The organism is Cupriavidus sp. SS-3 (assembly GCF_035818815.1).
GTDB classification, from domain to species: Bacteria; Pseudomonadota; Gammaproteobacteria; order Burkholderiales; family Burkholderiaceae; genus Cupriavidus; species Cupriavidus taiwanensis_C.
This window is the reverse complement of sequence record NZ_JAYLVT010000002.1, coordinates 1-113,407: the sequence shown is the minus strand read 5'-3', so window position 1 is coordinate 113,407 and position 113,407 is coordinate 1. Positions and strand designations below refer to the sequence as shown.

The window sequence follows — 113,407 nt, the reverse complement described above, 5'->3', positions numbered from 1 at the left end:
TCGAGCTGCACGATCTGGGTGATGGGCACGCCATTGGCATTCCAGGCCACGTGGGTTTCCACGGTGGTGGCCGCGCACTGGATCGCGCCGGAGGCCAGCGCCAGGTGGCGGTCCTTCTGCGGGATCATCTTGATCTCGACGTCGACGCCGTTCTTCTTGAAGATGCCGGCCTTGTCGGCCAGCGTCAGCGGCGCAAAACCGGTCCAGCCGCTCATGCCCAGCGTCACCGGCGTGTTCTGCGCCTGCGCCGCGCCGGCTGCCAGGGCCGCAGCCAGCACCGCCACCTGCCCTGCCACCCGACCGCGAAACCTGCTTGGATTCCTCATCTGTACGCTCCTTTGGTGTGTCCGTCGACGGCAGGCCATGCGTGTGGCCGTGCTCGTTTTCGGGCATTAAACAATGCCTGTATATACAAGTCAACGTAGGGCTTCCACCAAGCAACCAGGCGGATAATCGCCTTAAAAAGCGCATTCTGGCGCGGAACCCGCAACCAGGCGCTGCACCGTCCTGGATCCGGCCGCAAGTGCCGGCACCAGTCAGGCGCGTGGAAAGTGTTGCTGTATAGACAGGATCGAGACGACGCTGTGGGGCAGCAAGCCCCGTGCCAGCGGCACGAGGAGCCGGGTGGAGGTCTCAGGCGCCGAAGAAGTCGGCGACGGTGGGATAGCGCAGCCGCAGGCGCAGTTCGCGCTTGAGCCGGCGGTTGTCGAGCCGGCGCGACTCGCTCATGAAGCTCAGCAAGGTCTTGTCGATCACCTGGAGCGCCTCGCCGCGCGTGATGCGCGGCGGACGCGGCAAACCGCGGCGCTCGGCCACGAGGTCGAAGTAGTCGGCCATGCGCAGCTCGGTATCGTCGCTGGCGTGGACCACGCGCTGCGGGCGGCCGCGGAACAGCGCCGCCACCATGATGCGGGCGAGGTCGTCGGCATGGATGTGGCTGGTGTAGACGTCGTCCTGCGGCACCAGCGCCGGCGTGCCGCGCTTGAGGCGCGCTACCGGCAGCCGGTCCTCGGCGTAGATGCCGGGGATGCGCACCACGCTGGCGCGCCAGCCGGCGTCGCGGCCGAAGGCGCGCACCGCCTGCTCGGCGGCGACGCGGCGGCGCGCGCGGGCGGTCTGCGGCCGCACCGCATGGAATTCGGCCACGCGCGCGCCCTGGCGGTCGCCGTAGACGCCGGTAGTACTGGCGTAGACAAACGCAGCGCGGGGCCGGGTACGGTCGGGTAGAATGGCGGGCTCGCCGGGCAGCATGCCGGCAGCCGTCCTGGTGCGGCGCCCCGCAGTCCGGCGCCATGCGGTCCGGCGCAATGCGGCGAGCAGCGCACGCGTGCGCGGATCGCCATCACCCTGCCCGGGTGGCGGCGCCAGGTCCAGCACCCGCGTGGCCAGCCCGCGCAGCCGTGCCAGCGTGGCCGGCCGGTCCAGGTCCGCCACCAGCGGCACCGCGCCGGCGGCACGCAGTTCGGCGCGGCGTGCCGGCTGCGAGGTCACGGCGAAGACACGCATGCGCGACGACAGGATTCGCAGGCAGCGCGTCCCCACATCCCCGCAGCCGACGATCAGCAGGCGCGGGCGGCCCAGCCGGCGCGATGGCGCCGGCAGTTGCGGCGGTTGGGAAAGGCGCGGGGCCTGCAGCTTCGACAGAATTTGGCTCATAAACCGATTATGGCTTATCAAGTAACCGTCATGCCCAGCGGCCACAAGTTTGAAGTGGCCGCGGACGAAACCATCCTCGGCGCGGCCCTGCGCCACAGCATCGGGCTGCCCTACGGCTGCAAGAACGGCGCCTGCGGTTCGTGCAAGGGCCGCGTGCTCGAAGGCAGCATCGTGCAGGGCGACCATGCCCCGTCAGCGCTGACCGCGCAGGAAAAAACCGAGGGCCGCGCGCTGTTCTGCTGCGCCAATGCCAGCTCGGACATCACCATCGAATGCCGCGAGGTCCACGGCGCCGGCGACATCCCGATCAAGAAGGTGCCGTGCCGCGTGACCACGCTGGAGCGCCTGGCCGAGGACGTGATCGCGATCAAGCTGCAGCTGCCGGCGACCGAGCGCATGCAGTACCTGGCTGGCCAGTACGTCGAATTCCTGCTGCGCGACGGCAAGCGCCGCAGCTATTCGATCGCCACGCCGCCGCACGAGGACGGTCCGATCGAACTGCATATCCGCCATATGCCGGGCGGCGCCTTCACCGACTACGTGTTCGGCGCCAAGGAAGGCCAGCCGGCGATGAAGGAGCGCGACATCCTGCGCTTCGAGGGCCCGCTGGGCAGCTTCTTCCTGCGCGAGGAATCGGACGCGCCGATCATCCTGCTGGCTTCCGGCACCGGCTTCGCTCCCATCAAGGCCATCGTCGAGCATGCCGCCTACACCGGCATCACGCGCCCGATGACGCTGTACTGGGGCGGCCGCCGGCCCAAGGACCTGTACATGCACGCGCTGTGCGAGCAGTGGGCGCGCGACCTGCCTAACTTCAAGTACGTGCCGGTGGTTTCCGACGCGCTGCCGGAAGACAACTGGCAGGGCCGCACCGGCTTCGTCCACCAGGCGGTGATGGCAGACTTCCCCGACCTGTCGGGCCACGAGGTCTACGCCTGCGGCGCGCCGGTGATGATCAACGCCGCGCGCGGCGACTTCACGCGCCAGTGCAAGCTGCACGAAGACGCGTTCTTCGCCGACTCGTTCACCTCCGAGGCCGACCTGCACGCGGCCCCGCCGGCGGCCTGAGGGCCGCCCGCGCGCCGTTCCGCCAACGCAACAATGCCCGGGCTCGCCAAAATTGGTTTTGACACCCGGGCCCGTGCGCCTTATATTTGCCCGCATGCACACGACCTTCAACCGACGCCGCAGCTTCCGTACGTCGCTCCCCGCTGGGGTGCCGCGCGGCTGACCGTCGACTGCGTCTGTTCATGTCAACGAGCCACGGGCAACCCCCGTGGCTTTTTGTTTTCCCGCGTCTTACCTGCTTGTCCGTCCATCGTTTAAAGCCGACCCCTGGAGTCCGCCATGGCATTTGCTGATTTTCCCGTCCAATCCCTGATGTACATCACCAACCGGCCCGAGCTCGTGTTCACCGAGGGCAAGGGCTCCTGGCTGACGGACCACAACGGCAAGCGATACCTGGACTTCGTGCAAGGCTGGGCGGTCAACTGCCTGGGCCATTCCAACCAGGGCATGATCGACGCGCTGGTCGAACAGTCGAAGAAGATCATCAACCCGAGCCCGGCCTTCTACAACGAGCCGATGCTGCGCCTGGCCAGGCAGCTGACCGATAACAGCTGCTTCGACAAGGTCTTCTTCGCCAACAGCGGCGCCGAAGCCAACGAAGGCGCGATCAAGCTGGCGCGCAAATGGGGCCGCAAGCACAAGGATGGCGCCTACGAGATCATCACCATGGACCACAGCTTCCATGGCCGCACGCTCGCCACCATGAGCGCGTCGGGCAAGGCCGGCTGGGACACCATCTTCGCGCCGCAGGTGCCGGGCTTCCCCAAGGCCGAGCTGAACGACCTGGCCTCGGTCGAGAAGCTGATCACCGACAAGACCGTCGGCATCATGCTGGAACCGGTGCAGGGCGAAGGCGGCGTGATCCCCGCCACGCGCGAGTTCATGCAGGGCCTGCGCGCACTGGCCGACAAGCACAAGCTGCTGTTCATCGTCGATGAAGTGCAGTCCGGCTGCGGCCGCTGCGGCACGCTGTTCGCGTACGAGCTGTCGGGCGTCGAGCCGGACATCATGACGCTGGGCAAGGGCATCGGCGGCGGCGTGCCGCTGTCGGCGCTGCTGTGCAAGGCCGAGGTCGCCAGCTTCGAGGCCGGCGACCAGGGCGGCACCTACAACGGCAACCCGCTGATGACCGCGGTCGGCAGCGCCGTGATCGAGCAGCTGACCGCCCCGGGTTTCCTGGACGACGTCAAGGCCAAGGGCGAATACCTGAAGGAGCAGCTGCTGGCGCTGTCGGCCGAGTTCGGCCTGGGCGGCGAACGTGGCGAAGGCCTGCTGCGCGCGCTGCTGCTGGGCAAGGACATCGGCCCGCAACTGGTCGAAGAAGCGCGCGACATGGCCCCGCAAGGCCTGCTGCTGAACGCGCCGCGCGCCAACCTGCTGCGCTTCATGCCGGCGCTGAACGTCACGCGCGAAGAGATCGACCAGATGATCGGCATGCTGCGCACGCTGCTGAAGAAGCTGGCCTGATCCTCCAGGTAGCTGCAGACAAAAAAAGCCTCGCATTACGCGAGGCTTTTTGCTTTGCAGCCGGGACGGCGCCGCAGAGGAGTGAGGGAGAGGGCCAGCACCGCAGAACCCGCGCACACCGGCCGAGCCGGCCCGCGCGGGGCCCCGCGGCAAGTGGAAAGGCCTTGCGCCTGCGGGCGCCCGCCCTCTCCCTCACCCCTCTTGCGGCAGCGGGGTGTCGGAGCCGGGGCGGCGGCGCGCCGCTTACTCGCCCAGGTAGGCGGCCCGCACCTTGGGATCGTCCAGCATCTGGCTGGCATCACCGCTCATGGTGATCAGGCCGGATTCCATCACGTAGCCGCGGTGCGCGGCCTGCAGCGCCAGGCGCGCGTTCTGCTCGACCAGCAGCACGGTCACGCCCTGCGCCGAGATGTCGCGCACCACCTCGAAGATCTTCTCCACCATGATCGGCGACAGGCCCATCGACGGCTCGTCCAGCAGCAGCACCTTGGGCTGGCTCATCAGCGCGCGCGCCATCGCCAGCATCTGCTGTTCGCCGCCCGACATGGTGCCCGCCAGCTGGTTGGCGCGCTCCTTCAGGCGCGGGAAGATGCCGAACATGCGCTCGACGTCGGCCTTGATGCCGGCTTCGTCGTTGCGCGTGTAGGCGCCCATCTGCAGGTTCTCGGTGATGGTCATGCGCGCGAACACGCCGCGGCCTTCCGGCACCATCGCCAGGCCTTGCTTGAGCAGCGCGTAGCTGGGCACGCCCTTGATCGACTTGCCCATATATTCCACGTCGCCGCCGACCCAGCCCTGCAGGCCGGTGATGGCCTTCATGGTGGTGGTCTTGCCGGCGCCGTTGGCGCCGATCAGCGTGACCAGCTCGCCGTCGCGGATTTCCAGGTCGATGCCCTTGACGGCCTGGATGCCGCCGTAGGCAACCTTCAGGCCGGAGATCTTCAGTACTGTCTGTTTCATTGCAGGCTGATTCATTACGTCCGCTCCCGCCATCAGTGCGCCGAGGTGCCGAGGTAGGCCTCGATCACCGCGGGGTTGTTCTGCACCTCGTGCGGCAGGCCCTGGGCAATCACCTTGCCGTAGTCCAGCACCGTCAGGCGGTTGCACAGGCCCATCACCAGCTTCACGTCGTGCTCGATCAGCAGGATGGTCTTGCCATCGTTCTTGATCTTGTCGAGCAGGCCGCGCAGCTCCACCTTCTCGGTCGCGTTCATGCCGGCGGCGGGCTCGTCCAGCGCCAGCAGCTTGGGCTCGGTCGCCAGCGCGCGCGCGATCTCCAGCCGGCGCTGGTGGCCGTACGAGAGGTTGCGCGCGGTGAAGTTGGCGTACTTGCCGATGCCGACGTAGTCGAGCAGGTCATGCGCCATGTCTTCGATGCCCTCTTCTTCGCGCCGCACCGAGGGCGGGCGGAAGATCGCGCCGAACACGCCGGCCTTGGAGCGCACGTGGCGGCCGACCATCACGTTCTCGAGCGCGGTCATGTCGCCGAACAGGCGGATGTTCTGGAACGTGCGCGCAATGCCGGCCTTGGCCACCTCATGCACGGCGGTCGGCTGGTAGGGCTTGCCGCCCAGCACGAATTCGCCCGAATCCGGCGTGTAGAGGCCGGTGATCACGTTGAAGAACGTGGTCTTGCCGGCGCCGTTGGGGCCGATCAGCCCGTAGATCTCGCCCGGCTTGATCTGCAGGCCCACGTCGGACAGGGCCTGCAGGCCGCCGAAACGCTTGTTGACCCCCTGCACCGACAGGAGGAAATCGTTGTTGCTCATGTCTTCCTCCGGTTTACAGACGGCCGATATTGCCCGCGCGGCGCACCACCGGGCGGTCTTCCTTGCGCGGCGACGGCCAGATGCCGGCCGGGCGGTACAGCATCACGCCGACCAGGGCCAGGCCGAACAGCAGCTGGCGCAGCACCTCGGCATCGACGATCACGTGGCCGAACAGGCCGGTCTGGATCGGCTCGGCGACCACGCGCAGCAGTTCCTGGAAGCCCACCAGCAGCACGCCGCCCAGGATCACGCCCGGGATATGGCCCATGCCGCCCAGCACCACGATCGCCAGCACGTAGATCGATTCCCACAGCGTGAACGATTCCGGCGAGACGAAGCCCTGGAACGCGCCGAACACCGCGCCCGAGGCGCCGCCGAACGACGCGCCCATGGCGAACGCCAGCAGCTTGATGTTGCGGGTGTTGATGCCCATCGCCTTGGCGGCGATCTCGTCTTCGCGGATGGCAACCCAGGCGCGGCCGATGCGCGAGGTCTGCAGGCGCAGGCACACGAACACGATCACGATGACCAGGAACACCAGCAGGTAGTAGTACATGAACACCGGCGAGAACTTGAGCCCGAAGATCTCGTGCGACTTCGAGAAGTCGAAGCCGAAGATATGCACGGGGTCGACCGCGGTGATGCCCTTGGGACCGTTGGTGATGTTCACCGGGCGGTCCAGGTTGTTCATGAAGATACGGATGATCTCGCCGAAGCCCAGCGTGACGATGGCCAGGTAGTCGCCGCGCAGCTTGAGTGTCGGCGCGCCCAGCAGCACGCCGAAGGTAGCGGCCACCAGAATCGCCAGTGGCAGCACGAACCACATCGACAGATGGATGCCGGTCGGGAACAGCTGCTGGATCCACTCGAACTGGTTCGCCAGGTGCGGCGAGCCGAGCAGCGCCATCATGTAGGCGCCCACCGCGTAGAACGCGATATAGCCCAGGTCAAGCAGCCCGGCAAAGCCGACCACGATGTTCAGGCCCAGCGCCAGCATGATGTACAGCAGCGCAAAGTCCAGCACGCGGACCCAGTAGTTGCCGCCCAGGGTCTGGACGATGAACGGTGCGCACAGCGCCACCACCAGGAAGCCAATCAGTGCGGCCAGGGTCTTGGCCGGCACCTTGGTCGGCGCCGCGACAGCGGCCGTGGATGGAATCGGGGTATTCATGGATTCGCTCTCCTCAGGCGCGATCCGCCACGCGTTCGCCCATGATGCCGGACGGACGGAAGACGAGCACGGTGATCAGTACGATGAAGGCAAAGACGTCCTGGTAGTTCGAGCCGAACACGCCATTGGTCAGGTCGCCGATATAGCCGGCGCCGAGCGCCTCGATCAGGCCCAGCAGCATGCCGCCGACCATGGCGCCCGCGAGGTTGCCGATGCCGCCCAGCACCGCGGCGGTAAACGCCTTCAGGCCGGGAATGAAGCCCATGTAGAAGTGGGCGTTGCCGTAGTTGGTGGCCATCATCACGCCGGCCAGCGCGGCCAGCGTGGCACCGATCATGAAGGTGGCGGAAATGACGAAATTGGGGTTCACGCCCATCAGGCCGGCCACCTTCTGGTTCTCGGCGGTGGCGCGCATGGCGCGGCCGAGCTTGGTGCGGTTGACCAGGGCCAGCAGGCCGGACATCACCATCACGGCCATGCCGATGATGACCATCTCCTTGCCGGTGATGGTGGCGCCGGTGGCGCCGATGTCGATGGGTTCCGAGGGCAGCAGTTGCGGGAAGGTCAGCGGGTTGCGCGACCAGATCAGCATGCCCGCCGTCTGCAGGATGATGGAAACCCCGATCGCGGTGATCAGCGGGGCCAGCCGTGGCGCATTGCGCAAGGGCCGGTAGGCGACCCGCTCGATCGAATAGGACAGGATCGCGCAGACCGGCATGGCGACCAGCGTGGCGATCACCAGCGTCAGCCATTCAGGCAGGCCGGGGGCGAACTTCTGCAATCCGAGGATGGCTGACAGGGCGGTCAGCGCGCCGATCATCAGCACGTCGCCGTGGGCGAAGTTGATGATGCCGAGAATGCCGTAGACCATGGTGTAGCCCAGTGCGATCAGCGCATAAATGCTGCCAAGCACCAGACCGTTCACGATCTGCTGGATAAAGATATCCATGAAAACTCCTGCTTCAGTCCCTGACCTTACGGCATGGTGTGGATGCCGGGGGGACCCTGGTGTGTGATGGGTAACGTTGCGGTGGTTGCTTTGCTGGTGAGCGGCCTGCCCTGCTCCATCCATGGTAAGGATGCTTCTACATTAGGCGAGGCTAAAAAGAACGGCACCGCAAAATACTCACGGTGCCGTTCGGTTGGGCCGGTAAGCCCAGATTACATCTTCACGACGTCGAGGACGGACTTCTTCTTGTCCTTGTACTCGTACAGCGTGATGGTGCCTTCCTTCATGTCGCCCTTCTCGTCAAAGGCGATGTTGCCGATCACGCCCTTGTAGTTGGTCTTGGGCATTTCGGCCAGGATGGCGGCCGGTTCGGTCGAGTTGGCGCGCTTCATGGCATCGACGACAACCATCACGGCGTCATACGTGAACGGCGCGTAGATCTGCACCGGTGCGTTGAAGCGGGCCTGGTAGCGCTTGTCGAAATCCGCGCCCTTCTCCATGCGCGACAGGGCCAGGCCGGCCTCGGAGCAGATGATGTTGGTCACGGCCTCGCCGGCCAGTTCGGCCACCTTGTCGGTACAGACACCGTCGCCGCCGACGATCTTGGCGGGGATGCCCAGTTCACGGGCCTGCTTGGCGAACGGGCCGCCGGTGGCGTCCATGCCGCCGTACATGATCACGTCCGGCTTCTTGCCCTTGATCTTGGTCAGGATGGCCTTGAAGTCGGTGGCCTTGTCGTTGGTAGCTTCACGCGCCACCACGTTCACGCCGGCCGCCTTGGCGGTCTTCTCGAACTCGTCGGCCAGGCCCTTGCCGTAGGCGGTGGCATCGTCGACGATCGCCACGCTCTTGGCATTCAGGGTCTTGGCGGCATAGTTGGCCAGCGCCGGGCCCTGCTGGGCATCGGTGGCGACCACGCGGTAGGTGGTCTTGAAGCCCTGCTTGGTGTAGTCCGGGTTGGTCGACGACGGCGAGATCTGCACGATGCCGGCGTCGCTGTAGATCTTGGACGCAGGGATCGACACGCCCGAGTTCAGGTGGCCGACCACGGCCGCCACCTTGGCGTCGACGAGCTTTTGCGCCACGGCGGTGCCGGTCTTGGGATCGCCGGCATCGTCTTCACCGACCAGTTCCAGCTTGACCTTCTTGCCACCGACTTCCAGGCCGGACTTGTTGACTTCTTCCACGGCCAGGCGGGCGCCGTTTTCGTTGTCCTTGCCAAGGTGCGCGATGCCGCCGGTCAGCGGGGCCGCGTGGCCGATCTTGACGACGACCTCGCCACCACCGGCCGCAGGCGCTGCGGGAGCCGCGGCTGCCGGCGCCGAAGAGGCCGGATCCGCCGGCTTGTCTTCCTTCTTGCCGCAAGCTGCGACCAGCGCCACTGCGGCCGCGATCGGCAGAATCTTGGCAAACGTGATTTGCATGAGTGATCTCCTAGGATTCACAAAAACAGGGATTTGCAACGCCTCCCGGACGTTTCCCTGGACCGCCGTTGTTTAGTTTCAATTTGAAACGCGCGCATTGTATCCCCTTTCTTAGTCGATGCAATACGCGACGCAACATCCTTGACCATTTACCGCGCATTTGAGCTAGGGAATTTCCCCAATGCACAGATTGCGGCAATTCCCGCTCACATGACGCGGCCGCCCCTCCTTCTTACAAGAACCGTGCCTGCGGCGCCCCAGGCGGCCAGGAAGCAGCGCCGGCACCACCTATAATGCACCATTATTAATTAGGCGTTTCATTTACATTGCGTGGTGCTTCTCTCTAATGTGCAGAATGTAGCGCCGCACCATAATAGGGAAAACCCCAGCTTCGGGGATTACCCTGATTAGCGCCAGGCACGAATGGCGGGCACCCCTGGCACCGGCAGCGGGCATTATTCCCGGTCCGGCACAGGCCAGAAACAAAAAAGGCGCCGCAACCGCGGCGCCCCTTTATCAGGCCAGGCATTCAGGCGGGCATGCCCGCGCCACACTCAGGCGGCTGCGCTGGTGGGCAGCAGCCCGCGCGGCAGCGGGAACGCCATGTTTTCCTCGATGCCGTCGAGCGGACGCACCTGGCGCGCACCCAGTTCGCGCAGGCGCTCGACGATGGACTGGGCCAGCGCTTCCGGCGCCGAGGCCCCGGCGGTCAGGCCGATGCGGCGCTTGCCGGCGACCCACTCCGGCCGCACCTGCTCGGGCGCGTCCACCATATAGGCCGGCACGCCCAGGCGCTCGGCCAGCTCGCGCAGGCGGTTCGAGTTGGAACTGTTGGGACTGCCGACCACGATCACCACCTCCACCTGCGGCGCCATGAACTTCACCGCGTCCTGGCGGTTCTGCGTGGCATAGCAGATGTCCTGCTTCTTGGGCTCGCGGATCTCGGGGAAGCGGGCCTTGAGCGCAGCCACGATCTCGCGGGTCTCGTCCACCGACAGCGTGGTCTGGGTGACGTAGGCCAGCCGCGACGGATCGGCGATCTGCAGCGCCGCGACATCGGCGACCGACTCGACCAGCACCATGCCGCCGTTGGCCTGGCCCATGGTGCCTTCGACCTCGGGGTGGCCGCGATGGCCGATCATCACGATCTCGCAGCCCTGCGCGCGCAGCTTGCTGACTTCGACATGCACCTTGGTCACCAGCGGGCAGGTCGCGTCGAACACGTGCAGGCCGCGCCGGGCCGCGTCTTCGCGCACCTCGCGCGACACGCCATGGGCACTGAAGATGACGGTGGCGCCGGCGGGCACCTCGTCAAGCTCGCCTACGAACACCGCGCCCTTACGGCGCAGGTCGGCCACCACATAGGCGTTGTGGACGATCTCGTGGCGGACGTAGATGGGGGCGCCGAAGCGCTCGAGCGCGCGCTCGACGATTTCGATGGCGCGGTCCACGCCGGCACAGAAGCCGCGCGGCTGGGCCATCAGGATTTCTGCGTCGGGGGCGGGGGTCAGGTCGGGCATGCTGCGGTATCCGGACAGGTTCGGCGTGGCGACGTTCAGAGAATGCCGATCAGCTGCACGTCGAACAGGATGGTCTGCCCAGCCAGCGGATGGTTGAAGTCGAACAACGCGGCGGTCTCGCCGATCTCCTTGAGCACGCCGGCGTACTTGCCGCCGCCGGGCGCGTTGAACTCGACCAGGTCACCCGGGCTGTAGTCCTCTTCGAACGAACTGTTCTCGCGCAGCGTGGCCAGCGACACCCACTGCAGCAGCTCGGCGTTGCGCGGACCGAAGGCCTGCTCGGGCGCCAGGCGATAGGTCATGCGCTCGCCTTCGGGCATGCCCAGCAGCGCCTGCTCGAGCGTCGGCGCGAACTGGCCCTGGCCCAGCAGCAGCGTGGCGGGCTTTTCCTCGAACGTGCTGACGACCTCGGTGCCGTTGTCGAGCGCGATGCTGTAGTGCAGGGTCAGGAAGGAGTCGGCCTGGACAGTCTTGCGGCCAGCCGTGCCGCCGTCGGCTTCCGACGCGAAAGTTTGCAAATTCATGGGTGATCAACCAGGGAACAACCCGTATTGTATTCGACTGGCCCCTGGCCCGCCGCCCCAGCGCCTCAGGCCCTGTTCCCGACGCGACTACTTCTGGATGCCCATGACCATTGCCAAATGGCCCGCCTGCGAGCGGCCCCGCGAGAAACTGCTGGAAAGCGGCGCTGCCGCCCTGTCTGATGCCGAACTGCTGGCCGTCCTGCTGCGCGTGGGCGCCGCCGGCAAAAGTGCCGTGGACCTGGCACGCGAGCTGCTGCACCGCTTCGGCTCGCTGACCGCGCTGTTTGCGGCCGAGGGCGAGGCGCTCGCCGGCGTGCGCGGCATGGGCACGACCAAGTTCGCCCAGTTGCAGGCCATCCCCGAGCTGGCGCGACGCGCGCTGGCCGAGTCGCTGCGGCTGCCGGCCGGCTTCGACTCTCCGGATTCGGTGCGCAGCTACCTGCGCCTGACCCTCGCACCGCTGCAGCACGAAGTTTTCATGTGCCTGTTCCTGGATCCCGGCAACCGCATGGTGGCCAGCGAAGAGCTGTTCCGCGGCACGCTGACGCGGACCTCGGTCTATCCACGCGAGGTGGCGCGCCAGGCCCTGACGCATAACGCGGCCGGCATCATCGTCGCCCACAACCATCCGCGCGGCACCACGGCCCCCAGCCAGAGCGACATCCACCTGACGCGCGAGCTGGCGCGCACGCTCGACCTGATCGACGTGCGGCTGCTGGACCATTTCATCGTCGCGGGGCACGAAATCCGCTCGCTGGCGGAATCCTGCGAGCGCCTGCCCGGGCTGTGACGCCTACGACACCAGAGGAGCAGGGCTGCAACACTGCCGGGGCCGGAGCGCAGAAAGCATTGATTCGCTGGAGGAATCCGGTCTATAATGCCCGTTTTGCTGAAGTCTCAACCGCTGCAGTCCGGGCCCGCGCGCCTTTTGTTGATCTGTTGCGAACATTGTCCACGAATAGAAGATTTAGGAGTGCTTCATGGCACGCGTCTGTCAAGTGACCGGGAAAGCGCCGATGGTCGGCAACAACGTTTCCCACGCAAACAACAAGACCAAGCGCCGTTTTCTGCCCAACCTGCAGAATCGTCGTTTCTTCGTTGAATCCGAAAACCGCTGGGTGAGCCTGCGCGTCTCGAACGCCGGCCTGCGCCTGATCGACAAGAAAGGCATCGACTCCGTGCTCGCCGACCTGCGCGCACGCGGCGAAGTCTAATTAGGAGTACATCATGGCAAGCAAGGGCGGCCGCGACAAGATCAAGCTGGAATCGACCGCAGGTACCGGTCACTTCTACACCACCACCAAGAACAAGCGCACCATGCCGGAAAAGATGGAGATCATGAAGTTCGATCCCGTCGCCCGCAAGCACGTCGCTTACAAGGAAACCAAGATCAAGTAATTGATCCGGTATCCCGCCAGAAAGCCCCGCCATGCCGCGGGGCTTTTTGTTGCCCGTCGATATTGCGCACAATTGCATATCGGCCCGGCGGACTGATGCACGGGATGGCGCGCCGGGTGTAGACTTTGCCGTTTCCCCAATCTGTTAAGCGCCCTGCCCGCGCTCTCCTTGCACCATGAATTTCGACGTCGCCATCGTCGGCAGCGGCCTGGCCGGCCTTACGGTCGCATTGCAACTGGCCGACACCCACCGGGTGGCCATCCTCAGCAAGCGCGCCATGACCCAGGGCGCCAGCGACTGGGCGCAAGGCGGCATCGCGGCGGTGCTGGACTCCGGCGACAGCCACGACGAACACACCCAGGACACGCTCGTTGCAGGTGCGGGGCTGTGCGATGAAGAGGCCACGCGCTTTATCGTGGAGCACGGGCGCGAGGCCATCCAGTGGCTGATCGACCGGGGCGTACCCTTCACCCGCGACGCGCAGGCCGAACTGGGCTTCCACCTGACCCGCGAAGGCGGCCATAGCCGCCGGCGCATTATCCACGCCGCCGACGCCACCGGCCATGCGGTGGTCAGCACGCTGCTGCAGCAGGCCACGCAGCACCCGAACATCACCATCCTGGAAGACCACTTCGCGATCGACCTGATCACGTCGCGCAAGATGGGGCTGCCGGGCAACCGCTGCTACGGCCTCTACGTGCTGGACGACCGCACCGGCGCAGTGCACACCATCACCGCCACGCACACCGTGCTGGCCGCTGGCGGTGCGGGCAAGGTCTACCTCTACACCACCAATCCGGACACGGCCACCGGCGACGGCATCGCCATGGCCTGGCGCGCGGGCTGCCGGGTGTCGAACATGGAATTCATCCAGTTCCACCCCACTTGCCTGTACCACCCCTACGCCAAGTCTTTCCTGATCTCCGAAGCGGTGCGCGGCGAAGGTGGCCTGCTCAAGCTGCCCGACGGCACGCGCTTCATGCCCGAACACGACGAACGCGCCGAACTGGCGCCGCGCGACGTGGTGGCGCGCGCGATCGACTTCGAAATGAAGAAGCGCGGGCTGGACTGCGTCTATCTCGATATCACGCACCAGCCCGAGGCCTTCCTGAAGGAACACTTCCCGACCATCCATGCGCGCTGCCTGGAACTGGGCATCGACATCACGCGCGAGCCGATTCCGGTGGTGCCGGCCGCGCACTACACCTGCGGCGGCGTGGTGACGGACACCATGGGCCGCACCGATATCGGCGGTCTCTACGCCGTGGGCGAGACCGCCTGCACCGGCCTGCATGGCGCCAATCGGCTGGCTTCGAACTCGCTGCTCGAATGCATGGTGATCGGCCGCGCCGCCGCCGCAGACATCGCCTCGCAGGACAAGGCCGGCGCGCCCAATATCGCGCTGCCGGCGTGGGACGAGAGCCGTGTTTCCGATGCCGACGAAGAAGTCGTGGTGTCGCACAACTGGGACGAGCTGCGCCGCATGATGTGGAACTACGTCGGCATCGTGCGCACCAGCAAGCGCCTGGAACGCGCGCAGCACCGCATCGTGCTGCTGCGCGAGGAGATTGCCGAGTACTACGCCAATTTCCGCGTCACCACCGACCTGCTGGAACTGCGCAACCTGGTCGAAGTGGCTTCGCTGATCGTGGACAGCGCCTATTCGCGGCATGAAAGCCGCGGGCTGCATTTCAGCCGGGACTATCCTGATTCATTGCCGAAGGCTCTGCCGACGGTGATGCAGCCGCCTGCCGGCCGCAAGCGTTGACGACGCGTTTGCCAAGCAAAACGGGGTGGCGCCGCATGGCCCACCCCGTTATTCATTTGGCCGGAACAACCCTCAGCCGATGATGCGCAGCGAGTAATCCGTCGCGCGCACGTCCTTGGTCAGCGCGCCCACCGAGATCCGGTCCACCCCGGTCTCGGCAAAGGTGCGGATGGTGTCGGCATTGACGCCACCCGATACCTCCAGCAGCGCCCTGCCCTGGTTGATCTTCACGGCGTCCTGCATCATCGGCACGGTGAAGTTGTCGATCAGCACCGACGTGGCACCGGCCGCCAGCGCTTCCTCCAGTTCGGCCAGGCTCTCGACCTCGATCTGCACCGACGCCTGCGTATCGAGCGCCAGCGCCGCCCGCATCGCCGCGCCGATGCTGCCGGCCGCGGCGATATGGTTTTCCTTGATCAGGATGCCGTCATACAGCGCCAGGCGCTGGTTCTCGCCGCCGCCGATGCGTACCGCGTACTTCTGCGCCAGGCGCAGCCCGGGCAGCGTCTTGCGGGTATCGAGCACGCGCGCACGGGTGCCGGCGATCAGGTCGGCATAGCGGCGCGTGGTGGTCGCCACGCCGGACAGCAGCTGCAGGAAGTTCAGCGACGGACGTTCGGCGGTCAGCAGCGAGCGCGCCGGGCCGGCGATCTCGCACACCACGGAATCCGGCCCCATGCGCGCGCCCTCTTGCTGCAGCCAGCGCACTTCCAGCGCCGGGTCGACCGCGCGCATGCACGCATCGAACCAAGGCTGGCCGCACAGCACCGCGGACTCGCGCACGATCACGCGCGCATGCGCGGACTTGTCCGCCGGCACCAGCAGGCCGGTCAGGTCGCCGCTGCCGACATCCTCGGCGATGGCTGCCTGGACATTGGCCTGCAGCGCTGCCTGCAGCGCCGCGCCGTAGCTATCGAAAACCGGATTCACGCTCATGCCGGGCCGATCCCCTGGAACAGCGCCTGCTCGTTGGCGAGGTCAGCCGACGGACGTACATTGCGCTTCTGCGCGGCAGCGAAATCCAGCATGCGGTTGATGCAGGTTACGGCCTGGCTACCGATCACGGGATCGACATGGATCTCGTTGCGGCCAGTCTCCAGCACCTCGGCCAGGTTGGTCAGCGCGTTCATCGCCATCCACGGGCAGTGCGCGCAGCTCTTGCAGGTCGCGCTGTTGCCGGCGGTCGGCGCCTCGATGAAGTGCTTGCCGGGCGCGGCCATGCGCATCTTGTGCAGGATGCCGTTGTCGGTGGCGACGATGAATTCGGTTGCGTCCAGCTTTTGCGCGGCCTCGATCAGTTGCGAGGTGGAGCCGACCACGTCGGCCTGCGCCACCACGTTCTCCGGCGATTCCGGATGCACCAGGATCTTGGCGTTGGGGAATTCGCGGCGCAGCAGGTCCAGCTCGATGCCCTTGAACTCGTCGTGCACCAGGCAAGAGCCCTGCCACAGCAGCATGTCGGCGCCGGTCTGCTTCTGGATATAGCTGCCCAGGTGCTTGTCCGGTGCCCACAGGATCTTCTTGCCCTGCGCGTGCAGGTGCTCGACGATCTTCAGCCCGATGCTGGAGGTCACCATCCAGTCCGCGCGCGCCTTCACCGCGGCGCTGGTGTTGGCATAGACCACCACGGTGCGGTCGGGGTGCGCATCGCAGAAGGCGGCGAACTCGTCGGCCGGACAGCCCAGGTCAAGCGAGCAGGTCGCGTCCAGGTCCGGCATCAGCACGGTCTTCTCGGGGCTGAGGATCTTGGCGGTCTCGCCCATGAAGCGCACGCCGGCCACCACCAGCGTCCTGGCTTCGTGGTCGCGGCCGAAGCGGGCCATTTCGAGGGAGTCGGAGACACAGCCGCCGGTTTCCTCGGCGAGGTCCTGCAGGTCGGCGTCGACGTAGTAATGCGCCACCAGCACCGCATTGCGCTCCTTCAGCAAGCGGCGGATACGCGCCTTCAGCGACTGCCGCTCATCGGGCGACAGCACCGGCGGCACCTTGGCCCAGGCATGGGCCACGCAGCTGGCGCCAGCGGCGTTTTGGGCACTCGCCAGGTTCGGCTTCTCGAACTCGACGGTCTTGATCGATTGTGGGGTCATCTCCGGGTACTCCTCTAGACCTCCGCCAACAGGGTGCGGCCGGCCAGAACATGGGGGAGTTTATCTAAAACAAAAGCCCCGCCATGGGCGGGGCTTTGTCAAACCATACGGCGCGGCCGAATTGTATCAGGCGTAGCGGCGCAGGCGCAGCGAGAAATCGTGCAACGCCTGGATACCGCTGGCCTCGGCACGGTGGCACCAGGCCTGCAGCTGCTGCAGCAGCTGCTCGCGCGTCAGGTTCGAACGGCCCCAGATGGCGGCCAGTTCACGGCGCATTTCAACGAAGGTCTGCAGCGCCTTGTTCTGCTCGACGATGCTCGCCAGCTGCTCGCGCTGCTGCGCGGCCAGCTTGGTTTCCTCGCGGTGGAACCACTTGCTGGCGGGCTTGAAGCTGCGGTACTCGGCGACGCGGCCTTCCTTGAGCTTTTCCAGTTCCTGGCGGAACGCGCCCTTGACGGCCTTGGCGTAGCGCGCCATCACGTCATAGCGGTTGGCGATGATGGCTTCCAGCGTGTTGTGGTCGACCGGACGGGCCTCCACCAGGCGCGCCTTGGGCGGGATCTTCTTGACCTTGGCCAGGCCCACCGCCTGCATCGCGCGGATATAGCCCCAGCCCACGTCGAACTCATACCACTTGATCGAGAACTTGGCCGAGGTCGGGTAGGTGTGGTGGTTGTTGTGCAGCTCTTCGCCGCCAATGATCAGGCCCCACGGCGACACGTTGGTCGATGCGTCCTCGCAATCGTAGTTGCGGTAGCCCCACCAGTGGCCCAGGCCATTGATGATGCCCGCGGCATGGATCGGGATCCACAGCATCTGCACCGCCCACACGGTCATGCCGATCACCCCGAACAGCGCCAGGTCGATGATCAGCATCAGGCCGACGCCCTGCCAGGTGAAGCGCGAGTACAGGTTGCGCTCGATCCAGTCATTGGGGCAGCCATGGCTGAACTTGGCGATGGTTTCCTTGTTCTTGGCCTCGGCGCGATAGAGTTCAGCCCCCTCCAGCAGCACCTTGCGGATGCCGCGGGTCTGCGGGCTGTGCGGATCGTCCTCGGTTTCGCACTTGGCGTGGTGCTTGCGGTGGATCGCGGTCCACTCGCGCGTGACCATGCCCGTGGTCAGCCACAGCCAGAAGCGGAAAAAGTGTTGAGCGATGGGGTGCAGGTCCAGCGACCGGTGCGCCATGCAGCGATGCAGGAAGATGGTGACGCCGGCGATCGTGATATGCGTCGTCACCAGCGTGTAGATGACGATCTCCCACCAGGTCCAGTTGGCAAGGCCGTTGGCGGCCCAGTCAAGAATAGTGTCGAACAAACTGTTCTCCGTCGGTTAAACAGGGACTTTCCCGTGCAATCCGGCTGGGCCGGTACACACAACGCGCAGAAAAAATAGCTGCGAATCTATTGATTGCGATAGCTGTCTGGCGCTTGCCACGGGACCCGAAGTCGCTCCGGGCTCCCCCAGGGCAGCACGCGCGGCGCCGGCCGTGGCTAGCGGCTCATGAAGCGAGCCGGGAACGAGCCGCTGCAATCTGGCGGCTGTCTGATGTGGGAGCGGGATGTCTCAACCCGCGACAACCCGGCATTCTACCGGATCGCCGAGGGCGCAAGCATACGCTATTTCCCGGATTTGGACGGGGTGCAACGGTTTTCGTTCCACGGGTGGCGCATCCGTCGCCCGCTCTGCGTGCCCCTTGCCGGGAAGTTCAGGAGGCGTTTGCAGCCTCTGGCAAAATGCTCGCCTTCGGTCCGCCGGGGCCCCCAGGCAGCGTCTCATGCATCACACGGAGTTCGCGCTGCGGGTATGGAATAGAGATGCCGTGCTCGCGCAGCGTACGCCAGATGGCGCGGTTCATCGCCGATTGCACCCCAAGCTTGCCGTTCTGCGGATCGGCCACGAACACCGCGACTTCGTATTCGATGCCACTGTCGGCGAACAGCACCAGGAAAGCCGCGGGCTCAGGGTCGGGCAGCACGCGCGGCAGTGTACGCACGCATTCGGTCAGCAGCGCGATCACGGTCTCGGGATCGGCGCTGTAGTCGGCCTGCACGCGTGTCGCCACGCGCACGTTGGTGTTCGAGAACGAATGGTTCTGCACCGACTGCGCCACCAGCTGCTCGTTCGGCACCAGCGTCTCGCCGTCGCCGTTGCGCACCACGGTGTAGCGGGTGCGGATCTGCGACACGATGCCGGTGTACTTGTCCACCGTGATCTGGTCGCCCAGCTTGACCGAGCGGTCCAGCAGGATGATGAAGCCCGAGATGTAATTGCTGGCGATCTTCTGCAAACCCAGCCCCAGGCCCACGCCCAGCGCGCCGCCGAAGACCGACAGCACGGTCAGGTCGATGCCCACCAGCGACAGGCTCAGCAGCAGCGACACCAGCAGCAGCAATGCCTTGGAAATCCGCGTCAGCACCACCTTCAGGTTGCCGTCGAGGTTGGCCGAACGCATCAGCCGCTCTTCCAGCCACGAGCCGAACCACAGTGCCACCAGCACCGTCAGCAGGATCCAGACCACCGCCATCAGGGTCTCGGCCACACTGATCTTCTGCTTGCCGCCGATCGAGAAGCGCACGCTCTCCATCCAGCCCACCACGTCGCCGAGCACGCCCAGCACGTACAGGGCCATGCCCACCCAGACCAGCGTGGTCAGCACCTTCTCGACCAGCAGCAGCATGCCGTGCAGCTGGCCGCTGCCGGACATGACGCGGCGCAGCACGTAGAAGGTGAAATTCAGCGCGGTGATGCCGAACAGCGGCACCAGCGCCAGCCGCAGCACGCTGACCGGGATCAGCGGCGCCAGCGCAAAGCGGGCCACCAGCACCAGCGCCCAGCCGGCCAGCGGAAACATCGCGCGCTCGAGGCTGGCGGCGGCAAAGCGCACGGAGAAGCTGGAGGCCTCGTAGCGGGCCTCCAGCCGCCGCACCACGAAGCGCGCCAGCGGCCACGCCACCAGCAAGCAGCCGGCCAGCACCAGCAACTGCCAGAAAAAGCCGGGGCCGCCGGCATCGCGGATCAGGTCGTCCAGCATCTTGCCGAACATCGAATGCGAGGCTTTCAGGTCCTTCAGGCCGCCGAGGTCGGACAGGGTTTCACCGTTCATGGTGCAGGTTCAAAGTTGGCCGCCCGCGCGCGGCGGGCGGCGCGGCTGGAAACCGCGATCAGCTGGTGCGCTCCAGCACCGCGGCAAAGAAGCCATCGGTCTGGTGCAGGTGCGGATACAAGGCGAACATGCCGTTGTCCGGCAGGTCCGGCACTTCGATCTTCTGCTCGGCCAGCACTTCGGCGGCCGGCACCAGGCGGAAGTTGGGGTGCGCGGCGAGGAAATCGCGCACGATCTGCTCGTTCTCGGCTTCGAGCACGCTGCAGGTCGCGTACACCACGCGGCCGCCGCCCTTCACCAGCCGCGCCGCGGAGTCCAGGATCGCGGTCTGCTTGGCGGTCAGTTCCAGCACCGACTCCGGCGATTGCCGCCACTTCAGGTCAGGGTTACGGCGCAGCGTGCCCAGGCCGCTGCACGGCGCATCCACCAGCACGCGGTCGGCCTTGCCGGCCAGGCGCTTGATCTTGGCGTCGCGTTCGGAGTCGATCAGCACCGGATGGACGTTCGACAGGCCGCTGCGCGCCAGCCGCGGCTTCAGGTTGGCCAGGCGCTTCTCCGATACGTCGAAGGCATAGAGCCGGCCGGTCGAGCGCATCGCCGCGCCCAGCGCCAGCGTCTTGCCGCCGGCGCCGGCGCAGAAGTCGACCACCATCTCGCCGCGCCGCGGCGCCACCAGGCTGCACAGCAGCTGGCTGCCTTCGTCCTGCACCTCGACCAGCCCGTTGACGAAGATCGGCAGTTGGTTCAGCGCCGGCTTGCCGGCCATGCGGATGCCGGCCGGCGCCATCGGCGTGGGCTCGGCGCCCAGGCCCGCGGCCTGCAGCTCGGCCAGCGCGGCCTCGCGGCTGGTCTTGCCCAGGTTGACGCGCAGGTCCAGCGGCGCCGGGCGCAGCCAGGCGTCGCCCAGGGCCGCGGCAAAGGACTCGCCATGCTGGCGCACCAGTTCGTCGTACAGCCACTCGGGCAGGTTGGCGCGCACGCGCGGCGCGAGGCTGGAGCGCTCGATGGTGGTCAGGCGGTCCAGCCACTCGGCTTCATCGGGATAGAGGAACGGCGACAGCGCATCGCGGCCCAGCGTCGCCGCCAGCCCCAGCAGCGCCAGGCGGCGCGAGGCCGCGCCGGTGCCACTCTCGGCGAACTGGGCAAATTCGACGCGCCGGCGCAGCACCGCGTAGATCGCCTCGGCAATGATGCCGCGCTCGCGGTGGCCGAGTTTGGCGTTTTCGCGGAAGTAATAGCTGACCACCGCATCGGCGGGACGCGCGAACAGCATCACCTTGCCCAGCAGGCGATCGATATGCTGGATATGGGTGGCATGCAGGCCGCCATGCGTGCGCACCGGGGCGCCGTTGGCGCCACCGGCATTGGGCGACTTGCGGATCGGGCTGCTCTTGCCCTTGCTGCGCGCGGGGGCGCGGCCCTCGCCGCGCGGGGAACGGTTTCCTGCCTGGGTACGGCTCATGCCTGGACTCCTGCCGCCGGGGTCGCGGCGGAGATGGCCATCAGCAATTGCGGTTCGGCCGGGTTGATAACGTTGACGACGCCGTTCTGGAGCTGCAGCCGGTCCTCGACGAACCACTGCACGGCGCGGGGGTAAATCACGTGCTCGCAGGCGAGCAGGCGCTCGGCCAGGGTCGCGGGCGTGTCCGCCGGCAGCACGTCGAGCGCGGCCTGGATCACGATCGGGCCATGGTCCAGCTCCGGGGTCACGAAATGCACGGTCGCGCCATGCAGCTTGACACCGGCATCCAGCGCCTGCTGGTGGGTATTCAGGCCGGGGAAGCACGGCAGCAGCGACGGATGGATATTCAGCAGCCGGCCCGCGTAGCGGTCGACAAAGCCGGGCGTGAGTATACGCATGAAACCCGCCAGCACCACCAGATCGGGGGCATGGGCGTCGATGGCCTCGGCCAGCGCCGCGTCGAAGGCGGCGCGGTCTGGATACTGGCGATGGTCGACCACGCCGGTTTCAATGCCTTGCTGGCGCGCAAACTGCAGGCCCGCGGCGTCCGGCCGGTTCGACAGCACCGCCGCCACGCGGGCGGGCCAGCCGCCGTCCGCGCAGGCACGGACGATGGCTTCCATATTGGAGCCTCGCCCGGAAATCAAGATGACAATTTTTTTCATCGCGCAATTCTACCAAGGCAAGGCGCTAAACTCCGGTAAAGCCAAACCAGTACGTGCTTAATTCACGAGATCCGGGCAGGCGCCGATTAACTGGCCTGTGGTAGCGAAGCCGTATAACCCGATTGATGGATTGTGACGCTTCGCCCCCTCTGCTAGAGTGGGCCCTACGTCCACGCGCCATTCCTGTGCATGACACAGGTTCTCCGGAGAGGTGACAACAAGGACGAAACGGGATATTTGAACGGGAATTCGCATGTCGAACGCTGCACCGACGTTGTTGGTGGTCGATGATCATCCTATGGCCTTGTCAGGGACCACCGCCTTCCTGGCCGAAGTCATGCCGGATGTGGCAGTCCATGCCGCCGGCAGTGCCCGCGAGGCCCTGGCCAGCCTGCAGCAAGGCTTGCGCCCCGATATCGTGCTGCTCGATATCTGGCTGAATGACGGTACCGGCTTCGACGCCATGCAGACCTTCAAGACCGTCATCCCGGGCGCGCGCTTTATCTTCATGTCGGCCGAGGCCACCCCGGAAATCGTCGGCCGCGCCCGTGCGCTGTCGGCGTGCGGCTTCGTCGGCAAGCACCTGGACGCCAATGCCTTCACCGCCGCGGTGCGCAAGGTGCTGGCCGGCGACACCGCCTTCCCCACCGACGAAGCCCTCAACGGCCGCGCGCAATCGTTCGGCCCGGCTCACGGCATTCCGGTCACGCCCGCCGAACTGGGCCTGACGCCGCGCCAGGGTTCGGTGCTGGCGCTGGTGCTGGAAGGCCTGCCGAACAAGGTGATCGCGCGCCGGCTCGGGCTGACCGAGAACACTGTCAAGGAACACGTGTCCGCCATCCTGCAGCGCCTGGGCGTGCGCACCCGCATGCAGGTGATGTCGCGCATGGAACGGTTCCGGCTGCGCCAGTAAGGCGCGCGACGGCCGTTACCGTTCACCAGGGTGCGCCGGCGCGTCGCTAGGCGGGCCGCAGCCAGCGTCGCAGCAGCATCCGCAGCGAGGCCGGGTCCACCGGCTTGGGCAGCACGAAATAACCTGCCTCCTCCGCCGCCGCCAGCGCGGCCGACTTCAGGTCCCCGGTCAGCAATGCGCTGCGCGCCTGCGGCTGCGTGTTCTGCCAGCGCTCGAGCAGGTCCAGCCCGTTCTCGCTGCCCGGCAGGCGCAGGTCGCAGAAGATGATGTCCGGGCGCAGGCCCTGGGCAAACAGCTTGTCGGCCTCGGCACCGTGGGCGGCGCAGGCCACGCGGATGCCCCACGCCTCCATCAGCGCGATCCAGGCCTTGCGGATCTGGCTGTCGTCGTCGACCACCAGCACCGTGCCCTGCAGGCGATCGGGCTTGGCCTCCTCGGCCTGCGCCATGGCGCGCATCTCGCGCACGCTGGCCACGGTCTCGGCCGGCACCGGCGCCAGCGCGAACCAGAACACCGAGCCCTTGCCCGGCACCGAGCGCACGCCATAGGTGCCGCGCATCAGCCGCACGCATTCCTTGAAGATCGCCAGCCCCAATCCCAGCCCCTGCGAGGGGTCACGCTGCGGGTTGTGGACCTGGTAGTACGGCGAGAAGATGTCCGGCAGGTGCTCGGGGGTGACGCCGGCGCCGGTGTCCCATACTTCCAGCCGCACGTTCTTGCGGCGCTGGCGCGCGGTCACCAGCACGCCGCCGCGCTGGGTATAGCGCAGCGCGTTCTGCACCAGGTTGAACAAGGCCCGGCGCAGCAGCACCGGCTCAGCCATCGCGTACAGCTCGTCGGGCACTCGGGGGGTCAGGGTCAGCCCGCTTTCGCGCGCGTCGGCGGCAAACTGGCTCATCACGTCGCGGATCAGCGCGCCCAGCTCGCACGGCTCCAGCGTCGGCAGGACCTTGCGCCCTTCCAGCTTGGACAGGTCCAGCAGCGAGCGGAACAACAGGTCGATGGTCTGGGTGCCAGCCGCCACCTGCTCCACCAGCGGATGCAACGCGCTCGACTGGTTGCGCGCGCGCAGCGCCTCGACCAGCATCACCAGCGCATGCACCGGCTGGCGCAGGTCATGGCTGGCGGCCGCCAGGAAGCGCGACTTTTCTTCGCTGGCATGCAGCGCCCGCTCCTTCTCGTCCTGGAACTGCTTGGCCAGGCGCCGGCTGTCGCCCTCCAGCTGGATCGCGCGCACCAGCGTCACCTGCAGATTGAAGGCGTGGCGCGACAGCATCAACGCGTAGATTGCCAGCAGGCCCTGCACATAGACGCCGTGGCCAGGGAAGGCGAATTCCGCCATCAGCAGGTTCGGTACCAGGATCGGCACGCCCGCGTAGACCAGGTTCGACGGCACGGGCGCCTGCGACACCGCGCCGCCGGCAAGCACGCCGAGGGTCAGCAGGTACAGCACGCTGGAGAACACCGGCGAGGCTGTATACAAATGCATCAGCGCCGAGCTGCCCCAGGTCACGCCGGTCAGGAAAGCGACCGCGCGCATGTTGTTCCACCATTTCTGCGTGTGCGCGGAGCGGCTCATCAGGGCGTGGTCGCGTTGGTAGCCAATGTAGAACCACAACCCGCCGGCCGTCAGCAGCAGCATCACCGCGCACCAGCCCAGCAGCGCGGCGGGGCTGACGTCGTTCCAGAACCCGATGGTGGTCAGCGCGGGCAGCAGCACCGAGGCGACGATGGCGGTCGGCGCATTCTTGTGCACGATCGCCATCAGCTTGGCGCGCGTCTCGACGTCGAGCTGGGCGCTCGACTGAGGCAGGCTCCTGGGCAGGAGCCGGGAAAAGAACCGATAGGTCAGCGCTTTCAACTGGGAATCGGGGAATGAGCGAACATCGGGCATACCGCGCTGGATGCCCGTAGCGATCCCGTAGTGAGCCAAAGTGGCGCCTATCATGCCGCCTTTTGCGGCATCGCGCCATGGCGGGAGGGCCGGTTGCGGCACAAAAGCCGCAGCGCGGCGACCGGCCGGGGGCGGCGGCAGCGGCAAGCCGACCCATTCGCCTTATAATGCTCGCTTTACCTGAATCGTTTCCCGCCGTCCCCGTGAAAGTCTTCCGCGGCCTGCCCAACGCCGAGAGCCGGGCGCCCTGCGCGCTCACCATCGGCAATTTCGACGGTGTGCATCGCGGCCACCAGTCGCTGCTCGCGCGTGCGCGGGCGGCGGCGGATGCGCGCGGCCTGCCGCTGTGCGTGATGACCTTCGAGCCGCATCCGCGCGAATTCTTTACACCGGACAAGGCCCCCACCCGGATCGCGCTGCTGCGCGACAAGCTGGAAAGCCTGCGCCGCAACGGCGTCGACCGCGTGGTGGTGGAACACTTCAACGCCCACTTTGCCGGCCAGTCGCCGCAGGAATTCGTCGAGAACGTGCTCTGGCATGGCCTGCATACCCGCTGGCTGCTGGTCGGCGACGATTTCCGCTTCGGCGCCAAACGCGCCGGCGACTTTACCTACCTGCAGGAGGCCGGGCGCCGCTACGGCTTCGATGTCGAGCAGATGGGCTCGGTGTCCGAGGGCGGCATCCGCATCTCCAGCTCGGCGGTGCGCCAGGCGCTGGCCGATGGCGACCTGGAACACGCGCGGCGCCTGCTCGGCCATGGCTACGCCATCAGCGGCCACGTGATCCACGGCCGCAAGCTGGGCCGCGACCTCGGCTTCCCGACGCTGAACCTGCGCATCTCGCACAAGCGGCCCGCGGTCAGCGGCATCTTCGTGGTGCAGGTGCACGGCATCGCCGACCATCCGCTGCCCGGCGTGGCCAGCATCGGCGTACGCCCCACCATCGAGGACGCCGGCCGGGTCCTGCTGGAAGTCCACCTGTTCGATTTCAATGAAAGCCTGTACGGCAAGCTGGTGCGGGTCGAATTCATGAAGAAGCTGCGCGACGAGGCGCGCTTCGACTCCCTGGATGAACTCACCGCCGCGATCGCCAAGGACAGCGCCGATGCGCGCGCCTTCTTCGGCCTGACGGCGCCGGGCGCCGCGGCGGCAGCGGAAGGCAGCGGCGGCCGCGATTTCGCCACCTCGGCCACCGACCGAATTAGGTAGCGGCCGGCGCCCCGCGCCCCGCTGCGCGGGCCCGGTTCGCACGCCGCCTGCCCCAGTCTTCACGCGCGCCCGCCGGCCCAGCGCCGGCCGCGCGCCAACCGAATTGCCCTGAGAATCGAAATGTCTGACGACAAACGCGCCAAGCCCGAGAAGAACAAGTATCCCGTCAACCTGCTCGACACGCCCTTCCCGATGCGTGGCGACCTGCCCAAGCGCGAGCCGCAATGGGTCAAGCAGTGGCAGGAAAAGCAGCTCTACAAGAAGATCCGCGCGGCGCGCAAGGGCGCGAAGAAGTTCGTTCTGCACGACGGCCCGCCGTATGCCAACGGCGACATCCATATCGGCCACGCCGTCAACAAGGTGCTCAAGGACATGATCATCAAGGCGCGCGGCCTGACCGGCCTCGACGCCGTCTACGTGCCGGGCTGGGATTGCCACGGCATGCCGATCGAGATCCAGATCGAGAAGAAGTTCGGCAAGGGCCTGCCGGTGCAGGAAGTCCAGGCCAAGGCGCGCGCGTACGCCACCGAGCAGATCAAGCGCCAGATGGCGGACTTCGAGCGTCTGGGCGTGCTGGGCGACTGGGATCACCCCTACCTGACCATGAACTACAGCAACGAGGCGGACGAACTGCGCGCGCTCGGCAAGATCATGGAAAAGGGCTATGTGTTCCGCGGCCTGAAGCCGGTGAACTGGTGCTTCGACTGCGGCTCGGCGCTGGCCGAGGCCGAAGTCGAATACAAGGACAAGGTCGACCTGTCGATCGACGTGGGCTTCCCGTTCGCCGAGACCGACAAGCTGGCGCACGCGTTCAAGGTGCCGGTCGAGCAGATCGACGCCAGGCCGGGCTGGATCGTGATCTGGACCACCACGCCGTGGACCATCCCGAGCAACCAGGCGCTGAACGTGCACCCCGAGGTGGAATACGCGCTGGTCGACACCCCGCGCGGCCACCTGATCCTGGCCACCGAGCGGGTCGAGGAGCAGCTGAAGATCTACGCCCTGGAAGGCAAGGTCGTCGCCACGGCCACCGGCGCCGCGCTGTCGGAAATCCGCTTCCACCACCCGCTGGCCAAGATGGACGCGGGCTATGACCGCCTGTCGCCGATCTACCTGGGCGACTACGTCACCACCGACACCGGCTCGGGCATCGTGCACTCGGCCCCTGCCTATGGCGTGGAAGACTTCCAGTCGTGCAAGGCGCACGGCATGCCGGATGCGGACATCATCAGCCCGGTGATGGGCAACGGCGTCTACGCCGGCACGCTGCCGCTGTTCGGCGGCTTGTCGATCTGGGATGCCAACCCCAAGATCGTCGATGCGCTGCAGGAATCGGGCAACCTGTTTAACTCGCACAAGTACACCCATAGCTACATGCACTGCTGGCGCCACAAGACGCCGATCATCTACCGCGCCACCTCGCAGTGGTTCGCGGGCATGGACGTGGACCCGGCCGAGGAAAACGGCAAGCCCGTGCCGACGCTGCGCGAGACCGCGCTGGCCGGCATCGAGGCGACCGAGTTCTATCCGTCGTGGGGCAAGCAGCGACTGCACAACATGATCGCCCACCGCCCGGACTGGACCCTGTCGCGCCAGCGCCAGTGGGGCGTGCCGATGGCGTTCTTCGTGCACAAGGAAACCGGCGCGCTGCATCCGCGCACGCCCGAACTGCTGGAACAGATCGCCAAGCGCGTCGAGCAGCACGGCATCGAAGCCTGGCAGACGCTGGACCCGGCCGAACTGCTGGGCGACGAGGCCAGCCAGTATGAGAAGAACCGCGACACGCTCGACGTCTGGTTCGATTCCGGCACCACGCACTGGACCGTGATCCGCGGCTCGCACCGCGACGACCTGTACGACCCGGCCGCCGACGAGGCCGACGGGCGCCTGGCCGACCTGTACCTGGAAGGCTCGGACCAGCATCGGGGCTGGTTCCACTCGTCGCTGCTGACCGCCTCGATGCTGTATGGCAAGCCGCCCTACAAGGCGCTGCTGACGCACGGCTTCACCGTCGACGGCGAAGGCCGCAAGATGTCCAAGTCGATCGGCAATACCGTGTCGCCGCAGGACATCGCGAACAAGATGGGCGCGGAAATCATCCGCCTGTGGGTGGCCTCGACCGATTACTCCGGCGAGCTGTCGATCTCCGACGAGATCCTCAAGCGCGTGGTGGAAGGCTATCGCCGCATCCGCAATACGCTGCGCTTCCTGCTGTCCAACCTGTCCGACTACGACCACGGCAAGCATGCGCTGCCGGCCGCCGAATGGCTGGAGATCGACCGCTACGCCGTGGCGCTGACCGCGCAACTGCAGAAGGAAGTGCTGTCGCACTACGAAGCCTATGAATTCCACCCGGTGGTAGCCAAGCTGCAGACCTTCTGCTCCGAGGACCTGGGCGGCTTCTACCTCGACGTGCTGAAGGACCGCCTGTACACCACCGCGCCGGACTCGAAGGCGCGCCGCGCCGCGCAGAACGCGCTGTACCACATCACCCAGGCGATGCTGCACTGGATGGCGCCGTTCCTGTCGTTCACCGCCGAGGAAGCATGGCAGGTGTTCGCCCATGGCACCGCGCACACCGACACCATCTTCACCAGCACCTATTACGCCGTGCCGGAAGTCGACGATGCCGACGACCTGCTGCAGAAATGGCATACGCTGCGCGAAGTGCGCGCCGAGGTCACCCGGCAGCTGGAGGCGGTGCGCGTGGAAGGCGAGATCGGTTCGTCGCTGCAGGCCGAGCTGACCATCCAGGCTGGCGGTCCGGTGCTGGCGGCGCTGCAGAGCCTGGGCGACGACCTGCGCTTCGTGCTGCTGACCTCGTCGGCCAAGGTCGCGCCCGCGCCCGAGGCTGGCGACCTGCTGGTGACGGTGACGCCGTCGGCGCATGCCAAGTGCGAGCGCTGCTGGCACTATCGCGCCGACGTCGGCCACAACCCCGACCACCCCACCCTCTGCGGCCGCTGCGACAGCAACCTGTTCGGCGCCGGTGAACACAGGAGCCACGCCTGATGGCATCGACCACGTCCCGTTCGGCGCGCCCGGCGCGCCGCAACAAGGCTGCCGGCAGCACCACCCCGCTGCTGTGGATGGCCTTTGCGCTGCTGGTGGTGCTGCTCGACCAGTTCTTCAAGATCGTGATCGTGCGCAGCTTCAGCTACGGCGAGTCGCGCCCGGTGACTGGGTTCTTCAACCTGGTGCTGGTCTACAACAAGGGCGCGGCGTTCAGCTTCCTGGCCGACGCCGGCGGCTGGCAGCGCTGGTTCTTCACCGGCCTGGGCGTGGTGGTCGGCGCGTTCATCGTCTGGCTGCTGTACCGCCATACCGGCCAGCGGCTGTTCTGCTTCGCGGTGTCGCTGATCCTGGGCGGCGCGGTCGGCAACGTGATCGACCGCGTGGCCTACGGCCATGTGATCGATTTCCTGGACTTCTACGTGCGCAACTACCACTGGCCGGCCTTCAACGTGGCCGACTGCGCCATCACGGTGGGCGCGGTGCTGCTGATCGTCGACGAGCTGCGGCGGGTGCGCAAGCACTGAGCGGCGCCGGTATCATCCCCCTTTCCTCCCAGCCAGGTTCCCCACCATGGATTTGCGCGGCAAGCATATCGTTCTCGGCCTGACCGGCGGCATCGCCTGCTACAAGTCGGCCGAACTGGTCCGGCTGCTGACCAAGGCCGGCGCCACCGTGCAGGTGGCCATGACCGAGGCGGCGACGCATTTCATCACCCCGGTGACGATGCAGGCGCTGTCGGGCCGGCCGGTCTTCCTGTCGCAATGGGATGCGCGCATCGACAACAATATGGCGCATATCGACCTCTCGCGCGAGGCCGACGCCATTGTCATCGCCCCTGCATCCACCGACTTCATGGCGCGGCTGGCCAACGGTCTGTGCGACGACCTGCTGAGCACGCTGTGCATCGCGCGCGACTGCCCGCTGCTGGTGGCGCCGGCGATGAACCGTCAGATGTGGGCCGCCCCCGCCACCCAGCGCAACGCCGCCCAACTGCGCGCCGACGGCGTGGTGATCCTGGGCCCGGGCAGCGGCGACCAGGCCTGCGGCGAAGTCGGCGACGGCCGCATGCTGGAGCCCGAGGAACTGCTCGAAGACATCATCGCCTTCTTCCAGCCCAAGCCGCTGCAAGGCAAGCGCATGCTGATCACCGCCGGCCCGACCTTCGAGGCGATCGACCCGGTGCGCGGCATCACCAATCTGTCGTCCGGCAAGATGGGCTTCTCGATCGCGCGCGCGGCGCGCGAGGCCGGCGCCGAAGTGCTGCTGGTGGCCGGCCCCACCGGCCTGCCGACGCCGCGCGGCGTGATGCGCACCGACGTGCGCAGCGCCCAGCAGATGCATGACGCGGTGATGGCGCAGCTGCCCGGCGTCGATGTCTTTGTTGCGGTGGCCGCGGTGGCGGACTGGCGCCCGGCCGAGGTCGCGCAGCAAAAGCTGAAGAAGGCCAGCGATACCGATACGCCCACGCTGCAGTTCGTGCAGAACCCCGACATCCTGGCCGCGGTCGCGGCCCGCGCCGATGCGCCGTACTGCGTCGGCTTTGCCGCCGAAAGCGAGAACCTGGAGCAGTACGGCGAGCAGAAGCGCCAGCGCAAGGGCGTACCGCTGCTGGTGGGCAATATCGGCCACCACACCTTCGGCCTGGACGACAACGAAATCGTGCTGTTCGACGCCGCCGGCATGACGCGGCTGCCGCGCGCCGACAAGCTGTCGCTGGCACGCCAGCTGGTCGCGGCCATCGGCCAGCGCCTGCCCGGTCGCGCGCGGCCCTGACTTTGCAACGTATTCCCGAGATTGTTTATGACCCAGCCTCTGAACCCGACCGTCGAAATCAAGGTGCTCGATGCGCGCCTGAACGAATGGGGCCTGCCCGCCTACCAGAGCGAGATGGCCGCCGCCATCGACCTGCACGCCTGCGTCGACGCGCCCGTGGCGATCGCGCCGGGCACGCCCGCGCAGCTGGTGCCGGCCGGCATCGCCGTGCACATGGGCAATCCGTACATGGCCGCGACCATCGTGCCGCGCTCGGGGCTGGGCCACAAGAAGGGGCTGGTGCTGGGCAATTCGATCGGCGTGATCGATGCCGACTACCAGGGCCAGATCATGGTCAGCGTGTGGAACCGCAACGCGCCTGGCACGGAGCCGATCCTGATCCAGCCGGGCGAGCGCATTGCGCAGATGATGTTCGTGCCGGTGCTGCGGCCGGTGTTCTCGACGGTCGAAGAGTTCAGCCAGGACAGCGAACGCGGTGCGGGCGGCTTTGGCTCGACCGGCGTGCATCACGCCAAGGCCGGCGCCTGACCGGTTGTCGGCCTCGGCATGAAGTACTGGCGCCCCGCGGGGCGCCAGTTTGCATTTCAGCCCCGCTGCTCGAACAGCAAGGCCACGCCGCTGGCAACATCGGCCGGCACCAGGGTTTCGCGCGGGCCCAGGTCGTGGGTCGGCACGCCCTGCTCGCGCCAGCCGGCGCGGGCGGCCGCAAGGTCGTTGGTGCGCAAGCGGATCGCGGCATAGCCGGGCCCGTCGCGACGGATATGCGCGCTGCCGGTGGCCGATGCCAGCGCCTGCGGCGTGCTGAGCACCAGCGTGGCATTGTCGACCGCCAGGCTGCTGACATGTTCGCTCAGCTGCGTCAGCTCGCCGCCGGTCAGCTCGGCATAGGCGCGCGCGGCGGCATCCACCAGCGCCGGGGCCACCACCAGGAACATGGTCGCGATGCTGTGCGCGCCGTTGGCATGGCGCATCCATTCGGGCCGCCACAGCAGCTCGGGCGTGCGATGCTCGCAGACGAAATAGCGCGCACCCGGGGCGTCGTCGAGCGCGGTCACGCGGAAGGTGGCCGGATGCTCGCTGCCATCGTCCAGCCGCACCGGACGCGAGAATTCGATCGGTTCCGAGGTGTGCCAGCCGTCCGCGCGCAGCCGCGCCGCGGTGGCGAAGGCATCGGCGCTCTTGCACGACATCGCCGCACAGCCACCGCCGCGTTGCTGGGCGTCCCAGTAATACTGCCGGCTGGGGCTGGGCGCGGTCACGTGCAGCAGCTCGAGGTAGTCCCGCTGCAGCATGATGCAGTGGTTCTGCGAACCCAGCGTGTGGTAGCCGCGCGGCGTCAGCGTGAAGCCGAGCCGCTGCCAGGCCTGAGCGCCGGCATCGAGGTCTGGGCACACCACCACGGCGTGATCGAACATTTCTGCTTGCGTTGCCATCGGCATCCCCCCGGACGCGTGGCGCACGGTGGCGCCGGACTGGTTTATTCGAACTGGATATTGGCCCTGCGCGCCACCGCCTGCCATTTGTCATGCTCGCGACGTACCAGCTGGCCCAGCTCGGCCGGGCTGCCGCCGACGATTTCGAAGCCTTGCGCGCCGAGCGCATCGACCACGCGTGGCTGGCGCAGCGACTCGACCAGCGCGCCGTGCAGGCGCGTCACCGTCGCCACCGGCAGGTCGGCCGGACCGAACACGCCGATCCACGAATAGGCCTCGAAGCCCTTGAGGCCCTGCTCGGCCACCGTGGGCACCTGCGGCAACTGGCGCAGGCGGCTGGTGCCGGTCACGCCCAGCACCTTGATCGTGCGCGCGGCCACGTGCGCCTGCACCGCGGCGTAGCTGCTGAAGAAGATATCGACCTCGTTGGACAGCACCGCCTGCACCGCCGGGCCGCCGCCCTTGTAGGGCACGTGCAGCATATGCACGCCGGCCTCGGTCGCGAGCGCCTCGGCGGCGAGCTGGTTCAGGCTGCCGATGCCCGACGACGCATAGCGCACGCCGTCATGCCTGGCCCTGGCCAGCGCCACCAGTTCGCGCACGTTCGACGCCGGCAGCGCCGGATTGGCGGCGATCACCAGCGGGAAGCGCACCAGCTGCGAGATCGGCGAGAAATCGCGGAAGGTGTCGTAGGGCAGCTGCTTGTAGGCAAACGGGTTGATCGCATGCGTGTCGAATGCCATCAGCAGCGTATTGCCGTCAGGCCTGGCGCGCGCCACGGTGCTCGACGCGATCAGCCCGCCCGCGCCCGGCTTGTTGTCCACCACCACGGTCTGCCCCAATGCTGCCTTCAGCCCGGGCTGCAGCTGGCGCGCGACGATGTCGACACTGCCTCCCGGCGGAAACGGCAGCACCAGTGCGATCGGACGGTTGGTGGCAGCGCCATCGGCGGCGCTTGCGACCGCGGCATGGAGCATCGGGCCCGGCAAGGCGCCCAGCGGCAGGATCTTGAGCAGCAGGCGGCGGCGCCGCGTGCGTTCGGCAGAGGACATCGGGGTGTTCGGTTTCGGGGCGCTGGAGGCGTGGGGCGGCAGGGAAAAAGGAACGGGGCGGCCAGTCTTGGCCGCCCCGCTATTTTGCCCGATGATCGACCCCGTTGCTGGCAACGCGGCCGAATATCGCTCAGGCTTCTGCGCGCTGTTCCTCGGGCGCCTCGGGCGGTTCCGGCTCGATCTCGGAGAAATCGAGCTTGATCTGGTCCTGTTCGTCCAGATCCACTACCACCTTGCCGCCGGAGACCAGGCGGCCGAACAGCAACTCGTCGGCCAGCGCCTTGCGGATCATGTCCTGGATCAGGCGTTGCATCGGACGCGCGCCCATCAGCGGGTCGAAGCCCTTGTGGGCCAGGAACTTGCGCAGCTTCTCGCTGAAGCTGGCTTCCACCTTCTTCTCGTGCAGCTGCTCTTCCAGCTGCATCAGGAACTTGTCGACCACGCGCAGGATGATTTCCTCATCGAGCGAGCGGAAGCTGATGGTGGCATCCAGCCGGTTGCGGAACTCCGGCGTGAACATGCGCTTGATGTCGGCCATCTCGTCGCCCTGCTCGCGCGAGCTGGTGAAGCCGATGGTGGCGCGGTTCATGGTCTCCGCTCCCGCATTGGTGGTCATGATGATGATCACGTTGCGGAAGTCGGCGCGCCGGCCGTTGTTGTCGGTCAGCGAACCATGGTCCATCACCTGCAGCAGGATATTGAAGATATCCGGATGCGCTTTCTCGATTTCGTCCAGCAGCAGCACGCAGTGCGGCTTCTTGGTCACGGCCTCGGTCAGCAGGCCGCCCTGGTCGAAGCCGACGTATCCCGGCGGCGCGCCGATCAGGCGGCTCACCGCATGGCGCTCCATGTATTCGGACATGTCGAAGCGCAGCAGCTCGATGCCCATGATGAAGGCCAGCTGCTTGGCAACCTCGGTCTTGCCCACGCCGGTGGGGCCCGAGAACAGGAACGAGCCGATCGGCTTGTCGGTCTTGCCCAGGCCGGCGCGCGACATCTTGATCGCCGAGGCCAGCGCCTCGATCGCCGGATCCTGCCCGAACACCACCGACTTCAGGTCGCGTTCCAGCGTCTGCAGCTTGCTGCGGTCGTCCTGGTTCACGCTTTGCGGCGGGATACGCGCGATGCGCGAGACGATGTCCTCGATCTCGCCCTTGCCGATGGTCTTCTTCTGCTTGGACTTCGGCAGGATGCGCTGCGCCGCGCCGGCCTCGTCGATCACGTCGATCGCCTTGTCCGGCAGGTGGCGGTCGGTGATGAAGCGCGCCGACAGCTCGGCCGCGGCGGTCAGCGCCGACGACGCGTACTTGACGCCATGGTGCTCCTCGAAGCGCGACTTCAGCCCGCGCAGGATCTGCACGGTCTGGTCCACCGACGGCTCTACCACGTCGATCTTCTGGAAGCGCCGCGACAGCGCCGCGTCCTTCTCGAAGATGCCGCGGTATTCGGTGAAGGTGGTCGCGCCGATGCACTTGAGCTGGCCCGACGACAGCGCCGGCTTGAGCAGGTTGCTTGCATCCAGCGTCCCGCCAGAGGCGGCGCCCGCGCCGATCAGCGTGTGGATCTCGTCGATGAACAGGATCGCGTTGGGATTGTCCTTGAGCGATTTGAGCACGCCCTTCAGGCGCTGCTCGAAATCGCCGCGGTACTTGGTGCCGGCCAGCAGCGCTCCCATGTCGAGCGAGTAGACCGTCGCCTTCTCCAGGATGTCCGGCACCTCGTTCTTGGTGATGCGCCACGCCAGGCCTTCCGCAATCGCGGTCTTGCCGACGCCGGCCTCGCCCACCAGCAGCGGGTTGTTCTTGCGCCGGCGGCACAGCACCTGGACCACGCGCTCGACTTCGCTCTCGCGGCCGATCAGCGGATCGATCTTGCCGGCCTTGGCCAGCGCGTTCAGGTTCTGGGTGTATTGCTCGAGCGGGCTTTCCTTGCCGTCGCCGCCCTCGCCCTCGCCAGCCGCCTCGCCGTGCTTGGCCGGCTCGGACTGGTCCTTGCGGATGCCGTGGCTGATGAAATTGACCACGTCCAGGCGCGTCACGCCCTGCTGCTGCAGGTAATAGACCGCGTGCGAATCCTTCTCGCCGAAAATCGCGACCAGCACGTTGGCGCCGGTGACTTCCTTCTTGCCGTTGGAAGTGGACTGGACGTGCATGATGGCGCGCTGGATCACGCGCTGGAAACCCAGCGTGGGCTGGGTATCGACCTCGTCGGTACCCGGCACCACCGGCGTGTTGTCCGCGATGAAGTTCTTAAGGCTGGTGCGCAGGTCCTCGATATTGGCCGCGCAGGCGCGCAAGACTTCAGCTGCCGTGGGATTGTCGAGCAATGCCAGCAGCAGGTGCTCCACGGTAATGAACTCGTGGCGTGCCTGCCGGGCTTCGACAAAAGCCATATGCAGGCTCACTTCCAATTCTTGCGCAATCATGCTTCCTCCATCACGCACTGCAGGGGGTGCCCCGCCTGCCGCGCGTGCGTTGACACCAGCTCGACCTTAGTCGCCGCGATATCCCTGGTGTAGATACCACAGACGCCCTTTCCTTCCCGGTGCACGGTCAGCATGATCTGCGTCGCCGTTTCCCGGTCCCTGCTGAAATACTGCTGCAGGATCATCACGACAAACTCCATCGGAGTGTAGTCGTCGTTCAGCAGCACCACCTTGAACATGGCAGGCGGTTTCAGCGCCTGCTCTTTGCGCTCCAGGATGGTGCCCGCTTCGCGTTGTGGGACATTCGCAAGCCGTGTAGCCATGGCTTTATTCTAACCCTTACTCGCAACTCTGCAATTTGGGGAAAAGGCGGTGGATTCAAGAGTCCGGCCACCGGTTTTCCGTGGTGAATGGGAGCGGATAGATCCGCGGAAGGCCTTGCAAGGCACGTCGCCGCACCGACCGAAAATCCGGGCCGGCGGCCGCCGATTCATGGCAACGGTAACACCAGGCGCCGTACTGTTCCTGCCACACCCTTCTGGCAGTGGGGAATCCGCCAGCTTGACAGTCTCCGCCTTTGCCAGAAAAATCGGTTGCACACCCACCGAAGGCCAGCGAGCCAAAGCAACAGCCAAGGCGGGTGATCCGTGAGCAGGGAGGCCCACGGCCCGCGGCGGCGAGTCAGCAATCAGACTGGCCGCCTCGCGACAGCACCTCGCCGCGCGTCATCGCCGGCCGCATTTCAGCACGCGGCCAGCCATGGCGCCGCAGTCCGTGCCGTCTGGCTGGCAAGCTTCCCCGCTTGAAAATCTGCTATTTCGTTGGGGGAGTATATGGCAAGCGGTATCGTCAAATGGTTCAATGACGCCAAGGGATTCGGGTTCATCAAGCCGGACGAGGGCGAAGAAGAACTGTTTGCGCACTTTTCGGCTATCCAGATGGCGGGCTTCAAGACGCTGAAGGAAGGCCAGCGCGTCTCGTTCGAGGTGGTCCAGGGCCCTAAGGGCAAGCAGGCCACCAATATCCAGGACGCCAGCTAAAGCGCGCCGCGACCGCATCCCCGGCCGCAGAGCCACCGGAGCGGTCAACCAGGGTGTGGGGGATTTGCCCCCGGGACGGGACCGATGCCAGCGCCCCCGCTGGCCGCCAGAGGCGGCGCGGCGGGCACCGGCTCGCATCAGCGGCACGCACACCCCATCGAAAGCCCGGCCTGGCGCCGGGCTTTCTGGTTTTTGGGCCGGCCGTCCTTGCCACGCCCGCACGCGCCGGCTCAGGTCCAGCCGTCGATCTTCAGGCCGCTGGCCTGTTCGGCCTCCTCCTTGGTGACCTTGCGCACAGTCTGGCCGAAGGTCCAGACATGGCCCTCGGCATCGCGGGCGGTGTAGGTGCGGTCGCCATAGAACTCGTCCTGCGGCTCGCGCAGGATCACGGCGCCGGCGGCCCGGGCCCGCTCGCAATGCTGGTCGAGCCCGTTAGGCAGATGCACGTGCACGGTCTGGGTGTTCTTGCCCCCGACCGATGCCGGGCTGGCGGTAAAGTCGGCCCACTCGCTGCCCACCATCAGGTAGCTGTCGGCGAATCGCATTTCGGAATGCACCAGCTGCCCTTGCTGGTCGCGGATCACCATGACCCGCTCGAACCCGAATGCCCGCTCCAGCCAGTCCAGCGCCGCCAGCGGATCCTTGTAGAACAGGGCCGCACCGAAGGCGGTGCGGCGGAACGGATCGTCCATGCCAGTCTCCCCGGGCCGGATGCCCGTCAGTCAGTCCTGACGTTCTAGCCAACGCAACGGCGAGCGGCAAGAAAAAACCCCGGTTCCGGGGATCCGGTACCGGGGTCTTGTTGACAGCTCGCCCGTCCTGGCGGGAGTCTGTGCTTACATATTGTCGATCATCACCTGACCAAAGCCCGAGCACGAGACCTGGGTCGCGCCTTCCAGCAGCCGGGCGAAATCGTAGGTGACCTTCTTGGACAGGATCGACTTCTCCATCGACGCGATGATCAGGTCGGCGGCTTCGGTCCAGCCCATGTGGCGCAGCATCATTTCCGCCGACAGGATTTCCGAGCCCGGATTGACGTAATCCTTGCCGGCGTACTTCGGCGCGGTGCCGTGGGTGGCCTCGAACATCGCCACCGAGTCCGACATATTGGCGCCCGGCGCGATGCCGATGCCGCCGACCTGCGCCGCCAGCGCGTCAGAGACGTAGTCGCCGTTCAGGTTCAGCGTGGCGATCACCGAGTATTCGGCCGGGCGCAGCAGGATCTGCTGCAGGAAGGCGTCGGCGATGGCGTCCTTGACCACGATGTCCTTGCCGGTCTTCGGGTTCTTGAACTTGCACCACGGGCCGCCGTCGACCAGCTCGGCGCCGAATTCCTTCTGTGCCAGCTCGTAGCCCCAGTCGCGGAAGCCACCTTCGGTGAACTTCATGATGTTGCCCTTGTGCACCAGCGTCACCGACGGCTTGTCGTTGTCGATCGCGTACTGGATCGCCTTGCGCACCAGCCGCTCGGTGCCCTCGCGCGACACCGGCTTGACGCCGATGCCCGAGGTCGCCGGGAAGCGGATCTTCTTCACGCCCATCTCGTTCTGCAGGAAGGCGATCAGCTTCTTGGCCTGGTCGCTCTCGGCGGCCCATTCAATGCCGGCGTAAATGTCTTCCGAGTTCTCGCGGAAGATCACCATATCGGTCTTTTCCGGCTCGCGCACCGGCGAGGGCACGCCCTTGAAGTAGCGTACCGGGCGCAGGCAGACATAGAGGTCCAGCTGCTGGCGCAGCGCCACGTTGAGCGAGCGGATGCCGCCGCCGACCGGCGTGGTCAGCGGCCCCTTGATCGACACCACATATTCCTTCAGCACGTCCAGGGTTTCATCCGGCAGCCACACGTCCGGGCCGTAGACCTTGGTCGACTTCTCGCCGGCGTAGATCTCCATCCAGGCAATCTTGCGCTTGCCGCCGTAGGCCTTGGCCACGGCCGCGTCGACCACCTTGATCATCACCGGGGTGATATCGAGGCCCGTACCGTCGCCTTCGATATAAGGAATGATCGGGTTGTCCGGGACATTGAGCGAAAAGTCCTGGTTGACCGTGATCTTTTCGCCTGCCGGAACCTTGATGTGTTGGTACATGACGTCTCCAGTTACGGAACGGTTGTGACTGCCGCCGGTTCGTGGCCGGACGGCGAGATTCGGGGAGATGGCGCTGGCATTGTAGCGGGCCTGGATGCCACGCCCATACTGCCGTGCATCATGCCGGCGCCATGCCTGATCGGCTTCAGTCTTATATAAGACACAAGACTAATTTTATATTATGCAGCAATTTTTCATCATCCGCCAATCGGGCCGGACCCCGATCCGGCCGACCTGACCGACCTGCACACGCGCCGCTGCGGCATACTTGCGCCCCATGACCCTGATCGCCCTGAACAAGCCGTTTGGCACCATGAGCCAGTTCTCGGAACACCCGACCCGGCCCACCCTGGCGTCGTGCGTGTCGGTGCCGGGCGTCTATCCGGCCGGCCGGCTCGATGCCGACAGCGAGGGCTTGCTGCTGCTGACTGACGATGGCGCGCTGCAGGCGCGCATCGCCGACCCGCGCCACAAGCTGGAAAAGACCTACCTGGCGCAGGTGGAGGGCAGTCCCGACGCGGGCGCCCTCGTCCGCCTGCGCGCCGGTGTCGACCTTGGCGATTTCGTGACCCGGCCGGCGGCGGTGCGCGCCATCGAAGCCCCCGACTGGCTCTGGCCGCGCCATCCGCCGGTGCGCTTCCGCGCCGCCATCCCGACGGCGTGGCTGGAGCTGAAGATCCGGGAAGGCAAGAACCGGCAGGTCCGGCGCATGACGGCGGCAGTGGGCTTTCCGACGCTGCGGCTGATCCGCGTGGCGATCGGCGCGCTCGACCTGCGCGCGCTCGGCCTCGCGCCCGGCCAAAGCTGCGAAGTGCCGCTCGCGGAGTCAGGCATTGCGCTGTCGACAACCACGGGACGCGCGGCGCCGGCCCCGCGCACTCATGTCTCAAAGACCAGACAGGCGAACGACGCCAAGCGGCGCTTGCGTTACAAAAGCTAACAATCGACCGTCAACTCTGGCAGCAGCGGCCTCGTTCTTGTCGGGGACACGTCCAAGCACGCGTGTCACCACTTTCCCGACTGCTTTTATCCTTCGAGGTAATACGCCATGAAAAAACTGATCGCTGCACTGGTTGTCGGCCTGTTCGCCACCGGCGCCTTCGCCCAGGCCGCTGCGCCTGCCGAGCCGGCCACGCCCGCGGCCGCGGCCACGGCCACCAAGGAAGCCCCGAAGAAGACCGCCAAGAAGAAGGCCACCCACAAGAAGCACAGCAAGAAGAAGGAAACCGCTGCTGCCGCAGCCCCGGCCGCGTAACCACGGCTGGCGCCACTGCCGGGCCGTGCGCCGGCATCAGAAAGAAAGGCAGGCCGCCACCAGGGCGCCTGCCTTTTTTGTTTGGGACCGGTTGCACCGCGCGCGGCGTGCCACGCGTGCAACCTGCGTTATGCTTGCGGCTGCCCGACGCCGAGCCTTCCCGGACTGACCATCATGCCCCTGTTGTCGAAGACCCTGACCTCACGCTGCTGCTTGCTGCTTGCCACACTGGCGGCCGGCGTTGCCAACGCCCAAGGCGCGCTGCCGGTGGCGCCGCTCACCGCGGGCATGTATGCGATCCAGGCCGAAGTCGCCGCCACCCCCGCGGCCCGCGAGCAAGGCCTGATGTACCGGAAATCGATGGCGCCGAATTCCGGCATGCTGTTCGTGTTCGAGCAGAAGGCGGGCCACTGCTTCTGGATGCGCAATACCGAGCTGCCACTGTCGATTGCGTTCCTCGCCGACGACGGCACCATCGTCAATATCGAAGACATGGCGCCGCGCACCGAAAACAACCATTGCCCCAAGGCGGCCGTCCGCTATGCGCTGGAAATGAACCAGGGCTGGTTCGCGCAGAAGGGCATCAAGGCCGGTGCGAAGATCGGGGGATTGCCGCAGCCGCGCTGAGGGGCGGCTGCGCGCGGCGCCGGCACGGAAGCCGGCACGAAAGCCGGCACGAAAGCCGGCGCGGAGGCTGCTCAGTCGCGGAAGTTGTTGAAGTCCAGCGGTGCCTCGGACACATCCTTGCGCAGCATGGCGATCACGTTCTGCAGGTCGTCGCGCTTGGTGCCCGACACCCGCACCGTGTCGCCCTGGATGCTGGCCTGAACCTTGATCTTGCTGTCCTTGATCATGCGCACGATCTTCTTGGACAGGTCGCCGGTCACGCCCTTCTTGATGGTGATCACCTGCTTGACCTTGTCGCCGCTGATTTTCTCGGTCTTGCCGTAATCCAGGAAGCGCACGTCGACATTGCGCTTGGCCATCTTGCTGATCAGCACGTCCTTGACCTGGTCCAGCTTGAAATCATCGTCGGCAAAGGCGGTCAGCTCGTTTTCCTTGTGCTCGACCCGGGCGTCGGAGCCCTTGAAATCGAAGCGCGTCGAGATTTCCTTGTTGGCTTGCTCGACGGCGTTCTTCACCTCGACCATATTCGCTTCGCACACTACGTCAAACGACGGCATTGCATTCTCCTTGTGATCCGTATGCCCGGAAGCCAGCCGCGCACGGCGCCTTCCGTATAATCCAGCCTACCTCGCAGTTCCGGGTCGCGCACACCAGCGGCGGCCGCGTCACCTTTCCCTTGCATGGCAGATTTCCACGAATTCTATCCCCTGCGTCGCCACAATACATTCGGATTCGATGCGCGCGCGCGCTTTGCCGTGCCCGTGCGCAGCGAGGCCGACCTGATCACGGCCCTGGCCGACCCGCGCGCCGAAGGCCTGCCGCTGGTGGTGCTGGGTGGTGGCAGCAATGTCGTGCTGACCGGCGATCTCGACGCGCTGGTGCTGCTGATGGAAATCCCCGGCTACCAGGTCGAAGCCACCAGCGCGGGCGGCGAAGCGTGGCTGGTGACCGCCGGCGCGGGCGAGAACTGGAACGCGCTGGTCAACCGCACCATCGCCGACGGCATGCCCGGGCTGGAAAACCTGGCGCTGATCCCGGGCACCGCCGGTGCAGCCCCGATCCAGAACATCGGCGCCTATGGCGTGGAACTGCGCGAGCGTTTTGCCGGCGTGCGTGCCTATGACCGGCAGGCCGGCACCTTCGTCTGGCTGGATCAGCAAGCCTGCGAGTTCGGCTACCGCGACAGCGTGTTCAAGGGTGCCGGCGCAGGGCGCTACATCATTACCGCGGTCACGCTGCGCCTGCCCAGGGCATGGCAACCGGTGCTGTCCTACGGCGAACTGGCGCGCGAACTGGATGGGCAGGCCGCGCCGGACGCAGCCGCCATCCGCGACGCCGTGGTCGCGATCCGCTCGCGCAAGCTGCCCGATCCAGCGCAGCTGGGTAATGCCGGCAGCTTCTTCAAGAATCCGCTGGTCAGCGCCACGCAGCGCGACGCCTTGTTGCAGGCGCATCCTGACCTGGTCAGCTATGCGCAGCCAGACGGCACGTACAAGCTGGCGGCCGGCTGGCTGATCGACCGCTGCGGCTTCAAGGGCCTGAGCGACGGCCCGGTGGGAGTCTATGGCAAGCAGGCCCTGGTGCTGGTGCACCACGGCGGCGGCACCGGCGCGATGCTGCTGGCGCTGGCCAACCGTATCGCAGATACAGTGCAGGCGCGCTACGGCGTGCGCATCGAGCCCGAACCGGTGGTGCTGTAACGCTGCGGGCCAGCCCGGCTGGCCCACAGCCTGTCACTCGAAGTGACAGACGTAGTCCAGCGTCTCCTGCACTTCGATATCGAAGCTGCTGTTGCCCGGCACGCTGAACTGCTGGCCGGCGCCGTAGGTCTGCCAGTCTTCCGATCCGGCCAGGCGCACGCGGCAGCTGCCCGCGTTGATCTCCATGATTTCCGGCGCGCCGGTGTTGAAGGTCAGCGACGCCGGGAAAATCACGCCCAGCGTCTTGCGGGAGCCGTCCGGGAACAGCACGGTGTGGCTCACGCACTTGCCGTCGAAATACAGGTTGGCTTTCTTGACGACCGATACGTTGTCGAACTGGCTCACTTCCATCTCCTTGGGTGTCTTGCGAATGACGTAAAAAGAGGGGCCGCAACGGCCCCTCTCCTGTTCACCCCGGGCGCGCTCAGTAGCGGCCGCAGAGCAGGTATTCCATCAGCGCCTTCTGCACGTGCAGGCGGTTCTCTGCCTCGTCCCAGACCACGCTCTTGGGGCCGTCGATCACGGCGGCCTCGACTTCCTCGCCGCGGTGCGCCGGCAGGCAATGCATGAACAGCGCGTCGGGCTCGGCGCGGTCCATCATCGCGGTGGTGACCATCCAGTCCTTGAAGGCGCGCTTGCGGGCGTCGTTCTCGGCCTCGAAGCCCATGCTGGTCCACACGTCGGTGGTGACGAGGCTGGCGCCCTGGCAGGCCGCGAGCGGGTCGTCGAAGACCTTGACCAGCCCGGCGGCGGACGCCGGCACCATGGCCGGATCCAGCTGGTAACCCGGCGGCGCCGAGAAATGGAAGGTAAAGCCCAGGCGCTCGGCGGCCTGGATCCAGGTGTACGCCATGTTATTGGCGTCGCCGATCCACGCCACCGTCTTGCCGCGGATGCTGCCGCGCTGCTCGATATAGGTGAAGACGTCGGCCAGCACCTGGCACGGGTGGTATTCGTTGGTCAGGCCGTTGATCACCGGCACCCGCGAATGCGCGGCGAAGCGGTCGATGATGTCCTGGCCGAAGGTGCGGATCATGATGATGTCGACCATGCGCGAGATCACCTGCGCCGCATCCTCGATCGGCTCGCCGCGGCCCAGCTGCGAGTCGCGCGTGTTCAGGAACACCGCGTGGCCGCCCAACTGGTGGATGCCGGCTTCGAACGACAGGCGCGTACGCGTGGAATTCTTCTCGAAGATCATGGCCAGCGTGCGGTCATGCAGCGGGTGCCAGGTCTCGTAGTTCTTGAACTTGGCCTTCAGGATCCGCGCGCGGTCCAGCAGGTACTCGTACTCGTCGGGAGTGAAGTCGCTGAACTGGAGGTAATGCTTGATCGGGGTTGAGCTCATAAAACAAAGAAGGCGGCTCGGTGGGGACACGCCGTCACGAACTGTTCTTGCAAACTGTTCATGACCGAAGCGCGTCGCGGAGCCGCCTTTCGCGTCGCATACGCAATTTAACTGCAAGGATCATAAGGGATTATTTCTGCTTTGGCGAGCCCGGATCAACCCGGCCGCGGCCTGCCGCACGGTTGCGCTGACAGCTTCCCGACAGGATTTCGTCCTTATGCGCAACTCTTATATAAGATATAATACTGGCTGATTCACGCGGGGCCCGGCATACCCATGCCAGTGCCCGCCGCCGGCATCAAAAGTGCCCCTGCAGGACACCGACGCCCCGCCTTCCGGCTGGAACCAGCGCGAACCAATCGCGTCCCGGCCGCGTCAAACGGGCGCCCCCGTCCAGCGGGCTTACTGTCGAGTCATCCGCCTCACCCGCAGTGTCCAGCCTCATGAACCCCAACGTTCGCGAATACTTTATCCAAGGCATTACCAAGGAAGGCAAGACCTTCCGCCCGAGCGACTGGGCTGAACGACTGTGCGGCGTGATGGCGCAGTTCCGCCCCGAGGGCGACAGCGGCGACCCCCGCCTGACCTACTCCCCCTACGTGCGGCCGATCTTTGCCGGCAATGTCAAATGCGTGGTGGTGGACGTGCGCCTGCGTGATATCGAACCCAAGGCACTGGACTTCGTGCTGAATTTCGCCCGGGACAACAACCTGCAGCTGGTGGAAGCCTGCTCGCTCGAATAACCCGGCGGCGCGGCGCCGGAAAGCAAAAAAGCTCGTCGGGTGACGAGCTTTTTTGTTGTTGGCGGCATGCCCGGGGGCACCCGCCTCTGCTGGGCCGCCGCGGCGGCCCGGCCAGCTATCAGGCAGCCATGGCCTTGATGGCGGCCGACAGGCGCGACTTGTGACGTGCAGCCTTGTTCTTGTGCACGATCTTCTTGTCGGCGATGCTGTCGATCACAGCTTGCGAGTTCTTGAAGATCTCGGCGGCAGCGGCCTTGTCGCCAGCGTCGATGGCCTTGCGGACGGCCTTGACGGCGGTGCGCAGACGCGAACGCAGGCTGGAGTTGTGAGCGTTCTGGGCAACGGCCTGGCGGGCGCGCTTGCGGGCTTGTGCGGAATTTGCCATGTAAAAAATATCCTGAATTCAGATGCGTGCCGCGGGGGACACAACAATTAAGTCATATCGAGCGACCCGGGATGCACTGACACACGAATCCGGAACGCAACTGTCCTTGTGAATCGGCAATTATACACAGATGCCGGAGCATGTGACAAGACCGCCGGGACTTTGCCGGCGCAGGCCGGGCCACGCAGCGTGATCCGTATAATAAGCGCCACATTGTGCCGGGCCACGTGGCGCGCCGGCAACTTTACTGCCCGGACCGCGTCTCAAAGAGCCCGCGGCGCCCCTGGCACCGGCCCACCCGTCCCGCACCCGTCCGCACCTTGAACCTGCTCAAAGCGCTCGCCACCATCAGCAGCCTGACGATGCTCTCGCGCGTCACCGGCCTGGTGCGCGAGATCCTGATCGCCCGCGCCTTCGGCGCGTCGGACATGACCGACGCGTTCAACGTGGCCTTCCGCATCCCCAACCTGCTGCGCCGCATTTTCGGCGAAGGCGCGTTTTCACAGGCCTTCGTGCCGATCCTGGGCGAATACCACGCCAAGCGCGGCGATGCCCCGACCAAGGCCCTGATCGATGCCGTCGCCACCGTGATGACCTGGGTGCTGATGGCCGTGTCGCTGCTGGGCGTGATCGGTGCGCCGCTGGTGATGACGGTGGTCGCCACGGGTTTTCGCGGGCAGGCCGATACCTATACCGCGGCCGTGTTCATGACGCGGGTGATGTTCCCGTATATCGGGCTGATCTCGCTGGTGGCGCTGGCGTCGGGCATCCTCAATACCTGGCGCAAGTTCGCGGTGCCGGCCTTTACGCCGGTGCTGCTCAACCTGTGCCTGATCGTGGCGGCGCTGTTCGTCGGCCCCCACATGGAGCAGCCGATCTACGCGCAGGCCTGGGGCGTGCTGATCGGCGGCGTGCTGCAGCTGGCGATCCAGGTGCCGGCGCTGCGGCGCCTGGGGGTGATGCCGCGCATCCGCTTCAACCTGCGCGCGGCGTGGTCTGACCCGGGCGTGCGCCGCATCCTGCGCCAGATGGGGCCGGCGCTGCTGGCAGTGTCGGTGGCGCAGGTCAGCCAGATCATCAACACCAATATCGCCTCGCGGCTGGCGGCGGGCAGCGTTTCGTACCTGACCTATGCCGACCGCCTGATGGAATTCCCGACCGCGCTGCTGGGCGTGGCGCTGGGGACGATCCTGCTGCCCAGCCTGTCCAGGGCCAACGCCTCGGGCGACCACGCCGAGTATTCGAGCCTGCTCGACTGGGGCTTGCGCCTGACGTTCCTGCTGGCCGTGCCGTGCGCGGTCGGGCTGTTCGTGTTCGGCGCGCCGCTGACCGCGGTGCTGTTCAACTACGGCAAGTTCGACGCCCATGCGGTCGAGATGACGCGCCAGGCGCTGGTCTCTTACGGCGTGGGCCTGATGGGGCTGATTTCGATCAAGATCCTCGCGCCGGGCTTCTATGCGCGGCAGGATATCCGCACGCCGGTCAAGATCGCGCTGCTGGTGCTGGTGATCACGCAGGCCTGCAACGTGGCCTTCGTGCCCTGGATCGGCCATGCCGGGCTGGCGCTGTCGATCAGCGCCGGGGCCACGCTCAACGCGCTGCTGCTGTTCTACGGCTTGCGCCGGCGCGGCCTGTACCGCCCGGCGCCGGGCTGGTGGCTGTTCCTCGCGCAGCTGAGCGCTTCGGTGCTGCTGCTGTCGGGCATGCTGCTCTGGTTCGCGCGCAACTTCGACTGGATCGGCCTGGGGGCGACGCCGCTGCTGCGCATCGCGCTGCTGGCTTCGTGCCTGGTACTTGCAGCGGTGGTCTACTTCGGTACACTGTGGCTCATGGGACTGCGCTACTCTGCCTTCAGGCGCCGGGCCGGCTGATGGGTCAGCGGCAACTGCCATTGCCGGCTGAGCGCCTGGCATTGGTGACCCACGCTGCGCGCGGTGCCGGCGGCTGCACCGGGAAACCGACATGACATCGACCAAAGTCCTGGATTATTTCGCCAGCCTCGTGGCCGACGAAAACGGCATCCCGCTGACCGAGACCGCGCTCTCCATCGCGCAGGACGCCTATCCCGACCTGGACCTGCAGGGCGAACTGGCGGCGCTGGACGTGCTGGCGCTGCGGCTGAAGCGCCGGATTGCCGAAGGCACCCCCGCGATCCAGCGGCTGCGCCTGCTGAACCATTTCTTCTATCGCGATCTGGGCTTCGGCGCCAACGCGAACGACTACTACGACCCCGACAACTCGTACCTGAACGTGGTGCTGCGCCAGCGCCGCGGCATCCCGATCTCGCTCGCGGTGCTGCATATGGAACTGGGCCAGCAGATCGGCCTGCCGCTCAAGGGGGTGTCGTTTCCCAACCATTTCCTGCTGCGCATGACGATCCCGGCCGGCGAGGTGATACTGGACCCGCTCACCGGCGAGACCCTGTCGAAGGAACAGTTGCAGGAGATGCTGGACCCATACCTGGAGCGCGAGGGCATCAGCGATGCCAGCCAGGTGCCGCTGGGCCTGTTCCTGCGCGCGGCCAGCCACCGCGAGATCATCGCGCGCATGCTGCGCAACCTGAAGGCGATCTATCTGCAGGAATCGCGCTGGCAGCGGCTGCTGGCGGTGCAGAACCGGCTGGTGATCCTGCTGCCGGGATCCATCGAGGAAGTGCGCGACCGGGGCCTGGCCTATGCCAACCTGGAGTGCTTCCGCCCCGCGCTCGCCGACCTGGAAGCCTATGTCCAGGCCCGCCCGGACGCCGCCGATATCGGCCAGATCCGCGAGCGCATGCCCGCGCTGCGGATGATGAGCCGCAGCCTCAGCTGAGGCTGCTCAACCGGGGCGGCTCAGCGCTCGACGCGCGTAGGCCGGCGGCGGTTGCCGCGCACCAGCTTCCACAGCCCCCCCAGCACCAGCGGCACTACGGCCGCGCCGATGCCGGCCAGCACAATCAGGTTCAGGTACTGGCGGATGAACGGCAGGTTGCCGAAGAAGTAGCCGGCAAACACCAGGCCGACCACCCATGCCACGGCGCCGATCACGTTGAACATCTGGAAGCGCGCGAAGGTCATCTGCGACACACCAGCCACGAACGGCGCGAAGGTGCGCACGATCGGCACGAAGCGCGCCATCACCAGCGTCTTGCCGCCGTGCCGCTCATAGAAGTCATGGGTGCGGCGCAAGGCATCCTGGTCCAGGAAGCGCCACTGGTGGTCGAACACCTTTGGCCCGATCCAGTTGCCCACCATATAGTTGACGGTATTGCCGGAAATGGCCGCCACCAGCAGCAGGCCGATCAGCACCCATTCGTTCATGGCTCCGGTCGCGCAGAAGGCGCCGGCGATAAACAGCAGCGAGTCGCCCGGCAGGAACGGCAGCACCACCAGCCCGGTCTCGGCAAAAACGATCAGGAACAGGATGGCATAGACCCAGTGGCCGTACTGGTCGATGACCGTGCCGAGGTATTTGTCGACATGCACCAGCATGTCGATGAGCTGCAAAGCGAGATCCAAGTCGTTCCCCGTGTGGTGGTTTGACGGTTTATTCCCATGCGGCGCCGATCTCGGATCCGCGCCGCCATCGCCTGAATCATACAAGAGCGGCGGCGCCTTTCCCCCACCTCGGCAACCCGTCTGCGTGGGGGAACGTCCACGTATAATCGCCGGATGCCAGCCTCCCCTTCCAGCACTGCCTTGCGCACCACCCAGCAGCCGCGCCCGATCCGGCCGCTGCCGGACCAGCTCATCAGCCAGATCGCCGCCGGCGAAGTGGTCGAACGCCCGGCGTCCGTGGTCAAGGAACTGCTGGAAAACGCGCTCGATGCCGGCGCCACGCAGCTCGGCATCCGGCTGGAGGAAGGCGGCGTGCGGCGCATCGTCATCACCGACAACGGCTGCGGCATTCCCGCCGCCGAGCTGCCGGTGGCGCTGATGCGGCACGCCACCAGCAAGATCGCCTCGCTCGACGAACTCGAATCGGTGCTGACCCTCGGTTTCCGCGGCGAGGCGCTGGCCTCGATCGCATCCGTGTCGCAGATGTCGCTGACCAGCCGCACCGCGGCGGATGCCCATGCCACCCAGGTCAGCGCCGACTCCGGCGCGCTGCAACCCGCTTCCGGCGGTGTAGGCACCACCGTCGACGTGCAGCACCTCTACTTCAACACGCCGGCGCGCAGAAAGTTCCTCAAGACGGAACAAACCGAGCTGGGCCACTGCCTGGAGATGGTCCGGCGCGTGGCGCTGGCACGGCCGGACGTGACCATCTCGGTCCACCACAACGGCAAGCCGCTGGAGCACTGGAATGCCGGCGACGTCGCCACGCGCACGGCGCAGGTGCTGGGCAGCGACTTCGCCCGCGCCCGGCTGGCGCTGGACGAGCACGCCGATACCCTGAGCCTGTACGGCTTTGCCGGTCTGCCCACCGCCTCGCGCGGGCGGCCGGACCAGCAGTACTTCTTTGTCAACGGCCGCTTCGTGCGCGACAAGCTGCTCAACCATGCTGTGCGCAGCGCTTACCAGGACGTGCTGCACGGCGACCGCTTCCCGTCGTACGTGCTGTGCCTGGACCTGCCGCCCGAGATGGTCGACGTCAACGTGCATCCGTCCAAGATCGAAGTGCGCTTCCGCGAATCGCGCGCCGTGCACCAGTTTGTCTACCACGCGGTGCAGCGCTGCCTGGCACGCCAGGCCGGCGCCAACGGCGACAGCCTGCATACCGATGCCGACGGCGAGCTCACGCTGCCGCCGGGCGCCGTACCGCCAGCGGCCGCAGCGCGGCCTGGCGCTGGCGGCCCGGGCCAATGGATCAATTATTCCGCGGCCCGCCAGACCGAGCTGGGCATCGCCCAGCCGCGCCAGGCCTACCTGGGCATGGTGCGCGAGGCCACCGCGCCGGTGGCACGCCCATACGGCGCGCCCGCCACGCCCTCCGGCGGCTGGGCCGGCGCGTCGCCGCAACCGCCGGCATGGCTGGCCGACGTCGAGGCGGCGCGCGCCGGCGATCCGCCCGGCCTGCTGGACCGGCTGCCGGCTGCAACGGCGTCCGACCACATCGGCACTGCCGACGAACACCCGCTCGGCTATGCCATCGCCCAGCTGCACGGCATCTACGTGCTGGCGCAGAATGCGCGCGGGCTGGTGCTGGTCGACATGCACGCGGCGCACGAGCGCATCCTCTACGAGCAGATCAAGGCCGCCCTGGACGCGCGCGAGCTGGCGGTGCAGCCGCTGCTGCTCCCGGTCACGCTGCCCGCCAGCCCGGTCGAGATCGGCGTCGCCGAAGAACACCAGGAAACGCTGACGCTGCTGGGCTTCGATATCGCCCCGGTGTCGCCCACCACGCTGGCGGTGCGCGCGGTGCCGGCGCTGCTGCAGCAGGCCGATGCCGAGGCGCTGGCGCGCGACGTGCTGCGCGACCTGCACGCCTACGGTGGCTCGCGCGTGCTGGCCGAGCGCCGCAACGAACTGCTTGCGACCCTGGCCTGCCACAGCGCGGTGCGCGCCAACCGCAAGCTCACGGTCGAGGAAATGAACGCGCTGCTGCGCCAGATGGAGCAGACCGAGCGCGCCGACCAGTGCAACCACGGCCGGCCCACCTGGGTGCAGCTGACCGTGACCGAGCTCGACCGGCTGTTCCTGCGCGGGCAATAAGCGCGCTCGCATCTTTTGATCCAAGGTTTTCGATGTCCGCCGTACCCCACGATTCCGCCTCGCACCCGCCCGTGGTCTGCCTGCTCGGCCCTACCGCGTCGGGCAAGACCGCCGCCGCGCTGGCGCTGGCGGCCGACGCACCGGTGGAGATCATCAGCCTGGACTCGGCGCTGGTGTACCGCGAGATGGATATCGGCACCGCCAAGCCCACGCGCGACGAACTGGCCGCGGCGCCGCATCACCTGATCGACATCATCGACCCGGCCGACAGCTACTCGGCCGCGCAGTTTGTCGCCGACGCCGAGCGCCTGGTCGCGCAGATCCGCGCGCGCGGCCACGTGCCGCTGATCGTCGGCGGCACCATGCTCTATTACAAGGCGCTGACGCAGGGTCTCAACGACCTGCCGCAGGCCGACGCCGCGCTGCGCGCCGAGCTGGACCAGCTCGCCGCCGAGCGCGGCTGGCCGGCCCTGCATGCGATGCTGGCCGAGGTCGACCCGGTCACCGCGGCGCGGCTCGCACCCAATGATGCGCAGCGCATCCAGCGCGCACTGGAGATCCACCGGCTGTCGGGCCAGCCGATGTCGGCGCTGCTGGCGCGCCAGGCCGAGGGCCGCACCTTTGCCGGCGCGGCCGACCAGCGCTACCGCGTGATCGCGCTCGAGCCGTCGGACCGGCTGGCGCTGCATGACCGCATCGCCCGGCGCTATGACGCCATGCTGGCGCAAGGCTTTATCGGGGAGGTCGAGCGTCTGCGCGCGCGCGGCGACCTGCATCCGGGGCTGCCGTCGATCCGCTGCGTCGGTTACCGGCAGGTGTGGGAATACCTGGATGGCGAGGCCGACTTTGCCACCATGCGCGAGCGCGGCATCGCCGCCACGCGCCAGCTGTGCAAGCGCCAGCTGACGTGGCTGCGCAGCACGCCCGAGCGGCTGGTGGTCGATTGCCTGGCGCCCGATTATGTCGACCAGGTGCGCAGGCTGGCGGATTTCGGCCACTGATCCGGCGACATGCCGGCTGGCGTGGCGAGTGACGGACAGGCGATAATTGCCGATCCCTGACCTCGCAAGGCCGACCCGCATGTCCAAGCCCAACTTCACGCTGCGCCCCGCCACCGCCGCCGACAGCGAAACGCTGTTCAACCTGATCCTGGCGCTGGCCGAATACGAAAAGCTGACCCATCTGGTCGAAGCCACGCCGCGGAAGATCGAGGCGGCGCTGTTCGGCGCCACGCCGCATGCCGAGGCCGTGCTGGTGGAGGTCGACACCGATGTCGACGGCAAGGCGGGCCGCAAGGCGGTCGGCTTTGCCCTCTTCTTCCACAACTTCTCTACCTTCCTGGCCAAGCCCGGTCTTTACCTGGAAGACCTGTATGTCGATCCGGCGTGGCGTGGGCACGGCCTGGGCAAGGCCCTGCTCAAGCATCTGGCCGCGCTCGCGCTCGAGCGCGGCTGCGGCCGCTTCGAATGGTCGGTGCTGGACTGGAACCAGCCGTCGATCGACTTCTACCAGGCCATGGGCGCCGACGTGCTCCCTGACTGGCGCATCTGCCGCGTGACCGGCACGGCCCTGGAGCAGCTCGGCGGGAAGTAAGGCGGCAACCGGTCCACCAGCGGTGTTATACACTTGATCCGAAACCGCCATACAATGACAGCAACAACTGTCTTTTTTCCGGACCGCGCCAACCGCCATGCCACGCACCAAAGCCGAACCGGCCGCCAGGCCCACCGAAGGACTCCCTGAGACCGACGCGGACGGTGCGCGCGGCGCATCGGTCGAGGAAATCGCGGACCGAATCCTGACCGCGATCTGGGAGCACCGCCTGCCGCCGGGCACGAAACTGGTCGAGGAAAAGCTGGGCGGGGTATTCGGCGTCAGCCGCACCAAGGTGCGGCTGGCCTTCGCCAAGCTGGCGCACGAGGGTGTGCTGACCGTGCATCCCAACCGTGGCACCTTCGTCTCCAGCCCGAGCGTGGCCGAAGCGCGCCAGGTGCTGCATTCCCGCCACCTGCTGGAGCCCGCGCTGGTGCGCGACCTGGCCGGCGCGATCAGCGCCGGGGGCGTGCGCGCGTTGCGCGAGACCACGCGCCAGGAAGCGCAGGCACGAGACAGCAACGACCGCCGCGCCATCATCCGGCTGTCGGGCGAGTTCCACTGCAAGCTGGCGGAAATGACGGGCAACCAGTACCTGGGCAAGTACATGCGCGAGCTGTGCTCGCTGACCTGCCTGATCATTGCGCTGTATGACGCGCCGGGCGTGCCGTCGTGCCCGCATCACGAGCACGACGATATCGTCGATGCGCTGGAAGCCGGCGACGGCGAACGCGCCGCGCGGCTGATGAGCGAGCACCTCGGCCACGTCGAAAGCACGCTGCGCCTGGAGTTGCCCGCCGAAGAAAAGGTGGACCTGGAAGCGGTGTTCGCCGCGGTCTGAACCGCGGCGTTCACCTGAAAGCAAGCCGCGGCGCGGCTTAGCGGTGCTCGATGCGCGCCGCCAGCGCCGCCGGCAAACCCAGCGTGGGCTTGGCGTCGGGGCGGCGGAAGGTGCCCGCGGTGGCCTTGCGGGGCTGCAGCGCAACCAGCGCCTCGGCCTGCTTGACGGCGGCGGCCATCTGGTCGACCACCGGCACCGGAATGCGGTCGCGCACGCGCGCGGCGAGGCCGGCCAGCGGCGCGCCGGCCAGGATCACCACGTCGGCCTCGTCTTCCACCACGGCGCGGTTGGCCAGTTCCACCAGCACGGCTTCCTTCTCTTCCTGCACGTCCGACACCGAGGCAAAGCTGCCGTCGAGCATGCGGATGCCGGCCAGCCGGCCGCGCAGCCCGTGCATGTCGACGCACTCCTCGTACCAGGGGCCCAGCGCGCGCGCAAAGGTGACGATGGCAAAGCGCCGCCCGAGCATGCACGCCGACAGCATCGCCGCCTCGGCCATGCCCACCACGGGCAGGTCGAACAGCTCGCGCGCCCCCATCAGGCCCGGATCGCCGAAGGCGGCGATGACCGCCGCGTCGAACTGGTCGTGATGCTCGGCCAGCATTTCCAGCGCGATGGCGCCGCCGATCTGCGCTTCGGCGCGGGTGGCGATATACGGCACGCCGCGGCTCGCGGTCAGCGGCACCAGCTCGGTGCCGGGCGCGGCGGCCTCGTTCGCGGCGGCCATCAGGCGCGCGGTGATGCCTTCGCTGGTGTTGGGGTTCAGAACAAGGATTCGCATGTCAGGGGATCAGGCAGGGTTGACTAAGGACGCCAGCACGTTTTCGGCCAGCTTCGCAGCGGCCAGCACGCTGCGGTCGGCACCGCGCGGGCCGGCGATCTGCAGGCCCACCGGCAGGCCGTCGCGGCCGCTGCCGCAAGGCACCGAGATCGCCGGCGCCAGCGCATGGTTGAAGAAGGGCGTGAATACCGCGTGGGCGCGCGGCTCCACCGCCACGCCGCCGATGCGCTCCGGCCCGAGGCGGTCGTTGCGCCAGGCCACGCACGGCGTGGTAGGGCACAGCAGCAGGTCGTAGCGGGTAAAGAAGGCGGCCACCGCCAGCGCGATCTGGCGGCTGGCTTCGCGCGCGCGCGCCACCTCGGCGCCGGTCCAGGCCAGCCCGCGCTCGATCTGGCGCGCGACGTCGGCATCGAATACCTCGGGGTCGCGGCGCCAGGCATCGCCATAGAGATGGGCCAGGCCGACATGCTGCAGCGGCATCAGCGCGGCCTCGTCGGCGCCCTGCGGCCACGCCGGGTCGGCGCGCTCGATACTCAGCCCCGCGGCCTGCAGGCGGGCCACGGCCTGGTCGAAAGCCTGCGCGACATCGTCGTCGACCGGCGTGTCCAGGCCCAGGCGCGGGCTGACCGCGATCTTCAGCGTATGCAGCGGCCGCGCCGCGCCCAGCGAGAAGCCGAGGGTGTCGGGGTCGCGCGGATCGGCGCCGGCCAGCGCCTCGAACATCAGCTCGGCATCGGCCACGGTGCGCGTGATCGGCGCAATCACCTGGATGCCGTTGAAGGCATGGGCGAAGCCGACCGAGTCCGGAATCGCGCCGTAAGAGGGCTTGAAGCCGACCACGCCGGCGTGCGCGGGCGGACGCCGGCTGGAGCCGCCGCCATCGGTACCCAGCGCCAGCGGCGCCATCCCGGCCGCCACCGCCACCGCGCAACCGCCCGACGAGCCGCCCGCGGTCAGCGTGGGGTCGAGCGGATGGCGCGTCAGGCCGTAGACCTTGTTGGTGGTCAGCCCCTTGCAGGCGAACTCCGAGGTGTTGCCCATGCCGAGCACGATCGCGCCGGCGCGGCGCAGGCGCTCGACCGCGATCGCGTCGGCGGGTGCGATGAAGTCGCGGTACAGCTGCGAGCCCTGCGTCACGCGCCGGCCCTGGCTCCAGATCACGTCCTTGACGATCACCGGCACGCCCGCCAGCAGCGGGCGCTCGCCCTGCGCCAGGCGCGCGCGCAGTTGCGCCAGGTCGGCATCGACCAGTTCCTGGCGTTGTTCGAAGACGGCGTTGAGCTGGTCGTTGCGCGCCGCGATGCGGGCCTGGAAGGCCGCCGCCACCTCGGCGGGGTCGAGGCGCCCGGCGGCGACGCGGGCCGCGATGGTGGCGGCGTCGAGGCGATTGGTCAGTTCCATGTCTACAGTGTCGGTCAAGCTATCGATCACGCAAGGCGGCGTTCACAGGCTGCCGCCCGAAGTGCGGTAGCGCGGCCGCGCCATTTCGGGCAGGCCGCATGGCAGGAACTCGCCGTGGCCGGCCTCGGCCATGACCTCGCCCTCGTGCGCCACCACCTTGCCGCGCACCAGCGTGGTCACCGGCCAGCCGGTCACGCGCAGGCCCTCGTAGGGGGTGTAGTCGACGGCATGGTGCAGCCCCTCATTGCGGATCGTCACTTCGCGCTGCGGGTCCCAGATCGCCAGGTCGGCATCGGCGCCGATGGCGATGGTGCCCTTGCGCGGATGCAGGCCGTAGAGCTTGGCCGGGTTGGTCGAGGTCAGCGCGACGAACTGGTTGACCGAGATGCGGCCGCCCACCACGCCTGCCGAGAACAGCAGCGGCAGCCGCGTCTCGAGTCCGGGGATGCCGTTGGGGATGTACTGGAACGGGACTTCCTGGCCGCCGGGCTTCTTGCCCTGCGCGTCTTCGTAGCGGAACGGTGCATGGTCGGACGAGAAGATGGTGAAGAGGCCGTCGGCCAGGCCGTCCCAGATCACCTGCTGGTTGCTGCGGTCGCGCGGCGGCGGGCTGCACACGCACTTGGCACCGTGGTAGCCGGGCTGGTCGAGGTCTTCGGCGGTCAGGAACAGGTACTGCGGGCAGGTCTCGGCAAAGATCTTCATGCCGCGGTTGCGCGCCCAGCGAATCTGCTCGACCGCCTCCTTGCCCGAGACATGGACGATCAGGATCGGCACGTCGACCAGCTCGGAGAACGTGATGGCGCGGTGCGTGGCCTCGCGCTCGATCGCCATCGGCCGCGCCAGCGCGTGGAACTTCGGCGCGGTATTGCCGGCCGCCCCGAGCTTGTCGGTGAGCCAGGCGATGCAGTCGGAGTTTTCGGCATGCACCATCACCAGCGCGCCTTCCTGGCGCGCCACCGACAGTACCTCGAGGATCTCGCGGTCGTTCAGCTTGAGGTCGTCGTAGGTCATGTAGATCTTGAACGACGAATAGCCTTCGCGGATCAGGCCCGGCAGCTCGTCGTTCAGCACCGCCTCCGTCGGGTCGGCCACGATCAGGTGGAAGGCGTAGTCGACCACCGACTTGCCGCCGGCGCGGCGATGGTAGTCGGCCACCGCGGCGCGCAGCGAATGGCCCTTCTCCTGCGCGGCGAAGGGAATCACGGTGGTGGTGCCGCCGCACGCCGCCGAGACCGAGCCGGTGCGGAAGTCATCCGCCATGCGCAGCCCGTCCGGCATCGGCTGGTCCAGGTGGCAGTGCGCATCGACGCCGCCGGGCAGCACCAGCTTGCCGCCGGCGTCGATCACCTGCGCGGCCTCGCCCAGGTCAAGGCCGAGCTGCACGATGCGGCCGCCGGCGATGCCGATATCGCATTGCATGGTGTCGCTGGCGGTGACGACGGTGCCGTTGCGGATGATGACGTCGAACTGTTTCACGGTACGGTTTGGTTGTGAGGACAAGGAGAGCGGCCGCGCTTCAGCGGTCGGCGTCGGACAGGTGCATGCGCGCGGTTTCACGCGCCGCGAACGCCGCCACCGCGATCAGCGCGCACACCGCTGCCAGGTAGAGCGCCACCGGCATGGTGTTGCCGAAGCGGTCGAGCAGGCCCACGGCGATCAGCGGAGCGAGCGCGCCGCCGAACACGCCGGCGAACTGGAAGCCGAGCGAGGCACCGGTGACGCGCACCCGGGTGGCGAACAGCTCGGGCAGGAACGAGGCCAGCGGCGAGAACATGAACGACACCAGCACCATGCCGACGAACGAGGCCAGCATGATCAGCGCCGGGCTGCCGGTCTTGACCATGGCGAAGAACACGAACGCCCACACCGCGCCGCCGATGCCGCCGATCATCAGCACCGGCCGGCGGCCGATACGGTCAGCCAGCAGGCCGGCGATCGGGATGAACAGGATCTGCGCCACCGCGCCCAGCAGCACGGCATTGAGCGCGATGCTCTTGGGCAGGCCCAGCTTGGTCGGCACGAAATACAGCAGGAACAGCGTGAACACGTAGAAGGCAATATCGCCGCCCAGCCGCGCGCCGAACGCGATCAGCAGCTGCTTCTTGTAGTTGCGCAGCACTTCCATGATCGGTGCGCGCGCTTCGGCATGCGATTCCTCCAGCTTCTCGAACATGCCGGATTCGCGCACGTTGGAACGGATATACAGCCCGACGCCGACCAGCAGCGCCGACAGCAGGAACGGCACGCGCCAGCCCCAGCTGAGGAAGGCTTCTTCGGATACCTGCCACGTCACCAGCGCAAAGATGCCGTTGGCCAGCAGCAGGCCGATCGGCGCCGCCAGCTGCACCAGGCTGCCGAGCATGCCGCGCCGCTTACCTTCGGGATCGAGTTCGTTGACCATGATCGCGGCCCCGCCCCACTCGCCGCCCAGCGCCAGGCCCTGCACCACGCGCAGCAGCACCAGCAGCAGCGGCGCCAGCGCGCCGGCCGCGGCATAGGTCGGCAGCAGGCCGATGCCGAAGGTGGCCAGGCCCATCATCAGCAGCGTGATGATCAGGATCGACTTGCGGCCCATCTTGTCGCCGTAGTGGCCGAAGATGGCCGCGCCCAGCGGCCGCGCCACGAACGCCACGCCATAGCTGGCGAAGGACAGCAGCGTCGCGGTCAGCGGATCGCTCTGCGGGAAGAACAGCTTGGGGAAGACCAGCGCGGCGGCCGATCCGTAGATGAAATGGTCGTAGAACTCGAGCGTGGTGCCGGCCAGGCTGGCCCCGGCGACGCGCGCGACTGACTGTTTGCTGGCCGACGTGCCTTTTTCCGCCGCGTCGATGCTGACTGCTTGCATGGTGGTCCTCCAATGGTCCCTGGCCTGCCCGCTGCGCACCGGTCGCCGGATGCGCGCTGGGTTGTCTCCGGACGGGCATGCGTGTGCCTCGTCTTTGCTCAGTACATTAGGCCATAAACCGCCATACAATCAAGAGAAATATTGTTTGTCAGAAATGGTGCATATGCATGCTGGAATTTGGTGCGATGCACTAAAGCGGCACCGTCCACCACATGGCGGCACCGAGTTCGGGTAAACACCTAACCCGCTATCCGCCAGCGCGTGCGGACGAAAAAAACGGCGCATGCCCGAAGGCATGCGCCGTTTTCTGTATGTGTGAAACGCTGAGTTCGCGTCAGATCACGATGGTCTGGGCCTCGCCCTCGGCGCGTTCGCGGATCTCGCCGATCTGCCACACGGCTTCGCCGGCGGCCTGCAGGTGGCGGATGGCGCGTTCGGCGTCTTCCTTGGCCACGATCACCACCATGCCGATGCCGCAGTTGAAGACGCGGTGCATTTCGTCGTCGGCCACGCGGCCCTGCGCCTGCAGCCACTGGAACAGCGGCGGCAGGGTCCAGGCATCGCGATGCAGCACGGCCGTCACGTTCTGCGCCAGCACGCGCGGCACGTTTTCGGTCAGGCCGCCGCCGGTGATGTGGGCCATGCCCTTGACCGGCAGGGTTTCGATCAGCGACAGCAGCGGCTTCACGTAGATCCGCGTCGGCGCCATGATCGCGTCCTGCAGGCGCTGGCCGTGGAAGTCGGCGTTCAGGTCCGGCCTGGCCACCTCGATGATCTTGCGCACCAGCGAGTAACCGTTGGAATGCGCGCCCGACGAGGCCAGGCCCAGCACCACGTCGCCCGGGGTAATGGTGCTGCCGTCGATGATCTTCTTCTTCTCGACCGCGCCGACGGCAAAGCCGGCCAGGTCGTATTCGCCGTCCGGGTACATGCTCGGCATTTCGGCGGTCTCGCCGCCGATCAGCGCGCAGCCGGCCAGTTCGCAGCCGCGGGCAATGCCCTGGATCACGGTGGCGGCGGTGTCGACGTCCAGCTTGCCGCAGGCGAAATAGTCGAGGAAGAACAGCGGCTCGGCGCCCTGCACCAGGATGTCGTTGACGCTCATGGCGACCAGGTCCTGGCCCACGGTGTCATGGCGGTTCAGCTGGAACGCCAGCTTGAGCTTGGTGCCCACGCCATCGGTGCCCGACACCAGCACCGGCTCCTGGAACTTCTTCGACAGCTCGAACAGCGCACCGAACCCGCCGATGCCCGCCATCACGCCCTCGCGCATGGTGCGCTTGGCGAACGGCTTGATGCGGTCGACCAGCGCGTCGCCGGCATCGATGTCAACACCGGCGTCGCGGTAGGAAAGGCCTGCCTGGCCGGCGGTCGGGGATGCGCTCATGGGAACCTGCTTGTCCTGGAGGAAATAAAGTGAGGAATTCGGCTCTCGGGCCACCGTCGCCTCCGTCGCTTGGCATCGGAAGGCGGGCGCGAGTCCAGTAGAATCGCAATTTTAACGGATAGAGGCCCCCCGCTTCCAGTTTCCGGCGAGATCGCGCCGCAAACGGCGCTGCCGCCCCCTCCCAACCCTTGATGAATGCCCCGCTGTTGAACCAAGAGGCCAAGCGCATCCTGCTGTGGATCGTCGTGGCCGTGGCGCTGTTCGCCGCCATCCTCGCGCTGGCGCCGGTGCTGACGCCGTTCCTGTTCGCATTCATCTTCGCCTATATCCTGAACCCCGGCGTCGACTGGCTGCAGCGCCGCCGGGTGCCGCGCGCGATCGGCGTGACGCTGATGATCCTGCTGCTGACGGTGGTCTGCGTGATGCTGGTGCTGCTGCTGATCGCGGTGCTCCAGCGCGAGATCCCGCAGGTGCGCGAGCAGTTGCCGATCCTGCTGAAGAAGCTCAATTCGGTGGTGTCGCCGCGGCTGGCCGAGTTCGGCGTGCGCGTACGCTTCGACTTCCCCGGCCTGCGCAACATGATGTCGGACCGCTTCGCGGCCAGCCCGGAAGACCTGCTGGTGGTGCTGCTGAACTACGTCAAGATGTCGGGTTCGGCGCTGATCGCGGTGGCGGGCATCGTCTTCATCGTGCCCATCGTCATGTTCTACCTGATGATGGACTGGCACATGGTGATGCGCCGCATCGAGGGCGTGGTACCGCGCCGCTGGGTGCCCAAGGTGCGCGAGCTGACCAACGAGACCGACGCACTGCTGTCGCAATACCTGCGCGGCCAGATCCTGGTGATGGTGATCCTGGCGGCGATCTACTCGATCGGGCTGACCATCGCCGGCTTCGATATCGGCGTGCCGGTCGGGGTCTTCACCGGGCTGGCGGTGTTTATCCCGTATATTGGCTTTGGTGTCGGGCTGGTCATGGCGGTCCTGGCCGCGCTGCTGCAGTTCGGCAACTGGTACGGGCTGGCCGCGGTGGCGGTGGTCTACGGCTTCGGCCAGTTCATCGAGAGCTTCTACCTGACGCCAAGGCTGGTCGGCGAGCGCATCGGCCTGCACCCGCTGGTGGTGATCTTCGCGCTGCTCGCCTTCGGCCAGCTGTTCGGCTTCTTCGGCGTGCTGCTGGCGCTGCCGACCTGCGCCGTGCTGCTGGTGGGGGCGCGCCAGCTGCGGCGGGTTTACCTGGCCAGCGATCTCTATCGAAAATAACGGCTGGCGCCCGCTACCCGCTGCTGCCCGCTCCACGAATCTAGCCGAAGTTAGCCATACGTCATGTCCCCGCGTCCCAAGCAATTGTCGCTCGAGCTGGGCAGCCCGCCGCCTTCGACCTTCGAGAATTTCGTGGTGGCGTCCAACCGCGAGGCGGTGCAGCGGCTGCGCGAATTGCCGCCCGCGCTCGCGCAGGAGCACGCCAGCGACCGCCTGATCTACCTGTGGGGCGAGGTCGGCTGCGGCCGCACCCATCTGCTGCATGCGGTGTGCGAGGCCGGGCCGCAGCACGGCATCCGCTGCCGCTACCTGAGCCCGCACCATCCGCTGTCCGATTTCCTGTTCGACCCCTGGTGCCAGCTCTACACCGTCGATGACGTCGAGCTGCTCGACGAAGCGCGCCAGATCGCGGTGTTCTCGCTCTACAACGAGGTGCGCGCGCACGGGCGCACCGCGCTGGTGGTGGCGGGCGGCCTGGCGCCGCGCGCGATGCCGGTGCGCGAGGACCTGCGCACCCGCCTGGGCTGGGGCCTGGTGTACCAGGTCGCGCCGTTGTCCGACGACGACAAGAAGGCCGCCGTGCTCCATGCGGCACGCGAGCGCGGCCTGCAGCTGTCGCCCGAGATCACGCACTGGCTGGTGACGCGGCACTACCGCGACATGCCCAGCCTGATGGCGCTGCTGGATGCGCTCGACACCTATTCGCTCGAACGCAAGCGGCCGGTCACGCTGCCGCTGCTGCGCGAGATGTTCGCCGAATTCCGGGATTAGACGGCGGCCCCGGCACCGCATGCTCCCCTCCCCCCATCCTGCCTTCAGGTAAAATCGCCGCCCATGAATCTGGCACTCTTTGACCTCGACCACACCCTGATCCCGACCGACAGCGACCATGAATGGGGCCGCTTCCTGGTCCGCCTGGGCGTCGTCGACGAGGTAATCTACCGGCAGAAGAACGACGAGTTCTACGGCCACTACAAGGCCGGCACGCTCGATATCCAGGCCTTCCTGCGCTTCGCGCTGGCGCCGCTGGCGGCCAATCCGCGCGACCGGCTCGATGCCATGCGGGTGCGCTTCATGCACGAGGTGATCGACCCGGTGATCACGCCACAGGCGCGCGCGCTGGTCTACAAGCACCTCGAAGCCGGCGACCTGTGCGCCGTGGTCACCGCCACCAACAGCTTCGTCACCGCGCCGATCGCCGCCGCCTTCGGCATCAAGCACCTGATCGCGACCGAGCCGGCCACCGTCGATGGCAAGCCCGAGAGCCAGTTCACCGGCGAGGTCGAGGGCGTGCCCAGCTTCCGCGAAGGCAAGATCACCCGCGTCGAAGCCTGGCTCAAGGCCCAGGGCGCGGGCTGGGACAACTTCGAGACCACCACTTTCTACAGCGACTCGGCCAACGACCTGCCCCTGCTGGAGAAGGTCACCGAGCCGATCGCCACCAACCCGGACGATCGCCTGCGCCACCACGCCGCCGCGGCCGGCTGGCGCATCATGGATCTGTTCTGACGTGATCAAGAAGCTCATTACCCGGCTGCTGGGCAAACCCGGCCCCAAGCAGCGCCGTACCGGCCGCGCCCATACGCCGCGCATCGTCAACGTGGACGAGCACCAGATCGACCCCACGCTGCTGTCGCGCAATGCTGTCAAGGTCACCTCCACGCTGCAGCAGGCCGGCTACCAGGCCTATATCGTCGGCGGCGCCGTGCGCGACCTGCTGCTCGGCATCAAGCCCAAGGACTTCGACGTCGCCACCAATGCCACGCCCGAGCAGGTGCAGTCGCTGTTCCGCCGCTCGCGCATCATCGGCCGGCGCTTCCAGATCGTGCACGTGACCTTCTACGGCGGGCGCGAGCAGGAAATCATCGAGGTCTCGACCTTCCGTGCGCTGGTCGACGCCATCGCCAGCGAGACCCTGCCCGAAGGCCGCCGCCTGAAGCGTGCCGAGCTCGACAGCAAGACCCATGCGATCGACGCCTCGGGCCGCGTGCTGCGCGACAACGTATGGGGCTCGCAGGCCGAAGACGCGGAACGCCGCGACTTCACCATCAACGCGATGTACTACGACCCGGCCGCGCAGACCGTGCATGACTACCATCACGGCATGGAAGACATCCGCGCGCGCCTGCTGCGCATGATCGGCGACCCGGCCACGCGCTATCGCGAAGATCCGGTGCGGATGCTGCGCGTGGTGCGCTTCGCCGCCAAGACCGGCTTCGATATCGACGAGGCCACGCGCCTGCCGATCGCCGGCCTGGCCGAACTGATCCACAACGTGCCCAGCGCGCGCCTGTTCGACGAGATGCTCAAGCTGCTGATGTCCGGCCACGCCTGGGCCTCGCTGCAGGAGCTGCGCAAGGCCGGCCTGCACAAGGGCCTGCTGCCGCTGCTGGACGTGGCGCTGGAGCAACCCATGGGCCAGCGCTTCGTGCAGCTGGCGCTGGACAACACCGACCGCCGCGTGCAGGCCGGCAAGCCGGTGTCGCCGGGCTTCCTGTTCGCCGCGCTGCTGTGGCACCACGTGCTGCAGCGCTGGAACAAGCTGCGCGACGAGGGCGAGCACGCCATCGCCGCGCTCAACGCCGCCATGGACACGGTGCTGGAAAAGCAGACCGGCCAGCTCGCGATCCAGCGCCGCTTTGTCACCGACATGCGCGATATCTGGGGCATGCAGCCGCGCTTCGAAAAGCGCGTCGGCCGCATGCCGTTCCGGCTGCTGGAATCGCCGCGCTTCCGCGCCGGCTACGATTTCCTGGCGCTGCGCTGCCAGTCGGGCGAGCTGCCGGAAGAGCTGGCCGCCTGGTGGAATGATTTCCAGAACGCCGAGCCGCATGAGCGCGAAGACCTGATCGACGCGGTGCGCAGCGCGCGCGGCCAGGGTGGCGGCCAAGGTAGCGCGCAGGGTGCGGAAGGCGAAGGCCCGGCCCGCAAGAAGCGCCGCCGGCGCGGTCCGCGGAAATCGGATAAAGTTTCTTCCCGGAGCGACTCGGACGCGGGCGAGGCAGCACATGCCGGCCCCGGCCAGCCGGAGGAAACGTAAATGACTCTCGCCTTCATCGGCATCGGCGCAAATATTGGCGATGCCCGCCAGGCCATCAAGGACGCCATCGTGTGCCTGGCCCAGCAGGTCGGCATCACGGTGCTGGCGCGTTCCTCGCTCTATCGCACCGCGCCGGTCGATGCCGGCGGCGACGACTACTACAACGCGGTGGTCAAGGTGCAGACCTCGTTCACCGCATCGCAGCTGCTGCGCATCTGCCACCACATCGAAGACCAGTTCGGCCGCGAGCGCCCGTTCCGCAACGCGCCGCGCACGCTGGACCTGGACCTGCTGCTGTTCGGCGACGAACAGCACGACCACGAGCACCTGACCGTGCCGCACCCGCGCCTGACCGAGCGTGCCTTCACGCTGGTGCCGCTGCTGGAGCTGGACGCCGCGCTGGCGATCCCGGGGCGGGGCCGCGCGGCCGACTACCTGGCCGGCGTGGGCGCGCAGCGCATCGAGAAGGTTTCCACCTGCAAGTGCCTGCGCATGCAGGCCGCCGCCGGCGAGCCCGACCGTGGCGGCACCCCCGGCTGAGCCCGCCCGGCAGCGCCCGCGGCACTGCCATCCTCCACACTGACGCCCGGAGCGCCATGCTCGATCACCTGCGCCGCATTGTCGTCGAAGGCCCCGTCGGATCCGGCAAGACCTCGCTGGCGCAGCGTCTGGCGCGCACGCTGCAGGCGCAGGAACTGCCTGACCACGCGCGCCGCAGCCCGTTTCTCGAGCCGTTCTACCGCGACCCCGCGCGCCATGCGCTGGCGCTGCAGCTGTGGTGCCTGACCCAGCGCGCGGTGCAGCTGCAGCAGTGGCAGGCGGGCGTCGCCGCCGGCCAGCGCATGGTCAGCAACTTCCTGATCGCCAAAGACCGCCTGCATGCCGCGCTGACGCTGTCCGAGGACGAACTGGCGCTGTACGACGGCATCGCCGCGCGGCTGGCGCTGCCGCCGCAACGCGCCGACCTGGTGATCGTGCTGCAGGCAACCCCCTCGCTCTTGCGCGAGCGCATCGTGCGCCGTGGCGAGCCCGGCGAGGCCGGCATCGACGAACACTACCTGCAGCGCCTGGCCGGCGCCTATGGCGAACTGTTCCACCGCTACGACGACGCCCCGGTGCTGGTGGTCGACACCGCCCACTTCAATCCGGTGGACAATGACGACGATTTCCGTACACTACTGTCGCGCATCGAAAACATGCGCGGCCGCAAGGCCTTTCTCAATCTCGCCGCGCCCTGACAGGCATCCTCGCCTGCCAGACACAACACAATAACGACGGCTGTCGTTGCCGTGCGGGCCGCCCTCCCGGCACCGGCAAGGCCGTCCTACACGGGCACTGCCATGAGCTACCTCCTCGATCCCTCCCGCAAGACCATCACGATTCCCAAACTGCAGGCGATGCGTGACGCCGGCGAGAAAATCGCCATGCTGACCGCGTACGACTCCAGCTTCGCCGCGCTGCTCGACTACTGCGGCGTGGAGATGATCCTGGTGGGCGACTCGCTGGGCAATGTGATGCAGGGCCAGCAGACCACGCTGCCGGTCACGCTGGAACAGATGGCCTACCACACCGAATGCGCCGCGCGCGGCAACCAGACCGCGCTGCTGCTGACCGACCTGCCGTTCGGCACCTATCCGACGCCGGAAGCCGCGTTTGCCAGCGCCGTCACGCTGATGAAGGCGGGCGCGCAGATGGTCAAGCTCGAAGGCGGCGACTGGCTCGCGCCGATCGTCAGGTTCCTGGTCGAGCGCAGCATCCCGGTGTGCGCGCATATCGGCCTGACGCCGCAGTCGGTGCATGCGCTGGGCGGCTTCAAGGTGCAGGGCAAGACCGACGCCGGCGCGGCCCAGCTCAGGCGCGATGCACTGGCGCTGCAGGCCGCCGGCGCCCAGGTGGTGCTGATGGAGGCGGTGCCGGCGGCGCTGGCCGGCGAGATCACGCAGTCGCTGGCGGTGCCCACCATCGGCATCGGCGCCGGCGCCGACTGCTCGGGCCAGGTGCTGGTGCTGCAGGACATGCTCAACATCTATCCGGGCCGCAAGGCCAAGTTCGTGCGCAACTTCATGGACGGCCAGCCGTCGATCGAGGCCGCGGTGCGTGCCTACGTGGCCGCCGTCAAGGACGGCAGCTTCCCCGCCGTCGAGCACACCTTCTCCGCCTGACGAGGTGGAGATCGGCAGCGCCACCGCCGAAGCCTTCCGCCTGCTGGCCAGCGGCGACGCCGGCCTGTGGTTCATCGTCTGGACCTCGCTGGTGGTGGCGGTGCTGGGGCTGGCGATTGCCACCGTGCCGGCCATCGCCGCGGCGTGGCTGATCGCCACGCGCCAGTTCCCGGGCCGCCGCGCCGTGGTGGTGGTGGCGCAGGCCTTCCTGTCGTTCCCGACCGTGCTGGTCGGGCTGATCCTCTACCTGCTGCTGACGCGCCAGGGTCCGCTGGGCAGCCTGCACCTGCTGTTCACCCCTGCCGGCATGGTGCTGGGGCAGGCCGTGATCGGCTTCCCGGTGGTGCTGGCGTTTGCGCTGTCGACGCTGCAGGGCGCCGACGTGCGCCTGCGCGAGACTGCCTGGGTGCTGGGCGCCGGCCGCTGGCGCACCTTCGCCACGGTGCTGCGCGAACTGCGCTTCGGGCTGATGGCGGCGGTGGTCGCCGGCTTTGGCCGGGTCATTGCCGAAGTGGGCTCGGCGCTGATGATCGGCGGCAATATCGAGGGCTCGACCCGCACCATCACCACCGCCATCGCGCTGGAAACCAGCAAGGGCGAATTCGCGCAGGGCATTGCGCTGGGCCTGGTGCTGGTGGCGCTGGCGCTGCTGGTCAATATCGGCATGGCCTGGCTGCAGGGTGCCGGGGGCTTTCGCCGATGACACCGACCGTTGCCGCCGACGACGGCCCGCTGCTGATCGTGCGCGGGCTGGCGCGCAGCATCGGCCTGCGCAAGCTGTTCGCGATCGACACGCTGGTGATCCCGCGCGCCACTGCGATCGTCATGACCGGCATGAACGGCGCCGGCAAGACCACGCTGCTGCGCATGCTGGCGGGGCTGGAGCCCGCGCCCGGCGCGGTCGCGCACTGGACCGATGCGCAGGGCCACGCCCACAGCGCGGCGCTGACACCGCTGCCGCCCGCGCTGCGCCGGCGCATTGCCTACCTGCACCAGCACCCCTACCTGTTCCGCACCTCGGTGCGCGAGAACATCGCCTACGGCCTGCGCGCGCGCGGCCTGCCGCGCCATGAGATCGACCTGCGCGTGGGCGAGGCGCTGGGCTGGGCCGGGGTCTCGCACCTGCAGGACACCGCGCCCGAATACCTGTCCGGTGGCGAGATCCAGCGCGTCGCGCTGGCGCGCGCCAAGGTGCTGGAGCCGGAATTGCTGCTGCTCGACGAACCCACCTCCAGCCTGGACGGGCACGCGCGCGAGCAGGTGATCGCACTGGTCGGCGACCTTGCCGCCGAAGGCCGCACCGTGGTGATGATCTGCCACGACCGCGAGCTGATCAACCTGCCCGGCGTGGTGCGCTGGAAACTGGGCGACGGCGTACTCGACACCCACCACCCCTAATCAGCGGCTCAGGCCTGCAACTTCGCCGGCATCGCGCCGCGCAGGGCGTTGACCAGCACGATGGCCTCGGCGCGCGCCAGCATCGCGCGTGGGACCACCGCTTCTTCGACCGGCTCGCCCGGCGCGCCCAGCGCCGCGCCGCCCGCCTCCAGCACCACCGCCCGCATCACGCCCGGCAGGATGTCGGCCGACAGCGGCGGCGTCAGCCAGCGGCCATCGATGCGCACGAACACCGAGCTGCGCCCGCCCTCGAGCAGTTCGCCGCGCGTGTTGAAGAACAGCCGGTCGAAGCCGCCGGCGCGCTCGGCGGCCTGCCAGCCGGCATCGAAGAGCGCGCGCGCACTGGTCTTGTGGCGGCGCAGCGGGTCGGCCGGCGGCAGCGGGTCCGGCGCGAGGTCGACACCGACCGGCCCCGCCGGCAACGGCGCCAGCGCGCCGCTGGCGAACGACAGCGTGCCGGACTTGTCCACGCTCAGGCGCAGGCGCCAGCTGCCGGCACCCAGTTTTGCCGCCTGCGCGGCCACCGCCTCGCGCGCGGCGTTGGCGTCGAAGGCAAAGCCGAACGCCTGCGCCGAGGCCCCGATGCGCGCCAGGTGCCGCGCCAGGTGCGGGCAGGCGCCGTCTTGCGCGCGCAGGGTCTCGAACAGCGCGAAGCCGGGATCGTGGCGGGTCAGGAAGCGCGCCTTCCAGCCGCATTCGGCGAATTCCTCCGCCGCCACGCTGTCATGGACGATGCCGCCGCCCACTCCCATTTCGCCGGCGCGCAAGCCGCTGGCCGCTGGCGGCGCCAGCACCAGCGTGCGGATCGCCACCGACAGCGCGAACGGACCGGCCATGGCCGCGCCGGACGGCGCCTCGATCCAGCCGATTGCGCCGGTGTAGAGCCCGCGCGGCGCGTGCTCCAGCTCGGCAATGATCTGCATGGTGCGCCGCTTGGGCGCGCCGGTGATCGAGCCGCACGGGAACAGCGCCGCCATCAGCGCGCCGAAGCCGGTGCCGGGCCGCGCCGTCGCCGTCACGGTAGAGGTCATCTGCAGCACCGCGCCGAACGGCTGCACCGCGAAGCGCTCCGGCACCGCCACGCTGCCCGGCTGCGCGATGCGGCCCAGGTCGTTGCGCAGCAGGTCGACGATCATCACGTTCTCCGCCCGGTTCTTGGCATCGGCCGCCAGCGCTGCGGCGGCCTGCGCATCGCGCGCGGCATCGCCGGCGCGCGGCGCGGTGCCCTTCATCGGCCGGGTCAGCAGGTGGCCCCGGCCATCGTGGCGCACGAACAGCTCGGGCGACAGCGACAGCACCATGGCGTCATCCGGCAGCCGCGCCAGCACGCCATAAGGCACCGGCTGCGCGGCGCGCAGCGCCGCGTACAGCGCCACCGGATCGCCGAAGGCCTCGCAGCGCAGGCGCTGGGTGTAGTTGACCTGGTAGGTGTCGCCGGCTTCGATCCACTGGTGGATGCGCGCGATGGCGTCGTCGAAGGCTTCGCGCGAAGTATCGGAAGCGATATCCATCAGGCCCGCTGGCTTCGCCTCCGCATGGGTCTGCAGCCACGCCGCCACCGCCGCCGCATCGAGCCGTTGCAGCGCGCCGAACCACAGCAGGCGCAGCGCACCGTCGTGGAACGGCATGGCGTTGCCGGTATGCACCGGCGCCTCGACCAGCGCGCCGCCGAATTCGTAGGGCGCGAACACGGTGGCGTGCCAGCCCTGGCGCCAGCCTTCGGCGAGCATCGCGTCGAGTCGGGCGATGTCGCTGCCGGGGGGCAGCAGGTCTTCGTGCACGAAGCTGGTGTAGAGACGGGATGCGGGTTGCCCGGCGGGTGCGGTGGCGTCGTCGAGCAGGACGAAGACGTCATCACCGCCCGCTTGCGTGCTCCCCTCTCCCGCTTGCGGCAGAGGGGCTGGGGGAGAGGGCGGGGGCTGGATGCTTGCTACCACGGGAAATCGTCAGGAAAAACAGGCTTGCCGGCGCCGCCAGCATGGAAAGCAGTGATGCATTATCGCGCGGCGCAAGCCTGGTGGGCGATGGGCGCGCCTGCCCTCTCCCCCGGCCCCTCTGCCGCAAGCGGGTGAGGGGCGCAAACCCGCGGTTCGCCGGCGTCATGCGCCAAAAAACAAAACCGGCCACGCTCGCGCGTGGCCGGTTCCATACCGCCAAGCCGGATCAGCTGAAGAAGCTCTTCACCTTGTCCAGCCACGAGGTTTCCTGCGGGCTGTGGCGCGAGCCGCCCTCGTGCACCGAGCGGTCGAACTGGCGCAGCATTTCCTTCTGCGCCTCGGTCAGCTTGACCGGCGTCTCCACGTTCACATGCACGTAGAGGTCGCCGGGGTAGCCGGAGCGCACGCCCTTGATGCCCTTGCCGCGCAGCCGGAAGGTCTTGCCGGACTGGGTGGCCTCGGGCACCGGGAAGGTGGCCTTGCCGCTCAGCGTCGGCACTTCCAGGTCGCCGCCCAGCGCCGCGGTGGCGAACGAGATCGGCATCTGGCAGTGCAGGTCGTCGCCGTCGCGCTCGAACACGGCGTGCGGCTTGATGTGGACCTCCACGTACAGGTCGCCCGGCGGGCCGCCATTGATGCCCGGCTCGCCGTTGCCGGATGACCGGATACGCATGCCTTCGTCGATGCCGGCCGGGATCTTCACTTCCAGCGTCTTCTGCGACTTCAGCTTGCCCTGGCCGTGGCACTTGGTGCAGGGCTTGGGGATGAACTTGCCGCTGCCGTGGCACTTCGGGCAGGTCTGCTGCATGGTGAAGAAGCCCTGCGACACGCGCACCTGGCCCGCACCGTGGCAGGTCGGGCAGGTTTCGACGCTGGAGCCGGGCTCGGCGCCGTTGCCGTGGCAGTGGTCGCAATCGTCCCAGTGCGGCACGCGGATCTGGGCCTCGTGGCCGTGCGCGGCCTGCTCCAGCGAGATCTCCATGCTGTAGCGCAGGTCGGCGCCGCGGTAGGCCTGCGGACCGCCGCCGCGACGGCCGCCGCCGCCCTGGCCGAAGATATCGCCGAAGATGTCGCCGAAGGCCTCGGCAAAGCCGCCGTAGCCCTGCGCGCCGCCGAAGCCGCCCGCCATGTTCGGGTCCACGCCGGCATGGCCGTACTGGTCGTACGCGGCCTTCTTCTCCGGGTCGGAAAGCATCTCGTAGGCCTCCTTGGCCTCCTTGAACTTTTCCTCGGATTCCTTGCTGTCCGGATTGCGGTCCGGGTGGTATTTCATCGCGAGCTTGCGATAAGCCTTCTTGACTTCGTCTTCGCTCGCGTTCTTGCCTACCCCGAGCACTTCGTAATAGTCACGTTTTGCCATGGTGGCTCATTACCTCATTGGCCGGCGGGTGCAAGCGGCACGGGCCGGCGAATAGCAAAAAAGCCGAGCGCGGCATCCGACGGCGGTTTCCCGCGGGTCTGATGGCCGTCGCCCGGCGTCGGGGCGGGAGCGGCGCCGGCCAGTGCCTGCACCGCCGCCCGCGTATCCCGATTACTTCTTGTCGTTGACTTCCTTGAATTCGGCGTCCACAACGTTGTCGTCCTGCGGCTGGGCCTGCTGCTGGCCGCCGGCGGCACCCGCGGCACCGGCCGCGGCGCCTTCGCCGGCCTTGGCCTGCATGTCGGCGTAGACCTTCTCGCCCAGCTTCTGGCTGACTTCGGACAGCGCGTTGACCTTGGCGTCGATCTCGGTCTTGTCGCCGCCGCGTGCGGCGTCTTCCAGTTCCTTGATCGCGGCCTCGATCTTTTCCTTCTCGCCCGCGTCCAGCTTGTCGCCGTACTCGGTCAGCGCCTTCTTGGTCGAGTGGATCAGCGCGTCGGCCTGGTTGCGGGCATCAGCCAGCTCGCGGGCCTTCTTGTCTTCCTCGGCGTTGGCCTCGGCGTCCTTGACCATGCGCTGGATCTCGTCTTCCGACAGGCCCGAGTTGGCCTTGATGGTGATCCGGTTTTCCTTGCCGCTGGCCTTGTCCTTGGCGCCCACGTGCAGGATGCCGTTGGCGTCGATGTCGAACGAGACCTCGATCTGCGGCGTGCCGCGCGGTGCCGGCGGAATGCCCTCGAGGTTGAACTCGCCCAGCAGCTTGTTGCCGGTGGCCATCTCGCGCTCGCCCTGGTACACCTTGATGGTCACGGCCGGCTGGTTGTCGTCGGCGGTCGAGAACACCTGCGCATGCTTGGTCGGGATGGTGGTGTTCTTGGTGATCATCTTGGTCATCACGCCACCCAGGGTCTCGATACCCAGCGACAGCGGCGTCACGTCCAGCAGCAGCACGTCCTTGCGGTCGCCCGACAGCACCGAACCCTGGATCGCGGCACCGACGGCCACGGCTTCGTCCGGGTTCACGTCCTTGCGCGCTTCCTTGCCGAAGAACTCCTTGACCTGCTCCTGCACCTTGGGCATGCGGGTCATGCCGCCGACCAGGATCACGTCGTCGATGTCGCTGACCTTGACGCCGGCATCCTTGATCGCGGTGCGGCACGGCTCGATGGTGCGGGTGATCAGCTCTTCGACCAGCGATTCCAGCTTGGCGCGGGTCATCTTCAGGTTCAGGTGCTTCGGACCCGAGGCATCGGCCGTGATGTACGGCAGGTTGATCTCGGTCTGCTGCGAGCTCGACAGTTCGATCTTGGCCTTTTCAGCGGCTTCCTTCAGGCGCTGCAGCGCGAGCACGTCCTTGGACAGATCGACGCCCTGGTCCTTCTTGAACTCGCCGATGATGTAGTCGATGATGCGCTGGTCGAAGTCTTCGCCGCCCAGGAAGGTGTCGCCATTGGTCGACAGCACTTCGAACTGCTTCTCGCCGTCAACATCCGCGATCTCGATGATCGAGATGTCGAAGGTGCCGCCGCCGAGGTCATACACGGCGATCTTGCGGTCGCCCTTCTCGTTCTTGTCCAGGCCGAAGGCCAGCGCGGCCGCGGTCGGCTCGTTGATGATGCGCTTGACATCCAGGCCGGCGATGCGGCCGGCGTCCTTGGTCGCCTGGCGCTGCGAGTCGTTGAAGTAGGCCGGCACGGTGATCACGGCTTCGGTCACCGGCTCGCCGAGGTAGTCCTCGGCGGTCTTCTTCATCTTGCGCAGCACTTCGGCGGAGACCTGCGGCGGGGCCAGCTTCTGGTCGCGCACCGACACCCATGCGTCGCCGTTGTCGGCCTTGACGATGGAATACGGCATCAGGCCGATGTCCTTCTGGACTTCCTTCTCTTCGAACTTGCGGCCGATCAGGCGCTTGACCGCGTACAGCGTGTTACGCGGGTTGGTCACGGCCTGCCGCTTGGCGGGCGCGCCGACCAGGATTTCGCCGTCTTCCATGTAGGCGATGATCGACGGGGTGGTGCGTGCGCCTTCCGAGTTTTCGATGACCTTGGGGGTGTTGCCCTCCATGATCGCGACGCAGCTATTGGTGGTACCGAGGTCGATACCGATGATCTTACCCATTATTCTCTCCTCTTGAGCCAGCGCTATGCGCGCGGCTGCAATTCAACCTGAGGCCGAAATGTGGCCGTCCGGGGGCTTTTCAAGGGCAGAACCGGCAAATCCGAGTAATTTTCTCGGTTTCTGCCCTCATTCAACGGCTGGCGCTGCCGCGGCTTGAGCAGGAAGCGCTGGCAGAACGCTTTATGTGGCTCTTGAATTACTTGGCCGTGTCATCGCGATCGCGCTGCCACAGCACGTCGGAGCCGCCGCCCGCCCGGTTCAGCACCCGCGCCAGCACGAACATCAGGTCCGAGAGCCGGTTCAGGTACTGGCGCGGCGCCTCGTTCAGCGCCTCGGCCGCGCCCAGGGCCACCAGCGCGCGCTCGGCGCGCCGGCACACGGTGCGGCAGACGTGGGCCTGCGCCGCGGCGCGGCTGCCGCCGGGCAGGATGAATTCGGCCAGGCGCGGCAGGTTGGCGTTGTAGTCGGCCAGCCAGGTGTCGAGCTGCGCCACCTGCTCGGGCTTGAGCAGCGTATAGCCCGGGATGGACAGCTCCCCGCCCAGGTCGAACAGGTCGTGCTGGATATGCAGCAGCGCGGCGCGCACGTCGGCGGGCAGGTCTTCGGTCAGCAGCACGCCGACGTGGCAGTTCAGTTCATCGACATCGCCGATCGCGGCGATGCGCAGGCTGTCCTTGCCGGTGCGGCTGCCGTCGCCCAGGCCGGTGGTGCCGGCGTCGCCGGTGCGGGTGGCGATCTTCGACAGGCGGTTGCCCATGCCGGTCTCCTTGTCAGCGGTTGGTCGTTGGGAAATGGCGCATTATCGCGCCAGAGCCGGTGACTTAGCCATGCGCGCTGCGTCCGTCGGCACGGGCTGGCGTCGCCATCGGCTTGTGCGGCTATCGGCCGCGCGCTCGCCGAGAGAAGGTGCACCAGCCGCCGCGCGGCGTAGAATGCAGTTATCCGTCCATTCGATAACCGGGTCGCGCCCCAGCCTGCCGCCGGCACCCTCGGCGTCCTCGCCGTCCATGAGGCCGCACCGACCCGTCGGAGACCCGCATGAACCACCCCACGCCGTCCGCCTCCCTCGCCCGCCGTCCGCTGCCGCCCGCCATCGCCGACGCCCTCGCGGCACGCTTCGGCGAGCGCTTTACCACCTCCGCCGGCGTGCGCGAGCACCACGGCCGCGACGAATCGCCGTTTCCGCCGGCGCTGCCCGATGCGGTGGTGTTTGCCCACAGCACCGAGGAAGTAGCCGAGGTGGCGCGCCTGTGCAACCAGCACGGCGTGCCGCTGATCCCGTACGGCGCGGGCTCGTCGCTGGAAGGCCACCTGCTGGCGGTGGCCGGCGGCATCAGCCTGGACCTGTCGCAGATGAACCGGGTGCTGGCGGTGCAGCCCGAGGACCTGACCGTGACGGTGCAGCCCGGCGTCACGCGCAAGCAGCTCAACCAGGAGATCAAGGACACCGGCCTGTTCTTCCCGATCGACCCCGGCGCCGACGCGTCGCTGGGCGGCATGTGCGCCACGCGCGCGTCGGGGACCAACGCGGTGCGCTACGGCACCATGCGCGAGAACGTGCTGGCGCTGACGGTGGTGACCGCCGACGGCCGCGTGATCCGCACCGGCACGCAGGCGCGCAAGTCGTCGGCGGGCTATGATCTGACCCGGCTCTTCATCGGCAGCGAAGGCACGCTCGGCATCATCACCGAGGTCACGGTGCGGCTGTACCCGCAGCCCGAGGCGATCTCGGCCGCGGTGTGCGCCTTCCCCAGCATGGGCAGCGCGGTGCAGGCCGTGATCCAGACCATTCAACTGGGCGTGCCGGTGGCGCGCGTGGAATTCGTCGATGCGCTGGCGATCCGCGCCATCAACCGCCACGACAACCTGACCCTGCCCGAGACCCCGCACCTGTTCTTCGAATTCCACGGCACCGAGGCCGGCGTGCGCGAGCAGGCCGAGACCGTGCAGCAGATCACCGCCGACTTCGGCGGCCAGGGCTTCGAGTGGGCCACGCGCCCGGAAGACCGCAGCCGGCTGTGGAATGCGCGCCATACCGCGTACTTTGCGATGCTGCAGCTCAAGCCGGGCTGCAAGTCGGTCACCACCGACGTGTGCGTGCCGATCTCGCGCCTGGCCGACTGCGTCACCGAGACCGAGAAGGACCTGAACGCCTCGGCGCTGCCCTGCCCCATCGTCGGCCATGTCGGCGACGGCAACTTCCACGTGGCGATCCTGGTCGACCCTGACAAGCCAGAGGAAATGGCCGAGGCCGAGGCCATCAACCAGCGCATCGTCGAACGCGCGCTGGCGATGGGCGGCACCTGCACCGGCGAGCACGGCGTGGGCCTGCACAAGCAGCGCTTCCTGGTGGACGAGCACGGCGAGGACGCGCTCGACCTGATGCGCGCGATCAAGGACGCACTGGATCCCAACCATATCCTGAACCCGGGCAAGATCTTCAGCGCCACGCGCGGCGCCGCGCAGTAAAGCTTGCGACCGGATGGCCTCCATGTTCAACCGCGTCCCGCCGCTGCACCTGCTGATCGCGTTCGAGGCCGCCGCGCGCCTGGGCAGCTTCGCGCGCGCGGCCGAGGAACTGTCGGTGACGCCCAGCGCGGTCTCGCACCGGATCAAGAACCTCGAGGAGCTGTGGGGCGAAGACCTGTTCGTGCGCGCCAACGCCGCGCTGCGGCTGACCGCCGCCGGCACGCGCTACCTGCGCAACGTGCAGGACGCGCTCAAGTCGCTCAACGAGCTGGCCCGTCCCGAGTACAACAAGCTGCGCACGCGGCTACGCGTGGCGATCCCGCCGACCTTCGGGCGCCAGCACTTGGTGCCGCGGCTGCCGGAGTTCGGCGCGCTCTATCCGCATATCGACCTCGAGCTGCACCTGGCGATCCCGTTCCTCGACGTCAAGGCCGAGGACACCGATGTCGAGATCCGCTACGGCACCGGTCGCTACCCCGACCTGAAGACCACCAAGCTGCTGGTGGAGCCGGTGTTCCCGGCGTGCGGGCGCGAATACTACGAGCGCGTCAACGGCCGCGCCATCACCAGGCCCGAGCACCTGCACGGCCTGGTGCTGCTGCGCAGCCCGCTGGAGCCGTGGAAGCCGTGGTTCGAGACCGCCGGGCTGGACTGGCCCGAGCCCCAGACCGGCCCGCAGTTCAACGACATCGGGCTGATGCTGGAGGCGATCGCCTCCAACCAGGGCGTGGCGCTGGTGCGCCAGCGCATGGCGCGACACTGGCTGTCGCTGGGGCAGATGGTGCGGCTGCTAGATGTGGAATCGGTATCGCCGCACGGCTACTACATCGTCGAGCGCGAACAGGCGCCGCTAAAGCCCGAGGCGCGCTATTTCGTCGACTGGCTGCTGAGCCTGGACTGGTAGGAGGCTGCGCCAATGGAAATCCGCCTGCTGACCCCCGACGATGCCGCGGCCTTCCACGCGCTGCGGCTGCAGGGACTTGCCGAGGCGCCCGAGGCGTTTGCCGCCAGCCTGGAAGAAGAACAGGAGCTGGCGCCGGAGTCGGTGGCGCAACGCCTTGCGCCGAACCCGGACAAGGCCGTCTTTGGCGCCTTCGAGGCCGCCCCCGGCGGCATGGCGCTGGCCGGCGTGGTTGGCGTGATGCGCGAGCCCCGGCGCAAGCACTGGCACAAGGCCTCGATCTTCGGCATGTACGTGGCGCCGGCCTGGCGCGCGCGCAAGCTCGGCCGCGCGCTGATGCTGCGCGCGCTGCAGCAGGCAGCCGCCATGCCGGGCGTGCGCCAGGTGACGCTGTGCGTCAATGCCGGCAGCGCGGGCGCGGTGCGCCTGTACGAATCGCTCGGCTTCGAGCGCTTCGGGCTGGAGCCCGATGCGTTGTACGTCGCGCCGCACTTCCACGACAAGCTCGACATGGTGCTGCGGCTGCCGGCCGCCCCGGCGCGGCCGGACCTCTGAAGGCAGCCCCCGCCTGTCCCGTCTTACCGCTGGCCGGCCGCCGGTGCTACGCTGAAACCGGCGCCCGTGCCCGCCGGGCATGATGAGCATTATTGATCGGCCCGGCATGCCGAATTCACGTCCGGCGTGGTGCCCGCGCCCGGTGGCCTGCGCTATAGTCACCCGTCCCCCGCGGCCGGCACTGCACCGCCGCGGCCGGCAGGCCGGCAAACGATCATTACAGGCCGCCGCCCAGGAGACCCCACAGGAGTCGTTCATGAATGCCCCGCACGAAGCCCAAACCCTCGCTCCCGGCGCCGCCGACACTCCGGCCACGGCCGACGGCCGTCGTGACGCGCTGCTGGCCGGCCTGGCGCAGATCCTGCCCGATGCCGCGGTGCTGTGGAAGCCGGAAGACACCGTGCCCTATGAATGCGACGGCCTGGCCGCGTACCGCCAGGTGCCGATGGCGGTAGCACTGCCCGACACCGAGGAGCAGGTCTGCGCCATCCTGCGGCTGTGCCATCAGCTGGGCGTGCCGGTGGTGCCGCGCGGCGCCGGCACCAGCCTGTCGGGCGGCGCCATGCCGATCGCCGAGGGCCTGGTGCTGTCGCTGGCCAAGTTCAAGCGCATCCTGTCGGTCGATCCGTATGCGCGCACCGCGGTGGTCCAGCCGGGCGTGCGCAACCTGGCGATCTCGGACGCCGCCGCGCCGCACAACCTGTACTACGCGCCCGACCCGTCGTCGCAGATCGCCTGCACCATCGGCGGCAACGTCAGCGAGAACTCCGGCGGCGTGCACTGCCTGAAGTACGGCCTGACCGTGCACAACGTGCTGCGCGTGCGCGCGGTGACGATGTCCGGCGAGGTGGTGGTGTTCGGCTCCGAGGCTCCCGACGCGCCCGGGCTGGACCTGCTGGCCGTGCTGATCGGCTCCGAGGGCATGCTGGCGGTGGTGACCGAGGTCACCGTGCGCCTGATCCCCAAGCCGCAGCTGGCGCAGGTGATCATGGCCTGCTTCGACGATGTCGAGAAAGGCGGCAACGCGGTCGCCGACGTGATCGCCGCGGGCATCATCCCGGCCGGGCTGGAGATGATGGACAAGCCCGCCACCGCCGCGGTCGAGCAGTTCGTGCATGCGGGCTATGACCTCGATGCCGCCGCGATCCTGCTGTGCGAGTCCGACGGCACGCCCGAGGAAGTGGCCGAGGAGATCGAGCGCATGAGCGCGGTGCTGACGGCATCGGGCTGCACCCGCATCGTGGTCTCGCAGAACGAGGCCGAGCGGCTGCGCTTCTGGAGCGGCCGCAAGAACGCCTTCCCGGCGGCGGGGCGGATCTCGCCGGACTATTACTGCATGGACGGCACCATCCCGCGCAAGCACATCGGCACGCTGCTCAAGCGCATCGAGGCCATGGAAGTGAAGTACGGCCTGCGCTGCATCAACGTGTTCCATGCCGGCGACGGCAACATGCACCCGCTGGTGCTGTTCGACGGCGGCGACGTGGACGAGTGGCACCGCGCCGAGCTGTTCGGCGCCGACATCCTGGAAACCTGCGTCGAGCTGGGCGGCACCGTCACCGGCGAGCACGGCGTGGGCGTGGAAAAGCTCAACTCCATGTGCGTGCAGTTCTCGACCGCGGAGCGCGACGCCTTCTTCGGTGTCAAGGCCGCCTTCGACCCGGCGCGGCTGCTCAACCCCGACAAGGCCATCCCGACGCTGGCGCGCTGCGCCGAATACGGCAAGATGCACGTGAAGAAGGGCCTGCTGCCGCATCCCGAACTGCCTCGCTTCTGAGCACGCCATGCGAGAGAATCCACGCCGGCGCCAGCACCAGGAAGCCGTGGCGCGCCAGCGCCTGGGCCAGCCCGAGGCCGGCTGGCGCCAGCGCTGGTACACCATCATCTTCGAGGCCGATACGCGCGAGGGCCGCCTGTTCGATGTCGCGCTGCTGCTGGCCATCGTCACCAGCGTGATGATCGTGATGCTCGACAGCCTGCCCGCGGTGAACCAGCGCATGGGCCGGGTATTCACGGCGCTGGAATGGATGTTCACGCTGCTGTTCACGGCCGAGTACGCCATGCGCCTGCTGGTGGTGCGGCGGCCGTGGCGCTATGCGCTGAGCTTCTACGGCGTCATCGACTTCATCTCGATCATGCCGACCTGGCTGGCGTTCTTCGTGCCGGAACTGCATTTCCTGATCGACGTGCGGCTGCTGCGGCTGCTGCGCGTGTTCCGGATCCTGAAGCTGACCGTGTACTTCGAGGAAGCCGAGATCCTGTACCGCGCGCTGGTCAACAGCCGGCGCAAGATCTTCGTGTTCCTGGCCGCGGTGTTCATCATCACCGTGATCCTCGGCACCGTGATGTACGTGGTCGAGGGGCCGGAGCACGGCTTCCACAGCATCCCGGTCAGCATGTACTGGGCCGTGGTGACGCTGACCACCACCGGCTTCGGCGACATGGTACCGAAGACGCCGCTGGGGCAGTTCATCACCTCGCTGACGATCCTGCTGGGCTACGGCATCATCGCCTTTCCCACCGGCATCGTCGGCGCCGAGCTGGCCGCCAGCATCATGAAGCGGCCACTGACGACCCGCACCTGCACCCATTGCCTGACCGAGGGGCACGAGCCCGACGCACAGTATTGCAAGCACTGCGGCAGCCAGCTGCCGGCCTATCAGAACGACCGGCCTGAAGTCCCGGGCGGCCGCGACGGCTCGACCTGACCCTGGGCCTCGCCATAACACCTTCCCCATCTCGCACGACTATGCAAGCCACCCTCGACGCCTTCCGCGACGCCGTCAGGCAAGCCACCGAGACCCGCACCCCGCTGCGGCTGCGCGGCGGCGGCAGCAAGGACTTCTACGGCCAGCCGCCGCAAGGCCAGTTGCTGGACACGCGCGCCTACACCGGCATCGTCGACTACGACCCGGCCGAACTGGTGATCACCGCGCGCTGCGGCACGCCGCTGGCCGAGGTCGAGGCCGCGCTGGCGGAAAAGCGCCAGATCCTCGCGTTCGAGCCGCCCCACTTCGCGCTGCCCGGCCAGCCCAGCGTGGCGACGCTGGGCGGTGCCGTCGCCGCCGGCTTGTCGGGCCCGCGCCGGCAGGCGGTGGGCGCGCTGCGCGACTTCGTGCTGGGCGCGCAGCTGATGGACGGCCGCGGCGAGGTGATGGACTTCGGCGGCCAGGTGATGAAGAACGTGGCGGGCTACGACGTGTCGCGGTTGCTGGCGGGCTCGCTCGGCACGCTGGGGCTGATCCTTGAGGTCTCGCTCAAGGTGCTGCCGGCACCGTTCGACGAGGCCACGCTGCGCTTCGAGATGGCACAGGCCGAAGCCATCCGGCAACTGAACCAGTGGGGCGGCCAGCCGCTGCCGCTGGCGTCTTCGGTGTGGCAGGCGGGCGTGCTGCACGTGCGCCTGTCCGGCGCCGGCGCCGCGGTGCGCGCGGCCTGCGCACGGCTGGGCGGCGAACGCCTGGAGCCGGCGCCCGCCGCCGCGCTGTGGCAGTCGCTGCGCGAGCAGACCCACCCGTTCTTTGCCCCGGCCCACGCGGGCCGCGCGCTGTGGCGACTGGCGGTGCCCACCGTGGCCGCGCCGCTGGCGCTGCCCGGCGAACAGCTGGTCGAATGGGGCGGCGGCCAGCGCTGGTGGCTGCCCGAAGAGGGCTCCGCCAAGGCCGACGCCGAAAGCGTGCGCGCGGTGGCCCAGGCCGCCGGCGGCCATGCCACGCTGTTTCGCCACGGCGACAAGTCGATGGGCGTGTTCACGCCGCTGGCGTCGCCGCTGGCCGCGATCCATCGCCGCCTGAAAGAGACCTTCGACCCGGCGGGCATCTTCAATCCGCAGCGCATGTACCCCGGGCTCTGAGCCCGCGGGCCCAGACACCCAGGCACAACTTCCCCACATCATGCAAACGACCCTGGCCGATTTTCTCCGCGACACGCCCGAAGGCGAGGAAGCCAAATCCATCGTCGGCAAATGCGTGCATTGCGGCTTCTGCACCGCCACCTGCCCCACCTACCAGCTGCTCGGCGATGAACTGGACGGGCCGCGCGGGCGCATCTACCTGATGAAGCAGGTACTCGAAGGCCATGCCATCACCGAAAGCACGCGCCTGCACCTGGACCGCTGCCTGACCTGCCGCAACTGCGAATCGACCTGCCCGTCGGGCGTGCGCTACGGACGGCTGGTCGACATCGGCCGCCAGCTGGTCGACGACAAGCTCGAGGCCGAGGGCGTGCGGCGTCCCGCCAGCCAGCGCATCGCGCGCTGGGTGTTGCGCGAGGGGCTGACGCGGCCGGCGCTGTTCGGCACGGCGCTGCGCCTGGGCCAGATGGTGCGACCGCTGCTGCCGGGCACGCTGCGCGCCAAGGTGCCGCCGCTGTCGGCCAGCGCCGCGCCGGGCACGTGGCCGCGCAACACGCATGCGCGCAAGATGCTGTTGCTCGACGGTTGCGTGCAGCCGGCGATGTCGCCCAACATCAATGCCGCCACCGCGCGCGTGTTCGACCGTGTCGGCATACAACTGGTGGTGGCGCGCGAGGCCGGCTGCTGCGGCGCCATCCGCTTCCACACCGGCGACCACGATGGCGGCCTCGACAATATGCGCCGCAATATCGACGCGTGGTGGCCGCATGTCGAAGCCGGCGCCGAAGCCATCGTGATGACCGCATCGGGCTGCGGCGCGATGGTCAAGGACTACGGCCACCTGCTGCGCAACGATCCCGCCTATGCCGAGCGCGCGCGCCGCATCTCGGCGCTGACGCGCGACCTGTCCGAGATCCTGCCGGACTTTGCCGACGACCTGCATGCCGCCGCCGGCGCGGTGCCGCGCGACGGGCGGCGCGTGGCCTACCACCCGCCGTGCACGCTGCAGCACGGCCAGCAGATCCGCGGCAAAGTCGAAGCGCTCTTGACCGGCCTCGGCGTGGAAGTCAAACTCTGCGCTGACAGCCACCTGTGCTGCGGCTCGGCGGGCACTTACTCGGTGCTGCAGCCGGAACTGTCCCAGCGCCTGCGCGACGACAAGCTCGCCAAACTGCAGGCGACGCAGCCCGAAGCCATCGTCTCCGCCAATATCGGCTGCATCTCGCACCTGCAGGGCGGCACCGATACGCCGGTCATGCACTGGATCGAACTGGTCGACCGGATGCTGGGATAACACCCCGGCCGTGGTTGTCTCCGCTCTCTCCCGCTTGCGGGAGAGAGGGCCATGCACAACCACGACCGCCCCATGCTCCAGACCTTTGCCATCCTGTTGGTTTTCCAGTCCGTCGGCGAGGTGATCAGCTACGCGCTGACCCTGCCCGTGCCCGGCCCCGTGCTCGGCATGATCCTGCTGTTCGGCTGGCTCGTCTTCGACGACCGGCTGCTGCCCGTGATCCAGGGCACCACCACCGAGCTGCTCAAGCACCTGTCGCTGCTGTTCGTGCCGGCCGGCGTCGGCATCATGGTCCACGCCAACCGCATCGAGGGCGAGTGGATGCCGATCCTGGTCGCGCTGGTGGTGTCCACCTGGCTGGCCATCGCCACCACCGCGGTGGTCACGCGCATGCTGATGCGCAAGCGTTCCGGCTCGCCCGACGCGCCGCCCGCCGACGCCAGGGGAGAACAGGCATGATGACGCCGCGCCTGAACGAGATCTGGGTCTACCTTGCCGCCAGCCCGCTGGTGGGCCTGACCGCGACGCTGCTGGCCTATGTGTTCGCCTTCCGCATCTACGAAAAATCGCGCTTCTCGCCGCTGGCCAACCCGGTCATGATCGCGGTGGCGCTGCTGGTCACGGTGCTGACCGTCACCGGCACGCCCTACAAGACCTACTTCGACGGCGCGCAGTTCGTGCACTTCCTGCTGGGGCCGGCAACGGTGGCGCTGGCGGTGCCGCTGTACCTGCAGCTGCCCAAGCTGCGCACCCATGTGTTCCCGCTGCTGGCGGGACTGGTGGCGGGCTCGGTGGTGGCGGTGGTGTCGGCGGTGGGCATTGCCTGGCTGCTGGGTGCCTCGCCCGAAACCGTGCGCTCGCTCGCGCCCAAGTCGGTGACGATCCCGATCGCCATGGGCGTGGCCGAGAAGATCGGCGGGCTGCCGTCGCTGACGGCGGTGCTGGTGATGGGCACCGGCATCATCGGCGCGGTCAGCGCGACCATGCTGCTGAACCTGCTGCGCATCCGCGACTACAGCGTGCGCGGCTTTGCCACCGGCGTGGCGGCGCACGGCATCGGCACCGCGCGGGCGTTCCAGGTCAACCAGGAGGCCGGCGCCTTCGCCGCGCTCGGCATGGGCCTGAACGGCGTGCTGACCGCGATCCTGGTGCCGGTGATGGCGGCGTGGATGCCGCACTGATCTCCCGTCCCTGACATCCTCCTGACAGCACGCTGTCAGCAGCCCCCGCGCATGATGCGAGCTCCTCACTCCCCTACCTATGGAACCCAGGAGCCCATCATGAGCCAACGTCTGATCAACTGGCTGGAAATCCCCGTCGTCGACATGCCCCGCGCCATCGGCTTCTACGAGCAGGTCTTCGATATCCGGCTGCGCCGCGAGACCATGAGCCAGGTCGACATGGCCGTGTTCCCGCACCCCGATCCCGGCGGCGCGCTGGTCGCCGGCGAAGGCTACCGGCCCAGCAACTACTACGGCACGGTGCCGTACCTGCACGCGCCGGAACTCGATGCGCTGCTGGAACGCGCTGCGCGCGCCGGCGGCAAGACCGTGTTCGGACCGCTGCGCCTGCCGGGCGAAATCGGCCGCATCGCGCATATCACCGACAGCGAAGGCAACCGCATCGGCCTGCACGAGCCGGTGGCCGGATGACCGCCATGGACCACGCCGACCGATGAGCCGCCGCGCCGACCGCCTGTTCCAGATCGTGCAGGTGCTGCGCGGCCGCCGCCTGACCACGGCGGCGCTGCTGGCGCAGCGGCTCGGGGTCTCGGAACGCACCGTCTACCGTGATATCCAGGCGCTGTCGCTGTCGGGCGTGCCGGTCGAGGGCGAGGCCGGCATCGGCTACCGGCTGCGCGCCGACTTCGACGTCCCGCCGCTGATGTTCAGTGCCATGGAAGTCGAAGCGCTGGTCGCCGGCCTGCGGCTGCTGAAGGCCTGGGGCGGCGGCGCGCTGGCCGCCGCGGCCGATCCCGCGCTGGAGAAGCTGATGGCGGCGCTGCCGCCGCCGCGCCGGCTGGCGGCGCAGCAAAGCCGCGTGTTTGCGCCAGAGTACGTCAACCAGGCGCATGTGCGCGAGGCCTTCGACGTGGTGCATGGCGCGCTGGGCGCGCACAAGCTGCTGCAGCTCGACTACTGCGACGTGCAGCAGCGCATCACCGAACGCGTGGTGATGCCGCTCGGGCTGTTCTTCTGGGGCAATGCCTGGCTGCTGGCGACGTGGTGCACCACGCGCGAGGACTACCGCAGCTTCCGGCTGGACCGCTGCCGCGCCATCCGCATGCTCGACGACCACTTCCACGAAACCCCGGACCGCTCGCTCAACGGCTTCCTGCGCGCGGTGCGCGCCAGCGGCGCCTGAGGCTCAGGCGGCGGGGTCGGACAGCAGCCGCTCGATATCGGCGCGCAGCTCGTCCGGCTTGGTGGTCGGCGCGTAGCGCTTGAACACCGTGCCGTCGCGGCGCAGCAGGAACTTGGTGAAATTCCACTTGATGCCCTGGGTACCGAGCACGCCACGCTTCTCGGTGGTCAGCCACTGGTACAGCGGATGGGCGTCGGGGCCGTTGACGTCGATCTTGGCGAACATCGGGAAGCGCACCGCGAACCGCGTCCCGCAGAACTGCCCGATCTGCTGCGCATCGCCCGGCTCCTGCTTGCCGAACTGGTTGCACGGAAAGCCCAGCACTTCGAGCCCGCGCCCGTGGTATTCGTCATAGAGCTTCTGCAGGCCTTCGTACTGCGGGGTAAAGCCGCATTCACTGGCGGTATTGACCACCAGCATCACCTTGCCCTGGAACTGCGACAGCGGCACCGGCTGGCCGGCGAGCGAGTTGGCTTCGAACTGGTAGACATTGCTCATGGCAGACTCCTGTAGATAGCCAAGCATACCGCCACGCGCGGCAATGCGCAGCAAGGCGCAGCCATCAGATGACGTTGAGGTGTTCGGTGCCCGCGCCCAGGTCCGAGTCCTTGGCGTGAGTGCTGTGCAGCTTGATCATCAGGCGCAGGTCGTTGAGCGAATCGGCGTTGCGCAGCGCGTCTTCGTAGGTGATCTTGCCCTGCTCGTACAGGTCGAACAGCGCCTGGTCGAACGAGATCATGCCCTGCTCGCGCGATTTCTTGATGACTTCCTTGAGCTCGTGGATCTCGCCCTTGAAGATCAGGTCGGCCACCAGCGGCGTGCCGATCATGATTTCCACCGCCGGCACCCGGCCCTTGCGGCCCGCGCGCGGCAGCAGGCGCTGCGAGATCATCGCCTTCAGGTTCAGCGACAGGTCGATCAGCAGCTGCTGGCGCTTCTCCTCGGGGAAGAAGTTGACCACGCGGTCGATCGCCTGGTTGGCGTTGTTGGCGTGCAGCGTGGCCAGGCAGAGGTGCCCGGTCTCGGCGTACTGCATCGCGTACTCCATGGTCTCGCGGTCGCGGATCTCGCCGATCAGGATCACGTCGGGGGCCTGGCGCAGCGTGTTCTTCAGCGCCACGTGCCAGGACTCGGTATCGATGCCGACCTCGCGCTGCGTGACGATGCAGTTCTGGTGCGCGTGCACGTACTCGATCGGATCCTCGATGGTGATGATGTGGCCGTAGGAGTGCGCATTGCGGTGGTCCAGCATCGCCGCCAGCGTGGTCGACTTGCCCGAGCCGGTTGCCCCGGTCACGATCACCAGCCCGCGCTTGGCCATGACCACGTCATGCAGCGTCTGCGGCAAGTCCAGGTCGGCCACCGACGGAATGCGCGTATTGATGGTGCGCACCACCATGCCGGCCTTGCCCTGCTGGATGAAGGCCGACACGCGGAAGCGCCCGGCCTTGGGCGCGCTGATCGCAAAGTTGCATTCGCGGCTGGTATCGAAGTCCTGCACCTGGCGCTCGTTCATCACCGAGCGCACCAGGCCCAGCGCCTGGGTCGGGTTCAGCGGCTGCTGCGACACCGGCGTGATCTTGCCGTCGACCTTGATCGCCGGCGGGAAGTCAGACGTGATGAACAGGTCCGAGCCGCGGTTGCTGACCATCAGCTCGAGCAGGTCATTGATGTACTTGGCGGCGGATTCGCGGTCGAGCATGGCGGTGTCCTGCTGGAGAAAGGGCGACGGCGGAGGGTGGGCCTCAGCCCATGAACGCGTCCGGGTTCTTGGCAATCGCGCGCGCGTCGCTGTAGCTGATGACGCTGCGCTTGATCAGGTCCGACAGGCACTGGTCCAGGGTCTGCATGCCCAGCCCGCTGCTGGTCTGCATCATCGAGTACATCTGCGCGATCTTGTTCTCGCGAATCAGGTGGCGGATCGCGGGCGTGGCAATCATGATCTCGTGCGCGGCGGTGCGGCCGTTGCCGTCGCGGGTCTTCAGCAGCGTCTGCGAAATCACCGCTTCGAGCGATTCCGACAGCATGGTGCGCACCATGTCCTTCTCTTCGGGCGGAAACACGTCGACCACGCGGTCGATGGTCTTGGCCGCAGAGCTGGTGTGCAGCGTGCCGAAGACCAGATGGCCGGTCTCGGCCGCGGTCAGCGCCAGGCGGATGGTTTCCAGGTCGCGCAGTTCGCCCACCAGGATCACGTCCGGATCTTCACGCAGCGCCGAGCGCAGGGCGTTGGCAAACGAATGCGTATGCGGCCCCAGCTCGCGCTGGTTGATCAGGCTCTTCTTGGAGCTGTGCACGAATTCGATCGGGTCCTCCACCGTGAGGATGTGGCCCATGTCGTTTTCATTGCGATGATCGACCATCGCCGCCAGCGTGGTGGACTTGCCCGAGCCAGTGGGGCCCGTCACCAGCACCAGCCCGCGCGGCTTCATGCACAGGTCGGCGAACACCGCCGGCGCGCGCAGCTCTTCCAGCGTCAGCACCTTGGACGGAATGGTACGGAACACCGCGGCGGCGCCGCGCTGGGTGTTATAGGCATTGACGCGGAAGCGCGACAGGCCGGCGATCTCGAACGAGAAATCGATTTCGAGGCGTTCCTCGTAGGCCTTGCGCTGGGTGTCGCTCATGATGTCGTACACCATGGCGTGGACATCCTTGTGCGTCATCGAGGCGACGTTGATGCGCCGCATGTCGCCGTGGATACGCACCATCGGCGGCATGTCCGCGGACAGATGAAGATCGGACGCCTTGTTCTTGACGGCGAAAGCCAATAGCTGCGCGATGTCCATCTATAATGACCCCACCCTGATTTGTTATCGGTACTTGACGTACCTTATATATATGTTCGCCGGATTATGTCTGTGATTGCCGCCAACTTGCAAGCCGTACGCCAGGGCATTGCGGCGGCAGCACAACAGGCCGGCAGGCAACCCGCGGACGTCGCCCTGCTGGCCGTTTCCAAGACCGTTTCCCCCGACCGCATAAGGGCCGCATACGCCGCCGGACAGCGCGAATTCGGCGAGAACTACGTCCAGGAAGGTATCGACAAGATCGCCGCGCTGGCCGACCTGCGCGGCCACCTGCAATGGCATTTCATCGGCCCGCTGCAAAGCAACAAGACGCGCCCGGTGGCGGAACATTTCGACTGGGTGCACTCCATCGAGCGGCTCAGGATCGCCGAGCGGCTGTCGGCCCAGCGTCCTGCCGGCATGGCGCCGTTGCAGGTCTGCATCCAGGTCAATATCAGCGGCGAAGCCAGCAAGAGCGGCGTCGCCCCGGCCGAGGTGCCCGCGCTGGCGCATGCGGTCGCGGCCTTGCCCAACCTGCGGCTGCGCGGGTTGATGGCAATCCCCGAACCCGCGCACGACCCCGCCGCGCAACGGCGCCCGTTCGCCGCCATGCGCGCCATGCTGCAGGCGCTGCGCGCCGACGGCTTGCAGCTCGACACGCTGTCGATGGGCATGTCGGGCGACATGGAGGCCGCCATCGCCGAGGGCGCCACCCTGGTGCGGATCGGCACCGCCATCTTCGGCGCGCGCGGCTGACGTCCGCGCCCCGACCGGAATCTTTCAGACCCCAGAGACCTTATGCTCGACACCCTCACCTTCGGCTTTCTTGGCGGCGGCAACATGGCTTCCGCACTGATCGGCGGCCTGATCGCGCGCGGCGTGCCCGCCGGCGCGATCCGCGTGGTCGACCCGTTTCCGGAAGCGCAGCAGCGCCTGGCGCGCGACCTCGGCGTGCATGCGGCCGCGGCCCCGGACGCCGCCTTCGGCGCCAGCGATGTGCTGGTGCTGGCGGTCAAGCCGCAGCAGTTCCGCGACGCCGCGGCGCAGCTGCTGCCGCACCTGCCGGGCGAGGGCCCGGGCAACCTGGTGATCAGCGTGGCCGCCGGCATCCGGCTGCAGGACATGCAGCGCTGGCTCGGCGGGCGCAACCGCGTGGTGCGCGCGATGCCGAATACGCCGGCGCTGTCGGGCATGGGCATGACGGGCCTGGCCGCACCGGCCGCGCTGTCGGCAGAAGACCGCGCGATTGCCAGCGCCGTGGCCGAGGCCGTCGGCAAGTGCGTGTGGGTCGATGGCGATGAGCAGATCGACGCCGTCACCGCGATTTCCGGCAGCGGCCCGGCCTATGTGTTCTATTTCATCGAGGCGATGCAGCGCGCCGCCACCGAACTGGGGCTCAGCGCCGAACAGGGCCGCGAACTCGCGGTGGAGACCTTCCGCGGCGCGGCCACGCTGGCGGGGCAGTCGCCCGAACCGGTGGCGACGCTGCGCGAGCGCGTGACCTCGAAGGGGGGCACCACCTATGCGGCCCTGACCTCGATGGAGGCCGCCGGCATCGCCGATGCCTTCGTGCGCGCGATGCACGCGGCCGCGGCGCGCGGCAAGGAAATGGGGGCGGAGTTCGGCAAGGATTGAAGTACCAGGACGCCCGCAGCAAGCTCCCCTCGCCCGCCTGCGGGAGAGGGGATCAAACCCTCAGCCAGCGTACAAATCACCGCACCACGTACGCCAGCGCCGTCCCCGCAAACACGCAAGCCCCCAGCCAGTTGTTGTGCCGGAACGCCGCGAAGCACCGCATCCGGTCGCGCTCGCGGATCAGCGTGTAGTGGTAGCCGGCACAGCCGATCGCCGCAACCAGCCCCACCCAGTACGGCCAGCCCAGGCCCAGCAGCACGCCGGCCCATGCCATCAGCGCAAAGAACGCGGCGTAGCACAGCATGATCGCCGCCACATCGAAGCGCCCGAAGGTGATGGCCGAGGTCTTCATGCCGATCAGCAGGTCGTCGTCTCGATCGACCATGGCATAGGCGGTGTCATACGCGACCGCCCAGAACACATTGGCCAGCAGCATCAGCCAGGCCACCGGCGGCACCTGGTCCTGGATCGCGGCGAAGGCCATCGGGATGCCGAAGCCGAACGCGATCCCCAGGTAGGCCTGCGGAATCGCAAAGAAGCGCTTGAAGAACGGGTAGGTGCCCGCCACCACCGCGGCCACCACCGCCAGCCATTTGGTCAGCGCGTTGAGCGGCAGCACCAGCGCAAACGCCACCAGCGCCAGCACGGCGGCCACCGCCAGCGCTTCCCATGCGGCGATCTTGCCGGCGGTCAGCGGGCGCTCGCGCGTGCGCTTGACGTGCTTGTCGAAGTCGCGGTCGGCCCAGTCGTTGATGGCGCAGCCGGCCGAGCGCATCAGGAAGGTGCCCGCGACGAAGATCCAGAACAGGGCCCAGCGCGGCGGCCCGTCCGCCGCCATCCACATGGCCCACAGCGTCGGCCACAACAGCAGCAGCGTGCCAATGGGCTTGTCGATGCGCACCAGGCGCGCGTAGAGGGCAAGGCGTTCAAGCATGGGGGTGGGGGGCAACGGCGAAAGGGTCTGCACGGCGTGGATCCGGGGCGGGCGATTCAATGAAAACGCGCCGCAGCCCGGACGGCTGCGACGCGCTGTACCAGCGGCCGCAGGCGCGGCCGCCAGGAGACCAGGCAGGCCTCAGGCCAGCATCGAGCGCAGCATCCACGCGGTTTTTTCATGCGTCTGCATGCGCTGGGTCAGCAGGTCGGCCGAGGGCTCATCGCCGGCGGCATCGATCACCGGGAAGATCGAGCGCGCGGTGCGCACCACGGCTTCCTGGCCTTCGACCAGCTTGCGGATCATGTCGGTGGCCTCGGGCACGCCCTCTTCCTCGGCGATCGACGACAGGCGCGCGTACTCCTTGTAGGTGCCCGGCGCCGGGTAGCCCAGCGCGCGGATACGCTCGGCGATCGAGTCCACGGCCAGCGCCAGCTCGTTGTACTGGGTCTCGAACATCAGATGCAGCGTATTGAACATCGGACCCGTCACGTTCCAGTGGAAGTTGTGGGTCTTGAGGTAGAGGGTATAGGTGTCCGCCAGCAGCTTGGACAGACCTTCCGCGATCTTCTTGCGGTCCTTGTCGGAAATACCGATATTCACGCTCATCTCGTTCTTCTTTGCCATGGTAGATACGCTCCGTTCTGGTATAGCCACGAGGAGCGCCGCCGGGCTTGCCGAATCGTGGCGATTCGGGGGCCGGGCGGCGCGGTACCCCGCATTATTGCACCGGGCAACGGTCCCGGCCAAACCCCGCGCCGGGGGGCCGTTGCCGGGCGGGCGCTTATTGCAGGTTGAGCGCGCGCTTCACGCCCTCGCCGTAGGCCGGGTCGGCCTTGCTGAAGTGTTCCAGCTGCACGCGCACGATGGCCTCCGGCACGCCCTGCATCGCCGCGGCGATATTGGCGAACAGGCGCTGGCGCTGGCCTTCGTCGAACAGACGGAACAGCGCGCCGGGCTGGCTGTAGTAGTCGGTGTCGACGCGGTGGTCCCAGCGGTCGGCGGCGCCGTCCAGCGCCAGCGGCGGCTCGATTGCGCGCTCGCTGGCGGCGTAGGCGCTTTCGCGGTTGGGCTCGTAGTTGAGCTTGCCGCCCTGGTTGCCGTCCACGCGCATCGCGCCGTCACGGTGGAAGCTGTTGTGGAACGGGCATTTCGGCGCATTGACCGGGATCTGGGCGTGGTTGATGCCCAGGCGGTAGCGCTGCGTGTCGCCATACGAAAACAGCCGCCCCTGCAGCATCTTGTCGGGCGAGAAGCCGATGCCGGGCACGATATTGGCCGGGTTCATCGCCACCTGCTCGACCTCGGCAAAATAGTTGTCCGGGTTGCGGTTGAGCTCGACCACGCCCACGTCGATCAGCGGATAGTCCTTGTGCGGCCAGACCTTGGTCAGGTCGAACGGGTTGATGTGGTACCTGGCCGCCTCGGCCTCCGGCATGACCTGAACGCGCAGGTTCCAGCGCGGGAAGTTGCCGCGCTCGATATTGTCGAACAGGTCGCGCTGGGCGCTCTCGCGGTCGTTGGCCACCACCTTGGCCGCTTCCTGGTTGGTCCAGTTCTCCACGCCCTGCTGCGACTTGAAGTGGAACTTGACGTAGAAGCGCTCGTTATTGGCGTTGATGAACGAGTACGTGTGCGAGCCGAAGCCGTGCATCTGCCGGTAGTTCTGCGGCAGGCCGCGGTCGCTCATCAGGATGGTGACCTGGTGCAGCGATTCCGGGTGGCGCGACCAGAAGTCCCACACCGCGATCGGGTCGCGCAGGTTGGTGCGCGGGTTGCGCTTCTGCGTGTGGATGAAGTCGGGGAACTTGAGCGGGTCGCGCACGAAGAACACCGGCGTGTTGTTGCCGACCAGGTCCCAGTTGCCTTCGTCGGTATAGAACTTGATCGAGAAGCCGCGCACGTCGCGCTCGGCGTCGGCCGCGCCGCGCTCGCCGGCAACGGTGGAGAAGCGGATAAACAGCGGCGTTTCCTTGCCGACCTCGGCAAACACCGAGGCCTTGGTGTACTGGGTGATGTCGTGGGTGATGCGCAGCGTGCCGTAGGCGCCGGAGCCCTTGGCGTGCACGCGGCGCTCGGGAATGACTTCGCGGTCGAAGTGGGCCAGCTTTTCGAGGAACCAGACGTCCTGCAGCAGCATCGGGCCGCGCGGGCCGGCGGTCTGCGAGTTCTGGTTATCGGCGACCGGTGCGCCGGCGGCAGTGGTGAGAGTGTCCTTCTTGCTCATCTTTTCCTCTTTGTGGGTCGGCTGAAAGGGAATGCCGCGTCAGTGCGCAGCGGCATAGCAGGCCAGGCAATCGAGCAGGCAGCGCCCCATGCGGAGGGAAAAACGGGGCTGGGTTGGTGTCGTTATCAGTGACTGGGCGCTGGTGCTCATCATCGGTTCCTGTCTTGCGTCGACGCCATCCGCATCGACAGGAACCAGTCTACAAATTATCTATTAAGTTGAGAATTTAATTATTTATACCTATGTATTAGGTCAAATCTATTCGGGGTTAGGGAAACTTATGCCAGCAACAGGTGACCACCCGAAGACAGCCTGGGGAAACGACTGGTCAGGGAAGCAGAAAAGACAACGGCCGCAGCGGCATCTCCGCTGCGGCCGTTGCATGGCCAGTTCCTTCGGCGCGACCGTTCAGGCGGCTTCGGCCAGTTCCTTGGCGTCGAGCTTGCGCACGCCTGGCAGGTCGCAGGCGGCCACGGCGTTGGCCAGCGCTTCCATCGCCGGCAGGCGGGTGAAGCTCTTGCGCCAGGCCAGCACCACGCGCCGGTCGGGCACGGGGTCTGCAAACGGCACGTACGACAGCATGTCGCCCTTGGCTTTCAGGTCGGGCACCGAGGTGCGCGGCAGCACGGTGATGCCGACCCCGCTGGCCACCATATGGCGTATGGTCTCGAGCGACGAGCCCTCGAAGGTCTTCTGGATGCCGTCGGCCGCCTGCGAAAAACGCGACAACTCGGGGCATACACCCAGCACGTGGTCGCGGAAGCAGTGGCCGCTGCCCAGCAGCAGCATGGTCTGCTGCTTCAGCTCCTCGGGGTCGACCGCGTGCACCTGCGCCAGCTGGTGGCCGCGCGGCACGGCCACGACAAAGGGTTCGTCATAGAGCGGGCGCACCGTCAGGCCGGAATCGGGAAACGGCTCGGCCATCACCGCGCAGTCGATCTCGCCCTGCTTGAGCAACTCGATCAGCTTGTGGGTGTAGTTCTCCTGCAGCATCAGCGGCATCTGCGGCACGGTGTCGATCATCTGCTTGACCAGCGACGGCAGCAGGTACGGCCCGATGGTGTAGATCACGCCCACGCGCAGCGGGCCCGCGAGCGGGTCCTTGCCCTGCTTGGCGATCTCGCGGATGGCCATGGTCTGCTCCAGCACACGCTGGGCCTGCGCCACGATCTGCTCGCCGACCGACGTCACCGACACCTCGGAGGTGCCGCGCTCGAAGATCTGCACGTTGAGTTCGTCTTCCAGCTTCTTGATGGCGACCGACAGCGTCGGCTGCGACACGAAGCAGGCTTCCGCGGCCCGGCCGAAATGGCGCTCGCGCGCCACGGCGACGATGTACTTGAGTTCAGTGAGCGTCATGACTTATCAAATCCGGGTAGGCGATAGATTTTACCTTCGATTGCCGGATCTGTCAGAGTGCCCACTTCACGCGAGCCGGTATGCGACGGCTCAGGCACAAAGCCGCCGAGCAAGACTTCAATCAGGCCTTCAGGTAGTGCTCGCGCCCACCCAGCCAGCGCGACAGGTGCGCTTCGACCGCTTCCGGATAGTGCGCAAGCATCAGCTCGGCCGCCGCCTGGGCGTACTCCACCAGCCAGGCATCGGTCTGCAGGTCGGCAAAGCGCAACATCGCCTCGCCGGACTGGCGCGCGCCCAGGAATTCGCCCGGGCCGCGGATTTCCAGGTCGCGCCGCGCGATCTCGAAGCCGTCGGTGGTCTCGCGCATGGTCGCCAGGCGCTCGCGCGCGGTGGGCGACAGCGGCGCCTGGTACATCAGCAGGCAGACCGATTCGGCGCTGCCGCGCCCGACCCGGCCGCGCAGCTGGTGCAGCTGCGCGAGGCCGAAGCGCTCGGCATGCTCGATCACCATCAGCGAGGCATTGGGCACGTCCACGCCCACCTCGATCACGGTGGTGGCCACCAGCACCTGCAGGCGATTGGCGCTGAAGTCATCCATTACCGCGGCCTTCTCCGCCGGCGGCAGGCGCCCGTGCACCAGGCCCACGCGCAGGTCGGGCAGCGCCGCTACCAGGGTCTCGTAGGTCTCGACCGCGGTCTGCAGCTGCAGCGCCTCGCTTTCCTCGATCAGCGGGCACACCCAGTAGACCTGGCGGCCTTCGGCCGCGGCATGGTGGATGCGCCCGATCACCTCGTCGCGGCGCTCGTCGTTGACCAGGCGCGTGACGATGGGCGTGCGCCCCGGCGGCAGCTCGTCGATCACCGAGACGTCGAGGTCGGCGTAGTAGGTCATGGCCAGCGTGCGCGGGATCGGCGTGGCCGACATCATCAACTGGTGCGGCACGGTTTCGGCGCCGCCGGGCGCGGCGGGCGCCTCGGCGGCGCCGGCCTTGCCGCGCAGCGCCAGGCGCTGCGCCACGCCGAAGCGGTGCTGCTCGTCGACCACCGACAGCCCCAGCCTGGCAAAACGCACAGTGTCCTGGATCAGCGCATGGGTGCCGATCACCAGTTGCGCCTCGCCGGATTCCACGCGCGCCACCGCCGCGCGCTTGTCGCGCGCCTTCTGGCTGCCGGCCAGCCACACCACCGGCACACCCAGCGGCTCCAGCCACGCCGACAGCTTGCGGAAATGCTGCTCGGCCAGGATCTCGGTCGGCGCCATCAGCGCCGCCTGGAAGCCGGCATCGATGGCCTGGCACGCGGCCAGCGCGGCGACGATGGTCTTGCCGCTGCCCACGTCGCCCTGCAGCAGCCGGTGCATCGGGTGCGGCAGGGTCATGTCGGCGGCGATTTCGCCGACCACGCGCTGCTGCGCGCCGGTCAGCCGGAACGGCAAGGCGGCCAGGAAGCGCGTCAGCAGCCCGCCCTCGCGGCGCGGCATGGTCGGCGCGGTCTTGTCGCGGCGCGCCGCGTGCGCGCGCCGCAGCGAGATCTGCTGCGCCAGCAGTTCGTCGAACTTGACGCGCTGCCAGGCCGGGTGCGAGCGGTCGGCCAGCGCGGCCTCGCTCTCCTGCGGCGGCGGCGCGTGCAGCAGCCGCAGGCAGTCGGCCAGCGCACGCAACTGCAGGCGCGCCAGCGGCCCCTGCAGCACCGGTTGGGGCAGCGTCTCGGGCAAGGGGGTGCGCGCGAGCGCGCCGCCGATGGCCTTGCGCAGGTAGGCCTGCGGAATGCCGGCGGTGGACGGGTACACCGGCGTCAGGCGGTCTGGCAGCGCCTCGCCGGCCAGCACCGGGCGCACGGTCGGATGGACCATCTCGGCGCCGAAGAAACCGCCACGGACCTCGCCGCGCACGCGCAGGCGCACGCCCTCGGCCATTTGCTTGGTCTGGCTGCCGTAGAAGTTCAGGAAGCGCAGGGTCAGTTCGCCGCTGTCGTCGGCAAGCTTCACCACCAGCTGGCGGCGCGGCCGGAACGTGACTTCGTTGGAGATGACTTCGCCTTCCACCTGGGCCGGCAGCCCGAGCCCGGCACGTTGGATGGCCTCGGCGATCGGCACCACCGTGGTCTCGTCCTCGTAGCGCATCGGCAGGTGCAGCACCAGGTCGACCGGGCGGCGCAGGCCCAGCTTGGCCAGCCGCGCGGCGGCCGTGGATGCGCCCGAGCCCGCGGCCTTGCCCTTGGCCGCGCCCGCCTTGCCGCGCGCGGGCGCCGCCGTGCCATTGGCATCGCTGGCGTCGGCAGGGTCCTGGATCGGTTCGGCGGCGGTTCCGGGCATCGGCGAATAAGTTGGCAGCAGTCGCTGCGGGCTTCTGTACTGGCTGGCGCGGCGCCGGCGAATGGCGGGTATCACGCCCGGCGCGGCGGCAAGCGCGCCCGTGGCCTTACAATATCGGATTCGCCGATTGTACCCATGCCGGCTGCCAATCCGGGCAGCGGAGTGACGCGCCGTGCCCGGCGCCCGCCTCCGCCACAGCCTGCAGACCGCGCAGACCGCCCCCCCCACGATGTTGACGCTTTCCGATTTCGACTTTCCGCTGCCGCCCGAACTGATCGCCCAGAGCGCGCTGCCCGACCGCAGCGCCAGCCGGCTGCTGGTGGTGGAGCGGCTCGCCCCCGGCGACACCGCCGACGCAGTGCGCATGGCCGACCGCGCCTTCAGCGACATCGTCGACTACCTGCGTCCGGACGACCTGCTGGTGTTCAACGACACCCGCGTGATCAAGGCCCGTTTCTTCGGCCACAAGCCCAGCGGCGGCAAGGTCGAGGTGCTGGTGGAACGCGTGCTCGACACCCATACCGTGCTGGCCCAGGTGCGCGCGTCCAAGACGCCGGCCGAAGGCAGCGCCCTGCACCTGGCCGATGATGCCTTTGCCGTGACCGTGGGCCCGCGGGTGGACCAGTTCTTTACGCTGCGCTTCCCCGAGCCGGCGCTGGACCTGATCGAACGCTACGGCCGCCTGCCGCTGCCGCCGTATATCACGCACGACCCCGACGCCTACGACGAGACCCGCTACCAGACCGTCTATGCGCGCAGCCCCGGCGCGGTTGCCGCGCCCACCGCCGGGCTGCATTTCGACGACGCGCTGTTCGCCCGCCTCGATGCCGCCGGCGTGCGCCGCGCCTTCCTGACCCTGCACGTGGGTGCCGGCACCTTCCAGCCGGTGCGCACCGAGAACCTGGCCGAGCACAAGATGCATTCGGAGTGGTACGCGATCTCCGAAGACCTGGCACAGGCGGTGCGCGACACCCGGGCACGCGGCGGCCGCGTGATCGCGGTCGGCACCACCTCGCTGCGGGCGCTGGAGTCGGCCGCGCAGCCCGGCGGGACGCTCGCCGCCGGCAGCGGCGACACCGATATCTTCATCACGCCCGGCTACCGCTTCCGCCTGGTCGACGCACTGATCACCAACTTCCACCTGCCCAAGTCGACGCTGCTGATGCTGGTGTCGGCGCTGGCCGGAGTGCAGGCCATCCGCGCCGCCTACCGCCATGCGGTCGAGCAGCGCTACCGATTCTTCAGCTACGGAGACGCCATGCTGCTGACCCGGCAGCCGGACGCCGCCGCCGCGGCCTGATTTCAGACTATTCGCCATGCTCAACTTCGAACTCATCACCACCGACGGCAACGCCCGCCGCGGCCGCGTCACGCTGAACCACGGCGTGGTCGAAACGCCGATCTTCATGCCGGTGGGCACCTATGGCTCGGTCAAGGCGATGTCGCCGCTGGAACTGAACGAGATCGGCGCGCAGATCATCCTGGGCAACACTTTCCACCTGTGGCTGCGGCCGGGGCTGGAGGTGGTCAACGCCCATGACGGCCTGCACCGCTTTATCGGCTGGGACAAGCCGATCCTGACCGACTCCGGCGGCTTCCAGGTGTTTTCGCTGGGGGACCTGCGCAAGATCACCGAAGATGGCGTCACCTTTGCCTCGCCGGTCAACGGCGACAAGCTCTTCCTGTCGCCCGAGATCTCGATGCAGATCCAGCGCACGCTGAATTCCGACATCGTCATGCAGTTCGACGAATGCACGCCGTACGAGATCGACGGCCGCCCCGCCACGCACGAGGAAGCCGCCAAGTCGATGCGCATGAGCCTGCGCTGGGCCAGGCGCTCGCGCGACGAGTTCGAGCGGCTGGCCAACCCGAACGCGCTGTTCGGCATCGTCCAGGGCGGCATGTACGAAGACCTGCGCGACGAGTCGCTGGCGGGACTGTCGGAACTGGACTTCCACGGCTTCGCCATCGGCGGGCTGTCGGTGGGCGAGCCCAAGGAAGACATGATGCGCGTGCTGGAACACGTGGCGCCGCGCCTGCCGGCCAACAAGCCGCACTACCTGATGGGCGTGGGCACGCCCGAGGACCTGGTCGCCGGCGTCGCCGCCGGGGTCGACATGTTCGACTGCGTGATGCCGACCCGCAACGCGCGCAACGGCTGGCTCTTCACCCGCTACGGCGACGTCAAGATCAAGAACGCCGCGCACCGCAACGACCCGCGCCCGCTCGACGAGAGCTGCGCCTGCTACACCTGCCGCAATTTCTCGCGCGCCTACCTGCACCACCTGCACCGCGTGGGCGAGATCCTGGGCGCGCGCCTGAACACCATCCACAACCTGCACTACTACCTGCAGCTGATGCGCGAGGTGCGCGAGGCGATCGAGCAGCACCGCTTTGCCGACTTCCGCCGCCAGTTTGCCGCCGACCGCGCGCGCGGCACGCAGTGACAACCCCGGGCGGCGCGAACTTTCCCGCCGCCCGCGGTCGAATAGCCGGTCAAGGCGCGGCGTCCGCCGCCCAAGTTGCCCCCAACGCACCCCGAACAAACCCGTATTCCGCCCTAGAATGCCAAGGGCGGGCTGGGTGCGAATGGTAGAATGTTCGATTAATTGACTGACTTTTGTGACGGAGAATCAACGTGCTGATTTCTAACGCATTTGCCCAGACCGCCGGTGCCGGCGGCGCGGCTGGCGGCCTGATGAGCTTCCTGCCCATCATCCTGATGTTTGGTGTGCTGTGGTTCATCATGATCCGCCCGCAGATGAAGCGCCAGAAGGAAGCCAAGGCAATGCTCGAAGCACTGGCCAAGAACGACGAAGTCGTCACCGCCGGCGGCATCCTGGGCCGCGTGACCAAGGTCACCGACCAGTACGTCAGCCTGGAAATCGCCGAAGGCACCGAGATCACGGTGCAGAAGAATGCCGTGACCACGGTGCTGCCCAAGGGCTCGCTGAAGGCGCTCTGATCCCAGGATCGCGCGCGCGACTCCCGCCTTTGTCTTTTCCGGCATGCCCGTTCGCGCATGCCCCGGCAGCCGCCTGATCCAGCCCGACGAAGCCCGCGCGGCTTCGCTCCGCGGCTGCCAGGCGGCTGTTTGCCAAACCGGTTCGGCCCCGCCGACGTGGCGCGCCACGCCTGCGCCGGCCCCGCCAACCGCTGAATGACTGGCCCGAGATGAATCGTTATCCGCTTTGGAAATACCTCGTGATCCTGGTGGCCCTGGCCATCGGCATCATCTACACCTTGCCGAACTTCTTCGGCGAGGCGCCTGCCGTGCAGGTGTCCTCGGGCAAGGCCACGGTCAAGGTCGACCTGTCGATGCAGAAGCAGGTCGAAGAGATCCTGGCGCAGAACCAGCTGCAGCCCGACGGCGTCTTCTTCGACATCTCCGGCCAGTCGGGCTCGGTCAAGGCGCGCTTCCGCACCACCGACGAGCAGCTCAAGGCCAAGGACGTGCTGTCGCGCACGCTGAACCCGGACGCGGCCGATCCCGCCTACGTGGTCGCGCTGAACCTGCTGTCGGGCTCGCCGCGCTGGCTGACCTCGCTGCACGCGCTGCCGATGTACCTGGGCCTGGACCTGCGCGGCGGCGTGCACTTCCTGCTGCAGGTCGACATGAAGGGTGCCGTCGACAAGAAGCTCGACAGCCTGGCCGGCGACGCGCGCACCCTGCTGCGCGACAAGAACATCCGCCACGGCGGCATCGACCGCGACGGCGAGCGCCTGACGGTGCGCTTCAACAACGCCGACGACGCCAGCCGCGCGCGCGCGCTGCTGGCCGACAACCTGCGCGAAGTGGCCTTCGCCATGGACGGCAACAACATCGTCGGCACCTTCACCGAGGCCGCCCGCCGGGCCGTGCAGGACGCCGCGGTCAAGCAGAACATCACCACGCTGCATAACCGCGTCAACGAGCTCGGCGTGGCCGAGCCGGTGATCCAGCAGCAAGGCGCCGACCGCATCGTGGTGCAGCTGCCGGGTGTGCAGGACACCGCCAAGGCCAAGGACATCATCGGCCGCACCGCCACGCTGGAAGCGCGCCTGGTCGACAACGACGCGCCGCGCAGCCCGCGCCCGGGCGACCCGGTCCCGTTCGGCAGCGAGCTGTTCACGCAAGGCAACGGCGCCCCGGTGGTGCTGAAGAAGCAGGTCATCTTCACCGGCGACCGCATCGAAAGCGCCTCGGCCGGCTTCGACCAGAACCAGCAGCCTTCGGTCAACATCAAGCTCGACGCCCAGGGCGGCCGCGTGCTGCGCGATGTCTCGCGCGAGAACCTGAAGAAGCCGATGGCGATCGTGCTGTTCGAGAAGGGCAAGGGCGAAGTGCTGACGGTGGCGACGATCCAGTCCGAACTGGGCTCGAGCTTCCAGATCACCGGCTCCTACTCCACCGAAGCCGCCAACGACCTGGCCCTGCTGCTGCGCGCCGGCTCGCTGGCCGCGCCGATGGAGATCATCGAAGAGCGCACCATCGGCCCGTCGCTGGGTGCCGACAACATCGAGAAGGGCTTCGACTCCGTTGCCTATGGCTTTGCCGCCATCGGCGTGTTCATGATCCTGTACTACATGCTGTTCGGCGTGTTCTCGGTGGTCGCGCTGGGCGTGAACCTGCTGCTGCTGATCGCGGTGCTGTCGATGCTGCAGGCCACGCTGACGCTGCCGGGCATCGCCGCCATCGCGCTGGTGCTGGGCATGGCCATCGACGCCAACGTGCTGATCAACGAGCGCATCCGCGAGGAACTGCGCGCCGGCGCGTCGCCGCAGATGGCGATCGCGGTCGGTTTCGAGCGCGCCTGGGCCACCATCCTGGACTCCAACGTGACCACGCTGATCGCCGGCCTGGCGCTGCTGGCGTTCGGTTCGGGCCCGGTGCGCGGCTTTGCCGTGGTGCACTGCCTGGGCATCCTGACCTCGATGTTCTCGGCGGTGTTCTTCAACCGCGGCCTGGTCAACCTCTGGTACGGCCGCAAGAAGAAGCTGCAGAGCGTGGCCATCGGCCAGATCTGGAAGCCCGGCAATACCACCGACACGCCGGTCGCCAAGTAAGCGGCCCGCGGCACAACACGTAGTACAGAACAGGATTCAACATGGAATTCTTCCGCATCCGGCGCGACATTCCGTTCATGAAGCACGCGTTGATCTTCAACGTGATCTCCTTCCTGACGTTTGCCGCGGCCGTATTCTTCCTCTGGCAAAAGGGCCTGCACCTGTCGATCGAATTCACCGGCGGCACGGTGATGGAGGTCAGCTACCAGCAGGCGGCCGACCTGGAAAAGATCCGCGGCCAGGTGGGCAAGCTTGGCTATACCGACGTGCAAGTGCAGAACTTCGGCACCTCGCGCGACGTGATGATCCGCCTGCCGCTGCAAAAGGGCGCGGACGGCAAGCCCGTGACGTCCGCCCAGCAGAGCGAGCAGGTGATGGGCGCGCTCACCGCGGCGTCGCCTGACGTCAAGCTGCAGCGCGTCGAGTTCGTCGGCCCGCAGGTGGGCAAGGAGCTGGCCACCGACGGCCTGCTGGCGCTGCTGTGCGTGGTGGCCGGCATCGTGATCTACCTGTCGTTCCGCTTCGAGTGGAAGTTCGCGGTGGCGGGCATCATCGCCAACCTGCACGACATCGTCATCATCCTGGGCTTCTTCGCCTTCTTCCAGTGGGAGTTCTCGCTGTCGGTGCTGGCGGCGATCCTGGCCGTGCTGGGCTACTCGGTGAACGAATCGGTGGTGATCTTCGACCGGATTCGCGAAGCCTTCCGCAAGTACCGCAAGATGACCACCCACGAGGTCATCGACCACGCCATCACCAGCACCATGTCGCGCACCATCATCACCCACGGCTCGACCGAAATGATGGTGCTGTCGATGTTCTTCTTCGGCGGCCCGACGCTGCACTACTTCGCGCTGGCGCTGACGGTGGGCATCCTGTTCGGCATCTACTCGTCGGTGTTCGTCGCCGCGGCGCTGGCGATGTGGCTGGGCGTGAAGCGCGAGGACCTGGTCAAGGGCGAGAAGAAGGGCGAGTCGACCGACCGCAACGACCCCAACTACGGCGCGCAGGCCTGAGCCCTGCCCGGCCGGAAAAAAAGAACGGCGCCCCGCGGGGCGCCGTTTTTCATGGCTTGGCCAGCAACATTCAGGCCGGCATCGAGAAGCGCTCGATCCATGCGGCCAGGCGGTCGGAAGCGAAGCCCTCGCTGCGCGGGGCGGCCCGGCAGACGATGGTGTCGCCGTCGCGGACGAACTTCAGCGCGCCGCCCGCTTCTTCCAGCCACAGCAGGCTGGCCAGCCAGGCGGCATGCTGGGCCGACACCGTCGTGCCCACGGGCTGGGCCAGGAACTCGGCCAGCGCGGCCGGCTGGGTCCAGACCACCGTATCGCCGTCGCGGCGCACCACCTCGCTGCCGAGCGCGTCGGCAACCACGGCGGCGGCATCGGCAGCGCCCCGGCCCGCATTGGCGCTGCGCAGCCCGGCCAGGCGTGTGCCCACGGCATGGCCGAAGCTACCGCTGCGCTCGGCTTCGGCGCGAACCAGGTCGGCATAGTCCATGCGCTGCCAGTCCGGCTCGGCGTTGCGGGCCCCCGCCAGGTCGACCGCCGCCAGGTAAGTCTCCACCGGCTGGAAATGGCCCGGGCCAATCAGGCTCGCGCACAGCGCGTGCAGCATGCCGATGCGGGTTGCCACGGTCTGGGTCTGCAGCACCGCCAGCTTCTCGCGCACCAGTTGGTCCCGCTCCTTGCGCAGGCCGGACATTTCCAGCGCCTGCTTGAGTTCCATGCGCAGCGCGGTGATATCCCACGGCTTCTTGATATAGCGGTGGATCTGCCCCTGGTTCACCGCCTCGACGGTCTGGTCGAGTTCCGAGTACGCGGTGGTCAGGATGCGCACGATATGCGGGTAGCGCTCGCGTGCATAGCGCAGCAGTTCGTTGCCGTACTCGCCCGGCATGCGCTGGTCCGAGACCAGCACGGCCAGGCTGTCGGCGTGAGCGTCCAGCAGCGTCTTGCCCTCCTCCACCGAACCGCCAGTCACCACCGGCGCCAGCGCGCCGATGGCCCGCTGGAAGTATTTGACGGCGGTCGCCTCGTCATCGACGAACAGAATCGCCGGGGGTGGTGCCTGGGTGGCAATCGGTTCGCTCATCGGTCACTCCTAATCATTCGATTCCTGAAATTTGGAAAGTCCAGCGTCACTGTGGTCCCGGCACCGGGAGCGGAGGCGATCCGGATGCCGCCGCCGAAGGACTGCATGACGCGGTTGCAGAAAATCATGCCGAGGCCACTGCCGCCAGCGCTGGCGTGGGTAGTGACCGGATCGACCAGCAGCCGCCCCATCACCTCTGGCGGGATGCCGGGGCCGTTGTCGCAGATGCGGATTTCCTGGTTGGGCTGGGTTGTCACCACGAAGCGCAGGGACGGCTGGTCCACGCCCGCGAGCGCGCGCAGCGCGTTGCTCATCACCGACGACAGCACCAGCGCCACGCAGTTGGGCAGCGTCTGCACGGGGAAATCGCCCTGCATGTCGACGTCGACCCACTGGCGCTGCCCGCCGGAGAACGGATACGTATCCAGCAGCGACGCCACCAGCGCGCCCGCACTGACCTCGGTGCCGGCGTCGGCCGCCGGCGTCTTGCTGACTCCCGCGCTGTTGCGCACCGACTCCAGGAACGACGACAGCACCGCCAGGCAATACTGCGCGTTGTCGTACATGGCGCCCGCGGCCTGCCCGATCTCGCCTTGCCGCTGCTCGCTGTAGTCGGCCTGGACGCGGCTTTCGATGCCGCGCGCGAAGTTGGCAATGGCGGCCAGCGGCGTGTTCAGTTCATGCGCCAGGAAGGCCAGGGTTTCGTCGATCGCCATCAGGCGGTGCTGGCGCAACGCGCGCTCCAGGTGGCGCTCGCCGGCCAGGTGCAGCACCTGGCGCACGTCGCCGACACTCAGGGGCTTTTCCAGGATGCGGAAGACTTCGCCGCTGTTGACCGTTTGCAACAGCATGTCCTTGTCGGCGTAGGCCGTCACCAGGATGCGCACGATCTGCGGATAGGCCTGGGCGACCTCGCGCAGCAGGTCGCCCCCGTCGCGGCCGGGCATGCGGAAATCGGTGACCAGGATCGCGATCCGCCCGCCCTCTGCGCGCAGTGTCGCCATCGCCTCGTCGGCGCCGGCGGCAAGCAGGACCTCATACTCGCTGCCGACCGCGCGCGCAAAGTACTTGCGCGCCATGTCTTCGTCGTCGACATAGAGGACGACATTGGGCCGGGCTTGCTGGAGTTCGCTCATGCGACTTACTCCGCGCGAGGCAGGTCGAAGCTGAACGCAGCCCACTGGCCGAGCTCGCTTTCGGCAAACAGCTGGCCGCCGTGGCGCTCGATCACGGCATAGCTGATCGACAGCCCCAGGCCCAGGCCCTGCCCGACTTCACGGGTGGTGAAGAACGGCTCGAACACCCGCGCCAGGTGCTCCGGCGCGATGCCGGGCCCGTTGTCGCGCACGGTCACGTGCAATCGGCCTTCGGCCCAGCGCACCGTGGTATGGATCGCGGGGGCGGTGGTGCCGGCCTTGCGCATTGCCAGCGCCGCATTGGAGAACAGGTTGATCAGCACGCCGATGATGGCGGCTTCGTCGCCCAGCACCAGCGTATCCGCAGGCAACTCGCGCGTGACCTTGACGCCGCGCAATTCATGCGCGGTGAGGCGGATCGAGGAATCCAGCGCCTTTTCGAACATGAACGGCGTGCCTTCCACCTCCGCGCCCGGCTTGCGGTAGGCGAAGGTCTTCAGGTCGGAGACGATATGCTGGATGCGCTGCATCCCCTGCTTGGCATCCACCAGGCATTCGGTCACCGACTCGCTTTCCTTGGCCTGGGGCTCTTCCATCGCCACCTCGATCGCCATCAGGCAGAAGTTCACCGGATTGTTGACCTCATGCAACAGACCTGCGGCCAGGGTACCGATCGCAGCCATTTTTTCCTGCTGCAGCATCTGGCCCTTGATGTCGACCAGCTTGCGGTTGATGACCTCGAGCTCGGCGTTCTTCTCGGCCACCTCCGCCTTCAGGCGGAACAGCATAAAGCGCGCGCGCTCGTTGAAATAGGTGTAGACCGCGCTGGCGGCGGCGGCAAACAACAGGAACAGCGAATTGACGATAAAGGTGCCGAGCGGCTCGATGCCGCCGGGGTGAAACAGGCAGGCGAGCACATACAGCAGGTAGGAAAGCACGCCGAACACCAGGTTCTGCCACAGCCCGAACGGCAGCGCGATGCCTGATGCGAAGATGGCCAGGTTCAGCCCGACGTAGTACGGCGAATGCACCCCTTCGGTCTGCGAGATCATCCAGGCGATCATGATCTGCGGCAACAACAGCCAGGTGAGCGTCAGCCAGGGCGCGAAGCGGCGGCCGGCGGCACTGTACAGGACCACCACGACGCCGGCGATCAGCATCGACACCACTACGCGTGCCACCGCAAAGGGAAACTGCTGCTGCGGATACTGTCCGTAGTCGAGCCCGACGCCGAGCAGGACCAGCACGATCGCGGTATAGGCGCCGCCGCGGCTGAAGGCCAGACGGAAGTCGACCAGTTCGGACTGGTAGCCGGCGTAGAGTTGGTTGGTGCTCATGGCGTGACCCGCGAGGACAGCCTCAGTCAATGGTGGCTTCCGCGAATACGTTGACCCCGGTGCTGTCGACGTAGACGCGGTGCGAATGCGAGTGTTCGGGCAGCAGTTGCGCCATGCCCGCATCGTCGCGATAGATCAGGTACCACTCGAGCAGGTGCTCCATGCCGAATTTCTCCGGATTGTCGGCATGGACGTTGGTCACCAGGATCTGGCCGCCGGGGCGCGAGCGCGAGGCAAAGTACGACAGCAGCCGGGCGCAGACCTTGTCCGAAAGGTAGTCGAACAGGCCGGCGCAATAGACCGCGTCGAACTCGCGCGCGGCGGCATCGTCCGGCGAGATGCGCCGCTTGAGCAGTTCGTGCACCGACTGGTGCACCATCTCGACGGCAAACTTGTTGCCGACGCTGCTGGCCGAGCGCTCGATCGACTTGTGCGTGTATTCCAGCGTCTCTTCGCTGAAATCGACCAGCTGGAACGACAGCAGCTCCGGGTTCGGGTATTCGCGCACGAAGCGCTGGATTTCGAAGGCCGGGCCGCATCCGACATTGAGCACGCGGAACGGCCGCCCGGCGGCGCGCGCGCGTTCGGCCTGGCGCGTGAGGAAATCGATCAGCAGGTCGATGCGATTGCGGTGCGCGGTTGCCACCGCCGCCTTCAGGAAGGCGGTATTGACGATCTGGAAGTAGGTGGTCGGGCCTTGTTGCGGATCGCCCAGGATCTGGTTCACCATTTCGTAGTCGCCGGCATAGCCGAGCGGCTTGGTGAAGGTGCGGTAGACGAACGGCGCGCGCAGCAGCAAGGGATGCAGCGCCGACTGCGCGTAGGTGCGGTGCACCGGGGCGATTTCGGCGTCCACGCGCTGGGCCTCGCCCTCGAGCCAGTCCAGGTAGGTCTTGGTCTTGGCCATGATCGGCGTGGCCAGCTCGTAGAAGACGTCCTCGCGCAGCTTGCCTTCGGTCTTGGGCAGCGACTCGGTCAGGTCGACCTGCTCGACCCAGCGCGACACTTCGGACAGGAAGGCGCGCATCTCGTTGACCACGATCTGGTAGTCGCGCCGGATGTTGAAACGCGTGTCCCAATCCTGCACGAACAGCTCGGCTTCGCGCGCGACCGACTTGGGCTCGTTGTTGAGATCGGACAGCTCGCGCCACTCGTCGATCAGCGTCAGCGAAACCACCGCGGTCAGGCCGGTGTTCACCAGGCTCATCACCACGGCCTTGCCGAGATAGGCATTCTTGGCGCCCATGCGGACGCTGAGCTCGCTCAGCACCTCGCTGACCTGCACGATCGAATACGGGTTGTAGATTTCCATCACCAGAGATTTCCTCTGGAGATTGATGATCGTGCCCCGCACCTGCTCGCCCTGCGAGTTGCGGAAACTAACTACCGGATCGATTTGCGTTTTGGAGTACACGGTATAGCGCCAGGGAAAACCGGGAAACGCTGCGGGCCATACAGCCAGGGCAGAACGGCCGGGTACAGCATGAGGGGCGAGGGGGTCGCGGGAACGGCTACCGGTATCGGGACATGCAGCGAATGCTCATAGTGATGCGCTCTGGCCAGTTGCGGGCATGGCTGCCCCCCGCCGTGGCAGGAGTCGCAATACCCCGGATCATGGTGGATTGCCGCGGGCCATTGTACTGTGCCCGTCGCAACTCGCACAACAAAGTGCCGTGGCGGCCCCCCCGCATGGTGCAATACAACAAAAAAAGGCCGGCATGAGCCGGCCTTGACTACGGTCTTGCCCGCCGCAGCGGGCCGCGCGCTCAGTCTGCGCGCACGCCTTCCACCTGGATGGCAAGCTTGACCTCGGGCTTGAAGCCCATCTTGACGCCATAGTCCAGGCCGAAATCGGCCCGGTTGAAATGACCCACGGCGTCGGCGCCGCAGGCTTCGCGCTTGAGCATCGGGTGCTGGATGCACTTGAATTCGCGGATTTCCAGCTTGACCGGCTTGGATACGCCGCGCAGCGTCAGCACGCCGTCGACCTCGGTCGGCACGTCGCCCTTGAACTTGGAGAACTTGCCCTTGTAGGTGGCCTCGGGGAAGGCTTGCACGTCGAACATGTCAGGGCCCTTGGCGTGCTGGTTCAGCTTGGCATTGCCGAAATCGATCGAAGCCGGGTCGATGTTGACCTCGACCGAGCCCGCCTTGGCGGCGCGGTCCAGCGTCACCACGCCGCTGGACTTGTCGAACTTGCCGCGCCAGGTCGACAGGCCGCCCAGGTGGTCGGCCTCGAAGCTGGGATAGGTATGGGTCGGATCGAGGTTGTACGTCACGGTGTTGGCCGAAGCCACGCCGAAGGCGGCGGTTGCGGAAACGGCCGCGACGGCGGCAACGAGGGAACGCAGTTTCATGGTGTCTCCCGACAAATCAGGGTTGGGATGGAGCGGTTCAGGTAAGTCCTGGGGTACGTCAGCGGAATGCCGGCCTTACTTCTTGGCCAGCACGATACGGAATTTGATCTGGACGTCGTCGGCGACCACGGAGGTGTCCTTCCATTCGCCGTCGCCGATATTGAACGCGGTGCGCTTGATCGGCAGCGCGCCCTCGAACACCTGCGCGCCGCCCTCCTGGCGGTAGGTGGCGGGCACCACCACGTCCACGGTCTTGCCCTTGATGGTCAGCTTGCCGGCCACATCGTACTTGCCCGGCGTGCCGTTCTTGATGCTGGTCGACTGGAACACCGCCTTGGGGTACCTGGCGGCGTCGAACCAGTCCTTGCCCTTCACTTCCTTGGTGGTCTCGGCATCGCCGATCTCGAAGCTGGCCACGTCGATCTCGATCTTGGCTGTCGATGTCGCCAGCTTGGCGGGGTCGAAGCTGACGTTGGCGTCGAACTTCTTGAACTTGCCTTCCATCGGCACGCCGATCTGGCGCGCCACCGCGGTCACCGAACTCTTGGCGGCGTCGACCTGGGCCCAGGCCAGGTTGGCGGCGATGCCGGTGGCGGCCAGCACGGCAACCAGGGTGGCACGGAGAGTGGCCGAGCCGCGGCGGGAATTGCGTTTCATCTGGGAAAACTCCTGTCAGGGACGGCGCAGCCGCGCCGCGGAACGAAAATGATTGGCGCGCGAGGTTCAGCGCAGGAACGGCAGCATCCGGCCCAGCGTGCCGTCGCGGTCGACAAACTGGTGCTTCACCGCCGCCGCCGCATGGACAACGACCACCGCGGCCATCAGGTAGTTCAGCCAGATATGGGTGAACTTCAGCACTTCCTTCAGCGCATCGCTTTTCTCGATCAGCGCCGGCATCTTCCACAGGCCCAGGTAGACCACCGGCACGCCCGCGGCCGAGCTGTACAGGTAGCCGCTGATCGGCACGATCACGATCAGCAGGTACAGCAGATGATGGGCGCCGGCCGCCGCCCTGGCCTGCCACGCCGGGGTGCCGGGCGCGACCGGCGGCGCGGCGTGGGTGGCGCGCCACAGCACGCGCAGCACGGCGATGGCGAAGATCGTCACGCCCAGCCACTTGTGCCAGGAGTACAGCTTGAGCTTGGTCGGCGTCAGCCCGGGAATGCCGGTCATGTACAGGCCCAGCCCGAATGCGGCGAATATGGCCAGCGCCACCAGCCAGTGCAGGGCAATCGCGGTGGCACCGTAGCCGGCGGGGGCAGTGGCGGTAGAACGCATCGGATTCCTCTCGCCCGCGGCACGGGCGTTTCACAATTTTGGGGAAGGCATCGGCGCGGTCCCACCGCCGTGCGCTTACGATTCTCGCATTATTGCGGTCGGATGTGCGCCAGTGAAGGACAGTCCTTCATTAAGTTATTCAAATGCTTTGAAGCGACATTCCGGCGCAGGCGTCACAACGGCACGGCAGGCGCACGCGCAGCCTGTCGGAAAAGCAAAAAGCCATCCCGCGGGATGGCTTTCGGTTTGCGCCGCCCCATTTTTAGGGGCGCGAAGTGGCGTCAGATGCGCTCGGCAAGCACCACGGCCTTGCCGATATAGCTGGCGGGCGTCATCTCCAGCAGCAGCTTCTTGGCGTCGTCGGGGATCGCCAGGCCGTTGATGAAGGTTTGCAGCGCTTCGCGCGAGATGCCCTTGCCGCGGGTCAGCTCCTTGAGCTGCTCGTACGGGTTGGGCACGCCGAAACGGCGCATCACGGTCTGCACCGGCTCGGCCAGCACTTCCCAGCAATTGTCGAGGTCTTCGTCCAGCCGCTCCGGGTTGGTCTCGAGCTTGCCCAGGCCGCGCAGGCAGGCCTCGTAGGCCAGCAGGCTGTAGCCGAAGGCCACGCCGATATTGCGCAGCACGGTGGAGTCGGTCAGGTCGCGCTGCCAGCGCGACACCGGCAGCTTCTCGGACAGGTGGCGCAGCACCGCGTTGGCCAGGCCGAGGTTGCCCTCCGAGTTCTCGAAATCGATCGGGTTGACCTTGTGCGGCATGGTCGACGAGCCGATTTCGCCGGCCTTGGTCTTCTGCTTGAAGTAGCCCAGCGAGATATAGCCCCAGACGTCGCGGTTCAGGTCGAGCAGGATGGTGTTGGCGCGGGCGATCGCATCGAACAGCTCGGCCATGTAGTCGTGCGGCTCGATCTGGATGGTGTACGGGTTGAAGGTCAGGCCCAGGCGGGTTTCGATGACCTGCTTCGAAAACGCCTCCCAGTCGAAGGTGGGGTAGGCCGACAGGTGGGCGTTGTAGTTGCCCACGGCGCCGTTCATCTTGCCCAGCAGCTCGACCTGCTCGATGCGCTGGATCGCGCGCGCCAGGCGCGCGGCGACGTTGGCCATTTCCTTGCCGAGCGTGGTCGGGCTGGCCGGCTGGCCATGCGTGCGCGACAGCATCGGCTGGGCGGCATTGAGCCTGGCCAGCTCGACCAGGCGCGCGTGCACGCGCTTCAGCGCCGGCACCACCACGCCCTCGCGCGCGCCCTTGAGCATCATGCCGTGCGAGGTGTTGTTGATGTCTTCGGAGGTGCAGGCGAAGTGGATGAACTCGCTGGCGGCTTCCAGTTCGGCGTTGCCCTTGACCTGCTCCTTGAGCCAGTACTCGACCGCCTTCACGTCATGGTTGGTGACCGCCTCGATTTCCTTGATGCGGGCGGCATCGGCCTCGCTGAACTTGTCGACCAGCGCCAGCAGCGCGGCCTCGGACGCGGCCGAGAACTTCGGCATGTCGGGCAGGCCGGCCTGCGCCAGCGCGGTCAGCCAGTGCACCTCGACCTTGACGCGGTTGCGCATGAAGGCCGCCTCGGACAGCCATTCGCGCAACGCATCGGCCTTGGCGGCGTAACGGCCATCGATCGGGGACAGGGCGGTGAGCGGCGAAAGCGAGGAGGAGGTCATGCTGGAAACCGGGAAAGGGAGGAAATAAAGAAGAAGGCGGCGAACAAGTGGCGCCACGGGGGCTGGCGGGCACGGACGGGCGATGCGCCCGTCACGCCGCATCGGCGGGCGGCCGGCGCTGCGCAACGCGCGATTTTACCACCCCTGCCCCTGCTCCGGGCGGCGGCAAAGCGCGGCCGCGGGGCATCGGTGCGCGAACCCGCATTCGCCATGCGCCGCGGGTATACTCGCGCACGCCGTTCCAGTAGCCTGTTATGAAGTGCATCGGGCAAGCCATCGCTGCCTCCCCGCCGCCGCTGCCGCCGAGCGACGATGCACTTCATAACAAGCTCAAGGGGAGAACATGAAGCTGTATGCATCCCAGACCAGCCCGTACGCGCGCAAGGTGCGCGTGGTGATGGCGGAGAAGAAGATCGAGTGCCAGCTGATCGAAGAGGACGTCTGGTCGCCTGAAACCCGGATCGGGCAGTACAACCCGCTGGGCAAGGTGCCGTGCCTGGTGATGGAAGATGGCGGCGCGATCTTCGACTCGCGCGTGATCGTCGAGTATGTCGACACGCTGACGCCGGTCAGCCGGCTGATCCCGCAGGGCGGGCGCGAGCGCCTGGAAGTGCGTTGCTGGGAAGCGCTGGCCGACGGCCTGCTCGACGCCGCGCTGCTGGTGCGCCTGGAGGCTACCCAGCGCGAGCCGCACGAGCGCAGCGAGCGCTGGGTGCAGCGCCAGCGCGGCAAGATCGACGCGGCGCTGGTGGCCATGGCGCACGGCCTGGCCGACCGCCCCTTCTGCACCGGCACGCATTACTCGCTGGCCGACGTGGCGGTGGGCTGCGCGCTGTCCTACCTGGACTTCCGCTTCCCGGACATTGCCTGGCGCGAACGCCATCCGAACCTGGCGGCGCTGGAAGAAAAGCTGTCGAAGCGCCAGTCGTTCATCGATACCGAGCCGCCGCGCGGCTGATGGCCTGTCTCGTGACGAAAACACCCGCCTGGCGCGGGTGTTTTTGTCTGTGGCGCAGGCTTACTGGATGATCCCGCCGCCCAGGCAGATATCCCCGTCATACAGCACCGCCGACTGGCCGGGCGTGACCGCCCATTGCGGCTCGGCAAACGCCAGCGTCAGCGCATCGGCGTCGACCGCCTGCACCGCGCAGGCGGCATCGCTCTGGCGATAGCGGGTCTTGGCCGCCATCGCCGCGCCCGCGGCGGGCGGCTCGCCGGCCACCCAGGACAGGTCCGACGCGGTCAGCACCGGCGTCAGCAGCCACGGATGGTCGTGGCCCTGCACCACGTAAAGCGTGTTGTTGGCCATGTCCTTGCGCGCGACATACCAGGCGTCGCCGTTGCCGTCGCGGCTGCCGCCCAGTCCGATGCCCTTGCGCTGCCCCAGCGTGTAGAACGCCAGGCCGATATGCTCGCCGACCACCTTGCCCTCGGGCGTCTTCATCGGCCCCGGTTTGGTGGGCAGGTAGCGGTTCAGGAAGTCGCGGAACGGACGTTCGCCGATAAAGCAGATGCCGGTCGAATCCTTTTTCTTCGCGTTCGGCAGGCCGATTTCGGCGGCGATCTCGCGCACGCGCGTTTTCGGGATCTCGCCCAGCGGGAACAGCGTGCGCGACAGCTGCGCCTGGTTCAGCCGGTGCAGGAAGTAGCTCTGGTCCTTGGTATGGTCGAGCGCCTTGAGCAGCTCGAAGCGGCCGGCCGGGTTCTGGCGCACGCGCGCATAGTGGCCGGTGGCGATGGTTTCCGCGCCCAGCGACATGGCATGGTCCAGGAACGCCTTGAACTTGATCTCGGCATTGCACAGCACATCCGGGTTGGGCGTGCGGCCGGCCGAGTATTCGCGCAGGAAGTCGGCGAAGACACGGTCCTTGTATTCGGCGGCGAAGTTGACCGCCTCCACGTCGACGCCGATCAGGTCGGCCACCGAGACCACATCGAGCCAGTCCTGGCGCGTGGAGCAGTATTCGCTGTCATCATCGTCTTCCCAGTTCTTCATGAACAGGCCGATGACCTCGTAGCCCTGCTGCTTGAGCAGCCACGCCGTGACCGACGAATCGACCCCGCCGGACATCCCCACCACGACACGCTTGGCGGCACCGCTCACGACTGCGCCCCCGCTTGCAGCACCGACGGGTGCGTGTACAGCGCGTCCAGCGCAAAGCGCTTGCCGGCCAGGTAGTCGTCCACGCACGCCATCACCAGCGGCGAACGATGCCGCTCCGGGCACGCGCGCAGTTCGTCGGCACCCATCCACACGGTGCGCACGATGCCGGTGTCGAGCTGGCGACCGGCGTCGAGCGAGCCCAGGTCGCCGGTAAAGGCGAAGCGCACGTAGGTCACGTCGCCGCCGGTGCGCGACGACAGCGAACGCCCCATGTAGCAGCCCAGCAGCGCGCGCGGCTCGAAGGTGTGGGCGGTTTCTTCCAGGGTTTCGCGGATCACGGCGCGGATCAGGCTTTCGCCCGGATCCAGGTGCCCCGCGGGCTGGTTCAGGCGCAGCCCGTCGGCGGTTTCCTCTTCCACCAGCAGGAACCGGCCGCCGCGTTCGATCACGGCGGCAACGGTCACGCTGGCATTCCAGTCACTTGACATGATGCTCAATTTTTAGGCAATCCCGCATTCTACCGGTTGCGGGCCCATCGTGCAGCGCCGCGGGAGCCACCGGCGCCCCGCGTTCCAGGCCCGGCAAAACCCGACCGGCCGGTCACCATTGCAAGTCAGATTCCTGTAAGCTGCGGAAAAATTGTGCGCTGCGGCTTAACCCGATCCGGCAGCGCGCACGGGCCAGACGTCGGTCCGTCCAACCAGACAAGACGCCAGCTAAAGGAGAAATTGACGATGTACATCGGCATCCCGCAGGAGACGCGGGCCGGCGAGACTCGCGTCGCCGCCACCCCGGAGACCGTCAAGAAATACGTCGCCCAGGGCCACAAGGTGGTGATCCAGGCCGGCGCCGGCCTGGGCGCCAGCCAGCCCGACAGCGCGTATGAGGCGGTCGGCGCCACCATCGGCAGCGCCGCCGACGCGCTCGGCGCACAGATGGTGCTCAAGGTGCGCGCACCCGATGCCGCCGAACTGGCGCAGATGAAGCCCGGCGGGGTGCTGGTGGGCATGCTC

106 protein-coding genes and 1 pseudogene (1 of these 107 cut by a window edge) are annotated in these 113,407 nt (G+C 67.4%); 53 read left to right on the top strand and 54 right to left on the bottom strand.

The features are described 5' to 3' along the window. Window positions 1-326, bottom strand: partial view of an ABC transporter substrate-binding protein gene (locus U9J39_RS03865; protein WP_115681024.1) — the beginning only. It extends 643 nt beyond the left edge of the window; only the first 326 of its 969 coding nucleotides appear in the window; it begins with the start codon at window positions 324-326; the stop codon falls past the left edge of the window. Window positions 327-633: 307 nt separating this feature from the next. Then, entirely contained in the window at window positions 634-1,656 is a 1,023-nt protein-coding gene (locus U9J39_RS03860; protein WP_116313015.1) for an NAD-dependent epimerase/dehydratase family protein, read from the bottom strand. Between the two features lie 9 nt (window positions 1,657-1,665). Here U9J39_RS03860 and U9J39_RS03855 point away from each other — a divergent pair, with 9 nt between their 5' ends. Together U9J39_RS03855 and U9J39_RS03850 are read left to right on the top strand one after the other, a co-directional pair. Further along, on the top strand, window positions 1,666-2,724 hold the full coding sequence (locus U9J39_RS03855) for a CDP-6-deoxy-delta-3,4-glucoseen reductase (RefSeq protein ID WP_115710654.1): 1,059 nt from the start codon (window positions 1,666-1,668) through the stop codon (window positions 2,722-2,724). Between the two features lie 279 nt (window positions 2,725-3,003). After that, complete coding sequence (locus U9J39_RS03850) at window positions 3,004-4,191, top strand: acetylornithine transaminase (RefSeq protein WP_326346562.1); 1,188 nt, start codon at window positions 3,004-3,006, stop codon at window positions 4,189-4,191. 243 nt (window positions 4,192-4,434) lie between these two features. On the opposite strand, the gene U9J39_RS03845 is transcribed toward U9J39_RS03850, so the two are convergent. The 7 genes from U9J39_RS03845 to U9J39_RS03815 form a co-directional block, all read right to left on the bottom strand. Then, window positions 4,435-5,151: an ABC transporter ATP-binding protein gene (locus tag U9J39_RS03845; RefSeq protein WP_115710657.1), complete on the bottom strand. Its 717-nt coding sequence runs from the start codon at window positions 5,149-5,151 to the stop codon at window positions 4,435-4,437. 32 nt (window positions 5,152-5,183) lie between these two features. Further along, on the bottom strand, window positions 5,184-5,960 hold the full coding sequence (locus U9J39_RS03840) for an ABC transporter ATP-binding protein (protein ID WP_062801615.1): 777 nt from the start codon (window positions 5,958-5,960) through the stop codon (window positions 5,184-5,186). Window positions 5,961-5,973: 13 nt separating this feature from the next. Further along, window positions 5,974-7,131, bottom strand: coding sequence for an ABC transporter permease subunit (locus tag U9J39_RS03835; RefSeq protein ID WP_115710659.1), 1,158 nt, complete (start codon window positions 7,129-7,131; stop codon window positions 5,974-5,976). Between the two features lie 13 nt (window positions 7,132-7,144). Continuing rightward, window positions 7,145-8,080, bottom strand: coding sequence for a branched-chain amino acid ABC transporter permease (locus U9J39_RS03830; protein ID WP_115681030.1), 936 nt, complete (start codon window positions 8,078-8,080; stop codon window positions 7,145-7,147). Window positions 8,081-8,292: 212 nt separating this feature from the next. After that, the gene (locus tag U9J39_RS03825; protein WP_115710661.1) at window positions 8,293-9,504 is read right to left on the bottom strand and encodes a branched-chain amino acid ABC transporter substrate-binding protein; all 1,212 of its coding nucleotides are present in this window, start codon (window positions 9,502-9,504) and stop codon (window positions 8,293-8,295) included. 554 nt (window positions 9,505-10,058) lie between these two features. After that, on the bottom strand, window positions 10,059-11,024 hold the full coding sequence (ispH, locus tag U9J39_RS03820; RefSeq protein WP_115681032.1) for a 4-hydroxy-3-methylbut-2-enyl diphosphate reductase: 966 nt from the start codon (window positions 11,022-11,024) through the stop codon (window positions 10,059-10,061). Window positions 11,025-11,059: 35 nt separating this feature from the next. Beyond that, window positions 11,060-11,548, bottom strand: a complete 489-nt coding sequence (locus U9J39_RS03815) for an FKBP-type peptidyl-prolyl cis-trans isomerase (protein WP_116313018.1) — start codon at window positions 11,546-11,548, stop codon at window positions 11,060-11,062. A 103-nt stretch (window positions 11,549-11,651) separates the two neighbouring features. On the opposite strand from U9J39_RS03815, the gene radC reads away from it, so the two are divergent. The 4 genes from radC to nadB all read left to right on the top strand — a co-directional run bounded on the left by radC (window position 11,652) and on the right by nadB (window position 14,714). Continuing rightward, entirely contained in the window at window positions 11,652-12,338 is a 687-nt protein-coding gene (radC, locus tag U9J39_RS03810) for a RadC family protein (RefSeq protein ID WP_115710665.1), read from the top strand. Between the two features lie 190 nt (window positions 12,339-12,528). Next, window positions 12,529-12,762 (top strand): 50S ribosomal protein L28, encoded by a 234-nt coding sequence (gene rpmB / locus U9J39_RS03805; RefSeq protein WP_006575661.1) that lies wholly within the window; start codon window positions 12,529-12,531, stop codon window positions 12,760-12,762. A 13-nt stretch (window positions 12,763-12,775) separates the two neighbouring features. Further along, window positions 12,776-12,946, top strand: a complete 171-nt coding sequence (gene rpmG / locus U9J39_RS03800; RefSeq protein WP_010814980.1) for a 50S ribosomal protein L33 — start codon at window positions 12,776-12,778, stop codon at window positions 12,944-12,946. 175 nt (window positions 12,947-13,121) lie between these two features. After that, a complete protein-coding gene (gene nadB / locus U9J39_RS03795) occupies window positions 13,122-14,714 on the top strand; it encodes an L-aspartate oxidase (RefSeq protein WP_116313019.1) in 1,593 nt (530 codons plus the stop codon). Window positions 14,715-14,786: 72 nt separating this feature from the next. On the opposite strand, the gene nadC is transcribed toward nadB, so the two are convergent. The 6 genes from nadC to purN all read right to left on the bottom strand — a co-directional run bounded on the left by nadC (window position 14,787) and on the right by purN (window position 22,034). Then, on the bottom strand, window positions 14,787-15,650 hold the full coding sequence (gene nadC / locus U9J39_RS03790; RefSeq protein ID WP_326346561.1) for a carboxylating nicotinate-nucleotide diphosphorylase: 864 nt from the start codon (window positions 15,648-15,650) through the stop codon (window positions 14,787-14,789). Further along, window positions 15,647-16,801: a quinolinate synthase NadA gene (nadA, locus tag U9J39_RS03785; RefSeq protein WP_326346560.1), complete on the bottom strand. Its 1,155-nt coding sequence runs from the start codon at window positions 16,799-16,801 to the stop codon at window positions 15,647-15,649. Before nadA ends, nadC begins: the two co-directional genes overlap by 4 nt. Before the next feature lie 126 nt (window positions 16,802-16,927). Further along, complete coding sequence (locus tag U9J39_RS03780; protein WP_115710671.1) at window positions 16,928-18,118, bottom strand: DesA family fatty acid desaturase; 1,191 nt, start codon at window positions 18,116-18,118, stop codon at window positions 16,928-16,930. A 391-nt stretch (window positions 18,119-18,509) separates the two neighbouring features. After that, window positions 18,510-19,907 (bottom strand): mechanosensitive ion channel family protein, encoded by a 1,398-nt coding sequence (locus U9J39_RS03775; protein WP_115681036.1) that lies wholly within the window; start codon window positions 19,905-19,907, stop codon window positions 18,510-18,512. A gap of 58 nt (window positions 19,908-19,965) precedes the next feature. Beyond that, window positions 19,966-21,369: an RsmB/NOP family class I SAM-dependent RNA methyltransferase gene (locus tag U9J39_RS03770; RefSeq protein WP_326346559.1), complete on the bottom strand. Its 1,404-nt coding sequence runs from the start codon at window positions 21,367-21,369 to the stop codon at window positions 19,966-19,968. Continuing rightward, window positions 21,366-22,034, bottom strand: a complete 669-nt coding sequence (gene purN / locus U9J39_RS03765) for a phosphoribosylglycinamide formyltransferase (RefSeq protein ID WP_116313022.1) — start codon at window positions 22,032-22,034, stop codon at window positions 21,366-21,368. Before purN ends, U9J39_RS03770 begins: the two co-directional genes overlap by 4 nt. Before the next feature lie 253 nt (window positions 22,035-22,287). On the opposite strand from purN, the gene U9J39_RS03760 reads away from it, so the two are divergent. Continuing rightward, window positions 22,288-22,947 carry a response regulator gene (locus U9J39_RS03760; protein ID WP_012353747.1) on the top strand — a complete coding sequence of 220 codons (660 nt, stop codon included), beginning with the start codon at window positions 22,288-22,290 and terminating at the stop codon, window positions 22,945-22,947. A gap of 46 nt (window positions 22,948-22,993) precedes the next feature. On the opposite strand, the gene U9J39_RS03755 is transcribed toward U9J39_RS03760, so the two are convergent. After that, entirely contained in the window at window positions 22,994-24,808 is a 1,815-nt protein-coding gene (locus U9J39_RS03755) for a hybrid sensor histidine kinase/response regulator (protein WP_115710675.1), read from the bottom strand. Window positions 24,809-25,044: 236 nt separating this feature from the next. Here U9J39_RS03755 and U9J39_RS03750 point away from each other — a divergent pair, with 236 nt between their 5' ends. From U9J39_RS03750 to dut, 5 genes are all read left to right on the top strand, one after another. Continuing rightward, complete coding sequence (locus tag U9J39_RS03750) at window positions 25,045-26,049, top strand: bifunctional riboflavin kinase/FAD synthetase (protein ID WP_326346558.1); 1,005 nt, start codon at window positions 25,045-25,047, stop codon at window positions 26,047-26,049. Window positions 26,050-26,169: 120 nt separating this feature from the next. Continuing rightward, window positions 26,170-29,061 (top strand): isoleucine--tRNA ligase, encoded by a 2,892-nt coding sequence (gene ileS, locus U9J39_RS03745; protein WP_326346557.1) that lies wholly within the window; start codon window positions 26,170-26,172, stop codon window positions 29,059-29,061. Further along, window positions 29,061-29,588 carry a signal peptidase II gene (gene lspA / locus U9J39_RS03740; RefSeq protein ID WP_326346556.1) on the top strand — a complete coding sequence of 176 codons (528 nt, stop codon included), beginning with the start codon at window positions 29,061-29,063 and terminating at the stop codon, window positions 29,586-29,588. The genes ileS and lspA overlap by 1 nt, the downstream gene beginning before the upstream one ends. A gap of 46 nt (window positions 29,589-29,634) precedes the next feature. After that, entirely contained in the window at window positions 29,635-30,837 is a 1,203-nt protein-coding gene (gene coaBC, locus U9J39_RS03735; RefSeq protein ID WP_115710682.1) for a bifunctional phosphopantothenoylcysteine decarboxylase/phosphopantothenate--cysteine ligase CoaBC, read from the top strand. A 27-nt stretch (window positions 30,838-30,864) separates the two neighbouring features. Next, window positions 30,865-31,365: a dUTP diphosphatase gene (gene dut, locus U9J39_RS03730; RefSeq protein WP_115681043.1), complete on the top strand. Its 501-nt coding sequence runs from the start codon at window positions 30,865-30,867 to the stop codon at window positions 31,363-31,365. A gap of 56 nt (window positions 31,366-31,421) precedes the next feature. Here the strand turns inward: dut and U9J39_RS03725 are convergent, their stop codons facing one another. The 4 genes from U9J39_RS03725 to clpS form a co-directional block, all read right to left on the bottom strand. Beyond that, complete coding sequence (locus tag U9J39_RS03725) at window positions 31,422-32,270, bottom strand: VOC family protein (RefSeq protein WP_115711724.1); 849 nt, start codon at window positions 32,268-32,270, stop codon at window positions 31,422-31,424. 44 nt (window positions 32,271-32,314) lie between these two features. Then, a complete protein-coding gene (locus U9J39_RS03720) occupies window positions 32,315-33,322 on the bottom strand; it encodes a tripartite tricarboxylate transporter substrate binding protein (RefSeq protein WP_326346555.1) in 1,008 nt (335 codons plus the stop codon). A 130-nt stretch (window positions 33,323-33,452) separates the two neighbouring features. Further along, window positions 33,453-35,747, bottom strand: coding sequence for an ATP-dependent Clp protease ATP-binding subunit ClpA (gene clpA, locus U9J39_RS03715; RefSeq protein ID WP_018007976.1), 2,295 nt, complete (start codon window positions 35,745-35,747; stop codon window positions 33,453-33,455). Continuing rightward, window positions 35,744-36,070, bottom strand: coding sequence for an ATP-dependent Clp protease adapter ClpS (clpS, locus tag U9J39_RS03710; RefSeq protein ID WP_010814998.1), 327 nt, complete (start codon window positions 36,068-36,070; stop codon window positions 35,744-35,746). The genes clpA and clpS overlap by 4 nt, the downstream gene beginning before the upstream one ends. 510 nt (window positions 36,071-36,580) lie before the next feature. On the opposite strand from clpS, the gene U9J39_RS03705 reads away from it, so the two are divergent. Then, on the top strand, window positions 36,581-36,787 hold the full coding sequence (locus tag U9J39_RS03705) for a cold-shock protein (protein WP_012353757.1): 207 nt from the start codon (window positions 36,581-36,583) through the stop codon (window positions 36,785-36,787). 230 nt (window positions 36,788-37,017) lie between these two features. On the opposite strand, the gene U9J39_RS03700 is transcribed toward U9J39_RS03705, so the two are convergent. Further along, window positions 37,018-37,479 (bottom strand): VOC family protein, encoded by a 462-nt coding sequence (locus tag U9J39_RS03700; protein WP_326346554.1) that lies wholly within the window; start codon window positions 37,477-37,479, stop codon window positions 37,018-37,020. A gap of 144 nt (window positions 37,480-37,623) precedes the next feature. Then, a complete protein-coding gene (icd, locus tag U9J39_RS03695; protein WP_112774326.1) occupies window positions 37,624-38,874 on the bottom strand; it encodes an NADP-dependent isocitrate dehydrogenase in 1,251 nt (416 codons plus the stop codon). A gap of 277 nt (window positions 38,875-39,151) precedes the next feature. Between icd and U9J39_RS03690 the strand changes: the two genes are divergently transcribed. The 3 genes from U9J39_RS03690 to U9J39_RS03680 all read left to right on the top strand — a co-directional run bounded on the left by U9J39_RS03690 (window position 39,152) and on the right by U9J39_RS03680 (window position 40,756). Next, window positions 39,152-39,814 (top strand): pseudouridine synthase, encoded by a 663-nt coding sequence (locus U9J39_RS03690; RefSeq protein ID WP_326346553.1) that lies wholly within the window; start codon window positions 39,152-39,154, stop codon window positions 39,812-39,814. 108 nt (window positions 39,815-39,922) lie between these two features. Then, window positions 39,923-40,129, top strand: a complete 207-nt coding sequence (locus U9J39_RS03685; RefSeq protein WP_326346552.1) for a hypothetical protein — start codon at window positions 39,923-39,925, stop codon at window positions 40,127-40,129. A 174-nt stretch (window positions 40,130-40,303) separates the two neighbouring features. Continuing rightward, a complete protein-coding gene (locus U9J39_RS03680; RefSeq protein WP_115681048.1) occupies window positions 40,304-40,756 on the top strand; it encodes a DUF192 domain-containing protein in 453 nt (150 codons plus the stop codon). A 71-nt stretch (window positions 40,757-40,827) separates the two neighbouring features. Here the strand turns inward: U9J39_RS03680 and U9J39_RS03675 are convergent, their stop codons facing one another. Beyond that, a complete protein-coding gene (locus tag U9J39_RS03675) occupies window positions 40,828-41,313 on the bottom strand; it encodes a YajQ family cyclic di-GMP-binding protein (protein ID WP_012353763.1) in 486 nt (161 codons plus the stop codon). A gap of 123 nt (window positions 41,314-41,436) precedes the next feature. On the opposite strand from U9J39_RS03675, the gene murB reads away from it, so the two are divergent. Continuing rightward, on the top strand, window positions 41,437-42,456 hold the full coding sequence (murB, locus tag U9J39_RS03670; RefSeq protein WP_115710689.1) for a UDP-N-acetylmuramate dehydrogenase: 1,020 nt from the start codon (window positions 41,437-41,439) through the stop codon (window positions 42,454-42,456). Between the two features lie 33 nt (window positions 42,457-42,489). On the opposite strand, the gene ppnP is transcribed toward murB, so the two are convergent. Together ppnP and argF are read right to left on the bottom strand one after the other, a co-directional pair. Beyond that, window positions 42,490-42,801, bottom strand: coding sequence for a pyrimidine/purine nucleoside phosphorylase (gene ppnP / locus U9J39_RS03665; RefSeq protein ID WP_115710691.1), 312 nt, complete (start codon window positions 42,799-42,801; stop codon window positions 42,490-42,492). Window positions 42,802-42,880: 79 nt separating this feature from the next. Then, window positions 42,881-43,804: an ornithine carbamoyltransferase gene (argF, locus tag U9J39_RS03660; protein WP_115681051.1), complete on the bottom strand. Its 924-nt coding sequence runs from the start codon at window positions 43,802-43,804 to the stop codon at window positions 42,881-42,883. A gap of 443 nt (window positions 43,805-44,247) precedes the next feature. Between argF and U9J39_RS03655 the strand changes: the two genes are divergently transcribed. Further along, complete coding sequence (locus tag U9J39_RS03655; protein WP_012353767.1) at window positions 44,248-44,547, top strand: DUF3579 domain-containing protein; 300 nt, start codon at window positions 44,248-44,250, stop codon at window positions 44,545-44,547. 118 nt (window positions 44,548-44,665) lie between these two features. Here U9J39_RS03655 and rpsT read toward each other — a convergent pair whose 3' ends face one another. Next, complete coding sequence (rpsT, locus tag U9J39_RS03650; protein ID WP_006579059.1) at window positions 44,666-44,932, bottom strand: 30S ribosomal protein S20; 267 nt, start codon at window positions 44,930-44,932, stop codon at window positions 44,666-44,668. Window positions 44,933-45,252: 320 nt separating this feature from the next. On the opposite strand from rpsT, the gene murJ reads away from it, so the two are divergent. Further along, window positions 45,253-46,803: a murein biosynthesis integral membrane protein MurJ gene (gene murJ / locus U9J39_RS03645; protein WP_116313027.1), complete on the top strand. Its 1,551-nt coding sequence runs from the start codon at window positions 45,253-45,255 to the stop codon at window positions 46,801-46,803. Between the two features lie 91 nt (window positions 46,804-46,894). Then, window positions 46,895-47,743, top strand: a complete 849-nt coding sequence (locus U9J39_RS03640; RefSeq protein ID WP_062801644.1) for a SirB1 family protein — start codon at window positions 46,895-46,897, stop codon at window positions 47,741-47,743. A gap of 20 nt (window positions 47,744-47,763) precedes the next feature. Here the strand turns inward: U9J39_RS03640 and U9J39_RS03635 are convergent, their stop codons facing one another. After that, window positions 47,764-48,417, bottom strand: a complete 654-nt coding sequence (locus U9J39_RS03635) for a VTT domain-containing protein (protein WP_018007966.1) — start codon at window positions 48,415-48,417, stop codon at window positions 47,764-47,766. A gap of 165 nt (window positions 48,418-48,582) precedes the next feature. On the opposite strand from U9J39_RS03635, the gene mutL reads away from it, so the two are divergent. The 4 genes from mutL to U9J39_RS03615 all read left to right on the top strand — a co-directional run bounded on the left by mutL (window position 48,583) and on the right by U9J39_RS03615 (window position 52,999). After that, window positions 48,583-50,565 carry a DNA mismatch repair endonuclease MutL gene (mutL, locus tag U9J39_RS03630; RefSeq protein WP_326346551.1) on the top strand — a complete coding sequence of 661 codons (1,983 nt, stop codon included), beginning with the start codon at window positions 48,583-48,585 and terminating at the stop codon, window positions 50,563-50,565. Window positions 50,566-50,597: 32 nt separating this feature from the next. Then, the gene (miaA, locus tag U9J39_RS03625) at window positions 50,598-51,566 is read left to right on the top strand and encodes a tRNA (adenosine(37)-N6)-dimethylallyltransferase MiaA (protein WP_115710697.1); all 969 of its coding nucleotides are present in this window, start codon (window positions 50,598-50,600) and stop codon (window positions 51,564-51,566) included. Window positions 51,567-51,645: 79 nt separating this feature from the next. Next, window positions 51,646-52,158, top strand: coding sequence for a GNAT family N-acetyltransferase (locus U9J39_RS03620; RefSeq protein WP_116313029.1), 513 nt, complete (start codon window positions 51,646-51,648; stop codon window positions 52,156-52,158). A 97-nt stretch (window positions 52,159-52,255) separates the two neighbouring features. After that, complete coding sequence (locus U9J39_RS03615) at window positions 52,256-52,999, top strand: GntR family transcriptional regulator (RefSeq protein ID WP_115681056.1); 744 nt, start codon at window positions 52,256-52,258, stop codon at window positions 52,997-52,999. Window positions 53,000-53,036: 37 nt separating this feature from the next. Here the strand turns inward: U9J39_RS03615 and U9J39_RS03610 are convergent, their stop codons facing one another. The 5 genes from U9J39_RS03610 to purM all read right to left on the bottom strand — a co-directional run bounded on the left by U9J39_RS03610 (window position 53,037) and on the right by purM (window position 59,416). Further along, window positions 53,037-53,780, bottom strand: a complete 744-nt coding sequence (locus tag U9J39_RS03610) for an aspartate/glutamate racemase family protein (RefSeq protein ID WP_326346550.1) — start codon at window positions 53,778-53,780, stop codon at window positions 53,037-53,039. Between the two features lie 9 nt (window positions 53,781-53,789). Continuing rightward, complete coding sequence (locus tag U9J39_RS03605; RefSeq protein WP_115710700.1) at window positions 53,790-55,181, bottom strand: amidase; 1,392 nt, start codon at window positions 55,179-55,181, stop codon at window positions 53,790-53,792. A 42-nt stretch (window positions 55,182-55,223) separates the two neighbouring features. Further along, the gene (gene hydA, locus U9J39_RS03600; RefSeq protein WP_326346549.1) at window positions 55,224-56,660 is read right to left on the bottom strand and encodes a dihydropyrimidinase; all 1,437 of its coding nucleotides are present in this window, start codon (window positions 56,658-56,660) and stop codon (window positions 55,224-55,226) included. A 40-nt stretch (window positions 56,661-56,700) separates the two neighbouring features. Continuing rightward, entirely contained in the window at window positions 56,701-58,029 is a 1,329-nt protein-coding gene (locus U9J39_RS03595; RefSeq protein ID WP_115710704.1) for an MFS transporter, read from the bottom strand. Between the two features lie 334 nt (window positions 58,030-58,363). Then, on the bottom strand, window positions 58,364-59,416 hold the full coding sequence (purM, locus tag U9J39_RS03590; RefSeq protein ID WP_115681061.1) for a phosphoribosylformylglycinamidine cyclo-ligase: 1,053 nt from the start codon (window positions 59,414-59,416) through the stop codon (window positions 58,364-58,366). A 191-nt stretch (window positions 59,417-59,607) separates the two neighbouring features. On the opposite strand from purM, the gene U9J39_RS03585 reads away from it, so the two are divergent. The 9 genes from U9J39_RS03585 (at window position 59,608) to U9J39_RS03545 (ending at window position 67,278) form a co-directional block, all read left to right on the top strand. Continuing rightward, a complete protein-coding gene (locus tag U9J39_RS03585) occupies window positions 59,608-60,678 on the top strand; it encodes an AI-2E family transporter (protein WP_326346548.1) in 1,071 nt (356 codons plus the stop codon). Between the two features lie 63 nt (window positions 60,679-60,741). Beyond that, window positions 60,742-61,449: a DnaA regulatory inactivator Hda gene (gene hda / locus U9J39_RS03580; protein WP_012353781.1), complete on the top strand. Its 708-nt coding sequence runs from the start codon at window positions 60,742-60,744 to the stop codon at window positions 61,447-61,449. Between the two features lie 63 nt (window positions 61,450-61,512). Next, window positions 61,513-62,187, top strand: coding sequence for an HAD family hydrolase (locus U9J39_RS03575; protein ID WP_115681063.1), 675 nt, complete (start codon window positions 61,513-61,515; stop codon window positions 62,185-62,187). Between the two features lies 1 nt (window position 62,188). Next, on the top strand, window positions 62,189-63,718 hold the full coding sequence (gene pcnB / locus U9J39_RS03570) for a polynucleotide adenylyltransferase PcnB (RefSeq protein ID WP_115710707.1): 1,530 nt from the start codon (window positions 62,189-62,191) through the stop codon (window positions 63,716-63,718). After that, window positions 63,719-64,258, top strand: coding sequence for a 2-amino-4-hydroxy-6-hydroxymethyldihydropteridine diphosphokinase (folK, locus tag U9J39_RS03565; RefSeq protein WP_115681065.1), 540 nt, complete (start codon window positions 63,719-63,721; stop codon window positions 64,256-64,258). Window positions 64,259-64,314: 56 nt separating this feature from the next. Further along, complete coding sequence (locus tag U9J39_RS03560) at window positions 64,315-64,956, top strand: deoxynucleoside kinase (protein ID WP_115710711.1); 642 nt, start codon at window positions 64,315-64,317, stop codon at window positions 64,954-64,956. Between the two features lie 102 nt (window positions 64,957-65,058). Further along, window positions 65,059-65,880 carry a 3-methyl-2-oxobutanoate hydroxymethyltransferase gene (panB, locus tag U9J39_RS03555; RefSeq protein WP_115704616.1) on the top strand — a complete coding sequence of 274 codons (822 nt, stop codon included), beginning with the start codon at window positions 65,059-65,061 and terminating at the stop codon, window positions 65,878-65,880. A 4-nt stretch (window positions 65,881-65,884) separates the two neighbouring features. After that, entirely contained in the window at window positions 65,885-66,583 is a 699-nt protein-coding gene (locus tag U9J39_RS03550; protein ID WP_326346547.1) for an ABC transporter permease, read from the top strand. Continuing rightward, on the top strand, window positions 66,580-67,278 hold the full coding sequence (locus tag U9J39_RS03545) for an energy-coupling factor ABC transporter ATP-binding protein (protein ID WP_326346546.1): 699 nt from the start codon (window positions 66,580-66,582) through the stop codon (window positions 67,276-67,278). Before U9J39_RS03550 ends, U9J39_RS03545 begins: the two co-directional genes overlap by 4 nt. A gap of 8 nt (window positions 67,279-67,286) precedes the next feature. Here U9J39_RS03545 and pabB read toward each other — a convergent pair whose 3' ends face one another. From pabB to U9J39_RS03525, 4 genes are all read right to left on the bottom strand, one after another. Beyond that, window positions 67,287-69,215, bottom strand: a complete 1,929-nt coding sequence (pabB, locus tag U9J39_RS03540) for an aminodeoxychorismate synthase component I (RefSeq protein WP_326346545.1) — start codon at window positions 69,213-69,215, stop codon at window positions 67,287-67,289. Window positions 69,216-69,441: 226 nt separating this feature from the next. Then, window positions 69,442-70,575: a molecular chaperone DnaJ gene (gene dnaJ, locus U9J39_RS03535; RefSeq protein ID WP_326346544.1), complete on the bottom strand. Its 1,134-nt coding sequence runs from the start codon at window positions 70,573-70,575 to the stop codon at window positions 69,442-69,444. Between the two features lie 171 nt (window positions 70,576-70,746). Then, a complete protein-coding gene (gene dnaK, locus U9J39_RS03530) occupies window positions 70,747-72,693 on the bottom strand; it encodes a molecular chaperone DnaK (RefSeq protein WP_115681070.1) in 1,947 nt (648 codons plus the stop codon). Between the two features lie 196 nt (window positions 72,694-72,889). Beyond that, window positions 72,890-73,450, bottom strand: a complete 561-nt coding sequence (locus U9J39_RS03525; RefSeq protein ID WP_115681071.1) for a cob(I)yrinic acid a,c-diamide adenosyltransferase — start codon at window positions 73,448-73,450, stop codon at window positions 72,890-72,892. Between the two features lie 281 nt (window positions 73,451-73,731). Between U9J39_RS03525 and U9J39_RS03520 the strand changes: the two genes are divergently transcribed. The 11 genes from U9J39_RS03520 to U9J39_RS03470 all read left to right on the top strand — a co-directional run bounded on the left by U9J39_RS03520 (window position 73,732) and on the right by U9J39_RS03470 (window position 84,129). Continuing rightward, complete coding sequence (locus tag U9J39_RS03520; RefSeq protein ID WP_326346543.1) at window positions 73,732-75,162, top strand: FAD-binding oxidoreductase; 1,431 nt, start codon at window positions 73,732-73,734, stop codon at window positions 75,160-75,162. A 13-nt stretch (window positions 75,163-75,175) separates the two neighbouring features. Next, window positions 75,176-76,066 carry a LysR substrate-binding domain-containing protein gene (locus tag U9J39_RS03515; protein ID WP_115681073.1) on the top strand — a complete coding sequence of 297 codons (891 nt, stop codon included), beginning with the start codon at window positions 75,176-75,178 and terminating at the stop codon, window positions 76,064-76,066. Between the two features lie 12 nt (window positions 76,067-76,078). Next, window positions 76,079-76,618 (top strand): GNAT family N-acetyltransferase, encoded by a 540-nt coding sequence (locus U9J39_RS03510; RefSeq protein ID WP_116313036.1) that lies wholly within the window; start codon window positions 76,079-76,081, stop codon window positions 76,616-76,618. A gap of 256 nt (window positions 76,619-76,874) precedes the next feature. Continuing rightward, window positions 76,875-78,395: an FAD-linked oxidase C-terminal domain-containing protein gene (locus U9J39_RS03505; protein ID WP_116313037.1), complete on the top strand. Its 1,521-nt coding sequence runs from the start codon at window positions 76,875-76,877 to the stop codon at window positions 78,393-78,395. Window positions 78,396-78,402: 7 nt separating this feature from the next. Further along, a complete protein-coding gene (locus U9J39_RS03500; protein ID WP_326346542.1) occupies window positions 78,403-79,326 on the top strand; it encodes an ion transporter in 924 nt (307 codons plus the stop codon). Between the two features lie 41 nt (window positions 79,327-79,367). Continuing rightward, window positions 79,368-80,471: a glycolate oxidase subunit GlcE gene (gene glcE / locus U9J39_RS03495; RefSeq protein WP_326346541.1), complete on the top strand. Its 1,104-nt coding sequence runs from the start codon at window positions 79,368-79,370 to the stop codon at window positions 80,469-80,471. A gap of 40 nt (window positions 80,472-80,511) precedes the next feature. Further along, on the top strand, window positions 80,512-81,765 hold the full coding sequence (gene glcF, locus U9J39_RS03490) for a glycolate oxidase subunit GlcF (RefSeq protein WP_115710728.1): 1,254 nt from the start codon (window positions 80,512-80,514) through the stop codon (window positions 81,763-81,765). 72 nt (window positions 81,766-81,837) lie between these two features. Further along, window positions 81,838-82,224 carry a CidA/LrgA family protein gene (locus U9J39_RS03485; protein WP_115681496.1) on the top strand — a complete coding sequence of 129 codons (387 nt, stop codon included), beginning with the start codon at window positions 81,838-81,840 and terminating at the stop codon, window positions 82,222-82,224. Next, a complete protein-coding gene (locus U9J39_RS03480) occupies window positions 82,221-82,946 on the top strand; it encodes an LrgB family protein (protein ID WP_082819011.1) in 726 nt (241 codons plus the stop codon). Before U9J39_RS03485 ends, U9J39_RS03480 begins: the two co-directional genes overlap by 4 nt. A gap of 99 nt (window positions 82,947-83,045) precedes the next feature. After that, on the top strand, window positions 83,046-83,417 hold the full coding sequence (locus tag U9J39_RS03475; RefSeq protein ID WP_197717962.1) for a VOC family protein: 372 nt from the start codon (window positions 83,046-83,048) through the stop codon (window positions 83,415-83,417). A 22-nt stretch (window positions 83,418-83,439) separates the two neighbouring features. Continuing rightward, the gene (locus U9J39_RS03470; RefSeq protein ID WP_115710730.1) at window positions 83,440-84,129 is read left to right on the top strand and encodes a helix-turn-helix transcriptional regulator; all 690 of its coding nucleotides are present in this window, start codon (window positions 83,440-83,442) and stop codon (window positions 84,127-84,129) included. Window positions 84,130-84,132: 3 nt separating this feature from the next. Here U9J39_RS03470 and U9J39_RS03465 read toward each other — a convergent pair whose 3' ends face one another. The 3 genes from U9J39_RS03465 to U9J39_RS03455 form a co-directional block, all read right to left on the bottom strand. After that, on the bottom strand, window positions 84,133-84,627 hold the full coding sequence (locus U9J39_RS03465; protein WP_326346540.1) for a glutathione peroxidase: 495 nt from the start codon (window positions 84,625-84,627) through the stop codon (window positions 84,133-84,135). A 64-nt stretch (window positions 84,628-84,691) separates the two neighbouring features. Then, window positions 84,692-85,831 carry a PilT/PilU family type 4a pilus ATPase gene (locus U9J39_RS03460; RefSeq protein ID WP_092306471.1) on the bottom strand — a complete coding sequence of 380 codons (1,140 nt, stop codon included), beginning with the start codon at window positions 85,829-85,831 and terminating at the stop codon, window positions 84,692-84,694. Window positions 85,832-85,874: 43 nt separating this feature from the next. Next, a complete protein-coding gene (locus tag U9J39_RS03455; protein WP_115681084.1) occupies window positions 85,875-86,918 on the bottom strand; it encodes a type IV pilus twitching motility protein PilT in 1,044 nt (347 codons plus the stop codon). A gap of 66 nt (window positions 86,919-86,984) precedes the next feature. Between U9J39_RS03455 and U9J39_RS03450 the strand changes: the two genes are divergently transcribed. Beyond that, window positions 86,985-87,674: a YggS family pyridoxal phosphate-dependent enzyme gene (locus U9J39_RS03450; RefSeq protein WP_115710731.1), complete on the top strand. Its 690-nt coding sequence runs from the start codon at window positions 86,985-86,987 to the stop codon at window positions 87,672-87,674. A 42-nt stretch (window positions 87,675-87,716) separates the two neighbouring features. After that, entirely contained in the window at window positions 87,717-88,553 is an 837-nt protein-coding gene (gene proC / locus U9J39_RS03445) for a pyrroline-5-carboxylate reductase (protein ID WP_116313041.1), read from the top strand. A 76-nt stretch (window positions 88,554-88,629) separates the two neighbouring features. On the opposite strand, the gene ubiA is transcribed toward proC, so the two are convergent. The 5 genes from ubiA to recG all read right to left on the bottom strand — a co-directional run bounded on the left by ubiA (window position 88,630) and on the right by recG (window position 95,387). After that, complete coding sequence (gene ubiA, locus U9J39_RS03440) at window positions 88,630-89,487, bottom strand: 4-hydroxybenzoate octaprenyltransferase (RefSeq protein WP_326346539.1); 858 nt, start codon at window positions 89,485-89,487, stop codon at window positions 88,630-88,632. A gap of 141 nt (window positions 89,488-89,628) precedes the next feature. Beyond that, window positions 89,629-90,114, bottom strand: a complete 486-nt coding sequence (locus U9J39_RS03435; RefSeq protein ID WP_092306463.1) for a Dps family protein — start codon at window positions 90,112-90,114, stop codon at window positions 89,629-89,631. A gap of 157 nt (window positions 90,115-90,271) precedes the next feature. Next, a complete protein-coding gene (locus tag U9J39_RS03430) occupies window positions 90,272-91,714 on the bottom strand; it encodes a catalase (protein WP_116313043.1) in 1,443 nt (480 codons plus the stop codon). 408 nt (window positions 91,715-92,122) lie between these two features. After that, a complete protein-coding gene (locus U9J39_RS03425) occupies window positions 92,123-93,073 on the bottom strand; it encodes a LysR substrate-binding domain-containing protein (RefSeq protein WP_115681089.1) in 951 nt (316 codons plus the stop codon). A gap of 121 nt (window positions 93,074-93,194) precedes the next feature. Continuing rightward, window positions 93,195-95,387 (bottom strand): ATP-dependent DNA helicase RecG, encoded by a 2,193-nt coding sequence (gene recG / locus U9J39_RS03420; RefSeq protein ID WP_326346538.1) that lies wholly within the window; start codon window positions 95,385-95,387, stop codon window positions 93,195-93,197. A gap of 229 nt (window positions 95,388-95,616) precedes the next feature. On the opposite strand from recG, the gene queA reads away from it, so the two are divergent. The 5 genes from queA to secF all read left to right on the top strand — a co-directional run bounded on the left by queA (window position 95,617) and on the right by secF (window position 101,446). Beyond that, window positions 95,617-96,687, top strand: a complete 1,071-nt coding sequence (gene queA, locus U9J39_RS03415; RefSeq protein ID WP_115681091.1) for a tRNA preQ1(34) S-adenosylmethionine ribosyltransferase-isomerase QueA — start codon at window positions 95,617-95,619, stop codon at window positions 96,685-96,687. 16 nt (window positions 96,688-96,703) lie between these two features. Further along, a complete protein-coding gene (tgt, locus tag U9J39_RS03410; protein ID WP_116313044.1) occupies window positions 96,704-97,834 on the top strand; it encodes a tRNA guanosine(34) transglycosylase Tgt in 1,131 nt (376 codons plus the stop codon). Between the two features lie 191 nt (window positions 97,835-98,025). Further along, window positions 98,026-98,352, top strand: coding sequence for a preprotein translocase subunit YajC (yajC, locus tag U9J39_RS03405; RefSeq protein ID WP_012353816.1), 327 nt, complete (start codon window positions 98,026-98,028; stop codon window positions 98,350-98,352). Window positions 98,353-98,561: 209 nt separating this feature from the next. Beyond that, window positions 98,562-100,433 (top strand): protein translocase subunit SecD, encoded by a 1,872-nt coding sequence (secD, locus tag U9J39_RS03400; protein WP_115710744.1) that lies wholly within the window; start codon window positions 98,562-98,564, stop codon window positions 100,431-100,433. A 41-nt stretch (window positions 100,434-100,474) separates the two neighbouring features. Next, window positions 100,475-101,446, top strand: a complete 972-nt coding sequence (secF, locus tag U9J39_RS03395) for a protein translocase subunit SecF (protein WP_115710745.1) — start codon at window positions 100,475-100,477, stop codon at window positions 101,444-101,446. A 70-nt stretch (window positions 101,447-101,516) separates the two neighbouring features. Here the strand turns inward: secF and U9J39_RS03390 are convergent, their stop codons facing one another. The 8 genes from U9J39_RS03390 to purB all read right to left on the bottom strand — a co-directional run bounded on the left by U9J39_RS03390 (window position 101,517) and on the right by purB (window position 110,290). Continuing rightward, window positions 101,517-102,524, bottom strand: coding sequence for a response regulator (locus U9J39_RS03390; protein ID WP_115681095.1), 1,008 nt, complete (start codon window positions 102,522-102,524; stop codon window positions 101,517-101,519). Continuing rightward, window positions 102,521-103,660 (bottom strand): hybrid sensor histidine kinase/response regulator, encoded by a 1,140-nt coding sequence (locus U9J39_RS03385; protein WP_115710747.1) that lies wholly within the window; start codon window positions 103,658-103,660, stop codon window positions 102,521-102,523. Before U9J39_RS03385 ends, U9J39_RS03390 begins: the two co-directional genes overlap by 4 nt. Window positions 103,661-103,665: 5 nt before the next feature. Further along, window positions 103,666-104,997 (bottom strand): sensor histidine kinase, encoded by a 1,332-nt coding sequence (locus U9J39_RS03380; protein WP_115710749.1) that lies wholly within the window; start codon window positions 104,995-104,997, stop codon window positions 103,666-103,668. A 22-nt stretch (window positions 104,998-105,019) separates the two neighbouring features. Further along, complete coding sequence (locus U9J39_RS03375; protein ID WP_115710750.1) at window positions 105,020-106,411, bottom strand: class I SAM-dependent methyltransferase; 1,392 nt, start codon at window positions 106,409-106,411, stop codon at window positions 105,020-105,022. A 352-nt stretch (window positions 106,412-106,763) separates the two neighbouring features. Then, on the bottom strand, window positions 106,764-107,354 hold the full coding sequence (locus U9J39_RS03370; RefSeq protein ID WP_116309660.1) for a YceI family protein: 591 nt from the start codon (window positions 107,352-107,354) through the stop codon (window positions 106,764-106,766). A gap of 75 nt (window positions 107,355-107,429) precedes the next feature. Beyond that, window positions 107,430-108,011 (bottom strand): YceI family protein, encoded by a 582-nt coding sequence (locus tag U9J39_RS03365; protein WP_115710754.1) that lies wholly within the window; start codon window positions 108,009-108,011, stop codon window positions 107,430-107,432. 66 nt (window positions 108,012-108,077) lie between these two features. Then, window positions 108,078-108,632 (bottom strand): cytochrome b, encoded by a 555-nt coding sequence (locus tag U9J39_RS03360; protein WP_062801694.1) that lies wholly within the window; start codon window positions 108,630-108,632, stop codon window positions 108,078-108,080. 281 nt (window positions 108,633-108,913) lie between these two features. Continuing rightward, window positions 108,914-110,290: an adenylosuccinate lyase gene (gene purB / locus U9J39_RS03355; protein WP_326346537.1), complete on the bottom strand. Its 1,377-nt coding sequence runs from the start codon at window positions 110,288-110,290 to the stop codon at window positions 108,914-108,916. Window positions 110,291-110,633: 343 nt separating this feature from the next. Here purB and U9J39_RS03350 point away from each other — a divergent pair, with 343 nt between their 5' ends. Then, complete coding sequence (locus U9J39_RS03350) at window positions 110,634-111,248, top strand: glutathione S-transferase C-terminal domain-containing protein (RefSeq protein ID WP_115710758.1); 615 nt, start codon at window positions 110,634-110,636, stop codon at window positions 111,246-111,248. A 60-nt stretch (window positions 111,249-111,308) separates the two neighbouring features. Here U9J39_RS03350 and mnmA read toward each other — a convergent pair whose 3' ends face one another. Together mnmA and U9J39_RS03340 are read right to left on the bottom strand one after the other, a co-directional pair. Continuing rightward, complete coding sequence (gene mnmA / locus U9J39_RS03345; RefSeq protein WP_115681101.1) at window positions 111,309-112,394, bottom strand: tRNA 2-thiouridine(34) synthase MnmA; 1,086 nt, start codon at window positions 112,392-112,394, stop codon at window positions 111,309-111,311. Next, entirely contained in the window at window positions 112,391-112,882 is a 492-nt protein-coding gene (locus U9J39_RS03340) for an NUDIX hydrolase (protein ID WP_025583862.1), read from the bottom strand. The genes mnmA and U9J39_RS03340 overlap by 4 nt, the downstream gene beginning before the upstream one ends. A 246-nt stretch (window positions 112,883-113,128) precedes the next feature. On the opposite strand from U9J39_RS03340, the pseudogene U9J39_RS03335 reads away from it, so the two are divergent. Continuing rightward, window positions 113,129-113,407 (top strand): annotated as a pseudogene (locus tag U9J39_RS03335) (NAD(P)(+) transhydrogenase (Re/Si-specific) subunit alpha); the annotation flags it as partial.

Coding starts and splice junctions, on each gene's coding strand:
- U9J39_RS03860 (WP_116313015.1), bottom strand. CDS start 1,656: ATGAGCCAAATTCTGTCGAAGCTGCAGGCCCCGCGCCTTTCCCAACCG.
- U9J39_RS03855 (WP_115710654.1), top strand. CDS start 1,666: ATGGCTTATCAAGTAACCGTCATGCCCAGCGGCCACAAGTTTGAAGTG.
- U9J39_RS03850 (WP_326346562.1), top strand. CDS start 3,004: ATGGCATTTGCTGATTTTCCCGTCCAATCCCTGATGTACATCACCAAC.
- U9J39_RS03845 (WP_115710657.1), bottom strand. CDS start 5,151: ATGAAACAGACAGTACTGAAGATCTCCGGCCTGAAGGTTGCCTACGGC.
- U9J39_RS03840 (WP_062801615.1), bottom strand. CDS start 5,960: ATGAGCAACAACGATTTCCTCCTGTCGGTGCAGGGGGTCAACAAGCGT.
- U9J39_RS03835 (WP_115710659.1), bottom strand. CDS start 7,131: ATGAATACCCCGATTCCATCCACGGCCGCTGTCGCGGCGCCGACCAAG.
- U9J39_RS03830 (WP_115681030.1), bottom strand. CDS start 8,080: ATGGATATCTTTATCCAGCAGATCGTGAACGGTCTGGTGCTTGGCAGC.
- U9J39_RS03825 (WP_115710661.1), bottom strand. CDS start 9,504: ATGCAAATCACGTTTGCCAAGATTCTGCCGATCGCGGCCGCAGTGGCG.
- ispH (WP_115681032.1), bottom strand. CDS start 11,024: ATGCCCGACCTGACCCCCGCCCCCGACGCAGAAATCCTGATGGCCCAG.
- U9J39_RS03815 (WP_116313018.1), bottom strand. CDS start 11,548: ATGAATTTGCAAACTTTCGCGTCGGAAGCCGACGGCGGCACGGCTGGC.
- radC (WP_115710665.1), top strand. CDS start 11,652: ATGACCATTGCCAAATGGCCCGCCTGCGAGCGGCCCCGCGAGAAACTG.
- rpmB (WP_006575661.1), top strand. CDS start 12,529: ATGGCACGCGTCTGTCAAGTGACCGGGAAAGCGCCGATGGTCGGCAAC.
- rpmG (WP_010814980.1), top strand. CDS start 12,776: ATGGCAAGCAAGGGCGGCCGCGACAAGATCAAGCTGGAATCGACCGCA.
- nadB (WP_116313019.1), top strand. CDS start 13,122: ATGAATTTCGACGTCGCCATCGTCGGCAGCGGCCTGGCCGGCCTTACG.
- nadC (WP_326346561.1), bottom strand. CDS start 15,650: ATGAGCGTGAATCCGGTTTTCGATAGCTACGGCGCGGCGCTGCAGGCA.
- nadA (WP_326346560.1), bottom strand. CDS start 16,801: ATGACCCCACAATCGATCAAGACCGTCGAGTTCGAGAAGCCGAACCTG.
- U9J39_RS03775 (WP_115681036.1), bottom strand. CDS start 19,907: ATGAACGGTGAAACCCTGTCCGACCTCGGCGGCCTGAAGGACCTGAAA.
- U9J39_RS03770 (WP_326346559.1), bottom strand. CDS start 21,369: ATGAGCCGTACCCAGGCAGGAAACCGTTCCCCGCGCGGCGAGGGCCGC.
- purN (WP_116313022.1), bottom strand. CDS start 22,034: ATGAAAAAAATTGTCATCTTGATTTCCGGGCGAGGCTCCAATATGGAA.
- U9J39_RS03760 (WP_012353747.1), top strand. CDS start 22,288: ATGTCGAACGCTGCACCGACGTTGTTGGTGGTCGATGATCATCCTATG.
- ileS (WP_326346557.1), top strand. CDS start 26,170: ATGTCTGACGACAAACGCGCCAAGCCCGAGAAGAACAAGTATCCCGTC.
- lspA (WP_326346556.1), top strand. CDS start 29,061: ATGGCATCGACCACGTCCCGTTCGGCGCGCCCGGCGCGCCGCAACAAG.
- coaBC (WP_115710682.1), top strand. CDS start 29,635: ATGGATTTGCGCGGCAAGCATATCGTTCTCGGCCTGACCGGCGGCATC.
- dut (WP_115681043.1), top strand. CDS start 30,865: ATGACCCAGCCTCTGAACCCGACCGTCGAAATCAAGGTGCTCGATGCG.
- U9J39_RS03725 (WP_115711724.1), bottom strand. CDS start 32,270: ATGGCAACGCAAGCAGAAATGTTCGATCACGCCGTGGTGGTGTGCCCA.
- U9J39_RS03720 (WP_326346555.1), bottom strand. CDS start 33,322: ATGTCCTCTGCCGAACGCACGCGGCGCCGCCGCCTGCTGCTCAAGATC.
- clpA (WP_018007976.1), bottom strand. CDS start 35,747: ATGATTGCGCAAGAATTGGAAGTGAGCCTGCATATGGCTTTTGTCGAA.
- clpS (WP_010814998.1), bottom strand. CDS start 36,070: ATGGCTACACGGCTTGCGAATGTCCCACAACGCGAAGCGGGCACCATC.
- U9J39_RS03705 (WP_012353757.1), top strand. CDS start 36,581: ATGGCAAGCGGTATCGTCAAATGGTTCAATGACGCCAAGGGATTCGGG.
- U9J39_RS03700 (WP_326346554.1), bottom strand. CDS start 37,479: ATGGACGATCCGTTCCGCCGCACCGCCTTCGGTGCGGCCCTGTTCTAC.
- icd (WP_112774326.1), bottom strand. CDS start 38,874: ATGTACCAACACATCAAGGTTCCGGCAGGCGAAAAGATCACGGTCAAC.
- U9J39_RS03690 (WP_326346553.1), top strand. CDS start 39,152: ATGACCCTGATCGCCCTGAACAAGCCGTTTGGCACCATGAGCCAGTTC.
- U9J39_RS03685 (WP_326346552.1), top strand. CDS start 39,923: ATGAAAAAACTGATCGCTGCACTGGTTGTCGGCCTGTTCGCCACCGGC.
- U9J39_RS03680 (WP_115681048.1), top strand. CDS start 40,304: ATGCCCCTGTTGTCGAAGACCCTGACCTCACGCTGCTGCTTGCTGCTT.
- U9J39_RS03675 (WP_012353763.1), bottom strand. CDS start 41,313: ATGCCGTCGTTTGACGTAGTGTGCGAAGCGAATATGGTCGAGGTGAAG.
- murB (WP_115710689.1), top strand. CDS start 41,437: ATGGCAGATTTCCACGAATTCTATCCCCTGCGTCGCCACAATACATTC.
- argF (WP_115681051.1), bottom strand. CDS start 43,804: ATGAGCTCAACCCCGATCAAGCATTACCTCCAGTTCAGCGACTTCACT.
- U9J39_RS03655 (WP_012353767.1), top strand. CDS start 44,248: ATGAACCCCAACGTTCGCGAATACTTTATCCAAGGCATTACCAAGGAA.
- rpsT (WP_006579059.1), bottom strand. CDS start 44,932: ATGGCAAATTCCGCACAAGCCCGCAAGCGCGCCCGCCAGGCCGTTGCC.
- U9J39_RS03640 (WP_062801644.1), top strand. CDS start 46,895: ATGACATCGACCAAAGTCCTGGATTATTTCGCCAGCCTCGTGGCCGAC.
- mutL (WP_326346551.1), top strand. CDS start 48,583: ATGCCAGCCTCCCCTTCCAGCACTGCCTTGCGCACCACCCAGCAGCCG.
- miaA (WP_115710697.1), top strand. CDS start 50,598: ATGTCCGCCGTACCCCACGATTCCGCCTCGCACCCGCCCGTGGTCTGC.
- U9J39_RS03620 (WP_116313029.1), top strand. CDS start 51,646: ATGTCCAAGCCCAACTTCACGCTGCGCCCCGCCACCGCCGCCGACAGC.
- U9J39_RS03615 (WP_115681056.1), top strand. CDS start 52,256: ATGCCACGCACCAAAGCCGAACCGGCCGCCAGGCCCACCGAAGGACTC.
- U9J39_RS03610 (WP_326346550.1), bottom strand. CDS start 53,780: ATGCGAATCCTTGTTCTGAACCCCAACACCAGCGAAGGCATCACCGCG.
- U9J39_RS03605 (WP_115710700.1), bottom strand. CDS start 55,181: ATGGAACTGACCAATCGCCTCGACGCCGCCACCATCGCGGCCCGCGTC.
- U9J39_RS03595 (WP_115710704.1), bottom strand. CDS start 58,029: ATGCAAGCAGTCAGCATCGACGCGGCGGAAAAAGGCACGTCGGCCAGC.
- purM (WP_115681061.1), bottom strand. CDS start 59,416: ATGAGCGCATCCCCGACCGCCGGCCAGGCAGGCCTTTCCTACCGCGAC.
- U9J39_RS03585 (WP_326346548.1), top strand. CDS start 59,608: ATGAATGCCCCGCTGTTGAACCAAGAGGCCAAGCGCATCCTGCTGTGG.
- hda (WP_012353781.1), top strand. CDS start 60,742: ATGTCCCCGCGTCCCAAGCAATTGTCGCTCGAGCTGGGCAGCCCGCCG.
- U9J39_RS03575 (WP_115681063.1), top strand. CDS start 61,513: ATGAATCTGGCACTCTTTGACCTCGACCACACCCTGATCCCGACCGAC.
- folK (WP_115681065.1), top strand. CDS start 63,719: ATGACTCTCGCCTTCATCGGCATCGGCGCAAATATTGGCGATGCCCGC.
- U9J39_RS03560 (WP_115710711.1), top strand. CDS start 64,315: ATGCTCGATCACCTGCGCCGCATTGTCGTCGAAGGCCCCGTCGGATCC.
- panB (WP_115704616.1), top strand. CDS start 65,059: ATGAGCTACCTCCTCGATCCCTCCCGCAAGACCATCACGATTCCCAAA.
- U9J39_RS03545 (WP_326346546.1), top strand. CDS start 66,580: ATGACACCGACCGTTGCCGCCGACGACGGCCCGCTGCTGATCGTGCGC.
- dnaJ (WP_326346544.1), bottom strand. CDS start 70,575: ATGGCAAAACGTGACTATTACGAAGTGCTCGGGGTAGGCAAGAACGCG.
- dnaK (WP_115681070.1), bottom strand. CDS start 72,693: ATGGGTAAGATCATCGGTATCGACCTCGGTACCACCAATAGCTGCGTC.
- U9J39_RS03525 (WP_115681071.1), bottom strand. CDS start 73,450: ATGGGCAACCGCCTGTCGAAGATCGCCACCCGCACCGGCGACGCCGGC.
- U9J39_RS03520 (WP_326346543.1), top strand. CDS start 73,732: ATGAACCACCCCACGCCGTCCGCCTCCCTCGCCCGCCGTCCGCTGCCG.
- U9J39_RS03515 (WP_115681073.1), top strand. CDS start 75,176: ATGGCCTCCATGTTCAACCGCGTCCCGCCGCTGCACCTGCTGATCGCG.
- U9J39_RS03510 (WP_116313036.1), top strand. CDS start 76,079: ATGGAAATCCGCCTGCTGACCCCCGACGATGCCGCGGCCTTCCACGCG.
- U9J39_RS03505 (WP_116313037.1), top strand. CDS start 76,875: ATGAATGCCCCGCACGAAGCCCAAACCCTCGCTCCCGGCGCCGCCGAC.
- U9J39_RS03500 (WP_326346542.1), top strand. CDS start 78,403: ATGCGAGAGAATCCACGCCGGCGCCAGCACCAGGAAGCCGTGGCGCGC.
- glcE (WP_326346541.1), top strand. CDS start 79,368: ATGCAAGCCACCCTCGACGCCTTCCGCGACGCCGTCAGGCAAGCCACC.
- glcF (WP_115710728.1), top strand. CDS start 80,512: ATGCAAACGACCCTGGCCGATTTTCTCCGCGACACGCCCGAAGGCGAG.
- U9J39_RS03485 (WP_115681496.1), top strand. CDS start 81,838: ATGCTCCAGACCTTTGCCATCCTGTTGGTTTTCCAGTCCGTCGGCGAG.
- U9J39_RS03480 (WP_082819011.1), top strand. CDS start 82,221: ATGATGACGCCGCGCCTGAACGAGATCTGGGTCTACCTTGCCGCCAGC.
- U9J39_RS03475 (WP_197717962.1), top strand. CDS start 83,046: ATGAGCCAACGTCTGATCAACTGGCTGGAAATCCCCGTCGTCGACATG.
- U9J39_RS03470 (WP_115710730.1), top strand. CDS start 83,440: ATGAGCCGCCGCGCCGACCGCCTGTTCCAGATCGTGCAGGTGCTGCGC.
- U9J39_RS03465 (WP_326346540.1), bottom strand. CDS start 84,627: ATGAGCAATGTCTACCAGTTCGAAGCCAACTCGCTCGCCGGCCAGCCG.
- U9J39_RS03460 (WP_092306471.1), bottom strand. CDS start 85,831: ATGCTCGACCGCGAATCCGCCGCCAAGTACATCAATGACCTGCTCGAG.
- U9J39_RS03455 (WP_115681084.1), bottom strand. CDS start 86,918: ATGGACATCGCGCAGCTATTGGCTTTCGCCGTCAAGAACAAGGCGTCC.
- U9J39_RS03450 (WP_115710731.1), top strand. CDS start 86,985: ATGTCTGTGATTGCCGCCAACTTGCAAGCCGTACGCCAGGGCATTGCG.
- proC (WP_116313041.1), top strand. CDS start 87,717: ATGCTCGACACCCTCACCTTCGGCTTTCTTGGCGGCGGCAACATGGCT.
- ubiA (WP_326346539.1), bottom strand. CDS start 89,487: ATGCTTGAACGCCTTGCCCTCTACGCGCGCCTGGTGCGCATCGACAAG.
- U9J39_RS03435 (WP_092306463.1), bottom strand. CDS start 90,114: ATGGCAAAGAAGAACGAGATGAGCGTGAATATCGGTATTTCCGACAAG.
- U9J39_RS03430 (WP_116313043.1), bottom strand. CDS start 91,714: ATGAGCAAGAAGGACACTCTCACCACTGCCGCCGGCGCACCGGTCGCC.
- U9J39_RS03425 (WP_115681089.1), bottom strand. CDS start 93,073: ATGACGCTCACTGAACTCAAGTACATCGTCGCCGTGGCGCGCGAGCGC.
- recG (WP_326346538.1), bottom strand. CDS start 95,387: ATGCCCGGAACCGCCGCCGAACCGATCCAGGACCCTGCCGACGCCAGC.
- queA (WP_115681091.1), top strand. CDS start 95,617: ATGTTGACGCTTTCCGATTTCGACTTTCCGCTGCCGCCCGAACTGATC.
- tgt (WP_116313044.1), top strand. CDS start 96,704: ATGCTCAACTTCGAACTCATCACCACCGACGGCAACGCCCGCCGCGGC.
- secD (WP_115710744.1), top strand. CDS start 98,562: ATGAATCGTTATCCGCTTTGGAAATACCTCGTGATCCTGGTGGCCCTG.
- secF (WP_115710745.1), top strand. CDS start 100,475: ATGGAATTCTTCCGCATCCGGCGCGACATTCCGTTCATGAAGCACGCG.
- U9J39_RS03390 (WP_115681095.1), bottom strand. CDS start 102,524: ATGAGCGAACCGATTGCCACCCAGGCACCACCCCCGGCGATTCTGTTC.
- U9J39_RS03385 (WP_115710747.1), bottom strand. CDS start 103,660: ATGAGCGAACTCCAGCAAGCCCGGCCCAATGTCGTCCTCTATGTCGAC.
- U9J39_RS03380 (WP_115710749.1), bottom strand. CDS start 104,997: ATGAGCACCAACCAACTCTACGCCGGCTACCAGTCCGAACTGGTCGAC.
- U9J39_RS03370 (WP_116309660.1), bottom strand. CDS start 107,354: ATGAAACTGCGTTCCCTCGTTGCCGCCGTCGCGGCCGTTTCCGCAACC.
- U9J39_RS03365 (WP_115710754.1), bottom strand. CDS start 108,011: ATGAAACGCAATTCCCGCCGCGGCTCGGCCACTCTCCGTGCCACCCTG.
- U9J39_RS03360 (WP_062801694.1), bottom strand. CDS start 108,632: ATGCGTTCTACCGCCACTGCCCCCGCCGGCTACGGTGCCACCGCGATT.
- purB (WP_326346537.1), bottom strand. CDS start 110,290: ATGACCTCCTCCTCGCTTTCGCCGCTCACCGCCCTGTCCCCGATCGAT.
- U9J39_RS03350 (WP_115710758.1), top strand. CDS start 110,634: ATGAAGCTGTATGCATCCCAGACCAGCCCGTACGCGCGCAAGGTGCGC.
- U9J39_RS03340 (WP_025583862.1), bottom strand. CDS start 112,882: ATGTCAAGTGACTGGAATGCCAGCGTGACCGTTGCCGCCGTGATCGAA.